The sequence below is a fragment of the Actinomadura gamaensis genome, assembly GCF_042652125.1.
Taxonomy (GTDB): Bacteria; Actinomycetota; Actinomycetes; order Streptosporangiales; family Streptosporangiaceae; genus Spirillospora; species Spirillospora gamaensis.
In genome coordinates this window covers 1-115343 of sequence record NZ_JBHSIT010000006.1, presented here as the reverse complement: position 1 = coordinate 115343, position 115343 = coordinate 1, and the positions used below count along the sequence as shown (strand labels likewise).

General features: G+C 74.1%; 82 protein-coding genes, 1 rRNA gene and 1 pseudogene (1 of these 84 running past the window's edge). 46 read left to right on the top strand and 38 right to left on the bottom strand.

Going from position 1 to position 115343, the window contains the following annotated elements; all coding sequences use genetic code 11:
- The 3 genes from ACFPCY_RS21150 to ACFPCY_RS21140 all read right to left on the bottom strand — a co-directional run.
- Positions 1 to 4235: the 5' portion of an amino acid adenylation domain-containing protein gene (locus ACFPCY_RS21150; RefSeq protein ID WP_378257683.1), read on the bottom strand. Its footprint begins 3421 nt before the window's first position; 4235 of the gene's 7656 nt are visible here — the first part of the coding sequence; it begins with the start codon at positions 4233 to 4235; its stop codon lies off the left edge, out of view.
- Positions 4232 to 15202 (bottom strand): amino acid adenylation domain-containing protein, encoded by a 10971-nt coding sequence (locus ACFPCY_RS21145; protein ID WP_378257680.1) that lies wholly within the window; start codon positions 15200 to 15202, stop codon positions 4232 to 4234. The genes ACFPCY_RS21150 and ACFPCY_RS21145 overlap by 4 nt, the downstream gene beginning before the upstream one ends.
- 456 nt (positions 15203 to 15658) lie before the next feature.
- Positions 15659 to 17173, bottom strand: a complete 1515-nt coding sequence (locus ACFPCY_RS21140; RefSeq protein ID WP_378257678.1) for an amino acid adenylation domain-containing protein — start codon at positions 17171 to 17173, stop codon at positions 15659 to 15661.
- Positions 17174 to 17541: 368 nt separating this feature from the next.
- Here ACFPCY_RS21140 and sbnA point away from each other — a divergent pair, with 368 nt between their 5' ends.
- The 5 genes from sbnA (at position 17542) to ACFPCY_RS21115 (ending at position 22854) form a co-directional block, all read left to right on the top strand.
- Positions 17542 to 18528: a 2,3-diaminopropionate biosynthesis protein SbnA gene (gene sbnA, locus ACFPCY_RS21135; RefSeq protein WP_378257676.1), complete on the top strand. Its 987-nt coding sequence runs from the start codon at positions 17542 to 17544 to the stop codon at positions 18526 to 18528.
- Between the two features lie 47 nt (positions 18529 to 18575).
- On the top strand, positions 18576 to 19601 hold the full coding sequence (gene sbnB / locus ACFPCY_RS21130) for a 2,3-diaminopropionate biosynthesis protein SbnB (protein ID WP_378257674.1): 1026 nt from the start codon (positions 18576 to 18578) through the stop codon (positions 19599 to 19601).
- Positions 19602 to 19653: 52 nt separating this feature from the next.
- The gene (locus ACFPCY_RS21125; protein WP_378257672.1) at positions 19654 to 20100 is read left to right on the top strand and encodes a VOC family protein; all 447 of its coding nucleotides are present in this window, start codon (positions 19654 to 19656) and stop codon (positions 20098 to 20100) included.
- A gap of 5 nt (positions 20101 to 20105) precedes the next feature.
- Positions 20106 to 20876 (top strand): MerR family transcriptional regulator, encoded by a 771-nt coding sequence (locus ACFPCY_RS21120; protein ID WP_378257670.1) that lies wholly within the window; start codon positions 20106 to 20108, stop codon positions 20874 to 20876.
- Positions 20877 to 21078: 202 nt separating this feature from the next.
- The gene (locus ACFPCY_RS21115) at positions 21079 to 22854 is read left to right on the top strand and encodes an isopeptide-forming domain-containing fimbrial protein (RefSeq protein ID WP_378257668.1); all 1776 of its coding nucleotides are present in this window, start codon (positions 21079 to 21081) and stop codon (positions 22852 to 22854) included.
- A gap of 306 nt (positions 22855 to 23160) precedes the next feature.
- On the opposite strand, the gene ACFPCY_RS21110 is transcribed toward ACFPCY_RS21115, so the two are convergent.
- Both ACFPCY_RS21110 and ACFPCY_RS21105 read right to left on the bottom strand, forming a co-directional pair.
- Positions 23161 to 23535 carry a hypothetical protein gene (locus tag ACFPCY_RS21110; RefSeq protein WP_378257666.1) on the bottom strand — a complete coding sequence of 125 codons (375 nt, stop codon included), beginning with the start codon at positions 23533 to 23535 and terminating at the stop codon, positions 23161 to 23163.
- 239 nt (positions 23536 to 23774) lie between these two features.
- Positions 23775 to 24974, bottom strand: coding sequence for an MFS transporter (locus tag ACFPCY_RS21105; RefSeq protein ID WP_378257664.1), 1200 nt, complete (start codon positions 24972 to 24974; stop codon positions 23775 to 23777).
- A 115-nt stretch (positions 24975 to 25089) separates the two neighbouring features.
- Between ACFPCY_RS21105 and ACFPCY_RS21100 the strand changes: the two genes are divergently transcribed.
- Positions 25090 to 25590 carry a MarR family winged helix-turn-helix transcriptional regulator gene (locus ACFPCY_RS21100; protein ID WP_378257662.1) on the top strand — a complete coding sequence of 167 codons (501 nt, stop codon included), beginning with the start codon at positions 25090 to 25092 and terminating at the stop codon, positions 25588 to 25590.
- 51 nt (positions 25591 to 25641) lie between these two features.
- Positions 25642 to 26811 (top strand): acyl-CoA dehydrogenase family protein, encoded by a 1170-nt coding sequence (locus tag ACFPCY_RS21095; RefSeq protein ID WP_378257659.1) that lies wholly within the window; start codon positions 25642 to 25644, stop codon positions 26809 to 26811.
- On the opposite strand, the gene ACFPCY_RS21090 is transcribed toward ACFPCY_RS21095, so the two are convergent.
- Positions 26786 to 27199: a DUF2000 family protein gene (locus tag ACFPCY_RS21090; protein ID WP_378257657.1), complete on the bottom strand. Its 414-nt coding sequence runs from the start codon at positions 27197 to 27199 to the stop codon at positions 26786 to 26788. The genes ACFPCY_RS21095 and ACFPCY_RS21090 overlap by 26 nt on opposite strands.
- 62 nt (positions 27200 to 27261) lie before the next feature.
- Here ACFPCY_RS21090 and ACFPCY_RS21085 point away from each other — a divergent pair, with 62 nt between their 5' ends.
- Together ACFPCY_RS21085 and ACFPCY_RS21080 are read left to right on the top strand one after the other, a co-directional pair.
- Positions 27262 to 28068, top strand: a complete 807-nt coding sequence (locus tag ACFPCY_RS21085; protein ID WP_378257654.1) for an AraC family transcriptional regulator — start codon at positions 27262 to 27264, stop codon at positions 28066 to 28068.
- A complete protein-coding gene (locus ACFPCY_RS21080) occupies positions 28065 to 29090 on the top strand; it encodes an ADP-ribosylglycohydrolase family protein (RefSeq protein WP_378257652.1) in 1026 nt (341 codons plus the stop codon). Before ACFPCY_RS21085 ends, ACFPCY_RS21080 begins: the two co-directional genes overlap by 4 nt.
- On the opposite strand, the gene ACFPCY_RS21075 is transcribed toward ACFPCY_RS21080, so the two are convergent.
- The 3 genes from ACFPCY_RS21075 to ACFPCY_RS21065 all read right to left on the bottom strand — a co-directional run bounded on the left by ACFPCY_RS21075 (position 29035) and on the right by ACFPCY_RS21065 (position 31105).
- Positions 29035 to 29511, bottom strand: coding sequence for a TIGR03668 family PPOX class F420-dependent oxidoreductase (locus tag ACFPCY_RS21075; protein ID WP_378257650.1), 477 nt, complete (start codon positions 29509 to 29511; stop codon positions 29035 to 29037). The genes ACFPCY_RS21080 and ACFPCY_RS21075 overlap by 56 nt on opposite strands.
- A 54-nt stretch (positions 29512 to 29565) precedes the next feature.
- Positions 29566 to 30375 carry an enoyl-CoA hydratase gene (locus tag ACFPCY_RS21070; RefSeq protein WP_378257647.1) on the bottom strand — a complete coding sequence of 270 codons (810 nt, stop codon included), beginning with the start codon at positions 30373 to 30375 and terminating at the stop codon, positions 29566 to 29568.
- Between the two features lie 112 nt (positions 30376 to 30487).
- Complete coding sequence (locus ACFPCY_RS21065) at positions 30488 to 31105, bottom strand: class II aldolase/adducin family protein (protein WP_378258433.1); 618 nt, start codon at positions 31103 to 31105, stop codon at positions 30488 to 30490.
- 101 nt (positions 31106 to 31206) lie between these two features.
- On the opposite strand from ACFPCY_RS21065, the gene ACFPCY_RS21060 reads away from it, so the two are divergent.
- Positions 31207 to 32121, top strand: a complete 915-nt coding sequence (locus ACFPCY_RS21060) for a carbohydrate kinase family protein (protein WP_378257645.1) — start codon at positions 31207 to 31209, stop codon at positions 32119 to 32121.
- 84 nt (positions 32122 to 32205) lie between these two features.
- On the opposite strand, the gene ACFPCY_RS21055 is transcribed toward ACFPCY_RS21060, so the two are convergent.
- From ACFPCY_RS21055 to ACFPCY_RS21040, 4 genes are all read right to left on the bottom strand, one after another.
- A complete protein-coding gene (locus ACFPCY_RS21055) occupies positions 32206 to 33225 on the bottom strand; it encodes a hypothetical protein (RefSeq protein WP_378257643.1) in 1020 nt (339 codons plus the stop codon).
- Positions 33218 to 34585 carry a radical SAM protein gene (locus ACFPCY_RS21050; RefSeq protein ID WP_378257641.1) on the bottom strand — a complete coding sequence of 456 codons (1368 nt, stop codon included), beginning with the start codon at positions 34583 to 34585 and terminating at the stop codon, positions 33218 to 33220. The genes ACFPCY_RS21055 and ACFPCY_RS21050 overlap by 8 nt, the downstream gene beginning before the upstream one ends.
- A gap of 144 nt (positions 34586 to 34729) precedes the next feature.
- On the bottom strand, positions 34730 to 36280 hold the full coding sequence (locus ACFPCY_RS21045; RefSeq protein WP_378257639.1) for an AMP-binding protein: 1551 nt from the start codon (positions 36278 to 36280) through the stop codon (positions 34730 to 34732).
- A gap of 303 nt (positions 36281 to 36583) precedes the next feature.
- Positions 36584 to 37225 (bottom strand): ACT domain-containing protein, encoded by a 642-nt coding sequence (locus ACFPCY_RS21040; protein ID WP_378257637.1) that lies wholly within the window; start codon positions 37223 to 37225, stop codon positions 36584 to 36586.
- Positions 37226 to 37523: 298 nt separating this feature from the next.
- On the opposite strand from ACFPCY_RS21040, the gene ACFPCY_RS21035 reads away from it, so the two are divergent.
- From ACFPCY_RS21035 to ACFPCY_RS20965, 15 genes are all read left to right on the top strand, one after another.
- Positions 37524 to 38336, top strand: coding sequence for a nucleotide exchange factor GrpE (locus ACFPCY_RS21035; RefSeq protein WP_378257635.1), 813 nt, complete (start codon positions 37524 to 37526; stop codon positions 38334 to 38336).
- A gap of 83 nt (positions 38337 to 38419) precedes the next feature.
- Positions 38420 to 40003, top strand: coding sequence for an Hsp70 family protein (locus ACFPCY_RS21030; protein WP_378257633.1), 1584 nt, complete (start codon positions 38420 to 38422; stop codon positions 40001 to 40003).
- A gap of 7 nt (positions 40004 to 40010) precedes the next feature.
- The gene (locus tag ACFPCY_RS21025) at positions 40011 to 42914 is read left to right on the top strand and encodes a hypothetical protein (RefSeq protein WP_378257631.1); all 2904 of its coding nucleotides are present in this window, start codon (positions 40011 to 40013) and stop codon (positions 42912 to 42914) included.
- A 20-nt stretch (positions 42915 to 42934) separates the two neighbouring features.
- Positions 42935 to 44206 carry a hypothetical protein gene (locus ACFPCY_RS21020; RefSeq protein WP_378257630.1) on the top strand — a complete coding sequence of 424 codons (1272 nt, stop codon included), beginning with the start codon at positions 42935 to 42937 and terminating at the stop codon, positions 44204 to 44206.
- Between the two features lie 5 nt (positions 44207 to 44211).
- Positions 44212 to 46425 carry a GAP1-N2 domain-containing protein gene (locus tag ACFPCY_RS21015; RefSeq protein WP_378257628.1) on the top strand — a complete coding sequence of 738 codons (2214 nt, stop codon included), beginning with the start codon at positions 44212 to 44214 and terminating at the stop codon, positions 46423 to 46425.
- A gap of 4 nt (positions 46426 to 46429) precedes the next feature.
- Positions 46430 to 48175, top strand: coding sequence for a TRAFAC clade GTPase domain-containing protein (locus ACFPCY_RS21010; RefSeq protein WP_378257626.1), 1746 nt, complete (start codon positions 46430 to 46432; stop codon positions 48173 to 48175).
- A gap of 151 nt (positions 48176 to 48326) precedes the next feature.
- Entirely contained in the window at positions 48327 to 48722 is a 396-nt protein-coding gene (locus ACFPCY_RS21005; protein WP_378257624.1) for a PASTA domain-containing protein, read from the top strand.
- Positions 48723 to 48833: 111 nt separating this feature from the next.
- Positions 48834 to 49457, top strand: a complete 624-nt coding sequence (locus ACFPCY_RS21000; protein WP_378257622.1) for a malonic semialdehyde reductase — start codon at positions 48834 to 48836, stop codon at positions 49455 to 49457.
- 125 nt (positions 49458 to 49582) lie between these two features.
- Entirely contained in the window at positions 49583 to 50566 is a 984-nt protein-coding gene (locus ACFPCY_RS20995; RefSeq protein ID WP_378257620.1) for a phosphotriesterase family protein, read from the top strand.
- A gap of 305 nt (positions 50567 to 50871) precedes the next feature.
- A complete protein-coding gene (locus ACFPCY_RS20990) occupies positions 50872 to 52026 on the top strand; it encodes a S1C family serine protease (protein WP_378257618.1) in 1155 nt (384 codons plus the stop codon).
- Between the two features lie 217 nt (positions 52027 to 52243).
- Positions 52244 to 54415 carry an ATP-binding protein gene (locus tag ACFPCY_RS20985; protein ID WP_378257616.1) on the top strand — a complete coding sequence of 724 codons (2172 nt, stop codon included), beginning with the start codon at positions 52244 to 52246 and terminating at the stop codon, positions 54413 to 54415.
- Between the two features lie 163 nt (positions 54416 to 54578).
- Complete coding sequence (locus ACFPCY_RS20980) at positions 54579 to 57011, top strand: ATP-binding protein (protein ID WP_378257614.1); 2433 nt, start codon at positions 54579 to 54581, stop codon at positions 57009 to 57011.
- Positions 57012 to 57156: 145 nt separating this feature from the next.
- Positions 57157 to 59445, top strand: coding sequence for an FdhF/YdeP family oxidoreductase (locus tag ACFPCY_RS20975; protein WP_378257613.1), 2289 nt, complete (start codon positions 57157 to 57159; stop codon positions 59443 to 59445).
- A 236-nt stretch (positions 59446 to 59681) separates the two neighbouring features.
- Positions 59682 to 62219, top strand: a complete 2538-nt coding sequence (locus ACFPCY_RS20970) for an ATP-binding protein (protein WP_378257612.1) — start codon at positions 59682 to 59684, stop codon at positions 62217 to 62219.
- Positions 62220 to 62444: 225 nt separating this feature from the next.
- Positions 62445 to 63095, top strand: coding sequence for a DUF1707 SHOCT-like domain-containing protein (locus tag ACFPCY_RS20965; RefSeq protein ID WP_378257610.1), 651 nt, complete (start codon positions 62445 to 62447; stop codon positions 63093 to 63095).
- Here ACFPCY_RS20965 and ACFPCY_RS20960 read toward each other — a convergent pair.
- The gene (locus ACFPCY_RS20960; RefSeq protein ID WP_378257609.1) at positions 63092 to 63370 is read right to left on the bottom strand and encodes a hypothetical protein; all 279 of its coding nucleotides are present in this window, start codon (positions 63368 to 63370) and stop codon (positions 63092 to 63094) included. The two genes, ACFPCY_RS20965 and ACFPCY_RS20960, sit on opposite strands and share 4 nt — an antisense overlap.
- A gap of 70 nt (positions 63371 to 63440) precedes the next feature.
- On the opposite strand from ACFPCY_RS20960, the gene ACFPCY_RS20955 reads away from it, so the two are divergent.
- Positions 63441 to 64088, top strand: coding sequence for a TetR/AcrR family transcriptional regulator (locus ACFPCY_RS20955; RefSeq protein ID WP_378257607.1), 648 nt, complete (start codon positions 63441 to 63443; stop codon positions 64086 to 64088).
- 245 nt (positions 64089 to 64333) lie between these two features.
- Here the strand turns inward: ACFPCY_RS20955 and ACFPCY_RS20950 are convergent, their stop codons facing one another.
- From ACFPCY_RS20950 to ACFPCY_RS20930, 5 genes and pseudogenes are all read right to left on the bottom strand, one after another.
- The gene (locus ACFPCY_RS20950; RefSeq protein WP_378257605.1) at positions 64334 to 65482 is read right to left on the bottom strand and encodes a CaiB/BaiF CoA transferase family protein; all 1149 of its coding nucleotides are present in this window, start codon (positions 65480 to 65482) and stop codon (positions 64334 to 64336) included.
- An 83-nt stretch (positions 65483 to 65565) separates the two neighbouring features.
- The gene (locus ACFPCY_RS20945; RefSeq protein ID WP_378257603.1) at positions 65566 to 68175 is read right to left on the bottom strand and encodes a hypothetical protein; all 2610 of its coding nucleotides are present in this window, start codon (positions 68173 to 68175) and stop codon (positions 65566 to 65568) included.
- Positions 68176 to 68940: 765 nt separating this feature from the next.
- Positions 68941 to 70563: a hypothetical protein gene (locus ACFPCY_RS20940; protein WP_378257602.1), complete on the bottom strand. Its 1623-nt coding sequence runs from the start codon at positions 70561 to 70563 to the stop codon at positions 68941 to 68943.
- Positions 70564 to 71162: 599 nt separating this feature from the next.
- Positions 71163 to 71651, bottom strand: a complete 489-nt coding sequence (locus ACFPCY_RS20935) for a carotenoid oxygenase family protein (RefSeq protein ID WP_378257600.1) — start codon at positions 71649 to 71651, stop codon at positions 71163 to 71165.
- Positions 71652 to 71676: 25 nt separating this feature from the next.
- Positions 71677 to 72036: pseudogene (locus ACFPCY_RS20930) on the bottom strand (carotenoid oxygenase family protein); the annotation flags it as partial.
- A 206-nt stretch (positions 72037 to 72242) separates the two neighbouring features.
- Here ACFPCY_RS20930 and ACFPCY_RS20925 point away from each other — a divergent pair.
- The gene (locus tag ACFPCY_RS20925; RefSeq protein WP_378257598.1) at positions 72243 to 73919 is read left to right on the top strand and encodes a serine/threonine-protein kinase; all 1677 of its coding nucleotides are present in this window, start codon (positions 72243 to 72245) and stop codon (positions 73917 to 73919) included.
- A gap of 70 nt (positions 73920 to 73989) precedes the next feature.
- On the opposite strand, the gene ACFPCY_RS20920 is transcribed toward ACFPCY_RS20925, so the two are convergent.
- Positions 73990 to 74943 carry a hypothetical protein gene (locus ACFPCY_RS20920; RefSeq protein ID WP_378257597.1) on the bottom strand — a complete coding sequence of 318 codons (954 nt, stop codon included), beginning with the start codon at positions 74941 to 74943 and terminating at the stop codon, positions 73990 to 73992.
- Positions 74936 to 75883: a threonine ammonia-lyase gene (locus tag ACFPCY_RS20915; protein WP_378257596.1), complete on the bottom strand. Its 948-nt coding sequence runs from the start codon at positions 75881 to 75883 to the stop codon at positions 74936 to 74938. Before ACFPCY_RS20915 ends, ACFPCY_RS20920 begins: the two co-directional genes overlap by 8 nt.
- A gap of 112 nt (positions 75884 to 75995) precedes the next feature.
- Here ACFPCY_RS20915 and ACFPCY_RS20910 point away from each other — a divergent pair, with 112 nt between their 5' ends.
- On the top strand, positions 75996 to 76565 hold the full coding sequence (locus ACFPCY_RS20910; RefSeq protein ID WP_378257594.1) for a helix-turn-helix domain-containing protein: 570 nt from the start codon (positions 75996 to 75998) through the stop codon (positions 76563 to 76565).
- 60 nt (positions 76566 to 76625) lie between these two features.
- Complete coding sequence (locus tag ACFPCY_RS20905) at positions 76626 to 77555, top strand: DUF5996 family protein (protein ID WP_378257592.1); 930 nt, start codon at positions 76626 to 76628, stop codon at positions 77553 to 77555.
- Positions 77556 to 77634: 79 nt separating this feature from the next.
- Here ACFPCY_RS20905 and ACFPCY_RS20900 read toward each other — a convergent pair whose 3' ends face one another.
- The 5 genes from ACFPCY_RS20900 to ACFPCY_RS20880 all read right to left on the bottom strand — a co-directional run bounded on the left by ACFPCY_RS20900 (position 77635) and on the right by ACFPCY_RS20880 (position 85363).
- Positions 77635 to 79767 carry a transglutaminase TgpA family protein gene (locus ACFPCY_RS20900; RefSeq protein ID WP_378257590.1) on the bottom strand — a complete coding sequence of 711 codons (2133 nt, stop codon included), beginning with the start codon at positions 79765 to 79767 and terminating at the stop codon, positions 77635 to 77637.
- A gap of 350 nt (positions 79768 to 80117) precedes the next feature.
- Complete coding sequence (locus ACFPCY_RS20895; RefSeq protein WP_378257587.1) at positions 80118 to 81245, bottom strand: DUF58 domain-containing protein; 1128 nt, start codon at positions 81243 to 81245, stop codon at positions 80118 to 80120.
- Between the two features lie 2 nt (positions 81246 to 81247).
- On the bottom strand, positions 81248 to 82237 hold the full coding sequence (locus ACFPCY_RS20890; RefSeq protein ID WP_378257586.1) for an AAA family ATPase: 990 nt from the start codon (positions 82235 to 82237) through the stop codon (positions 81248 to 81250).
- A gap of 19 nt (positions 82238 to 82256) precedes the next feature.
- Entirely contained in the window at positions 82257 to 84362 is a 2106-nt protein-coding gene (locus tag ACFPCY_RS20885; RefSeq protein WP_378257584.1) for a fibronectin type III domain-containing protein, read from the bottom strand.
- A 314-nt stretch (positions 84363 to 84676) separates the two neighbouring features.
- Positions 84677 to 85363: a hypothetical protein gene (locus tag ACFPCY_RS20880; protein ID WP_378257582.1), complete on the bottom strand. Its 687-nt coding sequence runs from the start codon at positions 85361 to 85363 to the stop codon at positions 84677 to 84679.
- A 166-nt stretch (positions 85364 to 85529) separates the two neighbouring features.
- Between ACFPCY_RS20880 and ACFPCY_RS20875 the strand changes: the two genes are divergently transcribed.
- On the top strand, positions 85530 to 86240 hold the full coding sequence (locus tag ACFPCY_RS20875) for a M50 family metallopeptidase (protein WP_378258431.1): 711 nt from the start codon (positions 85530 to 85532) through the stop codon (positions 86238 to 86240).
- A 34-nt stretch (positions 86241 to 86274) separates the two neighbouring features.
- Here ACFPCY_RS20875 and ACFPCY_RS20870 read toward each other — a convergent pair whose 3' ends face one another.
- Positions 86275 to 87411, bottom strand: coding sequence for a DmpA family aminopeptidase (locus ACFPCY_RS20870; protein WP_378257580.1), 1137 nt, complete (start codon positions 87409 to 87411; stop codon positions 86275 to 86277).
- Positions 87408 to 88073: a TetR/AcrR family transcriptional regulator gene (locus tag ACFPCY_RS20865; RefSeq protein WP_378257578.1), complete on the bottom strand. Its 666-nt coding sequence runs from the start codon at positions 88071 to 88073 to the stop codon at positions 87408 to 87410. Before ACFPCY_RS20865 ends, ACFPCY_RS20870 begins: the two co-directional genes overlap by 4 nt.
- Positions 88074 to 88234: 161 nt before the next feature.
- Between ACFPCY_RS20865 and ACFPCY_RS20860 the strand changes: the two genes are divergently transcribed.
- Complete coding sequence (locus ACFPCY_RS20860) at positions 88235 to 89782, top strand: APC family permease (protein WP_378257576.1); 1548 nt, start codon at positions 88235 to 88237, stop codon at positions 89780 to 89782.
- On the opposite strand, the gene ACFPCY_RS20855 is transcribed toward ACFPCY_RS20860, so the two are convergent.
- The gene (locus tag ACFPCY_RS20855; protein WP_378257574.1) at positions 89760 to 90908 is read right to left on the bottom strand and encodes a serine hydrolase domain-containing protein; all 1149 of its coding nucleotides are present in this window, start codon (positions 90906 to 90908) and stop codon (positions 89760 to 89762) included. The two genes, ACFPCY_RS20860 and ACFPCY_RS20855, sit on opposite strands and share 23 nt — an antisense overlap.
- Before the next feature lie 471 nt (positions 90909 to 91379).
- Here ACFPCY_RS20855 and ACFPCY_RS20850 point away from each other — a divergent pair, with 471 nt between their 5' ends.
- The 5 genes from ACFPCY_RS20850 to ACFPCY_RS20830 are packed head-to-tail and all read left to right on the top strand — an operon-like array spanning position 91380 to position 98556.
- Positions 91380 to 92333: an SWIM zinc finger family protein gene (locus ACFPCY_RS20850; RefSeq protein WP_378257572.1), complete on the top strand. Its 954-nt coding sequence runs from the start codon at positions 91380 to 91382 to the stop codon at positions 92331 to 92333.
- Complete coding sequence (locus tag ACFPCY_RS20845) at positions 92330 to 93916, top strand: DUF5691 domain-containing protein (protein ID WP_378257570.1); 1587 nt, start codon at positions 92330 to 92332, stop codon at positions 93914 to 93916. The genes ACFPCY_RS20850 and ACFPCY_RS20845 overlap by 4 nt, the downstream gene beginning before the upstream one ends.
- 2 nt (positions 93917 to 93918) lie before the next feature.
- Entirely contained in the window at positions 93919 to 95001 is a 1083-nt protein-coding gene (locus ACFPCY_RS20840; RefSeq protein WP_378258429.1) for an ATP-binding protein, read from the top strand.
- The gene (locus ACFPCY_RS20835) at positions 94998 to 97340 is read left to right on the top strand and encodes a DUF5682 family protein (RefSeq protein WP_378257568.1); all 2343 of its coding nucleotides are present in this window, start codon (positions 94998 to 95000) and stop codon (positions 97338 to 97340) included. Before ACFPCY_RS20840 ends, ACFPCY_RS20835 begins: the two co-directional genes overlap by 4 nt.
- A gap of 28 nt (positions 97341 to 97368) precedes the next feature.
- Positions 97369 to 98556 carry a VWA domain-containing protein gene (locus ACFPCY_RS20830; protein ID WP_378257566.1) on the top strand — a complete coding sequence of 396 codons (1188 nt, stop codon included), beginning with the start codon at positions 97369 to 97371 and terminating at the stop codon, positions 98554 to 98556.
- Positions 98557 to 98580: 24 nt separating this feature from the next.
- Here the strand turns inward: ACFPCY_RS20830 and ACFPCY_RS20825 are convergent, their stop codons facing one another.
- Positions 98581 to 99894: a serine/threonine-protein kinase gene (locus ACFPCY_RS20825; protein WP_378257564.1), complete on the bottom strand. Its 1314-nt coding sequence runs from the start codon at positions 99892 to 99894 to the stop codon at positions 98581 to 98583.
- A 106-nt stretch (positions 99895 to 100000) separates the two neighbouring features.
- Between ACFPCY_RS20825 and ACFPCY_RS20820 the strand changes: the two genes are divergently transcribed.
- Together ACFPCY_RS20820 and ACFPCY_RS20815 are read left to right on the top strand one after the other, a co-directional pair.
- The gene (locus ACFPCY_RS20820; protein WP_378257563.1) at positions 100001 to 101095 is read left to right on the top strand and encodes a DUF6777 domain-containing protein; all 1095 of its coding nucleotides are present in this window, start codon (positions 100001 to 100003) and stop codon (positions 101093 to 101095) included.
- A gap of 59 nt (positions 101096 to 101154) precedes the next feature.
- Positions 101155 to 102294 carry a cation diffusion facilitator family transporter gene (locus ACFPCY_RS20815; RefSeq protein ID WP_378257561.1) on the top strand — a complete coding sequence of 380 codons (1140 nt, stop codon included), beginning with the start codon at positions 101155 to 101157 and terminating at the stop codon, positions 102292 to 102294.
- A gap of 12 nt (positions 102295 to 102306) precedes the next feature.
- On the opposite strand, the gene ACFPCY_RS20810 is transcribed toward ACFPCY_RS20815, so the two are convergent.
- Positions 102307 to 103197, bottom strand: a complete 891-nt coding sequence (locus tag ACFPCY_RS20810; RefSeq protein ID WP_378257558.1) for an amidohydrolase family protein — start codon at positions 103195 to 103197, stop codon at positions 102307 to 102309.
- A gap of 58 nt (positions 103198 to 103255) precedes the next feature.
- Positions 103256 to 104311 carry an alpha/beta hydrolase gene (locus ACFPCY_RS20805; RefSeq protein WP_378257557.1) on the bottom strand — a complete coding sequence of 352 codons (1056 nt, stop codon included), beginning with the start codon at positions 104309 to 104311 and terminating at the stop codon, positions 103256 to 103258.
- An 88-nt stretch (positions 104312 to 104399) separates the two neighbouring features.
- Between ACFPCY_RS20805 and ACFPCY_RS20800 the strand changes: the two genes are divergently transcribed.
- Positions 104400 to 105497: a diacylglycerol/lipid kinase family protein gene (locus tag ACFPCY_RS20800; RefSeq protein ID WP_378257556.1), complete on the top strand. Its 1098-nt coding sequence runs from the start codon at positions 104400 to 104402 to the stop codon at positions 105495 to 105497.
- On the opposite strand, the gene ACFPCY_RS20795 is transcribed toward ACFPCY_RS20800, so the two are convergent.
- Positions 105494 to 105997 carry a COG4315 family predicted lipoprotein gene (locus ACFPCY_RS20795; RefSeq protein WP_378257555.1) on the bottom strand — a complete coding sequence of 168 codons (504 nt, stop codon included), beginning with the start codon at positions 105995 to 105997 and terminating at the stop codon, positions 105494 to 105496. The two genes, ACFPCY_RS20800 and ACFPCY_RS20795, sit on opposite strands and share 4 nt — an antisense overlap.
- A gap of 175 nt (positions 105998 to 106172) precedes the next feature.
- Here ACFPCY_RS20795 and ACFPCY_RS20790 point away from each other — a divergent pair, with 175 nt between their 5' ends.
- Complete coding sequence (locus ACFPCY_RS20790; protein ID WP_378257553.1) at positions 106173 to 106601, top strand: hypothetical protein; 429 nt, start codon at positions 106173 to 106175, stop codon at positions 106599 to 106601.
- Here the strand turns inward: ACFPCY_RS20790 and ACFPCY_RS20785 are convergent.
- Entirely contained in the window at positions 106567 to 106998 is a 432-nt protein-coding gene (locus tag ACFPCY_RS20785; RefSeq protein ID WP_378258427.1) for an aldo/keto reductase, read from the bottom strand. The two genes, ACFPCY_RS20790 and ACFPCY_RS20785, sit on opposite strands and share 35 nt — an antisense overlap.
- Positions 106950 to 107279 (bottom strand): aldo/keto reductase, encoded by a 330-nt coding sequence (locus ACFPCY_RS20780; protein WP_378257552.1) that lies wholly within the window; start codon positions 107277 to 107279, stop codon positions 106950 to 106952. Before ACFPCY_RS20780 ends, ACFPCY_RS20785 begins: the two co-directional genes overlap by 49 nt.
- 77 nt (positions 107280 to 107356) lie before the next feature.
- On the opposite strand from ACFPCY_RS20780, the gene ACFPCY_RS20775 reads away from it, so the two are divergent.
- The 5 genes from ACFPCY_RS20775 to ACFPCY_RS20755 all read left to right on the top strand — a co-directional run bounded on the left by ACFPCY_RS20775 (position 107357) and on the right by ACFPCY_RS20755 (position 111894).
- Positions 107357 to 108019, top strand: a complete 663-nt coding sequence (locus ACFPCY_RS20775; protein WP_378257551.1) for a helix-turn-helix transcriptional regulator — start codon at positions 107357 to 107359, stop codon at positions 108017 to 108019.
- Between the two features lie 62 nt (positions 108020 to 108081).
- Positions 108082 to 108564, top strand: coding sequence for a GntR family transcriptional regulator (locus ACFPCY_RS20770; protein ID WP_378257549.1), 483 nt, complete (start codon positions 108082 to 108084; stop codon positions 108562 to 108564).
- Complete coding sequence (locus ACFPCY_RS20765; RefSeq protein WP_378257547.1) at positions 108561 to 109484, top strand: ABC transporter ATP-binding protein; 924 nt, start codon at positions 108561 to 108563, stop codon at positions 109482 to 109484. The genes ACFPCY_RS20770 and ACFPCY_RS20765 overlap by 4 nt, the downstream gene beginning before the upstream one ends.
- Positions 109481 to 110473, top strand: a complete 993-nt coding sequence (locus tag ACFPCY_RS20760; protein ID WP_378257545.1) for an ABC transporter permease — start codon at positions 109481 to 109483, stop codon at positions 110471 to 110473. The genes ACFPCY_RS20765 and ACFPCY_RS20760 overlap by 4 nt, the downstream gene beginning before the upstream one ends.
- A gap of 194 nt (positions 110474 to 110667) precedes the next feature.
- Positions 110668 to 111894 (top strand): MFS transporter, encoded by a 1227-nt coding sequence (locus ACFPCY_RS20755; RefSeq protein ID WP_378257543.1) that lies wholly within the window; start codon positions 110668 to 110670, stop codon positions 111892 to 111894.
- Here the strand turns inward: ACFPCY_RS20755 and ACFPCY_RS20750 are convergent.
- Together ACFPCY_RS20750 and ACFPCY_RS20745 are read right to left on the bottom strand one after the other, a co-directional pair.
- Entirely contained in the window at positions 111852 to 113078 is a 1227-nt protein-coding gene (locus ACFPCY_RS20750; RefSeq protein WP_378257541.1) for a PP2C family protein-serine/threonine phosphatase, read from the bottom strand. The genes ACFPCY_RS20755 and ACFPCY_RS20750 overlap by 43 nt on opposite strands.
- 334 nt (positions 113079 to 113412) lie before the next feature.
- Positions 113413 to 114078: a TetR/AcrR family transcriptional regulator gene (locus ACFPCY_RS20745; protein WP_378257539.1), complete on the bottom strand. Its 666-nt coding sequence runs from the start codon at positions 114076 to 114078 to the stop codon at positions 113413 to 113415.
- A gap of 93 nt (positions 114079 to 114171) precedes the next feature.
- Between ACFPCY_RS20745 and ACFPCY_RS20740 the strand changes: the two genes are divergently transcribed.
- Entirely contained in the window at positions 114172 to 115134 is a 963-nt protein-coding gene (locus ACFPCY_RS20740) for a zinc-dependent alcohol dehydrogenase family protein (RefSeq protein ID WP_378257537.1), read from the top strand.
- Between the two features lie 82 nt (positions 115135 to 115216).
- On the opposite strand, the gene rrf is transcribed toward ACFPCY_RS20740, so the two are convergent.
- Positions 115217 to 115333, bottom strand: a 5S ribosomal RNA gene (gene rrf, locus ACFPCY_RS20735).
- Positions 115334 to 115343 lie beyond the last annotated feature (10 nt).

Here is a 115343-nt window from a genome sequence, read left to right as displayed (position 1 = left end):
AGCGAGAGGTCGTACTTGGCGGTGCCGAGCGGGAGGTCCACCGGACCGCCGGTGAGGCCGTCGAGTTCGAGCGTCGCCTCGGGGTTGTTCTGGAAGGCCAGCGCGACCTGGAACAGCGGGTGCCGGGCCATGGAGCGGGCCGGGTTGAGCACGTCCACGAGCCGCTCGAACGGGACGTCCTGGTGCGCGTAGGCGGCGAGGTCCGCTTCGCGCACGCGTGCGATCAGGTCCCGGAAGGACGGGTCGCCGGACGTGTCGGTGCGCAGGACGAGCATGTTGACGAACATGCCGACGAGATCGTCCAGGGCCTCGTCGGTGCGGCCCGCGATGGGCGAACCGATCGGAATGTCGGTTCCGGCGCCGAGCCGGGTCAGCAGCGCGGCGAACGCGGCCTGCATGACCATGAACAGGCTCGCGCCCGATTCGCGCGCCAGCCCGAGCAGCGCGCCGTGCAGCCCGGCGTCCAGCTCGAACGTGAACGTGCCGCCCCGGTAGGACGCCTCGGCCGGACGCGGACGGTCGGCAGGAAGCGAGAGTTCTTCCGGCAGCCCGTCCAGCGCGGACTTCCAGAACGCGATCTGCTCGGAGACCAGCGACGACGGGTCGTCCTCGGAGCCGAGAAGCGCGCGCTGCCAGAGCGTGTAGTCGGCGTACTGCACCGGCAGCGGCGCCCACGACGGCGCGTCGCCGGCGGCACGAGCCACGTACGCGAGGAGGACGTCGCGCGCGAGCGGCGCCATCGACCAGCCGTCCCCCGCGATGTGGTGCATGACCAGCAGCACGACGTGCCGTTCGGCGGAGAGCCGGAAGAGCGCGGCGCGCAGCGGCGGCTCGGCGGACAGGTCGAAGCCCTGGCCGACGATCGCGGCGAGGGCGAGCGGCAGTTCCTCGTCGGTCGTCCCGGTGACCGGGAGGCGGGGGCGGGCGGCGGCGGGGTCCAGGACGAGCTGGCGGGGCGTGCCGGCGACGTCCGGGAAGATCGTCCGCAGCGCCTCGTGCCGGGCGACGACGTCCGCCAGCGCCGCTTCGAGCGCGGACGGGTCGAGCGGGCCGTCCAGCCGGAGCGCGACGGGCATGTTGAACGTCGCGGACGGCCCGTCGAACCGGTTGAGGAACCAGAGCCGCCGCTGCGCGTACGACAGCGGCAGCACGTCCGGGCGCGCGGCCGGAACCAGTGCGGGACGGGACGCGCCGGACGCCGAGGCCAGCCGCGCCGAGAGCCCGGCGACGGTCGGCGCCTCGAACAGCGCCCGCACCGGAAGCTCGACGCCGAGCGCCGTGCGGATGCGGCTGACCAGGCGCGTCGCGGTGAGCGAGTCGCCGCCCAGCTCGAAGAACCCGTCGTCCACGCCGACCCGCGCGACGCCGAGGACCTCGCCGAACAGCCCGCAGAGGATCTCCTCCTGCGGCGAGCGCGGCCCGCGCCCGGCTCCGGCGGACGCGGCGTCCGGCGCGGGCAGGGCGCGCTTGTCGACCTTGCCGTTGACGGTCAGCGGCAGCGCGGGCAGGACGGTCAGGGACGGGACCATGTGGTCGGGCAGGTGCGCGGCGGCGTGGCGGCGCAGCGCGGCGGCGTCCACGGTCGCGGGCACGACGTACGCGGCGAGGCGCCTGTCCCCCGGCGCGTCCTCGCGGACGACGGCGACGGCCTGCCCGACCCCCTCGAACCGGGACAGCACGGTCTCGATCTCGCCGAGCTCCACCCGGAACCCGCGGATCTTGACCTGGTCGTCGGCGCGGCCGAGGAACCCGATCGTGCCGTCGGGGTTCCAGCGGGCGAGGTCGCCCGTCCGGTACATGCGGGCGCCGGGCGCGCCGAACGGGTCGGCGACGAACCGCTCGGCGGTCAGGGCCGTCCGGCCGAGGTAGCCGCGCGCGAGCTGCACGCCCGCCAGGTAAAGCTCGCCGGGGACGCCGACGGGCGCGGGCTGGAGCGCGGCGTCGAGCACGTAGGCGCGGGCGCCCGGATGCGGGCCGCCGACCGTGGGCCGGGGCGCGTCGGCGACGACGACGCTCATGGTGTCGACGGTCGCCTCGGTCGGGCCGTAGAAGTTGCGGACGGTCACGCCGTCGAGGGCGCGCAGGTCGTCCCAGAGCGCGTCGCCGATCGCCTCGCCGCCGATGAGCAGCTGCGACGGGCGGTGCGCGCCGTCCAGGAGGCCGGCCTCGCGGAGCGACTGGAAGTGCGAGGGCGTCGTGTTGACCAGGTCGATCCGCCGGGACGCGACGTAGGCGGCGTACGCCTCGACGTCGCGCCGGACGTCGTCGCCGATCAGGTGCAGCTCGTGGCCGTGGAACATCCAGAGGAGGCCCATCCACGAGGTGTCGAACGAGAACGACGCGAGGTGCGCGAACCGCATGCGCCGTCCGGCCTCGGCCTCCGCCGGCTCGAAGAAGCGGACGCGGTGCGCGTCGTAGTAGTTCAGGATTCCCGCGTGCGGGACGACGACGCCCTTAGGACGGCCCGTCGAACCGGACGTGTAGATGACGTAAGCGGCGTTCGCCGGGGAGACCGTTCGCGCGGGGTCGGTTGCGGGACGGTCCGCCGAGAACGCCTCGTGCGCGCGCGTGAGCGTGAGGGCCGGGTTCGCGTCGTCCAGCATGGACGCGATGCGGTCGTCCGGGTATTCGGGATCGACCGGAACGTACGCCGCGCCCGCCTTCAGGACGCCGAGGATCGCCACGACGATCTCCGGCGTCCGCGGCAGGACGAGCGCGACGCGGTCCTCGACGCCGATCCCGCGCGCGATCAGCTCGTGCGCGAGCCGGTTCGCGCGGGCGTTCAGCTCCGCGTAGGTCAGCGACAGATCGCCGCAGACGAGCGCGACGGCGTCGGGCGTGCGCGCGGCCTGCGCCTCGAAGAGGTCCACGACCGTCCCCGGGCGCGGCGTCACGGCCGTGTCGTTCCAGGCGGCGAAGCGCGCCAGCTCGCCGTCCCCGGTCAGGTCGAGCGCGCCGATCGGACGCCCGGGATCGTCCGCGAACCGCTCCAGGACGCGCCGGACCCGCCCGAGCAGCGCCTCGGCGACGTCCTCGGTGTAGACGTCGGGCCGGTAGTGCAGGCGAAGCGCCATGCGGTCCGGGCCGGGCGCGGCGACCAGCGACAGCGGGAAGTGCGTCGCGTCGTAGGCGTCCGCGCCGGTGATCCGGACGCCGTTCAGCGAGCCGTCCATGCTCGCCGGGTCGAACGGGTAGTTCTCCAGCACCGTCATGGTGTCGAAGAGCGCGCCGCCGTGCCCGGCCGCGCGCTGGATGTCGGTGAGGCCGAGGTGGTGGTGCGGGAGCAGGTCGGTCTGCTCCTCCTGGAGCCGCTCGACGAGCGCGCCGAACGGCTCGTCCGAGCGGAACCGCACGCGCACGGGGAGCGTGTTGATGAACAGGCCGATCATCTGCTCGACGCCCGGCAGGTCCGCGGGACGCCCCGAGACGGTCGCGCCGAACGCCACGTCGTCGCGGCCGAGCATCCGGCCGAGGACGATCCCCCACGCGGCCTGGATCACGGTGTTCAGCGTGGCGTTGTGGCGGCGCGCGACGCGCGTCAACTTGCGCGTGAACCGCTCTTCCAGCTCGGTGACGGCGCTGCCGGGCGGGACGGGCCGCCGCCCGGCCGCCTCCGGCGCCACGAGGCACGGCTCGTCCAGGCCGGACAGCGCCTTCTGCCAGGCGACCTCGGCGGCGGCGCGGTCCTGCTTGGCGAGCCAGGCGAGGTAGTTCTTGTACGGGGTGACGCGCGGGAACCCGGCGTCGTCGCCGCCCTGCACGTACAGCAGGAACAGCTCGGTCGCGAGGACGGGCGTGGACCAGCCGTCCAGCAGGATGTGGTGGTTCGTCAGGATCAGCCGGTGCCGGTCGGCCGCGAGCCGGACCAGGACGAACCGGAGCAGCGGCGGTTCGGTGAGCGCGAACGGGCGCTGCCGCTCGCGCGCGACGACCGCGTCCGCCTCCGCGCCGTCCGCCGCGTCGGTCTCCTCCCACGGCAGGTCCACCGACCGCGGGATCACCTGGACGGGCTTGGACAGGTCCTCGTGCCAGAACGCGGCCCGCAGGTTCGCGTGCCTGCGCAGCAGCGCCTCCGCCGACCGGCGCAGCGCCGCCGCGTCGAGCGGACCGTCGAGGTCCAGGACGAGCTGCGCGGTGTACACGTCGGACGCCGCGTCGTCGAGGACGGCGTGGAAGAAGAAACCCTGCTGCAACGGCGACAGCGGCAGGATGTCCTCGAGGTCCCCCCGGTTCACAGCCTGTTCCTCCACGCCTCTTGCAGGGTGTCGATCTCGCTCTGGTCCAGGTCGACCAGCAGGTCGGACGCGGTGAACCCGCCCGCGTCGCCGGACGCCGCGTGCGCGACCAGGCCGCGCAGCGCCGCGAACCACGTCTCCGCCAGGTCGCGGACGTCGTCCTCGCCGAGCAGGCCGTCCGGGTAGGTCCACACCGCGGTCAGCTCCGGCCCGGACGGCAGGTCGCGGGTCACGGCGTTGACCTCCAGCGCGTGCGCCATCGGCATGCGCGGGTCCTCACCGGCGGGCAGCTCCTCGGGCGCGACCGCCCAGTCGCCGTCGCCGCCCGACTCGACGCGTCCGAGGTAGTTGAACGCGAGCTGCGCGGGCGGCAGCTCCGCCAGCTCCGCGGCCTGGCCGGCGTCGCCGCAGTAACGCAGCAGGCCGTAGCCGAGGCCGCTGCCGCCGGGGACCGCGCGGAGCTGCTCCTTGACCTTCTTCAGCGCCGTCCCGACGACCGGTCCGCCGCGCTCGACCTCCGCCCAGTCGGTCGTGCCGGGGTCGAGCCGGACGGGATGGATCGCGGTGAACCAGCCGGCCGTCCGGGACAGGTCCACGCCCGGCACGACGTCCTCGCGGCCGTGCCCTTCGAGGTCGAGGAGCACGCCGCCGGTCGAGCGCCCGCCGCGCCGCCGGCGCCAGTGCGTCACGGCGAGCGCGAGCCCGGTCAGCAGGACGTCGTTGACGCGCCCGTGGTAGGCGGCCGGGACGTCGGTCAGCAGCGGCGCGGTGACCTCGGCGGGCAGCGTCAGCCGGACCGAGGCGGCGCGGGCCGCGATGTCCACGCGCGGGTCGAGCGGACGGTCGGCGAGATCCTGCTTCGGGCCGTCCACGATGTCGAGCCAGTCGTCCAGGTCGCCGGTGACGGCCTCGTCGGACGCGGCGTCCGCCAGCTTCTCCGCCCAGCGCCGGAACGAGGTCGGGACCGGGGCCGGCTCCATCCCCGCCCAGGCCGCGACGAGGTCCGGCAGGACGATCCGCCAGGACACGCCGTCCACGACGAGGTGGTGCAGGACGACCAGGAGGCGCCCGCGCTCCTCGCCCGCGTCGAGCCAGACGAGCCGCGCGACCTCGCCGCGCGCCGGGTCGAGCGCGTCCCGGGCCGCCGCGACCTGCTCGGCGACGGTCTCCTGGAGCTTGTCGGCGGACAGGCCCGCGACGTCCACGCGGGAGACCAGGCCGTCCGCCTCGACGCTCCCGGCGGGCCGGACGACCGGCCGCCAGTCCTCGCCGTCCACGTCGAGCGTGAGCCGGAGCATGTCGTGATGGTCAAGGACGCTCCGGAACGCCTCGGTGAGCCGCTCGACGCCCAGGCCGGGCGGCGTGACCAGCAGCGTCGCCTGGTGGAACCCGGAGATCAGCGAGGCGTCGCCGCCCACGCGGTCGCGCAGCCACCCGACGATCGGCGTGACCGGAACCGGGCCGGTGCCCGCGCCCGGCTCCTCGGCCTCGACCCGCTCGTCCGCGCCGACCGGCTGCGCAACCGCCGCGAGCTCGGCCACGCTCTGGTGCTGGAACACCTCCCGAGGGGAGATCGCCAGGCCCTGCTGGCGAGCGCGGGAGACGAGCTGGATCGCGATGATCGAGTCGCCGCCGAGGTCGAAGAACCCGTCGTCGATGCCGACTCCTTCGAGCCCGAGAACCTCGGCGAACAGCGCCGCGAGGATCTCTTCTTCCTGCGTGCGGGGTGCGCGCGAGTCGGTCTTGGCTTGGAATTCGGGCTCCGGGAGCGCCTTGCGGTCGAGCTTCCCGTTGACCGTCAGCGGCAGCGCGTCGAGCGGAACCACGGTCGCGGGGACCATGTAGTCGGGAAGCGTCGCGCTGACGAAGCGGCGCAGGCCAGCGGCATCGAGGGCGGTACCGGGCGTGGCGGGGACGGCGTAGGCGATCAGCTTCTCGTCCCGGACGATCACGGCCGCGTCGGCGACCGTCTCGTGCCTGACCAGCGCCGACTCGATCTCGCCCAGCTCGATCCGGAAGCCCCGGAGCTGAACCTGCTGGTCGGAACGGCCCAGGTATTCGAGCCGGCCGTCGCCCAGCCAGCGACCGAGGTCGCCCGTCCGGTACATGCGCGCGCCCGGCTCAGCACCGAACGGGTCGGCGACGAACCGCTCGGCGGTCAGACCGGGCCGGTTCAGGTAACCGCGCGCGAGGCCCGCGCCCGCGACGTACAGCTCGCCGGCCACACCGGCCGGGACGGGCTGGAGCCGCTCGTCCAGCACGTAAACGCGCAGGTCAGGGATGCCGACACCGATCACGCTGCCCGGCGCGGTCGCCGCGTAGGTGCGATCGAGTTCGACGTACGAGACGTGGACCGTGGTCTCGGTGATCCCGTACATGTTGACCAGCGCCGGAGCGTTCTCGGCATGACGGCTGTACCAGTCGTCCAGACGGCCCAGCTCAAGCGCCTCGCCGCCGAAGACGACGTAGCGGAGAGCCAGGTCGGTGCCCGGATTCTCCCGGTCGGCGGCCATGAGCTGGTAGAACGCCGAGGGCGTCTGGTTCAGAACCGTGACCTTCTCGGCGGCCAGCAGCTTCAGGAACTCGTCCGGCGAACGCGACGTCAGGTACGGGACGACCACGAGCCGACCGCCGTAGAGGAGCGAACCCCACAGCTCCCAGACGGTGAAGTCGAACGCATAGGAGTGGAACAGCGTCCACACATCGTCTGGCCCGAAGGAGAACCACTCCTCGGTCGAGCGCAGCAGGCGCACCACGTTCTGGTGCGGGACCACCACGCCCTTCGGACGACCCGTCGAACCCGACGTGTAGATCACATACGCCGGATTGTCCGGCGAGATCACCACGTCATCGAGGTTCTCGGACGAGTAGTCGCCGTCCACCTCGATGCTGGTCAGGGTCAGGACCGGGGCGGCGTCCTCGATCATGTACGCGATCCGGTCGGCCGGGTAGTCCGGATCGATCGGGACGTACGCGGCGCCCGTCTTCAGCACGGCCAGGATCGCGATCACCAGGTCGGCCGAGCGCGGGAACGACAGCGCGACGAACTGCTCGGGGCCGACGCCCTGCGCGACCAAGTGCCGGGCCAGGCGGTTCGCAGCCGCGTTGACCTCGGCGTACGTCCACGAGCGGCCCTCGAACGTCACCGCCGCCGCGGACGGACGCGAGGCCACCTGCGCCTCGAACAGCGCCGGGATCGTCGTGCGCTCGGCGGCACGAGCCGAGCCGCCCGCCCAGTCGTCGAGGATCGCGCGGCGCTCGGCCGGGTCGAGCACCTCGACGTCGCCGACGCGGGCGTCCGGCGACGCGAGCAGCGCGGTGAGGAAGCGCTCGAAGCGGGCGGCCAGCGCGGACGCGGTCGCCGGGTCGTACAGGTCGAGCGCGAACTCCAGCTCGCCGTCCAGCCCGGCCGGGGAGCCGTCCGCGCCGGTCCGCTCGGTGAGGACCATGAGCAGGTCGAACCGGGAGACGCCGGCGTCGAGCCGTTCGGGCGCGGCGGTGAAGCCGGGCAGCTCGACCCGCGCCTCGGGGTTGTTCTGGAAGGTCAGGCCGACCTGGAACAGGGGGTGGCGGCCGAGGTGGCGCGGCGGGTTGAGGACCTCGACGAGGCGCTCGAACGGGACGTCCTGGTGCGCGTAGGCGGCGAGGTCGGTCTCGCGGACGCGTCCGACCAGTTCGCGGAAGGTCGGGTTCCCGGACGTGTCGGTCCGGAAGACGAGCATGTTGACGAACATGCCGACGAGGTCGTCCAGGGCCTCGTCCGTGCGGCCCGCGATGGGCGAACCGATCGGGACGTCCGTCCCGGCGCCGAGCCGGGTCAGCAGCGCGGCGAACGCGGCCTGCGCGACCATGAACGGGCTCGCGCCGGTCTGGCGGGCCACCGCGAGCAGCGCCTCGTGCGTGGCGGGCGGCAGCGTGAAGCGGGTCGTCCCGCCTCGGTAGGACGCCTCGGCCGGGCGCGGACGGTCGGCGGGGAGCGGAAGCTCCTCCGGCAACCCGTTCAGCGCGGACTTCCAGAACGCGATCTGCTCGGAGACCAGCGACGACGGGTCGTCCTCGGAACCGAGCAGTTCCCGCGTCCAGAGCGTGTAGTCGGCGTACTGCACGGGCAGCGGCGCCCACGACGGCGCGTCGCCGGCGGCCCGCGAGACGTAGGCCGTGAGCAGGTCGCGAGCGAGCGGCGCCATCGACCAGCCGTCCCCCGCGATGTGGTGCATCAGCAGCAGCACGACGTGCTCGTCGGCCGAAAGGCGGAACAGGGAGGCGCGGAGCGGCGGTTCGGAGGAGATGTCGAAGGCGTGCCCGGCGGCCATACCGAGCCGCACCGGCAGCTCGGCCTCGGTCGTCTCGACGACGGAGAGTTCGGGCGTGGCGTCGTCGGGGGCGAGGACGAGCTGGCGCGGGACGCCGTCGGTGTCGGGCAGGACGGTCCGCAGCGACTCGTGGCGCCGGACGACGTCAGCGATCGCCTGGCGCAGCGCGGCCTCGTCCAGCGCGCCGCGGATCCGCAGCGCGACCGGCATGTTGTAGGTCGCGGACGGCCCCTCGAACCGGTTGAGGAACCAGAGCCGCTGCTGCCCGTGCGAGAGGGGCACGATGTCCGGGCGCGGACGCGCCGTCAGCGCCGGCCGTGTCGCCTCGGCCGCCTCCCCGCCCGCCGCCGCGCCGATGCGGGCGGCGAGCGCCTCGACGGTCGGGTGCTCGAACAGGGCCCGGACGGGCAGCTCGACGCCCAGCGCCCGCCGGACGCGGCTGACGACCCGCATCGCGATCAGCGAGTCGCCGCCGAGGTCGAAGAAGTCGTCGTCGAGCCCGGCGCGGTCCACCCCGAGCAGCTCGGCGAAGATCGCGGCGACGGCGGTCTCGCGGTCGTCGCGCGGCGCGCGGTACTCGCGCAGCGGGACGGTCAGCACCGGCTTGGGCAGCGCCTTGGTGTCGACCTTGCCGTTCGGGGTGAGCGGCAGCTCGTCCATGACCACGACGGCGGCCGGGACCATCGACTCGGGCAGGTGCTCGCGGACGTGCGCGCGCAGCTCCTCCGGGTCGAGGGTCGCGCCGGGCGCGGGGACGACGTACGCGACGAGCTTCCTGACCGGCGCGGCGGCCGAGCGGGACGCGGCGGCGAGCGTCGCGGACGGGTCCTGCGCGGCGAGCGCCGCGAACGCCTCGCGCAGCTCGCCGGCGTCGCCGGTCAGGTCGAGCGTCCCGACGGGCGCGTCGGGCGTCTCGGCGAGCGCCCGGACGAGCCCGACGAGCTGCGCGACCAGCAGCTCGGCCGTGGGCCGGTCGAACACGTCGGTGCGGAAGCCCAGCCGGAGCTGGAGTTCGGCGCCGGGAACGGCGTCCAGGGTGAGCGGGTAGTGCGTGGAGTCGAGCAGGTCCGCCCCGGCGAGCCGGGCGCCGGCGCCGATCTCCGCGCCGAGCAGGGACGAGTCGAGCGGGTAGTTCTCGAACACCGTCATGGTGTCGAACAGCGCGGGCACTCCGGCGAGGCGGTGCAGGTCTCCGAGGCCGTGGTGGTGGAACGGGATCAGCTCGGCCTGCTCGGCCTGGAGGCGCGCGAGCAGTCCGGCCGCCGGTTCGTCCGCGTCCAGCCGGACGCGGACGGGCAGCGTGTTGATGAACAGGCCGATCATCCGCTCGACGCCGGGCAGGTCCATCGGGCGTCCCGAGACGGTCGCGCCGAACACCACGTCGTCGCGGCCGAGCAGCCGGGCCAGCAGGAGGCCCCAGGCGGCCTGGACGACCGTGTTGGCGGTGACGCCGAGGCGGCGGGCGGTCCCGGCGACCGCCTCGGACAGCTCCGCGCCGAGCGGGACGCGGATCTTCTCCGGGAGGCCGGGCGGCGTGTCGGGCGCCCCGGGCGCGACGAGCGTGCCGCCGGGCAGGCCGTCCAGGGCCCTGCTCCAGGCGGCGCCGGCCTCGGCGCGGTCCTGCCGGGCGAGCCAGCCGAGGTAGTCCTTGTAGTCGGGGGCGCGCGGCGGGACCTGGCCGGTGTAGAGGGCGAGCAGTTCGGCGGCGAGGGTCGGCATCGACCAGCCGTCCAGGACGATGTGGTGGAAGGTGAGCAGCAGCCGGTACCGGCGCTCCCCCAGCGTCACCAGCGTGAACCGCAGGAACGGCGGCCGGGTGAGGTCGAACCGGCGGGTCCGCTCGGCCGCCATGAGCGCGGGCAGCGACGCCTCGTCCGCGCCGGTCTCGCGCCACAGCTCGTCGCCCGGCACCTGGCCGAGGGCGGTCTGGACGGGCTCCCCCGACACGGTCTGCGTGAACGCCGTGCGCAGCGACGGGTGCCGCGCGGGCAGCTCGAACGCGGCGTCCCGCAGGGCCGGGACGTCGAGGTCGCCGTCGAAGTCGAGGACGAGCTGGCCGGTGTAGACGTCGGTCGCGGACGCGTCGAGCAGCGCGTGGAAGTAGAGGCCCTGCTGGAGCGGCGCGAGCGGCCAGACGTCCACGAGGCCGGGGACGGTCCGGTCGAGCTCGGCGACGTCGGCGCGATCCAGGGCGACGAGCGGGAAGTCGGACGGGGTGTGGCCGGACTCCCCCGCGACCGCGAGGTCGCGCAGCGCGGTGAACCAGGCGTCGGCGAGCGCCCGGACGCCGGCCTCGTCGAGCACGCCGTCCGCCCAGGTCAGGGTGACCGACAGCTCGCCGAAGGCGGCGGGCGCGAGGGCGTCGATGGCCAGGGCGTGGCCGAGCGGCAGCGCGTCGTCCGCGCCGCCGGACACCGACGACACGCTCCAGTCGCCGTCGCCGGTCTCCATCCGGCCGAGGTAGTTGAAGACGATCTTCGGGACGGGCAGCGCGGCCAGCTCGGCGCGCGCCCCGTCGTGCAGGTGGCGGAGCAGGCCGAAGCCGATGCCGTTGTCCGGGATCGCGCGCAGCCGCTCCTTGGTCTCGCGCAGGTCGGCGGACGCGTCGAGCCGCACCGGGTACTTGCTGGTGAACCAGCCGACCGTGCGGGACAGGTCCACGCCGGGGAACAGGTCCTCGCGGCCGTGCCCCTCGATGTCCACCAGGACGGGGCTCGCGTCGCCGCGCCAGGCCGCGACCGCGCGGGCGAGGCCGGTGAGCAGCACGTCGGACGGCCGGCCGTGGATCGCGGCGGGCACGGTCGTCAGCACGGCGCGGGTCGTCGCCGCGTCGAGGGCGACCGTGAGGGAGCGGGCGGTGCCGTGGGTGTCGCGGGCCGGGTCGAGGGGACGCGCGCCGAACGGCACGTCCGGGACGTCGAGGATGCTCCGCCACAGCGGCAGCTCGCCGGCGCGGGCCGCGGCCTCTGCGGGCAGGCGCAGGGCCCAGTCCCGGAACGGCGTCCCGGTGGGTTGCAGGTCCGCGCCCGCCCAGGCGGCGACGAGGTCGGGCAGCAGGACGCGCCAGGACACGCCGTCCACGACGAGGTGGTGGACGACGACGAGCAGGCGGCCCGGGTCGTCGCCGGCGTCCAGCCAGACGAGCTGGACGTTGGTCCCGGACGCCGGGTCGAGCCGGTCGCGCGCGGCGGTCAGCTCCTCGGCGGCGACCTCGTCCACGTCGAGGCCCTGGACGTCCACTCGGCGGACGAGCGCGGCGGCGTCCGGCGCAGTGTTCGGCACGGTGGCCGGGATCTCCATCGTCCCGTCGTCGGCGAGGGTCAGCCGGAGCGCGTCGTGCTCGGCGAGCAGGACGCCGAGCGCCCGCGCGAGCGCGTCGGTGCCCAGCCGGGGCGGCGTGCGCAGCAGGACGCTCTGGTGGAACCCGGCGACCGGGCCGCCCAGCTCCCGCAGCCAGCACATGATCGGCGTCGCCGGGACCTCGCCGACCGGGTCCGCCGCGGGGGCCGCCTCGGGCTCGGCGGCGGTCGCGACGGCGGCCAGCTCGTCCACGGTCGGGCGCTGGAACACATCGCGCGGGGACAGCGCGAGCCCGGCGGCGCGGGCCCGCGACACCAGCCGCATCGCGATGATCGAGTCGCCGCCGAGGTCGAAGAACCCGTCGTCCAGGCCGACCCGGTCCAGCTCCAGGACCTCGGCGAACAGGGTGGCGAGGGTCCTCTCGACCGGGGTGCGCGGCGCGCGGAACGGGCGGTCGCCCGAGGCGGGGTCCGGCGCGGGCAGCGCCCGCACGTCGAGCTTGCCGTTGCCGGTGAGCGGCAGCGTCGGCAGCACGACGACGGCGCTCGGCACCATGTACTCCGGCAGCACGCCCGCGACGAACCGCCGGATCTCGGCGGGGTCGGGGGCGGCGCCGGCCGCGACGACGTAGCCGACCAGCCGCTTGCCGCCGGGCCGGTCCTCGCGGGCGACGACGGCGGCGTGCGCGACGTCCGGGTGCCGGGCCAGCGCGGCCTCGATCTCCCCCAGCTCGATCCGGAAGCCGCGGATCTTGACCTGCTGGTCGGCACGGTCCAGGTGCTCCAGCGTGCCGTCCGGGCGCAGCCGGACCAGGTCGCCCGTGCGGTACATGCGCTCGCCGGGCGGCCCGAACGGGCAGGCGACGAACGCGGCGGCGGTCAGGCCGGGCCGGTTGAGGTAGCCGCGCGCCACACCCGCGCCCGCCACGTACAGCTCGCCGGGCACGCCGACCGGGACGGGCCGCAGCGCGCGGTCCAGCACGTAGAGGCGGGTGTCGTCGAGGGCCGAGCCGATCGGGACGGACGGGTCGTCCGCCGCGACCGCGCCGCGCGTCTCGAACAGGGTCGTGTAGGTCGTGACCTCGGTCGGGCCGTAGGCGTTGAGGACGGCCGTGCCGGGGCAGGCGTCCAGGACGCGCGCGATCGCGGCGGCCGAGCCCGCCTCGCCGCCCAGCTCCAGCACGCGCAGCGGCGCGAACGCGGCGGGCCGCTCGGCCGCGACCAGGTTGAACAGGGACGTCGTCGCGAACAGGTACGTGACGCCGCCGGTCCGGATCGTCCGGTCGAGGACGTCGGCGTCGACGATGCCGGGCGCGGCGACGACGACGGTCGCGCCGCCGAGCAGGGGACGCCACATCTCCAGCGTGGACGCGTCGAACGCGTGCGCCGAGTGCAGCAGCATCCGGTCGCCGGGCTCCATCCGCGTCCGCGAGTCGGTCGCGTAGTCGACCACCGCCCGGTGGCTGACCCCCACGCCCTTGGGCAGGCCGGTGGAGCCGGAGGTGAAGATGCCGTAGGCGAGCTGATCGGGGTGGGCGGCCGGGAGATCCCCGAGCCGGACGGAAGCGTCCGACGCCGGGTCGTCCGGCGCCGGGTCGTCCACGACGAGCAGCGTGATCCCGGCGTGGTGGGCGTCGGCGAGCCAGGGGTTGCGGTCCAGCATCGCGCGGTCGGTGAGCAGGACGGTCGCGCCGGTGTCGCGCATCAGCCACGCCACCCGGTCGGCCGGGAAGGAGTGGTGGACGGGCACGTAGTGACCGCCCGCCTTGAGGATCGCCAGGGACGACACGACGATCTCGGGCGACCGGTCGAGCAGCGTCGCGACCGGGCGCTCGGGACCGACGCCGAGCCCGGCGAGCCGGCGCGCGAGGCGGTCGGTGCGGGCGTCCAGCTCGGCGTAGCTGAACCGGACCGCGCCGTCGGCGGTCTCCAGGGCGGGCGCGTCCGGCGCTTCGGCGACGCGCTTGGCGAAGACCTCGGTGACGGTGGCGGCGGGACGCCCGGTCTCGGGCCCGTTCCAGCGGGTGAGGAGCTCGGCGCGCTCGTCGCCGGTGAGCAGCGGCAGGTCGCCGATCCGGGTGGCCGGGTCGGCGGCGGCGAGCGTGCGCAGGAACCGGACGTGCCGCTCGTGGTGCGCGGCGAGCTCGTCGGCGGAGTACAGGGCCGGGTGGCCGTCCAGGTCGATGCGCGTGCCGCGGCCGTCCAGACCGTCGTGGACGTTGAACGCGATGTCCTCGGTCAGGCCGAGCGCGAGGGGGTGCGCGGTGGCGCGGCTGCCCGCGAAGTCCGCCGTGTAGTCGAACGGCATGATGTTGACGATCGCGCCGTACAGGCGGCGGCCGTCGGCGAGCAGGCCGAGGTCGCGGCGCAGGTCCTCGACGCGGTAGCGCTGGTGCCGCAGGGCGCGGGCGGTCGCCCGGGACACCGAGCGGGTCAGCTCCTCGACGGTCAGGCCCGGGTCCACGGTCACCCGCAGCGGGACGATGTTGGACATCATCGTCGGGGTCGTCCGGGCCAGCTCGGTGGTGCGGCCGGTCACCGCGAGGCCGAGGACGACCTCGTCCACGCCCGTGACGCGGGCCATGTAGGCGGCGGTCGCGGCGATCGCCAGGCCGGGCGTCGCGGTGCGCAGGCGGCGCGCGGCGGCGGCCAGCTCCGCGCTGCCCGCCGCGTCCAGCGTGGTGGAGCTGCGCAGGAAGTCCATGGTCGGCGGCGCGGTCCGCGAGGTGAACGTGACGACCTCGGGGAGGTCGGCGAACCGCTCGGTCCAGTAGGCGCGGTCCTGCGCGAACCGCTCGGACGCGCGGTAGGCGGCGTCCTCGGCGAGCAGCGCCCGGTAGTCGCCGCGCTCGCGCGGCTCGTACTCGCCGCCCGCGACCAGCAGGTTGTAGACCTCGGCCATCCGGGCGTTGACCATGGACCCGGCGAAGCCGTCCACCGCGACGTGGTGCGCGCGCAGGTACCAGCGGTGCAGCTCCGGGCCGAGGCGCAGGACCCGCATGGTGTAGAGGCGTTCGCCGTACAGGTCCATCGGGGCGGCCATGTCGGCGCGGATCCAGGCGTCCGCGGCGGCGCGCGGGTCGGGTTCGGCCGAGAAGTCGAGGGTGGGAATGGCCGCCAGGGTGTCGGTGGCAATGGTCTGGAACGGCGTCCCGTCGCGTTCGGTCAACCGGATCTGCATACCCGGGAACTCGCGGGTCCCCAGGGTCGCGAGGCGGTCGAACAGCGCAGGGTCGAGCGGTCCCTCGATCTCGATGTACTGCGCGATGCAGATCGGCACCTCGGGATTGAGCTGCTGGGCGTACCAGACGCTCTGCTGCGCGGCCGAAAGAGGAACGAACTCGCTGGGGGACATTCAGTGGAACTTTCCCGGTCGAAGGGGGTCGGCGCTCCCCGGGCGGCAGGATCGGACGCCCGTGCCGGGAAGGCACGCGAAAATGCGAAAAGCGTTGCACACGAAAACCGTCGGGTAGCGCGTATCCCCTTTCCCCGAGCCCCTTCGGAACGTCTCACCCGGCCGCGCGCCCGGCCGTGGCGGAACACGTCTGCCACCAGGGCCCCGACCGTGTGTCCGGGCGGGAGCGCCACTGCTTTCGCCCGGTGCCGAGGTCCCCTCGACCCGCACCTCTACTGAGGAGTAGCAGAGGCTCAGTTAACCAGCCCGTCACATGCCCCGCAATCCCCCCGAAAGTAGAACTTGACCTCTGCAATCACTAACCAAGGTGACAAAACCCCACCGCTGAACGTTCGCTGAGTGAACGCGGACGCGCGGGATGTGACAATGGTTCACGACCGGAACGGGCCAGTGTGACTACCGTGAGTGATCGAACTCGTGCACCACGACGGCCGCCGCGCCCACCCCCGGGTGCCGCTGGAGGACGGCCTCGATCTCGCCCAGCTCCATCCGCACTCCGGCGATCTTCACCTGCCGGTCCACCCGGCCGAGGTACTGCAGGACGGGCCGGTCCTCGCCGCCCGCGCCCGCCGGGAGCAGCCGGACGGCGTCGCCGGTCCGGTACAGGCGTCCGGTGGGCGAGTCCTCGAACGGGTCGCGGAAGAACGCCGCGCGGGTGCGGTCGGGGTCGCCGAGGTAGCCGCGGCCCACGCAGATCCCGCCGACGAACAGCTCGCCGACCTCGTCGACGTCGCAGGCCGCCCACGTGCCGTCCTCGGTCCGGCGCAGCACGTACAGCCGCGAGTTGACGATCGGCGACCCGATCGGGAGCCGGAGGAGCTCCAGGTCGGGGGCCGTGACGGTGTGGTGGGTGACGTCGTCGGAGCACTCGGTCGGGCCGTAGGCGTTGAGCAGCCCGGCGTGCGGCATGGCCTCCAGCCAGCGCCGGGACAGCTCGGCGGGCAGCTCCTCGCCGGTCGCGATCATCCAGCGCAGCCCGCCGAGCGAGCCCGCGGGGGCGTCCGGCAGGTCGTCCAGCAGGTGCCGGACCATGGTCGGCACCAGCTCCACGACCGTGATGCCGCGCTCGTCCACCGCGCGGGCGAAGGCCACCTGGTCGTGCGCCACCTCGTCCGGGACGATCTCGACCCGGCCCCCGATCAGCAGCGGGCACACCATCTGCCAGACCGAGATGTCGAAGCCGAGCGGCGAGGTCATCGCCAGCACGTCCGCGCCGGTCATGCCCAGGTCCACGATCTTGGCGAACAGGTGGTTGAGCATCCCGCGGTGCTCGACCACCGCTCCCTTCGGCTTGCCGGTCGAACCCGAGGTGAACAGCACGTACCGGGGCTGGTCGAGCGACTCCAGCCGGGGCTCGCCCCGCCACGGCCCGCAGCCGCGCGCCCCACTCGCCGGGACGATCCGGCAGCCCGCCGCTTCCGCGCCCTCGCGCAGCGCGGCGGGCACCTCGTCCTCCACGGTGATCAGCAGCGCCGCGCCCGCCTGGTCCAGGACGTCCCGGACCCGCCCGGCCGGCCAGCTCCCGTCGGCGGGCACGTACAGCGCCCCGACCAGCTCCAGCGCCAGGAACGCGGCCAGCACCTCGACGCGCCGCTCGCCCCCGACGCCGACGACCGTGCCCGGCCGCACGCCCTCGCGTTCCAGCAGCGTGGCGAACCTGCGCGCCTCCGCCGCCAGCTCGGCGTAGCTCAGCTCGCGGCGCCCGTCGGCGACCGCCGGACGGTCGCCCTCGGCGGCGAACCGCTCGACCCGCGCGATGACCGGCGCGCCGAGGTCGACGCCCCGGTCGCGGACCATGCCGTGCCGCGCCGCCAGCTCGCGGGCGCGCGCGATCTCGCCGGGCGGGACGTCCAGCACCGGCAGGGCCTCGACCGGCAGCAGGCGGTCGCGGACCGGCAGCCCAGCGTTCATCGTCACCCTCCGTGATGTGGTGGCGCTCAGCCGTCATCGTCGAATATCCGCCGGTTCGGAACCGGCTTCGACGCGGGAAGAAGCTTATGTCCGACCCCGGCCAGTCCTGCCGGGTTTCTGTCGGATAACCACCCTACCGGCCGGTAAGCCGGGGGTTGCGGGAGTACATGCAGCTAGGTACCGTGATGATCCGCCACGGTTCCACCAGATGATCGCGGCACACTTCGGGGGAAGCTGGAGAACGGCCGGAAATTGCGTTCGAGCCATTCGCACAACGGATCGGCGAGAGGTGGGACCCTCCCTTTCGCCGCGTCGCCGTCCCCACTTCCGCCGGCCAACGAGATCGCATTTCTTCCCAGGGTGGCAGCGTGCCCATCATCACCTCGCCGCAGGACTTCAACGTCGAAGACCTCTATGTGGACCTGCGTCCCGTGCTCGACGTTCCGCTGTTCCTCAAGTGCGAGGGGTTCAATTTCGCCGGATCGGTGAAACTGAAGGCCGCCGCCGCGATGGTGGAGGCCGCCGAGCGCGACGGGGTGCTGCGGCCCGGCTCCACGATCGTCGAGTCGTCCTCGGGCAACCTCGGCATCGCGCTCAGCATCATCGCCGCCGACCGCGGCTACCGGTTCCTGTGCGTCACCGACCCGCGCTGCAACCCCGCGTCCATGCGGGTGATGCGCGCGCTCGGCGCGGAGGTGCTGGTCATCGGGCACCAGGACGCCAACGGCGGCTACCTCGCCAGCCGCATCGACCACGTCCGGCGCCTGTGCGCCGACCGGTCCGACCACGTCTGGCTGAACCAGTACGCCAACCGCAACAACTGGCTCGCCCACTACAACGGCACCGCGCCCGCCATCGACCGCCGCTTCCCCGACCTGGAGGTGCTGTTCGTCGGCGCGGGCACCACCGGCACGCTCATGGGCTGCGCCCGCTACTTCCGCGAGCGGGGCCGCCCGGTCACGATCGTCGCGATCGACGCGGTCGGCTCGGTCACCTTCGGCGGCATCCCCGAACGCCGCATGGTCCCCGGCCTCGGCACCAGCGCCCGCCCCGCCCTCGTGGACGAGTCGTACGTGGACGACATCGTGCACGTAGCGGAGCCCGACACCATCCGGACCGTCCACCGGCTGTCGGCGCGCGGCTTCCTGTTCGGCGGCTCCACCGGGACGGTCGTCTCGGGCGCGGCGAGCTGGCTGGCCGCCCGGCACGCCGCCGACGGACGGCGGCCCGTCGCCGTCGCGATCGCCCCCGACCTCGGCGAGCGCTACCTCGACTCGATCTACGACGAGGGGTGGCTCGCCGAGCACTTCCCCGACCTGCCGGCCGACCACCTGCCGGCGCCGACCACCGCATGACGCCCGACGCGCCGCCGCGTCGCCGAACCGTAGAGGAGCCCCTCCCGATGTCGCAGACCCCGTCCTTCGCCGTGATCTCCGGCGCGCAGGTGCACGAGGCCGTGCACGGCCGCGAGCCCGAGGTCACCGCCATGGTCGAGGCGGCCTACCGGCTGCACGGCGAGGGCGCGACGGTCAACCCGGACTCCTACTTCCTGCGCTTCCCCGACCAGCCCGCCAACCGGATCATCGCGCTGCCCGCGTCGGTGAAGGGCGAGGTGAACGCGCACGGCATCAAGTGGATCTCGTCGTTCCCGGGCAACGTCGCGAACGGCGTCCCGCGCGCCTCGGCCGTCCTGATCCTGAACGACACCGAGACCGGGTACCCGTTCGCGTGCCTGGAGTCGTCCATCATCAGCGCGGCGCGGACCGCCGCGTCCGCGGCCCTCGCCGCCGCCCGCCTCGCCGACGCCCGCGGCCCGCGCCCGCGCCGCGCCGGCTTCTTCGGCGTCGGCCTGATCGCCCGGTACGTCCACACCTACCTCGCCGCGAACGGCTTCGAGTTCGACGAGCTCGGGATCCACGACCTGTCCGCCGAGCACGCGGAAGGATTCCGCGAGTACCTGGCGCGGAGCGAGGACGGCGAGATCACGATCCACGGCACGGCCGAGGAGCTGATCCGGTCGTCCGACCTGATCGTCTTCGCGACGGTCGCGGGCGAGCCGCACGTCCACGACCCGGCCTGGTTCGCGCACGCCCCGCTCGTCCTGCACGTGTCCCTGCGCGACCTGTCGCCGGAGATCATCCTCGCGTCCTGGAACGTCGTGGACGACGTCGAGCACTGCATGAAGGCGAACACCTCGCCGCACCTGGCCGAGCAGAAGGTCGGCCACCGCGACTTCGTGGCGGGCACCCTCTACGACGTGCTCGCCGGCAAGGTCGTCCCGCCCGCCGACCAGCCCGTGATCTTCTCCCCGTTCGGTCTCGGCGTCCTCGACCTGGCCGTCGCGCGCCACGTGTACGACCAGGTCACCGCGTCGGGCGGGCTCCAGGAGGTGCCGGGCTTCTTCCACGAGATGAAGCGCTACGGCTGACGCGCCCCGGCGGGTTGACCTTGCCGTTGCGTCAACTTCTAGCGTGGGGCGCGTGATCGACCGAACCATCTACCCCATGCCGATGTTCGCGACGTTCCAGGTCTCGGACGTCCGCGCCGCCGAAGCGTTCTACCAGGCCGTCGGGTTCGTCTCGCTGGCCGCCGTCCCCGGGCCGGACGGCTCGCCCGCCGTCGTCCATCTGCGCCGGATGAAGTACCAGGACCTGCTGATCGTCCCGGGGAGGCCGGAGCGCGGGAGCACGAGCGTGAGCTTCTCCGCCCCGGACGAGGACCTCGCGGCGCTGGCCGACCGCCTGCGCGGGTTCGACGGCGTCCGGGTCTCGGGCCCGGAGGACACCCGCTGGTTCACCTCCGACCTGACCATCGACGACGCCGACGGGAACCGCGTGGTCCTCACCGCGCCGCGCACGGCCGAGCTCGGACACGCGAAAGAATGGGCGCGGGAGAACATCACGGGTGACTTCATCGTGGAGAGCTGACGACCGTGGAGTGGACGATCCAGCAGGTCGCGCGCAGCGCCGGAGTCACGAGCAGGACGCTCCGGCACTACGACGACATCGGCCTGCTGCGCCCGTCGCGCGTGGGCGAGAACGGCTACCGGTACTACGACTCCGGCTCGGTGGCCCGCCTCCAGCGGATCCTCCTGCTCCGCGACCTCGGCCTCGGGCTGCCCGACATCGCGGACATCCTGGCGCACGAGAAGGACGAGGAGACGACGCTCAGCGAGCACATCACCCTCCTGGAAGCGGAGCGGGACCGCCTGGACCAGCGGATCCGGGCGGTCCGCCACACCCTGGAGGCGCGCCGGAGGGGCGTCGATCCGTCCCTGGAGATGATGCTGGAGGGTTTCAACGAGCCCTACCGGGACGATGTCGTCGCGCGCTGGGGCGAGCGCGCCTACGAGGAGAGCAACGCCTGGTGGAAGGGCAAGTCCCTGAGCCAGCGCGTCGCCTGGAAGCGCGACACCGACGAGCTGGTCGGCGCGTGGAAGGCCGCCTGGCGGGACGGCGCGACGCCGGCCTCCCCGCGCGCCCAGGCCCTCGCCGAACGCCACGTCGCCTGGCTCGCCCAGATCCCCGGCACGCCCGTCGCGGACGGCGACCGCGAACGCTCGATCCGGCTCGTCCGCTGCCTGGGCGACCTGTACGTCGAGCATCCCGACTTCGAGGCCACCTACGGCGGCAGGGAAGGCGCGCTCTTCGTCCGCGCCGCCCTGAACGAGTACGCCACCCGGACGATGTCCGCCACCGGTTGAATCCGGCTTGTCCGCCGCCACCGCCGGGAAGGGGCGGGCGGGTGGTCGCCCATCTTCTGCGGCGGGCAAAGAATCTGTGACTGTGGGTGACGATGGGCTATTTGGGCGGCACTGACCTGCAACTACTCTGCAACGTTAGCGATCGTTACCGAGGGTAGCCAAAAGGGGAGTACGTCCAATTCCTCCCTCACAAGGAGCCCCCATGGCCGCACCCCAGAACCCCTCCAAGGACCGGGCGCCCAAGCAGGTCAAGCTGGTCAACGGCGACTTCGAGCAACCGGATGTGCCCCGCGACAGATGGGACCCGTCCAGCAACCGGTACGTGCAACTGCCGGACGCCACCCGCGCGAGCGACAAGGACCACGTGCCGGGCTGGATCGCCCAGCCCATCGACCCGAAGGCCACCCCCGACCATCTCATCGAGCTGTGGGCGAGCGGCGTGATGCCGGGCGTGGACGCCGCGTCCGGCAAGCAGTACGCCGAGCTCAACGCCAGGCAGGAGTCCACCCTCTACCAGGACCTGGACACCGAGAACGCGGGCACCCTGTACTGGAGCCTCATGCACCGCGGCCGCGACGGCGTCGACAAGATGGCCGTGGACATCGGCCCGCCCGACAAGCCGGTGCAGCAGGCCGAGTTCGCCGACGACCGGACCGCGTGGGTCAAGCACACCGGCTCCTACACCGTTCCGGCCGGGCAGAAGGTGACCCGGTTCGCCTTCCGCTCGGTGTCGGCCTACGGCGGCAGCCAGACCAACGGCAACTTCCTGGACCGCATCGAGTTCGGCACCCCGCCGTACGTCGTGCTGGAGAAGACGGCCACGCCCGGCGGCCAGTCGCAGGTGGGCAGGACGCTCACCTACCAGGTCAACGCCACCAACTACGGCGGCGTCGCGGCCGAGCAGTTCGTGCTGTCCGACACCCTTCCGGACGGCATCGCCTACGTGCCCGGCAGCGCGCGCGTCGTCAAGGGCCCCGGCGCCGGCACCACCGTCCCGGACGTCGCCACCGACGGCAGGACCGTGCGGTTCTACCTGGGCGCCGGCGCCGACCCCGCCCACCGCAAGGGGGGACGCCTGGACACCACCGGAGTCAAGGAGACCGCCGAGGGCCTCACCGTGGAGTTCCAGGTCCGGGTGGACCGCGCGGGCGCCGGCGGAACGGTCGAGAACCAGGCCACCGCCGCCTACACGCACACCGTGGGCGGCGAGACCAAGCACATGACCTCGACCTCCAACGCGGTGTCCACCCCGGTCGCCGCCTCGGTCCGGCTCCGGCTGGTCAAGGCCGCCGACCGCACCCGGGTCAACGTCGGTGAGACGGTCACGTTCGTCCTGCGGGTGTCCAACGACGGCCCGAGCCCCGCCACCGGGATCAAGGTGACCGACCGGGTCCCGGCCACGCTCACCTTCCTGTCGGCGACCGCCTCGGACGGCGCCTACGACCCGGCGACCGGACGGTGGGCGCTGGACAACCTGGCCGTGGGCCACAGCGCCACCCTGGAGCTCAAGGTCCAGGTCACCCGGGCCGGTGAGTTCCGCAACAGCGCCCGGGCCGTCGCCAACGAGACCGGCGGGCAGGACGGAGCGCAGACCGGCGGCGGCGCCACCGCCGAACTGGTCCTCTGCGCTCGTTCCCTCGGCTGCGGCACCGGTTCCAACCAGGACGACGGCGACCACCACGGCGGTGACCATCACGGCGGCGACCACCACGGAGGCGACCATCACGATGACAACGGACACCAAGGGGGCGACCACCAAGGGGGCGACCACCAAGGTGGCAACGGCCACCATGGCGGCGACCACCAGGGAGGCGATCACCAGGGAGGCGACCACGACGAGAGCGGTGGGCTGTCAGGGCACGGCCGGCCGCACGTCACCCACCCGGACGGCGAGGGCACGGCGGGTGGTCAGGAAGCGCACGGCCAGGACGACGGCGGGCTGAGCGGGAACACCCGACCGCACTCCCCCAGGTCGTAGCAACCGGGCACGCCACCGGCCCATATGGCGAGACCTCCCGCGTCCTCGAAAGAGGGCGCGGGAGGTCTCGCCTCCGCAACAATGTCCTCGGCGGACGCCACTCATCCGCAGCGCCGCGGACATCCGCTATCGAACGTTCACCGCGTCCAGTACGCAACGAACAATCAATTGGCGGCTGCCGACCGAGACGCGAACGCCTCGCCGGCGAGAGCGCCGGCGAGGCGTTGTCGCACCCGCACCGCGTCCGCACCGCATTCGCATCGCGTGCGTCCCAATGGCGGTCAGATGCTCATTTCGAGGGGCGGACTAGTCGCCCTTGGCCTTCTTGACCAGGCCGATGACGAGCACGTCCACCCACCCGGAGAACTTCCACGCCGTGGGGTCCTGCGGGCCCATGTCCGCCTTGACGCGGACGGTGACGTCCGGGCCGTCGACGCCCTCGCGCGAGATCGTGACGCCGCCCTGGCCCCACTCGACGTCTTCGCGGTTGTTGGCGTTGTTCTCCGACTCCAGGCGCCAGCCTTGCATGGCCACCTGGACCATGGCCTTGTCGTTGGCGTCGTAGAGGATCTTCCGGGGCAGGCTGATCGTCTTGGTCATGTTGAGCCCTCCCTTGGAGGACTCGTGGGTGAATTCGATCCGCTGCGCGGTGAACGCGAGATCGCCCTCGGTGACAGCCATGAATGGTTCTCCTTCGGGGTTCGGTGTCTGCTGTGCGCGGCCTTGCCGCTTGTGACCAGCCCTTTCGGGCTTGTGAGACCTGTGCCCGGCCATCTCTCACCCTCACGCCTCGCAGCGGAGACATCACTCTGCGTAACGTCAGGGTGGCGGCCTCGTGAGGCGGCGGCGCCCAGCCGAAAAGCCCCGGTTCCGAACACCGATTCCCGCACTGTCGAACGGACGGCGGCCTTCCCCGCGGGTCAACGTCCTTGGTCGCGGGCCCTGGCGATGGCGACGGTCGTGCCGAGGATCAGCGCCGCGCCGAGCCACAGGACGCCGCGCAGCGCCAGGTGGTCGACGACCAGGCCGCCGAAGAGGGCGCCGAGGGCGATCGCCAGGTTGAAGAGGCTGGTGTTCAGGGCCGTCGCGGCCTCGGCGGCGTCCGGGGCCGAGCGCAGGATCCAGGTCTGGACGCTGACCGGGATGCCGCCGAACGCCAGCCCCCAGACGAGCAGCAGGGCCACGCCGCCGGCCGGGTTCGCGCCGAGGAGCGGGAACAGGGCCAGGACGGCGGCCAGGGTCAGGCTCACGGCCAGGATCGTCCGGCGGACGTTCCGGGAGAGCAGCATTCCGGCCAGGAAGTTGCCCGCGATTCCGGCCGCGCCGAAGAGCAGGAGCAGTCCGCCGACCGCGTCCTTCGGGAGGCCGGAGAGGTCGCGCAGCAGCGGGTTCACGAAGGTGAAGGCGGCGAAGTTGCCGCTGACCAGGAAGAACGTCGCGAGGATGCCGGTCCGGACGGCCGGGACGCGCAGTTGCGCGGCCAGCGCCCGCAGCCGCACCGCGTCGTCGGCGGGCAGGGACGGCAGCAGCGCGACGAGGGCCACGACGATCACCAGTCCCAGGACGGCCACGGACACGAAGGCCACGCGCCAGCTCGTGAGGCTTCCGATCAGGGTCCCCGCCGGGATGCCCAGGACGTTCGCGGCCGTCGCGCCGCCGAACGTCAGCGCCGTCGCCTTGGGCACCGCGTGGGACGGGACGAGCCGCACGGCGATGCCCGCCGCCATCGCCCAGAACCCGCCGATGCCGACGCCGACCAGGAAGCGGGCCGCCAGCAGCGTCGCGAAGTTCGGCGCCAGGGCCGTCAGGACGTTCGCGACGACCATGAGCGAGATCAGGCCGATCAGCACGTGGCGCCGGTCCAGGCGGCGGATCGCGACGGGCAGCAGGGGCGCGGCGGCCGAGGCGACCAGGCCGGGGACCGTGACCATCAGGCCCGCGACGCCCTCGGAGACGTGCAGGTCGGAGCCGACGGAGCTGAGCAGGCCGACGGGGAGCTGTTCGAGGGTCACCATCGCGAACGTCCCGGACGCGACCGCGCCGACGCCCAGCCACCGGCGGAGGGGGACCTTCTGCGCGGCTTCGGCGGGCGCCAGGGTGGCCGCCTGGGAGGTGGTCATGGCCGGAACTCCTTCACCTTGATAATCTCAACGTTGAGATACCAACACAGAATGCCTCAGCATTGATCCTCTTAACGTTGAGACATAGGTCACGCGAGGAACCGGAGGACCCGGCATGGCCGACGCGATGGACGCGATCCTCGACCAGTGGGCCCGCGAGCGCCCCGACCTGGACCTCCAGGCCATGGGGATCAACGGGCGGATCGCCCGGCTCCGGTACCGGCTCCAGCAGGCCAACCACGACTTCTACCGGCGGCACGGGCTGGAGAACCACGAGTTCGACATGCTCGCCACGCTGCGCAGGTCGGGCGCGCCGTACACGATGACGCCCGGCGCGCTGCTCAAGGCGTCGCTCGTGACGTCCGGCGCGATCACCAACCGGATCGACAAGCTGGAGGCCAAGGGCCTGGTCGAGCGGGTCCGGAACGGCGGCGACCGCCGGTCGGTCCAGATCCGGCTCACGCCCGAGGGGCTCGAACTCATCGACGGCCTGATGGCCCCGCACGTCGACAACGTCGCGCGGATGCTGGCGGCGCTCCCGCCCGAGCGGCGGGAGCAGTTCGACGCGGCGCTGCGCGTCCTGCTGGAGTCCCTGGAGGACACGTCGATCCGCTGACCCGTATGCTTGCCAAGCAAGCGTTTGGCCGCATTGGTCGGGAGGCGGACGATGACCCTGGTCGAGACCGAGGAGCTGCGGGAGCTGCGGGCCGTGCTGCGCCGATTCCTCGCCGAGCACGCGCCCGTCGCCGCGGCGCGGCGGCTGATGGCGACGCGGGACGGCCTCGACCGGGAGCTGTGGCGGCGCATGGCCGGTGAGCTGGGCCTCCAGGGGCTCGCCGTCCCGGCGGAGCACGGCGGGTCCGGGTTCGGGGTGCGGGAGCTGGCCGTCGTGTTCGAGGAGATGGGACGCGTCCTGTACTGCGGGCCGTTCCTCGCCACGGTCGGGCTCGCGCTGCCCGCGCTGCTGGCCGCCGGCGCGGAGGCCGGCGATCTTCAGGGCATCGCGGACGGCTCGTCCATCGCGACCCTCGCCTGGACCGAGGACGGCCGCTGGACCGCCCCGCCCGCGATGACCTGCGAGAACGGCGTGCTCAGCGGCACGAAGACCTACGTCCTGGACGGTCACACCGCCGACCTGATCCTGGTCGCGGCCCGGTCCGGCGACGGCTCGACCGCGCTGTTCGCCGTGGACGGCGACGCCGGCGGCCTCACCCGGACGCCGCTCCCCACGCTCGACCAGACGCGGAAGCTCGCCCGGCTCGACTTCGCGGACGTCCCCGCGCGGCTCGTCGCCGCGGACGCGGACGCCGCCCTCGCGCGCGCCCGCGACGTCGCCGCCACGCTGCTCGCCGCCGAGCAGGTCGGCGGAGCCGAGCGCGCGCTGGAGATGACCGTCGAGTACGTGAAGGTGCGCGAGCAGTTCGGACGGCCGATCGGGAGCTTCCAGGCGGTCAAGCACCGGTGCGCGGACATGTTCGTCCAGGTCGAGTCGGCGCGGTCGGCGATGCTGAACGCCGCCTCGGCCGCCGACGACGCGCCCGCGGGCGCGTCCGACGGCGCGTCCGACGGCGCGTCCGACGGCGCGTCCGGCGAGCTGCCCGTGGCGGCGGCGCTCGCCAAGGCGTTCTGCTCGGACGCCTACTTCCACGTCGCGGGCGAGACGATCCAGCTCCACGGCGGGATCGGGTTCACCTGGGAGCACGACGCCCACCTGTACTTCAAGCGGGCGAAGGCGTCCCAGGAGCTGTTCGGCCCGCCCGCCGCCCACCGCGACCGCCTCGCCGGGCTCGTCGGGATCACCGCGGACGGCGTCAGGGGTGCAGCGACAGCCCCTTGAGGATCTTGTCCACCGGGTTGCGCGGGCCGTGCACGGCGACCCCGACGAGGGGCAGGTCGCCCGCTGCTCGGGCGAGGACGGTCGCGCGGTTGTCGGCGTCGTTGCCGGTCTTGAACATGTCCTCGATGTAGACGGCCTCGCTGATGTCCGCCCGGGTGAGGACGCGGGCGTGCACGGACGCGAGCTGCTCGGCGGACGCCGTGTAGACCAGCACCGGCTGGCCCAGCATCGGGAGGTAGCGGTTGCCGGAGCCGTCCTCGTAGGGCTCGCCGATCAGCTCGGGGGCGCCCGCGGCGACCGCGCTGGAGAGGAACGCGGTCACGTTGAGCCGCTGCCAGGCGGCCAGGTCGTCGCGGACCACGATCCCGATCTTGGTGTCGAAGCGCATGCGAGGATTCTCACCGAACGCGCAGGTCGCGGTATTGAACGCTGGTGCGCCACGATGGACGGGTGGAAGGCGAGTGGACCCGTTACTGGCGCGATCCGGACCGTCCGGTCGAGGCCATGTACGCGCATTTCGAGAGGCACGTCTACCACCGGCACAGCCACGAGACGTACTCGTTCGGGGTGACCGAGGCGGGCGCGCAGGCGTTCCGGTGCCGGGGCGGCGCGCACACCAGCGCGGCCGGGATGGTCATGGCGTTCAACCCGGACGACCCGCACGACGGGCAGGCCGCGGACTCGCTCGGCTTCACCTACCGGATCGTCCACCTGGGGCCGGAGCTGGTCGAGGACGTCCTGACGGACGCGCGGGTGCGGGGCGGGGCGCCGCTGTTCGCGTCGCCGGTCGTGGCCGACCCGGTCCTGGCGGCGAGCCTGCGCGACCTGCATCAGGGGCTGCTCGACGGCGCGTCCGCGCTGAGGCGGGACGAGCTGACGACGCGCGCGGTGACGGCGCTGGCCCGCCGCGCCGCCCGCCTCTCCGAGCCGAGGAGGCAGCCGGACGGCGCGGTCGCGCGCGCACGGGAGATCCTGCACGACGATCCCCTGGCGGACGTGACGGCCGACGATCTCGCGGCGGCGGCCGGGAGCAGCCGTTTCGCCCTGTACCGGGGGTTCCGCCGGGTGTACGGGATGGCGCCGAGCGACTACCAGCGGCAGCTACGGCTTCGCGAGGCGCGCAGGCTCCTGCGCGCGGGGACGCCGCCGGCCGAAGCGGCGGCGCTCACCGGGTTCGCCGACCAGAGCCATATGCACCGGTGGTTCGTCCGGTATTACGGTGTGACACCGGGAAACTACGTGTCAGGGGTGCAATGAGACGAGTGAGCGGAAGCCTGTTCGGGCTGGCCTACGGGGACGCGCTGGGCGCGCCCACCGAGTTCCTCGGCATGAAGCAGATCCACAAGCGGTACGGGCCGGACGGCCCGCGGGACTTCGAGCGGACGCCCGCGCTCGTCACCGACGACACGCAGATGGCGCTGGCCGTGGCCGAAGGGCTGGTCGACGCGCTGCGGAACCCGCCGCTCGACGCGAAGCTGATCACGCCGATGTGGCGGCGGCGGTTCGTCGACTGGCTGCACGACCCGGAGAACAACCGCGCGCCCGGGAACACCTGCCTGCGCGCCTGCGAGGGCCTCGACCGCGGCCTGCCGTGGGAGGAGGCGACGCAGATCGGCTCCAAGGGCTGCGGGGCGAACATGCGCGTCACGCCGGTCGCCCTCGCGCCCGGCCTCCGCGACGACCAGCGGGCGGGCGCGGCGCAGCTCCAGGCCGCGCTCACGCACGGGCACCCGACCGGACTCGCCGCGAGCGAGCTCACGGCCTTCGCGACCCGATGGCTCCTGGACGGCATGTCCCCCGCCGACCTTCCGGCCGCGCTCCGGCAGCGCGCGAACGAGCAGCGCACGGTGTACCGGCACGACTGGCTCGGCGCGCTCTGGACGCACTCGCACGACGCGTCCGCCGAGGCGTTCATCGCGCGCGGCTGGGACGACTGCCTGGCCGTCCTCGACCGCCTGGACGCCGCGCTGCTCCGCCCCGACCGCGACGCCGACCCCTGTGAGGCGACCGGCGCGGGCTGGATCGCCGAGGAGGCGTTCGCGACCGGGCTCTACTGCTTCCTGCTGTTCCCGGACGACCCGGTCGCCGCGATCCGGCGCGGCGCGGCCAGCTCCGGCGACTCCGACTCGATCGCGTGCCTGGCGGGCGCGTTCGCCGGGGCGCATCTCGGCATGGACGCCTGGCCCGCCGAATGGGCGTCCCACATCGAGTACGCCGACCGCCTCACGGCGATCGCCGACGCCTGGGAGCCTCCGGCCGCTCGGGGGGTGGTGCCGTGACGCCGGACGCCGTCCAGCCCACCAGGCGGTCGATCACGATCTCGATCACCGGGCCGTCCGGGCGGCGGTCGCGGTAGCGCGGGTAGCGGCCGGCGAGCAGGTCGAGCGGCGCGGCCATCGCGGACGGCTCGGAGAGCACGCGCGCCCGGCCGTCCGCGCGGACCCACCACAGCCGGTCCCAGTCCTCGTCGTAGTGGTCGGCGAGGACGGCCGCGCGCGGGTTCGCCCGCAGGTTCGCGAGCCTCCGCAGGTCGCGGCTGGTCTTGGGCTTGTGGTCCACGGCCGTGAACACGCTGCCCCGCGCCACCGCGAACGTGATCGGGACGACGTGCGGACGGCCGTCCGGCGACACCGTGGCGAGCCGGGCCACGGGCGCGGCGGCCAGGCGGGCGCGCGCCTCCTCGTGGCTGAGGCTCGGCACCCGCCCATCACACCACGACCGGGCGGCCGGCCGGCGCGTGCCGCGCGGGTTCGGTCAGTCGGCGAAGCGGGGCTGGCGGCCCTGCTTGCGCGCCGCCGTCGCCTCCTCGAAGTTGCGGGTGGTGAGCCGGACGAACAGCTGCCCGAGGCCCTCGTGGTCCATGTGCGCGTCCAGGCTCCCGGCGTCCAGGCTCGCCCACAGCATCCGCTTGGTGAGCTCGACGCCGGGACGGCTGAACGCGGCGATCCGCCCGGCCAGCTCGTAGCAGGCGTCCAGCAGCTTGCCCGGCTCGACGGCGCGGGAGACCAGGCCGACGCGCTCGGCCTCGGCGGCGTCCACGTCCCGTCCGGACAGCATGATCTCGAACGCCCGGGACGCCCCGATCGCGCGCGGCAGCAGGTAGGACAGGCCGAGCTCGCTCGCGGTGAGGCCGTTGTTGATCCCGGCGGCGCGGAAGTAGGCGTCCCCGGACGCGGCGAGCCGGATGTCGGCGGCGAGCGCCAGGCACAGGCCGCCGCCGATCGCCGGGCCGTTCACCGCCGCGATCACCGGCTGGTGCATGCGGCGCAGCGTCCGGATCACGTCGTCGAGCAGCTCCATCGAGCGCAGCGCGATCGTGGAGACGGTGAGGCCGTCGATGCCGGGGATGCGTCCGGGCGACTCCTGGTCGGCGCCGGAGCAGAAGCCGCGCCCGGCGCCGGTGACCACGACCGCGCGGACGTCGTTGTCGCGCGAGATCCCCGCGAGCGCGTCGCGGAAGGGGACCATGACGTCGAACGCCATCGCGTTCATCCGCTCGGGCCGGTTCAGCGTGACCAGCGCGACGTGCGGACGGGGCCGTTCGACCAGCACGAAGTCCGACATGGACGTCCCTTCTCGCGATTACCTAGCAAGCGCTAGGTTACACAGCCGCGCGCATCCCGCGGGAGGGACGCTCCCCGGTCGGACAGGCGAAAGGGGCGCAGGCCCGGCGAAGTCAGGCGGGAGGGACGTAGCTGGGGCCCGCGAAGCGCTCCAGCACGTCGCCGAGCTGCGCGCCGGACAGCGTGCGCGGCTCGCCGAGCGTCCGGGCGGAGATGTAGACGCCGCACAGCCACTCCAGGAGCAGCGCGTTCTCGACCGCCTCGTCCAGGTCGCGGCCGAGCGCGACCGCTCCGTGGTTCGCCATCAGCGCGGCGCGCCGCCCTCCGTCGAGCGCGGCCAGCACGTTGCGCGCCAGCTCCGGCGTGCCGTACGTCGCGTACGGGGCGACACGGACGATCCCGCCCAGCATCAGCGTGTAGTAGTGGATCGCGGGCAGCTCGTCCAGGACGGTCGAGACCGCCACGCAGTGGGCCGAGTGCGTGTGCACGATCGCGCCCGCGTCCGTCTCGCGGTAGATCGCCAGGTGCATCGGCGTCTCGGACGACGGCGTCCGCTCGCCGTCCACGATCCGGCCGTCGAGGTCGAGCACCGGGCAGTCGCGGCCGTCCAGCCGGTGGAGCCGCGAACCGCCCGGCGTCACGACGACCCGGTCCCCGTCCCGCAGGCTGATGTTGCCCGCGGCCCCGGTCACCAGCCCCTCCTCCACCACGCGGCGACCCGCCTCGCACACCCTCGCCCGACCAGCCGGAAGCAGCACCCGTCTTCTCCTCACATCCGAGACGTCCGGGGTCGTAGGCTACGGCCCTGACGATCTTCTGAGGGAGACCCGCCGTGGTGGTACTGACGCTCGGAGCGCACATCGTGGACGTCCTGGCCCGCCCGGTGGACGAGCTCCCGGGCGGCCAGGACACGGTCGTGGTGGACGAGATCCGCGTGACCGCGGCCGGGTCCGCCGCGGGGACGGCCGTCGCGCTCGCGCGCCTCGGCAACGAGGTCGTGTCGGTCGGCGCGGTCGGCGACGACGACCTCGGCGACCTGCTCGGCGTGCTGATGACCCGGCACGGCGTGGACGTCAGCGGCCTGGTCCGGCGCGCGGACGCGCAGACCGCCGCGTCCGTCCTGCCGATCCGCCCGGACGGCGGGCGGCCGTCCTTCCACGCCCCCGGCGCGAACCTCACGCTCACCGCCAACGCGGTCGATCCCGGCCTGCTCGCGGCGGCCGACGCGATCCACCTCGGCGGCCCGGACGTGACGTTCGGCCTGAACGATCCGGCGTTCCTCGCCTCGCTGGACGCCGCCCGCGCGTCCGGGACCGTCGTGACGCTCGACTTCCTGTCCAACATGCCGGACCTGCTGCACGGCGCCCGCGCCTTCCTCGGGCACGTGGACCACGTCCTGCCGAACGAGGAGCAGGCCGCCGTCCTCACCGGCGAGGACGACCCGGAACTCGCCGCGCGCCTCCTGCTCGCGGAGGGACCGGCGTCCGTCGTCGTCACGCTCGGCGCGGAGGGCAGCCTGCTCGCCACGCGCGAGACCGTGCACCGCGTGCCCGCGCTGGACGTCCCGGTCGTCGACACCACCGGCTGCGGCGACGCCTACTGCGCCGGCTACCTGACGGCCCTGCTGCGCGGACTCCCCTACCTGGAGGCCGCGCGCTGGGGCACGGCCGCCGCCGCGACGGTCGCGCAGGGCCTCGGATCCGACGCCGGCCTCACCGACCTGGACGCAGTCCTCGCCCTGCTCTAGGTCCGGTGGGACCAGAGCAGGGCGAGGCCCCGGAGCGGCGGCGTCACCCCGCAGGACACCGAACCGCCCAGGTCCGGGCGCGCGTCAGGCCGTCCAGGCGAGCGCGCGCTCGGCGTGCAAGGCGTGACCGGCGCGCAGGGCGTGCGCGACGCGCTCGCCGAGCGGGCCGGTCAGGCGCGTCCCGAGCGCCAGCGCGCGCAGGGTGAGCACCTGCGCGGCCATCGTCGCGACGACCGGGTCGGCGGAGTCGAGGTAGGGATCGCAGTCGAATCCGTGCAGGTCGGCGTGGCGGAGGCGGCGCCCGTCCCGCAGCTCGGCGACGAGCCTCTCAATCCGGCGGCGCAGCGGCGATGCGGCCTCGGACGCCGCCCAGCGCAGGTAGGGCAGCTCGTCCAGGCCCATCGCGACCACGACGGTCTCGGCCATCCGCCGGACGACCGCGTCGGCGTCCAGCAGCCGGTGCGCCTGGCAGATCGGGATGCAGGTGCAGACCTTGTTGCAGGTGCAGATGCGTCCACCGCCGCCGCCTCCGGTGTCCGGGGGCGTGTACTCCGGCGGGGAGTAGGTGTCGGAGGGCTCGTCGGACGGCGACTCGCTCGGCGAGTCGGGCGGCGTGTAGGTCGGGCTGTAGGTGTCGGACGGCGTGTCGGCGCCGGTCGGCGAGTCGCTCGGACCGCCGGCGCCGCCCGGACCGTACGTCGGCGACGGGTTCTCCTTCGTGCCGCACGCGCTGAGCAGCATCGCCGCCGCCACCGAGGACGCGATGCCCGCGCCGAGGAAACCGCGCCGTCCGGCCTTGGCGTCCCACGGCGGACGCACGATCGGCAGCACCTCGACCGGACCGGCCGAACCGTCGTCCATCACGCTCCGCAGCTCGTAGCGCGGCGCGGACGGCTTCGCCTCCGCCTGCTCCCGGCCCGACGCGGACCGTCTTCCTGCCGCCTGCTCCCGGCCCGACGCGGACCGCTTCCCTTCCGGCTGCTCCCGGCCGGACGCGGACCGCTTCCCTTCCGCCTGCTCCCGGCGCGGCGCGGGTCCCTTCGCGTCGCGCTGGTCGCGGTCGGGGCGGCGGGGTTCCGGCCAGGGCAGCATCACGTCACTCATGCGCGCCTCCGTGGACGGCGCAGGGGACGTCCTCGCGGCCGTCGCGCCAGATGAGCCCGCCCGCGTCGGCGATGCGGGCGAGGATCTGGTCCTTCACCAGTTCGCGGGTGATGTGGCAGCGCTGCGATCCGGCGAACTCCCCGCGCCCGTTCGTCGCGAGCGACTTGTGGTAGCAGTCCCCCGCGCAGTTCCAGCGGGCGAAGCAGCCGTCGCAGAACGACCGGTTCTCCACGCCCAGGTCGCGCAGGCCGTCGAGCGCGGCCATGTCGAAGGTGTAACCGTCCGAACCGGGCGGCGCGGACGTCCCGTAGAAGAAGACGTCCGCGAACTCGTTGTCCTCGGAGAACGCCTCGAAGCACGCCGACACGTTGCCCGCGGGCGTCACGCAAAAGTTGTCCTGCGTGACGCCGCAGAAATGGTTGCTGAGCTGGCCGACGCGCGCCGCGCTGTAGGCCAGCTCGTGGCCGTACCGGGCGGCGCGCGCCTGCGCCTCCCGGTAGGCCTTGATGAACTCCTCGGTCTCGGCGTCCGGCTCGCCCTCGTGCCGTCCGAGCTGGTAGGCGGGCTCGACCTGGACGCGCGTGGGAGTGAAGTTCGCCAGGACGAACTCGACCGAGTCCGGCAGCAGCGGGATCTGCTCCGCCGTCACGGTCAGCCGCACCGCGTACGGGTAGCCCGCCTCGGTGAAGCGCCGCATGGTGTGCATGACGCGCCCGCTCGACCCGGTGCCCCGGACGGTCGGACGGTGCCTGTCGTGAACCTCGGGCAGGCCGTCGAACGACAGGCTCATCCCACCGTCCAGGTTGGCGATCATCCAGTCGATCTGCCGGTCGGTGAAGACGCCGTTCCCCGCCGAGGACGAGATGATGCGCAGGTCCCCGGCGCGCTCGCGCGCGTAGGCGAGCGCCTCGGTCATCAGGTTCCAGTGGACGCTGGGTTCGCCGCCGCCGTGGAAGTGCACTCCGGCGAACGGCGCGTCCAGGCGCTCGGCGTTGGCCATGACGAAGTCGATCGCGCGCTTGGCGACGTCCATGCTCATGAAGGTGGCGGGGGCGTCGCCCGCGGAGGCGTAGCAGTAGGTGCAGCGCAGGTTGCACGCCGTCGTGAGGAACAGCGTCACCTCGGTCGGCGACGGGTCGCCCCGGTGCCGGGTGACGGGGAGCGGCGGAGGGTCGTTCAGGAGGCCCGTCTCGCGGGCGAGCGCGACCACGCTCTCGTCCCCGTCGCCGCCGGCGAGGACGCCGGAGAGGGACGACACCAGTCCTTTCGTGGAAGCGAAGGCGACGCCGTGCAGGGGCGCGTACACGAGGTACGCGTCGTCCTCCAGGGGGATCGCGAATATCTGGGGACCACTGCTCAAGGGACCACTTCCGAACAGCCTCGTCGTCGGGACCCGCATTTGTCACGTCGCAGGAAACCACAAAAGGACATGGCCGTCTGTGAAGTGTTACCCATTCCGCATGACTCGGGCCGCCTCGGACGCGCCTAGATGCGACGGACGCGTCTAGATGCGGCGGTCGCGGTTCTGCCAGTAAGGCTCGCGCAGCAGGCGCTTGTAGAGCTTTCCGGTCGGAGTTCGCGGTAGTTCGTCCATGAAATCAATAGTTCGTGGGGCTTTGTACCCTGCGAGCGACGCCCGGACGTGCGCGACGAGTTCCTCGACGAGGCCCTCGGACGGCGTGACGGCGTCGTCCAGCTCGACCGCCGCCTTCACCTGCTCGCCGAACTCCTCGTCCGGGACGCCGAACACCGCCACGTCGCGGACGGCCGGATGCGTGATCAGCACGCCTTCGACCTCGGCCGGGTAGATGTTCACCCCGCCGCTGATGATCATGTCGATGGTCCGGTCGCCGAGGAACAGGTAGCCGTCCTCGTCCAGGTGGCCGACGTCGCCGGTGGTGAACAGGCCGGGCGCGCGGTGCGCCGAGCGGGTCTTCGCCTCGTCGCCCCAGTACTCCACGTCGTCGCCGTTGGCGTAGCGGAACCAGATCTGGCCGGGCTCGCCGGGACGGGCTCGCGTACCGTCCTCGCGCAGGATCGTGATCTCGGTCGTCGGCAGCGGGCGGCCCACGCTGCCCGGCCGCGCGAGCCACTCCTCGGCGGTGATGACCGTGTTCACCGACGCCTCGGTCGAGCCGTAGTACTCGTGCACGATCGGACCGAACCACTCGATCATCCGGCGCTTGACGTCCGGCGCGCACGGCGCCGCGCCGTGCCACACGCAGGCCAGGGACGAGCCGTCGAACGCCTCGCGCGTCACGCCGGGCAGGCGCAGCATCCGGACGAACTGCGTCGGCACGAGATGGACGTTCGTGATGCGGTGCCGGTCGATGAGGGCGAGCGTCTCGGCCGGGTCGAAGGCGCGGGTCATCACGACGGACCGTCCGCGCAGGAGCAGCATGTGCGACCACAGCCACTGCGCCGAGTGGTAGACCGGCCCGACCAGCAGCGACCGGCCGCCCTCGGGGATGCCCAGGATCAGCGCGAACCCGTCCCCCATGTCCTTCGCGCGGTCCAGCGGGCCGCCCGCCTGCGCGAGCTTGCGCGTCACGCCCTTCGGACGGCCCGTCGTGCCGCTCGTGTAGAACATCGGCAGGCCCATCCCCTGGTCGGCGGGCTCTCCCTCCGGACCGGACGCGACGAACTTCTCGAACGGCGTGAACCCCTCGATCGGCTCGCCGAGCGCGACGCGCGCGGCGAGATCCAGGCCCGCGGACGCCTCGCGCGCGACGTCGCCGAACGCGTCCTCGGAGAACAGCGCGCGGGCGCCGGAGTCGGTGAGGACGTACCGCAGCTCGTCGGCCGTCCAGTGCCAGTTCACCAGGACGTACCGGAGCCCGGCGTGCGTCGCCGCGCACATCAGCTCGAAGTACTCGCGGCGGTTGCCCGAATGGATCGCGATCGCGTCGCCGGCGCGCAGGCCGAGGCCGCGCAGCGCGCCCGCGAGCCGGTCGGCGCGGGCGTCCAGCTCCGCCCAGGTCGTGACGCCGCGCTCGTCGGTCAGCGCGGGATCGTCCGGGCGGGCGGCGGCGTGGGGACGGAGCAGTTCGGCCATCGACGAGACCTCCGGGCGGCGGGGAACACCTGACCACTGCCGACTCTAGATCCCGATGCGCGTTTCCGAACAGCGTTCTGTGCCGCGATGACAAGGACACGGCCCCGAGCGCGACCGCGCCGCCGCGGCCGGGAACCGTGTCCGAGTACGTAGACGCGCGCGTGCCGCGTCCGGTTTCGCCTTTCCCGCTCCAGGTTTCGCCCATGGCCGGCGTTCGATGCGCGGGCCGGGTCACCGGGCCGTCAGGCCACCGGGCCATCAGGCCACCGGGCCGTCAGGTCACCGGGCCGTCAGGTCGCCGGGTCACCGGCCCACCGGCGCGGCCAGGACGGCGCGCGCCGCCACCACGAGTTGGTCGAGGCGGAACACCTCGGTGCGGTGGAAGGGCGGCGCGTCGCCGCCGCGCGCGACGAGCAGGTCCAGGCCGTCCGAGACGGGACAGGCGGCGAAGTGGAAGCCGTCCCCGGAGAACGCGCGAGCCCGCGACGGCCCGCCCCACCCCTCCCCCAACGCGCTCTCGTACACGTATCCGGGGGCGTTGGCGGGGGCGGAGAGGCTTCCGTAGATCAGGACGTGGTCGGCGGCGAGGGCCGCCCAGTCCGCCGACAGCAGCGCGGGGACGGCGTCGGCCAGCGTCATCGTGCCGCGCGCGGGGTCGGCGGCGAGCTGGCCGAGCAGCGCGGCGTCCGGGTGCGCGCCCTTCGGCTCGACCGTCGGCCAGATCCCGGCGACCGCGACGCCGGGGATCGCGGTGAGGCCGTCGCGCAGGCCGGCGGTGCCCGCGCCGGCGGGCCAGGCGACCGTGAAGTCGTCCAGCGCGCGGCCGCCGTCCCGTTCCAGCACGGCCATCTGCACCACGTCCGCGCCCGCCGCGCCGAGCGTGCGCGCTACGCTCGCGAGCGAGCCCGGACGGTCCGGCAGCCGGACCCGAATCCGCAGCAACATGGGCACCTCCCGTGATGTCTTCCGAGGTCACCAGGTTCGGGGACGCGCGTTTCGGTCGTGTTACCCCGTCGTGTCCGGCGGAAGAAACCGGTCCGCGCACCACGCGCCGACCGGGGAAATGTCAGGGCGCGGTCAAGCGCGCCCTATGCCTGCGAGGTTCGTCCCATTAGGGTGACTCAACGTGTCGAGCGATCGGAAGCGGGAAGTCAGCGCGGGTTCGCGGGACGAGCGGAAACCTCGCAGGTCCGCGAGCACCCGGGAACGCGCGGGCGCCTCCGAGCCCGTCGAGGTGGACGTCATGAACGAAGCGGACGAAGCGGACGAGGCCGGGCGCCCGGACGAGGCGCACGAGACGACGGCCGATAACGCACGCGATCCGAAAGCACGTGGCCCGGAGAACCGGGCAGACGACGACGCGGCTGCGACGGCGTCCACGACGGACAAGGACGAAGCCGACTCCGACTCCGAGTCCGACTCCGACTCCGGCGAACGTGCTTCAGACGCCGACGAGCGGTCCTCGGGTGAGGGCGAGGACGAGTCCGCCGCCACCTCCGGCCGGGGCGCCGACGCGGCGGGGACGCTGGAGGCCGTCGAGGAGGTCCGGGACGTCCTGCGCGAGCTCGTCGAGCGGTTCGACCGCGAGGACGGGCGGGCCGCGCACCGCGAGTCGGTCATCGACCGGCTGCACGAGGAGAACCAGCGGCTGCGGCGGGGCGAGCTGGAGTCGATGCTCGAACCGGTCCGCGCCGCGCTGTACAAGGTGCACGACACGCTGCGGCAGGCCGCCGGGTCCGCGCCCGACCCCGAGCAGGCCGCCAAGCTGCTCGGCGGGTGCGCGGACGAGGTGGCCGACGCGCTGGCCAGGACCGGCGCCGTCCGGTTCGAGGTCGAGCCCGGCGAACCCTACGACGCGTCCCGGCACCGGCCCATGGGGGTGGCCGAGGTGGACGACCCGGACCGCGCCGGAACGGTCGTGGCCGTCCTCGCGGACGGGTTCGAAATGGGCGGACGGGTCGTCCGTAAGGCCGGTGTGCGAGTTGGGAAGTCGGTCAAGAGCACTGCGCGGCGGCGGCCGGAGCGGGACGATGGTCAACGACGGTCGGCGCGCTGACGTCCCCGTCCGGGCCGTCCGCGCGCCGGCGGGACGGCGACCCGGCGCGCCGCCGCGCTCCGGTAGCGATAGGTGAAGAGGATATGGCTGTCTACGGGATCGACCTGGGAACCACCTACTCCTGCATTGCCTCCATCGACGATGTGGGTCGCCCCGCGGTCCTGCGCAACCTGGAGGGCACCGACACCACCCCCTCGGTGGTGTACTTCGAGAGCGGCGACAACGTGGTCGTCGGGCAGACCGCGAAGGACACCGCGATCCTGGAGCCCGAGAACGTCGTCAGCCTGGTCAAGCGCGACATGGGCCGGGAGGTGGCGCGGGAGATCCACGGGATCGAGTACACCCCCGAGGAGCTGTCGGCGTTCATCCTGCTGAAGCTGGTGACCGACGCGCGCACGCAGACCGGGGAGGACGCCCGGGACGTGGTCGTGACCGTCCCCGCCTACTTCGGCGCGGCCGAGCGCGACGCGACCCGCAAGGCGGGACGCATCGCCGGGCTGAACGTCATCGACATCGTGTCCGAGCCGATCGCCGCCGCGATCACCTACGGCGTGCTGAACCCCGAGCAGGACCGGACGATCCTGGTGTACGACCTCGGCGGCGGCACGTTCGACACCACGGTCATCACCCTGCGCGGCGGGCACATCGAGGTCGTCTGCACCGACGGCGACCACGAGCTCGGCGGCGCGGACTGGGACGCCCGGCTGGTGGAGTACCTCGCCGAGCGGTTCCGCGCCGAGCACCCGGACGCGGGCGACCCGCTGGACGACCGGCAGTCCGAGCAGCAGCTCCGCCGGGACGCCGAGGACGCCAAGAAGTCGCTGACCAACCGCACCGCGCACACCGTCCGGGTGATGCACGACGGGCGCAGCGCGACGATCGAGATCACGCGGGAGAAGCTGGAGGAGCTGACCCGCGACCTGCTCGACCGGACCATCGAGATCACCGGCCGGACGCTGGAGACCGCGCGGGAGAAGGGCGTCGAGGACTTCGACGACCTGGTGCTGGTCGGCGGGTCCACCAAGATGCCGGTGGTCGCGGCGCGGCTGTCCACCGAGCTCGGCCTGAACCCGCGGCTCCAGGACCCCGACCTCGCGGTCGCCAAGGGCGCCGCGCTGTACGCGTTCGAGGAGACCTACCGGCGGCTGCTGGCGGCCGGGCAGGACGACCAGGCCGAGGAGATGGCCGGACGCGCCGGGCTCTCGGCCGACCAGAAGCGGCAGATCGCGGGCCGTCGGATCCGCACCGTCGCCTCGCACGCGTTCGGCATCGTCGTGGTGGACCGGGACAGCGGCGCCGAGCACGTCGCGCACCTCGTGCACGCCAACGACGAGCTGCCCGCCGCGCACACCGAGGACTTCTACACCGTCCACGACGAGCAGACCTCCGCGGACGTCCGGGTGATGGAGCAGGCCGGGTCGGTCGAGTCGGCCGAGCTGGTGGACAACTCCGAGATCGCGACCGGGCAGATCCGGATCCCGCCGGGCAAGCGGGCCGGCTGGCCGATCGGGGTGACCTTCGAGCTGGACGCGTCCGGGCTGCTGAACGTGACCGCCATGGAGAAGGAGACCGGCGAGCGGCTGGAGCTCAAGGTGGACGTCGGCGGGATGTCCGAGGAGGAGGTCGAGCGGTCCCGCACCGCGCTGTCCCGGGTGAAGGTGAGCTGAGCACGCGATGACGACCGGCGGGCAGGGGGCCGGGCGGGGCTTCGACGCGGCGTACCAGCGGGAGGTGCTGGAGCCGGCGCGCGCGGCGGGCGACCAGCCGCCGGAGGACCTGCGGGTCCGGTACGCGCTGCCCGACCAGCCGACGCCCGAGGCGGTCGCGGCGCGGGTCAAGCAGGTGCGGCAGTGCTGGCGGCGGGCCCGCGGCCAGCTGAAGTACCGCAAGCTGGTGGACCGGCTGGAGGCCGAGCACCGCGAGCTCGCGCCGATCTTCACCGCCGCCGAGCGCGGCGACCTGCGCCCGCTCCAGCAGCGGCTCGCGGGCGGCGCGGCGCGGTCCCGGCGCAGGCTGGAGGTGGCCGCCGCGCGGCTCGCCGACGCGGGCGGGCTGATCCAGATGGTGACGCCCGGCGAGCTGGAGGACATCGCCCGCACCGCCGGGGTGACCGGCGCGGAGCTGGCCGCGCTCGCCGCGGGCCGGATCGAGGTCCGCGAGCCGGACCCGCTGCCCGCCGCGCCGCCGTACGCCGCCTACGCCAAGGTCCGCGAGTCGCTGGACGTCCTCGGCCGGCGCAACCTGGCCGACTTCCTGTTCGGCGGGCGCGTCGGCGGCCCGATGCGCGTGCTGGACGGGTTCGCCGCGATGGGCCGGGGCGGGGGGCCGCTGGTGCCGTCCGCCGAGGCGGTCGCGGCCGTCGCCGCCGAGTGGGCGCGCCGCAGCCGCGACACGAGCACCACGCACGCCCAGACCGTCCTCGCGGCCCTGCGCGCGGGGCAGGGCGCGGGAGGCTCGGGGCAGGGCGCGGGAGGCTCGGGACAGGGCGCGGGAGGCTCGGGACAGGGCGCGGGAGGCGCGGGGCAGGGCGACGACCTCGGCGCGCACCTGACCGAGCTGCTCCGGTACGACATCGTCGACCGGCTCCGCGAGCGCCTGCGGCAGCGCGCCTCCGAGCGCGCGCTGCTCCGGCACGCGACCGAGGAGCTCGGCGTGGACGCGTCGGACGCGCGCCGCCTGGTCTTCGCGGTCCTGCGCGAGCAGGCCCCGGCCGCCGCCGCTCCCCCGCAGCCCGGCCCCGCCGACCGACTCCGCGAGCTCCTCGACGCCGGTGACGTCTACGCCGCCGCCGAGTTCGCCCGCGCCCTGACCGAGACCGGGGGAACGGCGTCCGATCCGTCCGGCGGCGCCCCGGCCGGGGGCCGCGGTCCGGGCGGACGCCACGCGGCCAGCGGCGACGAGCTGCCCGAGGACGTCGCCGTCCTGGCGGCGGAGGCCCGGCACCGGGTCGCCACGGCGACGCGGCTGCGGGAGGCCGCGGCCGAGGAGTCCGATCCGGACCGGGCCTGGCGGCTGCTCGCGGACGCGCTGAAGCTCGTCCGGGACCTGCCGGGCGCGGCCGAGCACCAGCGGCGGCTCCCGCCGAAGCCGGTCGAGAGCCTGATCGCGACGGTGCACGCCGATCCGGAGCCGTCGGTGCGGCTGGTGTGGGAGGCGTCGCCGTCCACGGCGGGCGAGGTGCTGTACCACATGGTGCGCCGCCGGGACCGTCCGCCGCACGGCCCCGCCGACGGCGAGCCGATCCCGCTGACCAGGGACGACGACCCGCCGATCAACGTGCACCTGTACTACGCGGTCATCGCGGTGCGGGGCGAGGCCGCCGCGCCGCCGACCGTCGCCGGGCCGATCCTCGTCCGGCCGGAACCGCGCGAGGTGGAGCTGACGCCCGGCGACGGCACGGTGACCGGCCGGTGGCGCTGCCCGCCGGAGGCCGCCCGCATCGCGGTGTTCCGCGCCGAGCGGGGCGGCGAGCGGGCCGTTCCGGCCGGTCGCGAAGGGTTCTCCGAGCGTGTCCCGAACGGGGTGACGCACCACTACCGGATCTCCGCCGTCTACCTGGACGAGCAGGGCCGCGAGGTGGTCACGCCCGGCACGCGGCTGTCGGTCACGCCGTCCGCGCCGCCGGAGCCGATCTACGACATGACCGTGGACGCCGCGGCGGGCGAGGACGACGAGATGCTCGTCCGGTTCGAGCGTCCCGGCCACGGCCACCCCGAGATCGTCCTGCTGGACGCGCCGCCCGCGTGGCCGCGCAGCGCGATCGTCCCGGTCGAGGAGGTGCGCCGGGCGTCCAAGCGGATCCCGAACGCGGTGACGTCCGAGGGCATCCTGGTGAAGCCCGGACGCGGCGGCTGGCTGCTCGCGATCACCGTCGCGGAGGGCAGCGCGGCCGTCGGCGCGCGGTACCGGCACGTGAACCTGCCGCCGCCGCGGCGCCTGGTCGCCGAGCGGCGCGGCGGCGTCGTGCACGTGGGGTTCGACTGGCCGGACGAGGTGGCCGAGGTCGAGCTGAGCTGGCGCATCGGCGTGGACGCGATCGCCACCGGACGCATCGAGGCCAACCTCGTCTCGGCCGGGCGCATTGAGGCGGGCCGCCTGCCGACCGCCGCGCCCGAGCGGGTCGCGGTCACCCGCGCCGCCTACGAGGCCCAGGGCGGGCTGCGCGTCGAGGTCCCCGAGGACGAACCGGTCGAGCTGGCCGTCGCCGCCGTCGGCACCGCCGAGGACCAGCGCGTCGTCGGCACGCCGGTCACCGCCGAGGTGCAGGCGCGGACGCTCGTCCGGTACGAGCTCGAACGCACCGGGCCGCCGTGGAAGCGCGCGCTCACCGTGAAGCTGTCGGCGGCGCGTCCGCTGCGGGTGAGCTCGCTGGAGCTCGTCCTGCGGCGGGGCCGGGTCATGCCGCACCGGCCGACCGACGGCGAGACCCTCGGGTCGTGGACGCAGGTCCCGGTTCCGGGTGAACTCACCGTGCCGCTGCCTCGGTCGGGAGGCGAGTACTGGCTACGCTGCTTCACGGATGACACCGTGGTCGAACTGACCGACCCCCCGGTCCGTCATCTGCACAACCCCCGGTAAGCGCCCCCCAGGAGGAGCCGGTGTCCCTAGCGTCCCGGGTGAGCCTGCCCGGCCTCGCCCGGCAGGAGATCACCTGCCCGTACTGCTTCGTGGAGATCAACCCGCAGCGGATCCCGTTCCGCTGCCGGGGCCAGGTCGGACGACGGCAGGGCTGCGCGCCCGTCCTGGACCGCGAGCTCGCCGAGTACACCGGCTCGACGGCGGGCGCGTCGCTGCCGCCGGTGTTCGCCCCGCCGCCCCGCTCCGGCGGACGCGCCGACTGCCCCGACTGCGGCCAGCCGACGCACAACCGCGTGTGCCCCGAGTGCCACAACCCGCTGCCGACCGCGTACTGCGACTCCCCCGGCCGGATCGTCGCGCTCGTCGGCGCGAAGAACGCCGGGAAGTCCACCTACATCGCCGTCCTGCTGCACGAGCTGATGAACCGGGTCGGCACCGAGCTCGACACCTCGCTCGTCGCCTGCGACGACCGGACGATCGAGCGCTACAAGCGCGACTTCGCCCGTCCGCTGCTGGAGGAGCGCCGCCTGCTGCCGACGACGGCGAGCGCCGCGACCGCGCCGCGCGAACCGCTGGTGTACCTGCTGACGCGCACCCGTCCGTCCAAGCTGGCGCGCACTCCCCTCGGCGGCCTCGCGCGCACCCCGCTCGGCGGGCTGGCGCGCGCCAAGCACGACGCGCTCGCCCTGGTCCTGTTCGACACCGCCGGTGAGGACCTGCGCAGCCGCGAGGTCCGCGACCTGCACCTGCGCTACCTCGAAGCGGCCGACGCGATCATCTTCCTGGTCGACCCGCTGGAGCTCCCCGGCGCGCACAACGCCCTCGCCGACGAGGCCCAGTCCCGCGAGGGCACCCTCGGCGAGGACCCGGACAGCGAGCCGATCAACATCATCGCCCGCGTCACCGAGGCCCTCCGCCTCCGGCACGGCCTGCGCCCGGGCGAGCGCCTCCCCATCCCGGTCGCCGTCGCCCTCACCAAGATCGACGCGCTGGGTCCGGCGGTCTCCCGCCAGTCGGCCCTGCACCGCTCCCGCTCCGGCTCCGGCGTCCTCGACCTCGACGACCGCGCGGCGGTGAACGAGCAGGTCCGGGCCCTCCTGCACGACTGGAACGCGGGCCAGCTCGACCTCTTCCTTTCGCAGCAGTACGCCGACTACGCCCTGTTCGGCCTGTCGGCCCTCGGCTCCATGCCCGAAGGCGACCGCGTCGGCGCCGGCGGCGTCCGCCCCTACCGCGCCGAAGACCCCTTGCTCTGGCTTCTCTACCGCTTCGGCATGCTCGACGGGGAGTGACTCAGGTGGCGTGGCAGCTCCACTACACCTCGGCTCGGCGTGGGCCCACGGGCCGGTCGGGGTTCCAGTTCGTCGCGGAGACGCCGGGGTTGCCGGACGGGATGCGGGCGCGGGTGACGCCGCACCTGTCGTACCGTCCGCCGCCGGAGGCGCCGCTGTCACCCAGTGACGAGGAGCTGGACCAGTTTCCCGTGTCGCTCCTGTACGACCGGGTTGACGGGCGGCCGCTGCTGCTGCGGTGCCGGTATCTGGGGCGCGACTACTCGGGGCGGTACGGGAACTTCTTCGCGCACGCGGTGGTCGCCGAGCCGGACGAGCTGGAGGGCGTGCGGCCCGCCGAGCTGTGGCACGCGCCGTTGTGGACCGAGTCGCCGTCGTCCGAGACCGAGCTGCCCGAGGTGGACGATCTCGTGCCGGACGAGGGGCTCGATCCGGAGTCGCTGGCGGCGTGGCTCTCGGACGAGCCGGAGGGCGCGTACGAGCGGCTCGCGCGGATCGTGGACGCGGTCGTGACCGTCCTCGGGCGGGGGCACGGGCGGGTGGTGCTCGTGTCGTCCGATGTGGAGCTGGTCGCGCGGTGGATCGCGGTCGTCTCTTACTCGCTGCCGGTGGCGGCTGCGTCGGCGTTGTCGTTCGTCACCTACAGCGCGGATCCGGACGGCGCGCCTCAGCGGTTGGTCGGGACGACGCCCGACGTGTGGGCCTCCGCGCAGCGGACGTCGCCCGCGTTCCCGCTCGATCGTCCGGTCGCGGGCGCGCAGGAGGCGGGGCGGTTCGCGCGGACCGTCGCGACGTGCTGGCGTGAAGCGGATTTCGCCGGGCTGGACGCGCTGGCCGAGCTGGCGTTGCTCGGGTCGTCCGGTGCCGTCCCGGATCCGGCGGTGCTGGACCGGGCCGCCGGGCTGCTGGCGCTGTGCCGGGGCGAGCACGGCGTGCCGGAGGACGAGGAGGCCGGCGCCGCCGAGCTGCTGACCAGGCACGGGACGGCGATCCCCGACTGGGTGTGGCGCGATCTCGTGCGGGGCGTTCCGTCGATGGGCTACGAGCTGGCGCTCGCGGTGCACCGGTGGGCGGACGCGGCGGGGGCGCCGGAGGTCGCCGTGCAGTGCGCGGCGCGCGCCCTGTCGCAGGCCCCCGATTTCACGGCGGTCGTCCGCCTCGCCACCGGTGGGACACCGCACGGCGAGATCGTCGCCGCGGCGTCCGGGCGGGCGCGGTCAGGGGCGTCCGATCTGCCCAAGGCCTTCGTCGAATGCCCCGCCGAGACGCGGACGGCGCTGCTGGAAGGCGTCCTGAACGGCCTGCACGCGGCGGATGCCGCGACCCGCAAGGCCGTTCTCACCGACGCCGCCTGCGACCTCCTTTACGACGAGCTCTTCTCCGCGGGCAGGCCGCACGAGTCGTTCTCGCCCTACGTCGAGGACGGCCTGCGGGGCGTGGTGGCGGCCGAGGTGCTCGCGTCGGTGGGGCGCAGGACGCCGGAGCGGCGGGTGGCCGTGACGGGCGCGATCCTCGGTCTGGACCTGAGCGTCGCCGAGCTCGATCCGGTGTTGAGCGCCGTCTGGGAAGAGCCGCCCGATCCGGTCGTCTGCCTGGAACTGCTGGCCGCCTATCCGGACGCCTGCGCGGAGCATCCCGCGCTCGGGGTCCTGCCGTCGCGGACGTTCGTGAAGGTCGCGAACGGGTACGGCGGGCTGGCCGAGGCTTCGACGCTGCGGCTGGCCGAGCGGGTCCGGACGGTCCTGCCGGGCGGCGCGGCGGACGCGGACGCGGCCGTCGTCCGGGCGCACGCCGACGCGGTGACGGCGGACGAGCCCGCCGACGCCGCCCGGGCGCTGGACGGTCTGCCGCGCGCGGGACGCCTCGCCGCGCGGGCGTTCGAGTCCGCGGCCGAACGGCTGGAGCGGCGCGATCCGGTGTTCCGGGCCGAGCTGCTCGCGGCGGCGTCGCCGACCGCGCGGGCCCGGCTCGGCGTCCAGTGGACGGGCGGTCCGGGCGGGCGGCGCCGACGGGGCGGCGACGGTGACCGGCGGGACGAGCTGATCGAGGTCGCGTTGCGGTTGCGCGCGCGAGGCGTCCGCGAGCCCGCGCTGGAGGAGTGGGCGCGCGGCGCGGTGTCGCGGTTCCTGGCGGCGCGGCACCTGGAGTCGCGGTTCGCGTCCGATCCGGCGTTGCGCGCCGCGTTGAAGGCGCTGCTCGGCGACGCGCGGCGGGGGTGATCCGATGCCCGCCGTCGTCATCGGACTGATGATCCTGGTCTGGCTCGCCGTCATGTACGTCGGGTTCGTCCTGGTGTTTCCCGTGCTGTTCCCGGCGGTGGTGGCCGCCGCCGGGCTCGCCGCGTTCGGGCTGTACTACCTGCACGCCGTCCGGGCGCTGACGCCGCGCGAGCGCGCCGGGCCGTCGCCGGTGGACGAGCCGGAGACCTCCTACCGGACGTACCTGCTCGGGCAGGCGTGGCGCGACTGGTGGACGATCACCAGGACGGTCGTCCCGCGCGTCTACGGGACGGCCCGCGACGTGATCCTCCGGCTGTCCCGGTTGCAGTTCGGCGGGCTGTGGGGGTTCTTCACGTTCCCGTTCTGGCTGGCGCTGTGCGCGGGGATCGCGGTCGCGGCCGTCCCGGCGGCGGTGCTGGGGCTCGCGCTGACCGTCCTGTACGGGGCGGTCGCGGCGGTCGGGCTCGCGGCGTGGTCGGTGTGCGTGCTGGCGCTGGCGGCGGTCGAGCGCGGTTTCATGGTCTACGGCCGCATCCTCCAGACCTGCCCGCATCCCTTCTGCTACGAGCGGATCGCGCTGCCGGTGTACGCGTGCCCTGGATGCGGCGCTCGGCATCCGCGCCTGACGCCGGGCGCGGCGGGCGCGTTCCGGCACGTCTGCAAGTGCGGGACGCGGCTCCCGACGACCGTCCCGCTGGGCCGGTTCCGGCTGGCCGCGTACTGCCCGCACTGTGAAGGACGGCTGCCCGAGCGCATCGGGCGCGTCCGGATCGAGCCGCTCCCGTTCGTCGGCGGACCGGCCGCCGGGAAGACCACGTTCATGGTGCTCGGCATCCGGGCGCTGCACGCGCGGGCGCGCGCGGCGCACGGACGGCTCGCGTTCGTCGAGCGGCGGCACGCCGAGGCGTACGCGGCGATGGTGCAGGTGTTCAACTCGGGCGGGCGGCCCGCCAAGACCGGCCCGGAGCTGCCGCTCGCGACGATGCTGGACGTGGAGCTGCCCGGCCGCGTCCGCCGCATCCTGTACCTGTTCGACCCGGCGGGCGAGCACTACACGGGCGCGACCGAGGTCGAGTCGCTGCGCTACCTCGACCACGGCGAGGCGCTGCTGTTCGTGGTGGACCCGTTCGCGCTGCCCTACGTCCGGCACTCGCTCGGCGAGTCGGAGCTGCACCTGGTCGAGGAGTCGGCCGGGACGTCCGAGGAGGACCCGGCCGACACCCTCCAGCGGGTGTTGAACGAGCTGCGCACCCGGCCGGACCGGGGCCGGCAGAAGCGCGTCGGCGTCATCGTCACCAAGCTCGACCTGCTGGTGAAGACCGAGGTCGGCCGCGACGTGACGGCCGAGGGCCTGCGCGACTGGCTGGCCGGGGTCGGGCTCGGCAACTCGGTGCGGACGCTGGAGCAGGTCGCGGCCGAGGTGCGGTACTTCGGGTCGGGGCTGTCCACCGCGCCGGGCGAGGTCGCCGACCTGCTGCTGTGGGCGTCCGGGCTGGCGTCGGCGACGCCGCCCGCGCCGGTCGAGGCGTCCCCGGACGTGATCGACGAGGTGCCGGGGACGTCCCCGATGCGCGCGGCGTGGCCGGTGCGCGGCCGCGACCCGGCGCTGGTGCCGCTGGGCTACCAGGTCGGCCGCTGGTCGGTGCTCGGCGGGCTCTCCGCGGCGGGCCTCGCGCTCCTGTTCACCGTAGGCGCCGGCGCGTCGCTGCTGCTGGACACGGTGAAGATCCGCTTCCCGTTCCCCTTCTGATCCGGAGTTCGGCTCCGCTGCGCGAGCCGGCGCCTTCGCGCGGGCCGGACATGCCGAAACGGGCGGGCGGCGAACTCGATCTCGGGAACCGGAGTCCCACCGGGCCAGAGGGGACGCGATCGGAACGTCCCCGGGCGATGGGGGCGCAGGGATGCCCGAGAGTCGGCCGCAGGAGATCCCGGGGCGGACGATGCTGCTGCTCGGCGGCGGCGCGACGGTCGCGGCCGGGCTGGTGCTCGGCCTGACCGTGCTGGTGGGCGGCGGCCCCGGCGGGTCCGGCGGGTCCGGCCCCGGACCGGGCACGACGGTCACCACCACGCAGGTCGGACGGTCCGAGGGGGCGATCACCGTGCCACCGGTCACGGGGCTCGGCTCGCGCGCCGCGACCGACCGGCTCGCCGAGCGGCACATTCCGGTGGGCGCGGTGATCCGCGTCCCGTCGTCCCGGCCGTCCGGCTCGGTGGTGCGCAGCTACCCCGAGGGCGGGACGCCGCTGGCGGGCGGCGAGCAGGTGACGCTGTACGTCTCGGCCGGCATGGGCGGCTGACCGGGCCGTCGGGGCTGTGATCGGGGCCACGCGCCGTCCGGCATAAGCGGGTGACCGGCCGCGTTATCGTGATTGAAAGTTCAACAGTTAGCTGCGAGAAAGGCTTTCGCGATGACCGCCCTGCACCCCGACGTCCTGCCCGCCGGCGCGCTCGCCCTGGACGCCACCACCCAGGACCTGCTGTTCCGCGAGGCCCGGACCGCCAACACCTTCACCGCCGACCCGGTGTCCGACGAGCAGCTCCGGGCGATCTACGACCTGGTCAAGTACGGCCCGACCGCGATGAACAGCCAGCCGATGCGGCTGGTGGCCGTCCGCACGCCCGAGGGTCGCGAGCGCCTGGTCAGGCACATGGCGGAGGGCAACCGGGCCAAGACGGCCGCCGCGCCGCTGAGCCTGATCGTGACCGCCGACACCGGCTTCCACGAGCACCTGCCGACCGTGTTCCCGCACGCCGAGGGCGCGCGCGACGCGATGGAGGCCAACCCGGGCCGGGCGGCCATGGCGCGCTTCAACGCCGCGATCCAGCTCGGCTACCTGATCGTCGGCATCCGCGCGGCGGGCCTCGCCGCCGGTCCGATGGCCGGCTTCGACGCCGAGGGCCTGCGCGAGGAGTTCCTGGACGGCACCGGCCAGGAAGTGATCGCCGTGGTCAACGTCGGCAAGCCCGGCCCGGACGCCTGGTTCCCCCGCAACCCGCGCCACGCCTTCGACCGGGTCGTCACCGAGGTCTGAGCCCGCTCCGGGCCGGCGCGGGCGTTGACGGGGCTCGCGGGGGCGTCCTAGGTTGCCAGATACCGACCGGTCGGTACGCGTCGTCGCGCCGGCCGGCCGTGCGCCCCGGACGCCCAGGAGGCCCCATGCCCGCCGTGGAGACCGTGCGCGGACCGGTCGACGTCGCCGACCTCGGCCGGACGCTGATGCACGAGCACGTCTTCGTGCTGGACGACTACAACCAGCGCAACCACGGCGTCGGCGCGTGGTGGGACGAGGAGGAGCGCGTCGCCGACGCGGTCGCGAAGCTCACCGACCTCGTCAGGCGCGGCATCAGCACGATCGCCGACCCGACGGTGTGGGGCCTCGGTCGGTACATCCCGCGGATCCAGCGGATCGCCGACCTCGTCCCGGACCTGAACATCATCGTCGCGACCGGCCTCTACACCTACAACGAGCTGCCGTTCCCGCTGCACCACCGGGGGCCGGGCACGACCCTCGGCGGCCCGGAGCCGCTCGTCGCCGACTTCGTCCGCGACCTGACCGAGGGGATCGCGGACACCGGGGTCAAGGCGGCCTTCCTGAAGTGCGCCGTGGACGAGCCCGGATTCACCCCCGGCGTCGAGCGGGTGATCCGCGCCGTCGCCGCCGCGCACCGCGAGACCGGCGCGCCCGTGACCGTCCACACGCACAGCGCGTCCCACACCGGGCGCGGCGCGCTCGACCTGCTGCGCAAGGAGGGCGTGGACCTCGCCAAGGTCGTCGTCGCCCACGCGGGCGACAGCAACGACCTCGGCTACCTGAGCGAGCTGGCCGACTCCGGCGCGATCCTCGGCATGGACCGGTTCGGCCTCGACGCCTACAACCCGACCCCCGAGCGGGTCGCGACCGTCGCCGCACTCTGCGCCCGCGGCTACGCCGACCGGATGGTGCTCAGCCACGACGCGTCCTGCTTCATCGACTGGTTCGGCCCCGACCCGGAGGTGCTCCGCCCGTTCGCGCCGAACTGGCACTACCGGCACCTCACCGACGACGTGCTCCCCGCGCTCCGCGAGGCCGGTGTGACGGACGGCCAGATCGACCAGATGCTCGTCGGCAACCCCCGCCGGTACTTCACGTCCGCGTCCTGAACCGGCCGCCGCGACGGCCGCGGAGCCGGTCCCCGGTCCGGCCGTCGCCCTGGCCGGAACCCTGGCCGGAACCCTGGCCGGAACCCTGGTCAGAACCATGGTCGGAACCATGGTCGCCGCTCCGGTCACCGACCCGGCGCGGCATGTCCGGATCACGTGATCCGCAACGCTCTCGTCCGATGGTCACGAACATTTCCGCTTCCCGGTGCGTTTCATGGTGTAGAGCCGCCATGCCGTAAAAGGGACGGTGTAAGAGCGACGCAGCGGGTATCCCGTCCGCGTCCGCGCGGCGCGGAGGAGGCGTGATGCACCCAGGTCCGGACCGCAACGTCCCCGACCCCGGCGGGTCCCGCTCGGCCGCGGGCTGGCTGGTGCTGCTGGCACTGGCCGGACTGGCGGCGTTCCTGCTGGTGAGGCCCGTCCTCGCGGGTTCGGTGGGCGATCCGCCCGCGGTCGCCCAGTCGTCCTCGCCGTATGCCGTGCACCGGCCCGCCGGCGGCGTGCGCGGCGGCGGGATCGTCAACATCGACACCGAGCTCGGCTACCGCGGCACGCTCGCCGCGGGCACCGGCATCATCCTGAACCCGTCCGGCCTGGTGCTCACCAACAACCACGTCATCCAGGGCGCGACCGTGATCAGGGCGACCGACACCCGCACCCGCGCGACGTTCACCGCGCGCGTCGTCGGCTACGACAAGTCCAGCGACGTCGCGGTGATCCGGTTGAGCGGCGCGAAGGACGCCGGGCTGAAGCCCGCCGCGTTCGGCGACTCCGACAAGGTGGCCGAGGGCGACCCGGTCACCGCGAAGGGCAACGCGGGCGGCAAGGGCGGCGCGCCCAAGGTCGCCCGCGGCAAGGTGACCGGCCGGGACCAGTCCGTCGTCGCGCGGGACGAGTCCGACAGCTCGTCGGAGAAGCTGTCCGGGCTCATCGAGACGGACGCGGCGATCCGGCCCGGCGACTCGGGCGGCCCGCTGTACAACGCGGCGGGCGAGGTGATCGGCATGGACACCGCCGCGTCCGCCGGGTTCAAGATGGCCAAGCAGGACGGCGCGCGCGGCTTCGCGATCCCGATCAACCGCGCGCTCGCGATCGCCGAGCAGATCCAGCACGGGCAGGGCGGCCCGAAGGTGCACATCGGCAAGACCGCGATGCTCGGCGTCAACGTGAAGGCCGCGGACGGCGCGCCGGGCGCCGGCGGTCCTGCGGGGCAGGGCGGCGCGCGGGGCGGCGGCGCCCAGGTGGTGTCCACGCTGGCCGACTCTCCCGCCGAGCAGCTGAACATCCCCCCTGGCGCGGTCATCACCGCCCTGGACGGCAAGCCGGTGGACTCCCCCACCACGCTCACCGATCTGCTCCTGCTCCACCACCCCGGCGACACGGTCGCGCTGACGTACCAGCCGCCCGGCGGCCAGCCGGTCACCCAGCAGCTGAAGCTCACGGACGGCCCGCCGCAGTAGGGGGACCGCGCGAGCGGAGGCGCAGGCGGCCGGGAGGAGATGCCGGAGCGGTAATCGGACCGTCACGAAAGGTGCCGACCGGCGTAGGATGGCCGCGTCCCGCCCTCGGGCAGGAGAGCTTCCGCGCTCCGGCGGCAGAGCGGGCGGCGCTCCGGCAGGAGGGCGCGCCGCGCTCCGCACCATCCCCCCGAACCCGACGCGATAGCCGAGGCCAGCGGTGGCGAGTTCGCAAGGACGGCCGGGCAACCTGCCCGCCGAGTCGACCAGTTTCGTCGGCCGCCGGGCCGAGCTGGACCAGGTCCTGAGCGCGCTGGAGCGGGCCAGGCTGGTGACGCTGCTCGGCCCGGGCGGCGTCGGCAAGACCCGGCTCGCGCTGCGCGCCGCCGACCGGGCCCGGCCGCTGTTCCCCGACGGGGTGTGGCTGGTCGAGCTGTCCGGGCTGCGCGCGCCCGAGTCGCTGCCCTGCGTGATCGCCGAGACGCTGCGGCTGCCCGGCCGCCGCCTCGGCGACCCCGCCGAGTTCCTCGCCGAACGGCTCGCCCCGCGCGAGCTGCTGCTCGTCCTGGACACCTGCGAGCACCTCGTGCACGCGACCGCGCTGCTGGCGGAGCGGCTGCTGACCGCCGCGCCCGGCCTGCGCGTGCTGGCGACGAGCCGCGAGTCGCTGAACGTCGTGGGCGAGCACATCGTGCCCGTCCCGCCGCTGGAGGTCCCCGGCCCGCGGGACGGCGCGGCCTCCGACGCCGCGGGCCCCGACGCGGGCGCGGCGTGCGACTCGGTGACGCTGTTCGCCGAGCGGGCCGTCGCGAGCAGCCCCGGCTTCACCGTCGCGCCCGCCAACCACGCGGCGGTCTGCCAGCTGTGCCGCCGCCTGGAGGGCATCCCGCTCGCGCTGGAGCTGGCGGCCGTCCGGCTGCGCGCGATGCCGGTCGAGGAGATCGTGGAGCGGCTGTCGGACCGGTTCCGCGTGCTCGGCGGCGCGCACGGCGCGTCCCGGGCGGCCGGGCGCACGACCGAGCACCGGCACCAGACGCTGCGCACCGCGATCACCTGGAGCCACGACCTGTGCATGCCCGCCGAGCGGATGCTCTGGGCGCGGCTGTCGGTGTTCCCCGGCGACTTCGACCTCGCCGCCGCCGAGGCCGTGTGCACCGACGACGACCTGCCCCCGTCCGAGCTGGTGGACGTGCTGACCATGCTCGTCGACAAGTCCGTGGTGCGGTTCGACCCGAAGGCCGACCGCTACCAGATGCTCGACACGCTCCGCGAGTACGGCGCGGAGCGGCTCGTCCAGGCCGGGGAGCGGGACCTGCTGCGCCGCCGCCACCGCGACCGCTACGCGGCGCTCGCCGACCAGGCCGCGCGGGACCGCCTCGGCCCGCGGCAGCTCTGGTGGACGCGGCGGCTCCGGGACGAGGCGGGCAACCTGCGCGCCGCGCTGGAGTGGTCGCTCGCGACGCCCGGCGAGCAGGCGGCGGGACTGCGGCTGGCCGTCGCGCTGCTGGACCACTGGTTCCTGACCAGCCGCATCGGCGAGGCCCGCACCTGGTACCACCAGGCCCTGGAGAGCACGCCGTCCGACCTGCCCGAACGCGGGCGCGCACTGTACGCGGCGGGCCTGTTCACTGTGCTCCAGGGCGATCTGCCCGCCGCGGGAAAGCTGCTGGACGACACGCTCGCGTTCGCCGAGGCGTCCGGCGACGCGGATCTGCGCGCCCATGCCGTCCAGGAGCTGGGCCGGCTGCGGCTGCACTCGGGCGACCTCCAGGGCGCGCTGGACCTGTTCCGGGAGGCCCGCGCCCACTACGACGGGACGGGCTACCCGGACGTCCGTGCGATCACCGTCCTCACCGACCTGGCGTCGGTGCACGCGCTGCGCGGCGAACCGGACGACGCGCTGGAGCTGTGCGCCCGCTGCTTGGAGATCTGCGAGGCCCGGGGCGAGAGCTGGTGCCGCGCCGCCGCGGTGTGGATGCGCGGCGCGGCCCGCTGGCTCGCCGGGGAGCCCGGTCCCGCCCTCGCCGACGCCCGCGACGGCCTGCCCGTGCGCGCCGCGTTCGACGACCCCGGCGGCATCGCGCTCACCCTGGACCTGATGATGGCCTGCGCGGTCGCGGACGGCGAGCACGAACGCGCGGCGGTCCTGGCGGGCGCGTCCGCACGCCTCTGGGAGACCCTCGGCATGCACGCGCTGCGCGGCCCCCACTACTCGGTCCTGCGCGAGGAGGGCGTCGCCGCGTTCACCCGCGCGCTGGGCAGAACCCGAGCCGACGCCCTCCTCTCTCGCGGCCGATCCCTCACCCTTCCCGAGACCCTCGCCTTCGCCATGGCCGAACCGCCCACGAACGCGCCGCCGGAGCGCGACCCCCAGAAGCCGGCCGACGCGTGACGGCGGACCGACGTTGCCCAGCTCGCTCAAGTGGGTCTCGGGATGAACGAGTGGGTGCCGCGGGCGAGCGGGCGGCTTTCCTTCGTAAGCGGGTGCGCACGGTGAGTGGCGGCGACGTAGGATACGTCCGTCCGAGATTCCCGAGGCGAGGGTCGAGGCGGCGGTGACCACTCTGGCGACGGAGCTCCGGCCGGGCAACCTTCCCGCCGAGATGACCGGGTTCGTCGGGCGCCGGGACGAGCTCGCCGAGCTGCGTCGCGCCGTGGAGCGGTCCCGGCTGGTGACGCTGTGCGGGCCGGGCGGCGTCGGCAAGACGCGGCTCACGCTGCGCGCGGCCGCCGCGTCGCGCGACGCGTTCGAGGACGGCGCGTGGCTGGTGGAGCTGTCCGCGCTCCGCGACCCCGGGCTCCTCGCCCGGACGGTCGCCGAGACGCTGCGGCTGCCGGACGTCGGCGCCGGAGATCCGCTCGACCTGCTCGCCGAGCATCTGGCGTCCCGGCACCTGCTGCTCGTCCTGGACACCTGCGAGCACCTGCTGGACGGTTGCGCTCTGCTCACCGAGGTCCTGGTGCGCGCCGCGCCGCGGCTGCACGTGGTCGCGACCAGCCGGGAGCCGCTGAACGTGATCGGCGAGCACATCCTGCCGGTCGGTCCGCTGGCCGTCCCCGCCGAGGACGCCGCCGATCCCGAGTCCTGCGACGCGGTGCGGCTGTTCGCCGACCGGGCCGCGGCGGTGCGGCCGGGCTTCGCGGTGACGGGCGCGAACCGCGCGGCGGTGACGCGGCTGTGCCGCCGCCTGGACGGCATCCCGCTCGCGCTGGAGCTGGCCGCCGTCCGGCTCCGCGCGATGTCGGTGGACGAGCTGGACGAGCGCCTGTCCGACCGGTTCCGCCTGCTCGGCCCGACCCGCACCGGCCAGGTGCGGCACCAGACGCTGCACACCGCGATCACGTGGAGCCACGACCTGTGCACCGACGCGGAGCGGCTGCTGTGGGCACGTCTGTCGGTGTTCCCCGGCGACTTCGACCTGACCGCCGCCGAGCGCGTCTGCGCCGACGACGCCCTGCCCGCCGGAACGGTGTTCGGCGTCCTGACCCGCCTGGTCGAGAAGTCGGTCGTCCAGTACGAGGAGGACCGCCGCCGCTACCGGATGCTCGACACCCTCCGCGAATACGCAGCCGAACGCCTGACCGCCCCAACGAGCACCCGAACCACGCAAAGCACGAACGGCGCGGACGGCGCGAACGGGGCGGACAGCGCGAACGGCGCGGACGGGGCAGGCGGTGGGGCGAGCTTGGGGGAAGCGGATGCCGTCCGGCGGCGGCATCGCGAGCACTATGCGGCGCTCGCCGAGCGGGTCGCCGCGCACCAGCTCGGTCCCGAGCAGCTCGCCTGGTTCGGGCGGCTGCGGGACGAGCAGGCCAACCTTCGCGTGGCGCTGGAGTGGTCGCTCTCGACGCCCGGTGAACAGGAGGCGGGCGTCCGGCTGGCGCTCCGGCTCGCGCCGTACTGGTACTTCGCCGGGCTGTTCGGCGAGGCGCGCAAGTGGTACGGCCGGGCGGCGGACGCCGTCCGGGACGGCGCCGGCCCGGAACGCGCCTGGGCGGAGTTCTGGAACGCCACCTACGCCGTCCAGCAGGGGGACCTGGATCCGGCGCGCGGCGTGTTCGCGTCCATCCTGGAGCGTGCCGAAGGGCTGCGGGATCCGGACCTGCGCGCCCACTGCCACTTCGAGATCGGCCTGATCCGGTTCTACGAGGGCGATCTCGACGGCGCGGTCGCGGCCTACGAGAAGGCCGAGGTGATCTGGGATCGGATCGGCTACCGCAATCCGATCACGCTGAACGTCCACTACGCGCACGCCGGGGCGCGCGCGCTGCGCGGCGAGGCGCGCCGGGCGCTCGAACTCTGCGCGCGCGGCCTGGAGGTGTGCGCGCGGACGGGCGAGAAGTGGACGGCGGCGTCCACGATCTGGATGCGCGGCACCACGCACTGGCTGGACGGGGACGGCGAGCGCGCCGAGGCCGACGTCCGGGAGAGCCTGCGCGTCAAGGCGGGCTGCCGCGACCTGATCGGCATCGTCGTGTGCCTGGACCTGATGGGCGCGTGCGCGATCACCGCCGGGCGGCCCGAGCGGTCCGCGGTGCTGTGCGGCGCGGGCGAGCACCTGTGGCACCTGCTGGGTTCGCCGATCCAGCGCGGCTCGCACTACCTCGCGATGCGCGAGGCGCTGGTCTCCGGCCTGCGCGACACGCTCGGCGAGGAGCGGCTCGCGGAGCTGCTCGCGAGGGGCGCGGCCCTGGACGTCGAGGACGCCGCCGAGTTCGCGCTCGGCGACGACGACCTGCCCGCCGCACTCCGCGTCCACCCGGCGCCCTCGCCGGACGCCGCGTCCGGGACGCAACCGCTCACGCGGCGCGAGCTGGAGATCGCCGACCTGGTCGCCGAGGGCCTCACGAACCGCGAGATCGCCGAGCGCCTCGTGATCGCCAAGCGGACGGTCGACTCGCACCTGGAGCACATCCTCGCCAAGCTCGGCTTCACCTCCCGCACCCGCGTCGCCACCTGGGCCGTCGAACGCCGCCCACCCCGCTGACCCGCCCTCCCCGGCGTTCGGGGGCGAGGGGCGTCCGGCCACCCCGGGGTGTCCGCGCAGGTCGGCCGGGGGATGGTGCCGGATCGGGACGAAAAGGTGCGAGAGTGGAGGGCAGCAGTTCCGAAGGCGAGAATGGGTGTGGACGATGAGCCGTGAGGCGCCGCGCGAGGACTTCGACGACTCCGCGATGGAGGTCGGGAAGCCGAAGCGGTGGGCGGCGGGCGTGCCGGGCGTGACGGCCGCGCTGCGCGACTCCTTCGAGCAGATGGGCGTGAAGCGCACCGCGCTGACGCTGCTGAAGGTCAACCAGAAGGACGGGTTCGACTGCCCCGGTTGCGCCTGGCCGGAGCCGGGCCACCGGCACACCGCCGAGTTCTGCGAGAACGGCGCGAAGGCCGTCGCCGAGGAGGCCACGACGCGCCGCATCACCCGCGCGTTCTTCGCCGAGCACACGGTCGACGAGCTGGGCGAGCGCACCGACCACTGGCTCGGGCGGCAGGGCCGGCTGACCGAGCCGATGGTGCGGCGGCCGGGTTCGGCGCACTACGAGCCGATCTCCTGGGACGACGCGTTCGGCCTGGTGGCGCGCGAGCTGTCCGCGCTCGGCTCGCCCGACGAGGCCGTCTTCTACACCTCGGGCCGGACCAGCAACGAGGCCGCCTTCGCCTACCAGCTGTTCGTCCGCGCGTTCGGCACGAACAACCTGCCCGACTGCTCGAACATGTGCCACGAGTCGTCCGGGTCGGCGCTGACCGAGACGATCGGCATCGGCAAGGGCTCGGTGCTGCTGGACGACCTCTACCAGGCCGACCTGATCTTCGTGGTCGGGCAGAATCCCGGCACGAACCATCCGCGCATGCTGTCGGCGCTGGAGAAGGCGAAGAAGGCGGGCGCGCGGATCGTCGCGGTGAACCCGCTGCCGGAGGCCGGGCTGATCCGGTTCAAGAACCCGCAGCTGCCGTCCGGCGTGGTGGGCCGGGGCACCAGGCTCGCCGACCGGTTCCTCCAGATCCGGGTGAACGGCGACCTGGCGCTGTTCCAGGCGCTGAACCGGCTGCTGCTGGAGTCGGACGCCCCGGACGCCCTCGACCGCGCGTTCATCGCCGAGCACACCCACGGGTTCGAGGCGTTCGCCGACCACGTCAAGGCGCTGGACTGGGACGACGTGCTCACCGCGACCGGTCTCACGCGCGGTGAGATCGCCGCGACGCTCGGCGACGTCCTCGCGGCGAAGAAGATCGTGGTGTGCTGGGCGATGGGCCTGACGCAGCACCGCAACTCGGTGCCGACGATCCGGGAGGTCGTGAACTTCCTGCTGCTGCGCGGCAACATCGGCCGTCCGGGCGCGGGCGTGTGCCCGGTGCGCGGCCACTCCAACGTCCAGGGCGACCGGACGATGGGCATCTACGAGAAGCCGAAGCCCGCCTTCCTGGACGCGCTGGCCGCCGAGTTCGGGTTCGAACCGCCGCGCGAGCACGGCTACGACACCGTCGACGCGATCCGCGCGATGCGCGACGGCCGGGTGAAGGTGTTCTTCGCGATGGGCGGCAACTTCGTCCGCGCCACCCCCGACTCGGACGTGACGGAGGCGGCGATGCGCACCTGCCGGCTGACCGTCCAGGTGTCGACGAAGCTGAACCGGTCGCACGCCGTGACGGGCGAGTCCGCGCTGATCCTGCCGGCGCTGGGGCGCACCGAGCGGGACGTCCAGGCGTCCGGGGAGCAGTTCGTGTCCGTCGAGGACTCGATGGGCATGGTGCACGCCTCGCGCGGACGGCTCGTCCCCGCGTCGCCGCAGCTCAAGTCGGAGGTCGCGATCGTCGCCGGGCTGGCCCGGCGGGTGCTCGGCGACCGGCACGGCATCGACTGGGACGCGATGGAGCGCGACTACGACGTGATCCGCGACCATGTGGAGCGGGTCGTTCCGGGGTTCGCGGACTACAACGCGCGCGTGCGCGAGCCGGACGGGTTCACCCTGCCGCATGCGCCGCGCGACGAGCGCCGCTTCCCGACCGCGACCGGCAAGGCCAACTTCACGGTGAACCCGCTGGAGGTGCTGCGGGTGCCGGAGGGACGGCTGCTGCTCCAGACCGTCCGGAGCCACGACCAGTACAACACCACGATCTACGGGCTCGACGACCGCTACCGCGGGGTGAAGGCGGGACGGCGCGTCGTGTTCGTCCACCCCGGCGACCTCGCCGCGCTCGGCATCGCCGACGGCGCGACCGTGGACCTCGTCTCGGAGTGGACGGACGGCACCGAGCGGCGCGCGCCGGGTTTCCGCACCATCGCCTACCCGACGGCGCGCGGCTGCGCGGCGGCGTACTTCCCCGAGACGAACGTCCTCGTGCCGCTGGACAGCACGGCCGAGGTCAGCAACACGCCGACGTCGAAGTCCGTGGTGGTGCGGCTGGAGGCGGAAGCTCGTCCATAACCGGCCGTATTGACCCGCGATAATCCGGTGGCCGGAGCGCCGACGGCGTACGATGCACCCATCCTGACGCAGCGTTCCGACAACCCGAACCAGCACACGCCACCCGAAAACACCCACATCCGAAGCGCTCCACCGTCGCGGAATCCAGCGCGGAACACCCGCGCTCGACGACCACCTTCGACGCTCCCTCTCCCTGCACACACCTTCGACGCACCCTCCCCCTGACGAGGTGACCGGTGACGGCACTGGCGGACGACCGGCACGGCGGGAACCTGCCCGCCGAGGTGACCCGGTTCATCGGCCGGCGGCGCGAGCTGGCCGAGGCCAGGCGCGTGCTCGCGCGCTCCCGGCTGGTCACGCTGACCGGCGTCGGCGGGGTCGGCAAGACCCGGCTGGCGCTCCGGCTCGCCACCGAGGTCCGCGGCGACTTCGACGGCGGCGCGTGGCTGGTCGAGCTGTCGGCGCTGCGCGCGGCGGAGCTGCTCGCCCGGCACGTCGCCGACAAGCTCGGGCTCCCCGGCCAGGCCGCGGGCGACCAGACCGAGCGGCTGTGCGAGCACCTCGCCGACCGCGAGCTGCTGCTCCTGCTGGACACCTGCGAACATCTCGTCGAAGGCACCGCCGCCCTGGTCGAGACGCTGCTGCGCGCCGCGCCGCGGCTGCGGGTGCTCGCGACCAGCCGCGAGCCGCTGGACGTCATGGGCGAGCACAACCTGGTGATTCCGCCCCTGACGGTCGCCGGCGAACCCGGCGAACCCGGCGTCATCGGGGGCGGCGTCGCAGGAAGCGGAGCGGCCGGGGGCGACGTTGGCGGGGGCATCGGCGTTGGGGGCACCGCGGGCGTCGGCGTCGGGGGCGTTGTCGCCGGGGGTGGCGTTGTCGGGGGCGGCCTTGTAGGCGGCGTCGGGGGGAGCGGCGTCGGGGGTGTGGGGGGCGTTCGGGGGGCGGACGACGCGGTGGCGCTGTTCGCCGACCGCGCCGAGGCGATGGTGCCGGGGTTCACGCTGACCAAGGAGAACCGTCCGATCGTCGCGCGGCTCTGCGCGCAGCTGGACGGCATCCCGCTCGCGATCGAGCTCGCCGCCGTCCGGATGCGGACCATGTCGGTCGAGCAGCTCGCCGAGCGGATGGACGACCGGTTCCGGCTGCTCGGCACGGCCCGCGCGGGCGGCGACCGGCACCGGACGCTGCGCGCCGCGATCGAGTGGAGCCACGAGCTGTGCACCGCCGAGGAGCGGCTGCTGTGGGCGCGGCTCTCGGTGTTCCCCGGCGACTTCGACCTGACCGCCGCCGAGCGCGTCTGCGGCGGCGACGGGCTGCCCGGCGAGGAGCTGTTCGAGGTCCTCGGACGGCTGGTGGAGAAGTCCGTCGTGCAGGTCGAGCGGGACGGCCGCCGCTACCGGATGCTCGACACGCTCCGCGAGTACGGCGCGGAGCGGCTCGCCGAGCTCGGCGAGGGCCCCCGGCTGCGCCGCCGCCACCGGGATCACTACCTCGACCTGGCCGAGCGCGCCCGGAAGGCGGCGCTCGGCGCGGAGCAGCTCGGCTGGCTGACCCGCCTCGGCGAGGAGAACCCGAACCTGCGCGTCGCGCTGGAGTACTCCCTGTCCACGCCGGAGGAGGTCGCGACCGGGCTGCACCTGACGGTCGTCCTCCAGCACTACTGGATCTGCCTCGGGATGTTCGGTGAGGCCCGCCGCTGGCACGAGCGTGCGCTGGCGGCCCGCACCGAGTGCCCCGAGGACGAGACCCGCGTCGCCCTCGACCGCGCCTGGATCGCTTACGGCGCGGGGATGGTGGCCGTCCAGCAGGGCGAGACCGAGCTGGCCCGCGACCTCTTCACCAAGGCCATGGCGCCCTCCCTCGCCCAGCCCGCATCGCCGTCGCCGTCCGCGTCCCCGGCCGAGCGGGGGGACGCGGGGTCGGTGCCCGATCTGGTCGCGCACGTCGTCCACGGCGAAGGGTTGATCGCGCTGTTCGAGGGCGATCTGGACGAGGCGCGGGTGCGGATGCAGCGGTCCCGGGAGGCGTTCGACCGGCTCGGGTACCGGGATCCGCTGGCGCTGCTGACCGGACCGCACCTGTCGACCGTCCTGCTGCTGCAGCGCAAGGAGCAGGAGGCGCTCGCGCTCGCGGACGCCGCGGCGCGGGACGGCGAGGCGTCCGGCGAGCGGTGGTGCCACTCGTTCGCGCTCTACGCGCGCGGCGCGGCGCTGTGGTGGCTGGGCGAGCACCGCGCCGCGATCGACGACCTGCTCGCCTGCCTGCGCATCAAGGAACGGCTGGGCGACCAGCTCGGCATCACGCTCGCGCTCGACCTGCTCACACCCGCGCCGGTCGTGCACGGCGAGTACGAGCAGGCGGCGATGCTGCTCGGCGCGACGGAGGCGATGTGGCGGCGGCTCGGCGCGGCCAGCATGTACGGCCCGGACTACAAACGGCGGCGCGCCACGTCCGAACACGCGCTGCGCAAGCGGCTGCCACCGGAACGGTTCCAGGCCGCGAAGGAAAGCGGCGCCCGGTTGTCGGTCGCCGAGGCGATCGCACTGGCGCGCGGCGAACCGGCGCCGAAACCGGAACGCCAGCCGCTCACCGGCCGCGAACGCGAGATCGCGGTCCTCGTCGCCCGCGGCCTGTCCAACCGCGAGATCGCCGACCGCCTCGCCGTGGCACGCCGCACGGTCGACACCGCCGTCGAACACATCCTGGCCAAACTGGGCCTGTCGTCCCGCACCCAGATCGCCGCCTGGGTCCGCCGAGCCCGGCGCCCCTGACCGTTCCTTCGTCCGCACCGTCCCCACCGCTCCCCCGCGCCAAACCCGGCCCGCCAACGCTGCACGCCGGCGCAGGCGACTCAACACGGACGAGCCGGCGGACGCGATGTGGACAGGGTGCTGTGGCCGGGCGCCATCTTGGACGAGCGTGAGTTTCGGCGGACCGATGTGAGGCGGATCGATGTGGTCTGGGTTGGGAGTGGGGGGCGGGCCTAGGGTGGGCGCATGACGAACCTGCCCGAAAGGCCCGATCCGACGCGCCCGCCGGAGATGCGGGCCTCCGATGCCGACCGCGACCGGGTCGCGCAGATCCTCCGGGACGCCGCGGGTGAGGGGCGGCTCACCTTGGACGAGGTGGACGAGCGGCTCGACGCTGTCTACAAGGCGAAGACGTACGCCGAGCTGGAGCCGCTGACGCGCGATCTGCCGGGCGCCGGGTCCGCGCCGTCCGCGCAGGTCGGGCACCAGGTGGCGGGGACGACCGCGGGCGGGTTCGTCGTCGTCCCGGACGAGAGCCCGACCTGGACGACCGGCGTGGCGATCATGGGCGGTTTCGACCGCAAGGGCGTGTGGACCGTGCCGGAGTCGTTCACCGCGTTCGCGTTCTGGGGCGGCGGCGACATCGATCTGCGCGAGGCGCGGTTCACGTCCCGGACGACCCGGATCAACGCGGTCGCGATCATGGGCGGGATCGACATCATCGTCCCGGACGACGTGAACGTCCGGGTGACCGGGGTGGGCATCATGGGCGGCTTCGACCACCTCGCCACCGGCCCCGGCGTGCCGGGCGCGCCGGAGATCGTCATCTCCGGGCTGGCCTTCTGGGGCGGCGTGGACGTCAAGCGCCGGCCCAGAAGACGGGCGGTCGAGGACTAGGCGGGACCGGATCGGGACCGGCCGCCGCCCTCCTTGCGGTCCAGGCGGTCGAGCGCCTCGCGCATGGCCGCGCGGCGCAGCGCGCCGCTGCCGTCGGTCGGCTGCCGTTCGGCCCAGCCGCGCACGACCGGCTCGGCGAACGAGCGCGCCCGGTCCAGCCGGCCGTGCCGCTTGAGCATGACCAGCAGGATGATCGCGAGCACGGTGAGCAGCACGACCCCGCCGGCCACGATCGCCAGGCGGAGCAGCAGGAAAGCGATGATCTCACCGGACATGGGTTCCTCCCCTTTATTTGGCATCTCAGTGCTAAATAGCAACGTAGCACGGGTGTGCTATAAAGCAACCATGCCCAAGCTGGTGGACCCCGAGCAGCGCCGGCGGGAGGTGGCCGAGGCCATCTTCCGGATCGTCCGGCGCGACGGACTGGAGCACGCGTCGCTGCGCGCCGTGGCGGCCGAGGCGGGCCTCGCGATCGGCTCGGTCCGGCACTACTTCGACGGCCAGGCCGACCTGATGATCTTCGCGATGCGGTACTTCGCCGAACGCGCGGGCCTGCGGATCCGCGAGGCGGCGGGACGGCTGAAGATCCCCGATCCGGACGCGCCCGCCGCCGAACACGTCGCGACCCTCGAACTCCTGCTCGCCGAGACCCTGCCGCTGGACGATCGGCGCCGCGAGGAGGCCGTGGTCTGGCTGGCGTTCGTCACGGCCGCGCGCACGAACCCCGATCTGCGTCCCTACGCCCGGGAACTCCACGACGACCTGGCAGGGATGCTGGACAAGCTGCTCGCCGCCGCCGACCGCCTCGGCGCCCTACGCGCAGGCCTCGACCTCGCCGCCGAACGATCCCGGCTCCACGCCCTCCTGGACGGCCTGACCATGCACGCCGTCCTCCAGCCCGACCGGATCACCCCGTCCGAACTCGCCACCGCCCTGCGCCTACACATGATCGACATCGCCGCCGTCCCTCCCGAAACACCCCCACTCGCCTAACCGCCCCAAGCACCCAGCCAAGCGCGGACGCAGCTAAAGCGGACGCGAGTAAGCGCACGCGAACGTAGGTGCACGGACGTCGGCGCGGGTGCACGGATCGGGGCGTGAACGCGAGGGCCGCAAGCGCGGGGCGGGGACGCGGGCCGGGGCGCTTGGGCGGGGAGCGCTTGGACCAGAGAGGAGGTTCGGGAGGGTGGGCGGATGCGGATGCGGGTGGGCCGGGGTGGGAGGCGTCGGCCGGGGGGTTAGCTTTCGGTTAGGGCTCCGGAGGCTATGAGGTCGTCGGCGTCGTTGATGCCCAGGTCGGCCAGGATGGCTCGGGTGTGGCCGCCGGGGAGGGCTGGTTTGCCTTCGGTGTCGGCCGGGGTGCGGGAGAAGCGGGGGGCCGGGGCGGGCTGGAGGTGGCCGTCGCGCTCGACGAAGACGCCGCGGGCGGTGTTGTAGGGGTGCCGGGCGGCCTCGTTCATCGACAGGACGGGCGCGACGCAGGCGTCCGAGGGCAGGAAGATCTCGGCCCACTCGTCGCGGGTGCGCTCCTTGAACTTGGCGGCGAAGCGTTCGCGCAGCTCGGGCCACGCGTCGCGGTCGTGCTGGCCGGGCAGGTCGGCGTCGGCGAGGCCGAGCAGGCGGAGGAACTCGGCGTAGAACTGGGGCTCCAGCGCGCCGACCGCCATGTGGCCGCCGTCGGCGGTCTCGTACACGTCGTACCAGGGCGCGCCGGTGTCGAGCATGTTGACGCCGCGCTCGTCCCGCCAGAGGCCGCCCGCCATGAAGCCGTGGATGAAGGTGGACAGGTGGGTCGCGCCGTCCACGATCGCGGCGTCCACGACCTGGCCGCGGCCGCTCGTCCGGGACTCCCAGAGCGCCGCGAGGACGCCGACGACCAGGTACATGCTGCCGCCCGCGAAGTCGCCGAGCAGGTTCATCGGGACCTGCGGCGGGCCGCCCGCGCGGCCGATGGCGTGCAGGGTGCCGGTGATCGCGATGTAGCCGATGTCGTGGCCGGCGCTCTGCGCGAGCGGGCCGTCCTGCCCCCAGCCCGTCATGCGTCCGTAGACGAGTTTCGGGTTGCGGGCGAGGCAGTCGTCCGGGCCGAGGCCCAGCCGCTCGGTGACGCCGGGACGGAAGCCCTCCAGCAGCACGTCGGACTTCTCGACCATGCGGAGGACCAGCTCGCGGCCCTTGTCGCTCTTGAGGTCCACGGCGATGGAGCGCTTGCCGCGGTTGGTGAAGTCCGTCCCGCCGGTCGCGCCGCCGCCCTTGCGCGCGGCCGCGGCGCGGTCCACGCGGATGACGTCGGCCCCCAGGTCCGCCAGCAGCATCGCGGCGAACGGACCGGGCCCGATCCCCGCCAGCTCGACGACCCTGACCCCGGCCAGCGGCCCTCGTCCCATCTCGCGCCCCTCTCGTCGTTCGGTGCTCCCCCATTGTGCACGACGGAGTAAGCAGTCACTGACGGCAGGGCGGCGGACACGGATCAGCCGCCGGTCCGACGGTAGACGGGAACCGGCGTCCGGTCGAGGGCGCGGGCGGTGACCACGATCCGGCCGGACGGCGGGGACGCGGTGACCGGGCCGCGTCCGGCGAGGAAGTCGTCGCTGGCGGTGGTGTGCTCGAACGGGCCGTCCGCGGCGAGGACGGTCACCCGGCGGCTCGCTGCGGCCAGGTAGTACCAGCGGCCCTTCGGCGACCGCCACCAGGTCGCGCCGGCCAGGTCGCGGCGCGCGGGCGTGCAGTCGTCGGAGTCGACGCGGTGGCCGGCGACGAGGGTGTGCGCGGCGTCGAGCAGGGCGACGTAGGTGGCGCTGCGTCCGCCCATGTACGCGTAACGGGCGCACACCCAGCGGCCGGGGCCCGCGCCGTCCGGCAGGGGGCCGGTCCAGAACTCCCAGGCCGTCGCGGACACCACATCGCCCGGCCCATGCTGATCGAACGCGCCCGCACGAACACCGCCGGCGGCGGGCTGAACGAACGTGTCCGGACGGACACTGCCAGCGCCGGGCTGCACAAACGCGTCCGGACGAACACTGCCGCCGAGCGGAACAAATGTGGCCAGACGAGCATCCGTGGCGGCGGTCTGATCGAACGCGCCCGAACGAGCACTGGTGGCGCCGAACTGATCGGACACGCCCGAACGAGCACTGGTGGCGCCGAACTGATCGGACACGCCCGAACGAGCACTGGTGGCGCCGAACTGATCGAACGCGCCCGGATGGACGCTGGCCGCGGCGGTTTGATCGAAGGTGCCCGGATGAACGCTGCTGGCGCCGAACTGATCGAACGCGCTCGGGCGGGCAGTGCCGGGGTCGGGCTGACCGGGTGCGGTTGAGGTAGTGCCGCCGGTGCTGCGCTGGGCGGGCGAGCCCGAACCGGCGCCGGTGCGCCCCGGCGAACCGGCCGTCCCCGGACCGGCGCCGCCGGGGGCGCGCTGAACGAATGCGTTCGAATTGGCGTCCACATGACCGTGCTGATCGGACGTGTTCGAACCAGCACCTCCAGGGCTGTGCTGATCGAACGTGTTCGGACCGGTGCCGCCGGGGCCGGGCTGGACGAGGGGGCCGGCGCCGCCGGGACCGTGGTGGGCGGGCACGCCCGGAACGGCGCCGCCGCGTCCGGGCTGGGCGCCCGCGCCCGGAGCGGTGCCGTTGGGATCGTGCTGGCCGGGTGATCCTGGAGCGGAATCTCCGGGGCCGTGCTGATCGGCCGCGTTCGGACCGGCGTTGCCGAAGCCGTGCTGGTTGGGCGTGTCCGGGGTGACTGCGCGTCCGGACTGGTTGAGTGTGTCCGGAGCGGCGGCAGAGCAGGCCAGCCTGCGCCAGAGGGCGAAACCGGCGGGCAGCGCGTCCGGGGCGGTGCCGACCTGGTGCGGCCAGGGTTGCGCGGGCGGCGGGGGCTCGTACAGCAGGTTCGCCGAGACCAGCCCGCCGAGGTCCACCACGGTGTACGGGTGGCCGGGTGGAACGTGCTGCTGCGCCAGTTCCAGCACCGGTCCGCGCCAGCAACCGCCGCGTCCGCCCTGGGTCGGTTGGCGGACGGTCGTGGCCATTCCGTCGTGGATCGGTACCGGCGTCCAGGACGCAGCGTCCCCGCTCCCGCCGGACGCCAGGTCGGCCGCGCGGACGCCGGTCACCCACGGCGGCAGCAGGTACCGGCCCGGCGCGAGCTTCAGCGGTGACGCGCCGGACGGCTGCGGCTGTTCGACCGGAAACACCTCCAGCCGCCTGTCGGCGTAGCGCGCGACGACGTCCCCGGCATGGAGCAGGACGATCCGGCGCTGATCGACCGTCCCCGCGAACAGGAGCTGCGGCTTGTCCACGCCGCCGCCGGCAGGTGAGGTGGATTGCCAGGCTTGGACGGCTTCGGCGATGAGCGCGCGGTCGCCGATCAGGTCGCCGCGGGCGGGCCAGGTGCCGAGATCCGGGTTGGCGGTGCGTCGCCACCCGTCGGCGGACGCCATGGTGACGCGGTCGGAGCGCGGTTCGGCGGCCGGGCCCCAGGGGAGGCCGAAGCCGTCGAGGGAGGGACCGCCGCCGAGCAGCACCAACGTGGCCGCGGTCGCCGCGGTCGCGGTGGCCGCCGTGGCGATGCCGAAGGCGACCCGGCCCGGGCGCGGCATCAGGGCCAGCGGGCGGTACGAGCGCCGGGCATGCAGCCGGACCACGGTCGGATCGAGCGCGCGGCTCGCCGCCTCGCCGAGGGGCGGGACGGCGGCGGCCTGCGCGACGGCGCCATCGGGCTCGGGGACGTCGAGGGCCGTGAGTTCGGCGCGCGCCGCGTCCTCGGGAAGGTCCTCCAGCCGCAGTAGCGCGTAGGCGGCGCGGACGGGCGGCGTCAGCGCGGCGAGCGCGGCCAGCGGCGCGGTGTCCCCGTCGGCGGCGAACGGGTGGGTGCGGAGCCAAGCCATGGACCGGATCCGTCCGGCGCGCGGGCCGCGTTCCTCGATCTGGCCGGCCGCGCGGAGCGCCTCCCTCAGCACCCGGCCGCGCAGCCCCGCGTAGATCGCCTCGGCGTCGCCGCGACGGTCCCGGCGAGGACGTGCACGGCCGACGATCCAGTGCGCGAGCACCACGCGGTCGTGCCGGTCCATCTGCCCTGGAAGGACGAGATACGCGATCCGGACGAGCCGTCGATAGCATCTGTTGATGACAGAATTGGCGCTAATTTCCTCCGCCACGGAGAACTCCTCGAACTGATCTTTATTCGCCAGAGGAAATGGCGCGCTTTCCCCGGACCAGAGGGCAACATCTGAGAAATGGCCGGGACGATGGACCGCCCTGGCCGCCGGTTATTCGATCATCCGGTCATTCGTCCCGCCCGGTGAGCGCGATCTGGATATCCGAACGAGTTCGTGCGTAGCCGTGCGGGACGCTCCCGCGCGGTCGGCGTGCCAAGCGCGTCCGGGCGGCTTCGCGGCGTCCACCGCGCGGGAAGGGCCCGCGCGATCGCCGTGACCGGCACGTCCGCACAGGTCCGCGCGCCGCCCGGGCAGGACGGTCCCGCGCGATCGCCGTGACCGGCACGTCCGCACAGGTCCGCGCGCCGCCCGGGCAGGACGGTCCCGCGCGGGGCACGTTGACCGCGACGTCCGGGCGCGGCGATCTCCGCCGGTCTGCGCGCGGCGCGGCCGTGGCCGCAATCGCGCGCCCCCGTGCAGGCCCGTCCGCACGATCTGCAGGACGGGCGCCTTTGCGCGACGCCGTGCAGGGCGGCCTCTGGCGGGTAGCGCCACAGGCGCGGACGGACGCCAGCACGGCGTCGCGCGGGACAGTTCTTGGCGGATGCTGGGGTGGGCGCCGGTGGGTGCTGGGGTGGGCGCCGGTGGGTGGGGGGTGGGCGCCGGTGGGTGGGGTGGTCATTTGGCCTGCGCGGTGAGTGTGATGGGGGTGTCCGGACGGGTTTGCGGGTCGCCGTGGGGGGTGGCTACGAGGAGCCGGTCGGTCACGTCCGGGTGGCGGAGCGGGCCGTCCGCCTGCGGGGTGAGGCCGCGTCCGGCGGCGGCGAGGTAGTACCAGTGGCCGTCGTCCGCGCGCCACCACAGTCCCGAGACGGGGCGGCGGTCGTCGCAGCCGCCCGCGCCCGCGGAGAGCGTCGAGTCGGCGGCGTGCCCGACGAGCGCGGCCTGCCCGGCGCTGCCGCCGCCCGCGAAGCCGAGCCGGGCGCACACCCAGTCGGCGGCCCCGCCGCCGTGCGGGACGGAGCCGGACCAGAAGTCCGCCGCGTCCGCGCGATCGACCGGACGGGCGGGCTGCGGCAGGACGCAGCCGAGCCGGTCCCAGAGCTTCAGTCCGGCGCTGTTGAGCCTCCCCGGCGTCCGCCCGGCGGGCGGCCCTTCGGCGGAGGCCGGGGAACGGTAGGTGAGGACGACGGGGCGGACGCCGCCGAGGTCACCGACGGTGCGCGAGCCGTCCGGGCCGGTCAGGTCGAGGACGGGGCCGCGTCCGCAACGGGTGCGCGGGGCGAGCGGGTCGGTCACGCCGTCCCGGACGCGAACGCGGTCGCCGCCGGGGACGGACGCCCGCGTGTCCCAGGGCGCGAGGAGGTAGCGTCCGCCGCCGAGCGCGACCGGCGCGGACGGGTTCATGGAGGACGTCGCCACTTCCAGCGAGCGTCCGGAACCCGAGTAGCGGGCGATGCGGTCCCCGTTGCGCAGCACGGCGAGGGCGCGTCCGTCGAGGTGACCGGCGTAGAGGAGTTGGGTCGCGCCGCCCCGGATGCGGCCCGGGCCGCGCCGTCCCGCCCACGCGGACAGGGCGCTGCGGGCGAGGGGCTTGTCCGCGGTGAGGTCGCCGCGGGCGGGCCAGGCGGCGAGCGTGCGGGGGCCGTGCGTCCAGGCGGACGGCGCTGCGGACACCAGCCGCATGCCGTGGGTGCCCCGCGCGCCGAGCGCCGCGCCGTTCTCGGACACGACGAGCGCGCCGAGCAGCCCGGCCGTCAGCACGGACGCGGCGGCGATCGGCAACCGGGAGCGGCGGCGGACCGGACGCGCCGACGCGAGCTCGAACGGCGTGGCGGGCGCGGGCAGCCGGACCTTCTCGGCGGCCTCGATCACGCCCCACGGGTCCTTCACGCCTAGCCCGACCAGGACGTCCCGAACCTCGAACCGGTGCAGCCCGGCGACCGAGCGCAGCACGCAGGCGACGCGGACGGTGGGGTCCATCCGCGCGAGCGCGCCGGTCAACGCCGGGTCGGGCAGCCGTCCGGGGAGGACGCGCAGCCAGGGACCGAGCCCGACCCGCAACAGCGGCGACGGCCGCACCGCCCGCCGCAACACCCGTTCGCGAAGCCGTTCATAGGCGGCATCCTCGGACGAGACCTTCGTCCTCCGCGTCCCCGCACGCAGCACGTCCGCCCCAGCGCCAGCGCTCGGCACGCTCTCGCCTGCCAGCCGCTCGCCCAACTTGCTCTCGCCTGCCAGCCGCTCGCCGGGCAGGTTCTCGCCCGCCGACCGGTGGCCGCTCCGAGGCTCAGCCGCCAACGCCGCCGACACACCCTCACTCGCCGGTGTTCTCCGCGCGGCCTCCTCCGCCGACAGGCCGCCGGACGCCGGTTGATCTGTGAGCGCCGTTGCCGCGCTCTGGCGCTGTGTCCGGACGCCACCTCCGCGCCCACTTGGCAGCCCCGCCGACACCCTCCCGCCCGCCTGGAGGTCGTCGGACGCGGGCTCGGCTGCCAGCCCTCCCGGTGCGGGTTCGGCCGACAGTGTTTTCGGCGCGGGGTGGCGTGGCCGGGGTGACGGGACGGGTTCGGCTGCTCGTAGAGGGTGGGTCGCGCGGGGTGGTGGGGCGGGATTGGTGGCGGGGGCCAGGGAGCGGGGGGTGAGGGTGCTGTCCACGATGCGGCGGGCCAGGGCCAGGCGGTGGGCGCGCTTTTCGGTGCCCGGAAGGACGAGGTACGCCAAGTGGACGAATTCGCGGTAAAGCGACTCCGCCACGGCCTTCGTCATGGGTTCTTCCGGCATCGCGGCCGCTCCTTCTGCTCCTGCGCTCGGGTTCGTTGACGACCCAAGCTAGGGAGCGCGGAGGCCCGCCGATACCGAATTGAGAGAACGCTTAACCGTGGCGCCGGATATGCCTTCTATTTCCCGGCAAGATGGTCCGTGAATGTTCCATGAAAGCCCATGGGAAGGTGATGCCGGAGATGGGCGACCGCGACCGGTTCGGCGGCGACGTCGCGGGCGTCCAGGACGAGCAGCCGGGAGCGGTGCGCGTCCGGGTCGTAGGCGAGTGCGAGCAGCCAGCCGTCGCCCTCCGGCGCGTCCGGGGCGCGCGGCACGAAGATCGGCTCGCCGAAGCCGTGGCCGGGCGGGAGTTCGTGGACGGTCCGCTCCCCCGTCCGGTGGTCGAGCCGGTGGATTCCGACCGAGGCGGCGGTGCGCCCGGCGAAGTAGGTGTAGCGGTGCTCGCGCCCGACCATGCGGACGTCGGCGTGCGGCAGTTCCATCGGCAGCGCGCAGACCGCGTGCCCCTCGACCTTCCCGGACGCCGTGATCCGGTACCGCATCAGCGCGCAGCCCCAGGGGAAGTCGCTCGTAGACCAGCGCGTCGGCGATCGACGCGGTGCCAAGGAGGATCTTCGCGGCCTTGGGGACGACCGGGTTCACCACGAACACCATGTGCCGCCTGGTCAGGGCGAAGTCGTGGTTCCACGGGCTGTACGGGAGCGGGACGCGCGGCAGGTGGTGCAGCCGCCCGCGCGTGTCCACCCGGTAGCAGCGCAGGCTGCGGACGCGCGTGAAGTCCATGCCGAAGTTGAACAGCTCGCCGGTGTCGGGGCAGCGCGACGGGTGGGCGGAGAAGGCGGCGGCCATGGTCAGGCGTCCGCCGAAGGAGTGTTCGCCGAGGGTGTCGAGCGTGTCGGGGTCGAGCGCGAACGGCCGTCCGCCCTCCCATAACGCCAGGAGCCGCCCCGCGTGCAGGACGACTCCGGTGTTGGCGACGTTCGCGGGCATCCGCAGCATGTTCGCCAGGACCCCGCCCGGACGCTGCGTGCCGAGCCCGCGCAGGCCCGCGTGACACGGGCGGCGGACGTCGTTCAAGGGCTGACGACCATCCGATCGCGGGCAAGCGGGCACGCCCGTTTCGTCCCCGTACTACGCTGTTGCGGCCAGCCCCCGCCGTCCCCAGCAGCCGAACCCTCCGGAGGAACCGTCCGCCCATGAGCACGACGAGCGAGGACGTCCCCGGCTACCAGGTGCTGGAGCAGGTGGGCGAGGGCGGGTTCAGCGTCGTCTACCGCGCCCACCAGGACCGCGTCGACCGCCAGGTCGCGCTGAAGGTGCTGTCCCTCGGCACGGTCGACGACGCCGCCATGCGCCGATTCCAGCGCGAATGCCGGATCACCGGGCGCCTGTCGGACCATCCCAACGTGGTGACCGTCCTCGACACCGGCCTCACCCGCGCCGGGCGGCCCTACATCGCGATGGAGTACTTCGAGCACGGGTCGCTGGCCGACCGGCTCGGCCGCGAGGGTCCGCTGCCGCTGCCCGACGTGCTGCGGATCGGCGTGAAGATGGCGGGCGCGCTCGCCGCCACCCACGAGGCGGACGTCCTGCACCGCGACGTCAAGCCGCAGAACATCCTCGTGTCCCGGTACGGCGAGCCCGCCCTCGCCGACTTCGGCATCGCCCGCCTGGTGGACAACCACGACGCGTCCCACACCCAGGCGTTCACCCCGCACCACGCCGCGCCCGAGGTGCTGGAGGGACGCCAGCCCGGCCCGGCGTCCGACATCTACTCGCTCGGCTCCACCCTGTACCAGCTGCTCGCCGGGAAGCCCGCGTTCCGCGGCCCGGCGGGCGAGGGCATCGCGCAGCTGATGCTGCGCATCCTGAACGAGCCGCCGCCGCCGATCCAGCGCGCGGACGTCCCGCCGCCGGTGCAGCGGGTGATCGCGCAGTCGATGGCGAAGGCGCCCGAGCAGCGGTTCGGCAGCGCGGTGGAGTTCGCGCGGTCCCTCCAGGCGCTCCAGCGGGACCTCGGCCTGCCGGTGACCGACGTCGCGCACAGCCACGCCCTCCAGGACTTCGCGCAGTCCGGCGAGGGGTTCCCGGGGCTGCCCACGCATCCGCGGCCGCCCGCCGTCCCCGACTGGGCGCCGACGGCTCCCGGCCGGATGCCGCAGGCGGAACCGCACGCGCATCCGGCGATGCCCGCCGCACCCGTCCCGCCGCACACCGCTCCCCCGGGCAACGGCTCATCCCAGACCGCGCCGCCCGGCGCCGACGGCGGTGCGGGGGCCGGGCCGGTCGCCGCGTGGCCGCCCGCGCCCGGCGGCGGCGCGGACGGCGGGACGCTCGGCCACACCGCCGGGGAGCCCCGCCGGGACGGCCCGCGCCGCGGCCTGCTCATCGCGGCGGCGGTCGCGCTCGTCGGCGGGACGGCCGCCGGGATCGGCGCGCTCGCGCTGGCGAGCGGGGGCGACGGGCACGGGGCGTCCGCGCCGAAGCGGTCCGCCGGGACGACGGCGGGCGAGGCCGCGCAGGGCGGCAACGCCCCGGACGGAAACTCGCCGATGCCGCTGTCGAAGGAGCTCTTCCGGACGACCCGTCCGCAGAACGTCAGGGTCAAGCCGGGCGGCCGGGCCGCCCTGCTCGCCTGGACCCTGCCGCCGAACGCCGCCAACCTGCCGATCATCGTGCAGCGCCAGCCGTTCGGCCGCTCCCAGGTGATCACCGCGGGCACCAACGCCCGCTCGGTGACCGTGCCCGACGTGGACCCCAAGGGCACCTACTGCCTGCGCGTCGGCGCCGTCCTGCGGGTCAACCAGAACGGCCCGGCGGACGTGTCCTGGTCCAAGCCCGTCTGCGTCCACAAGGGCCGCGCCGGCGACTGACCCACCGCAAGGCCGCGGCTGAGCCCGACGCGCCGGTCCAGCAGCGGACGAGTCGGTCTAGCGGCGTCCGTCAGAGGACGGCGGCGGCGATGCGGGCGGCCACGGCGGCGTCCTCGGCGCCGAGACCGGTGAGGTCGGCGACGGTGATCTGGGCCGGGTCGGTCCGTCCGGGGACGCGGGACGCGAGGACGTCGCCGAGCGCGACGGCCGGGAGGTCCGGCGCGTACTGGAGCTCGCCGACCGCGCGGCTCTGCGTCACGTCGTCGGCGGCGATCACGTCGGCGCGTTCGAGGACGGAGTGCAGCAGTTCGCGCTTGCCCGCCATGTCCGCGCCGAGGGCGGTGACGTGCGCGCCGGGCGCGAGCCACGCGCCGTCGAGGTGCGGGGCGCGGGTGGGCGTGGCGGTGATCACGATGTGGGCGCCCTCGACCGCGCGCCGGGCGTCCGGCGCGACCGTGGCCGTCCAGCCGTGGGACGCGGCGAGCCGCTCGGCGGCGGCCCGCGCCCGCGATCCGGTCGGGCCGTAGATCCGCAGCTCGGACGGCCGCCGGAGCACCGGCAGGGCCGCGAGCGTCAGCTCCCCGATGATGCCGGGGCCGATCAGCGCGACGACTTCGGCGTCCGGACGGGCCAGGGCGTCGGTGGCGAGCGCCCCGGCGGCGGCCGTCCGGGCGTCGGTGAGGTAGCCGCCGTCCAGGGCGATGACGACGGGGAAGCCGGTGGCGGCGTCCGCGACGACGCTCAGCCCGGACGACACCGGCAGGCCCTTCGCGGTGTTGCCGTAGAAGCCGGTCGCGAGCTTGGCCGCGTAGTAGCCGGTGCCGTGCACGTACGCGCCCTTGATGTGCACCTCGCCGCGCGCCTCGGGGATCTCCAGGTGCCACGGGCCGGGCTGGGTGACGCGTCCGGCGGCCTGGGCGATCAGCGCTTCGCGGGTCGCCTCGATCGCGGCGGGCAGCGGCAGCAGCTCCCGGACGCGGTCCTCGGTGAGGACGGCGGGGACGGGCCTGGCGGGCTCAGACATCTGCGATCGCCTCCCGGTAGGTGTCCACGGTGACGTTCCGGCCGGACAGGACGACCACGAGCCGTCCGGTGACCTCGACCTTCCCCGCGAGGACGGCCGCGACGCCCGCCGCGCCCGCGCCCTCGGCGACCAGGCCGTGCTCGCCGAACAGCCAGCGCATCGCGGCGCGCAGCTCGGCGTCCGAGGCGTGCGTGAGGACGGGCTTCGCCCCGGTGATCACCGCCGGGGTGACCGAGCCGGGTTCGAGGTTGCCGACCAGGCCGTCCGCGATGCTGTCGCCGACCTCGACCGGGACGATCCGCCCGGCGGACACGGCGGCCGACACCGCCCGCGACACCGACGACTCGACGCCGACCAGCCGCACGTCGTCCCGGCTGGACGCCCACAGCGCGAGGCCCGCGAGCAGCCCGCCGCCCCCGACCGGCGCGACGACCGTCAGCGGGCCGTCGGTCTGCGCGTCCAGCTCGACGCCGATCGTGCCCTGCCCGGCGATCACGTCCGGGTCGTTGTAGGGGGAGACGAACCGTCCGGGCAGCGAGAGGGCGTGCGCCTCGGCGGCGTCGTAGTCCGCGCCGTGCCGGACGAGCGTCACCGGGTAGGACGCGATCTTGGCGAACTTCGCCGGGGACGCGCGCTCCGACACCACGACGGTCGCGTCCGCGCCGGTGCGGGCGGCGGCGTGCGCGAAGCCGAGGCCGTGGTTCCCGGCGCTGGCGGTCACGGCGGGCGTCCCGTCCGGCAGCGCGCCGATCGCCGACAGCGCGCCCCGGATCTTGAACGAGCCGGTCGGCTGGAGCGTCTCGGCCTTGAGCAGCGCGCCGGGCGCGAGCGCGGTCGGCAGCACGGGCGTGGGGGCGAGGACGGCCGCGACGCGTCCGGCCGCGGCGCGCAGGTCGTCCGGCGTCGGGATCCGCACCCGGCGGGGTGCCTGGTCGGTCATGGCGGGCGTCATCCTCTTCCCTCGTCCGGCGCGTCCGGTCTCCGGCGGTCTCCAGCGGGCCGGGGGTCTCCGCCGGTTTCGGGTGCCAGCATATGCGCACTATATTTCCCCTATGGCCGAGGAGCGGATCATCGCGACGGTGGCCCGGACGCTGCGCGAGCGGCGCGCCGACCGGGGCATGACGCTGGTCGAGCTGGCCGGGCGGTCCGGGGTGAGCCGCCGGATGCTCACGCTGATCGAGAAGGGCGAGGCCAACCCGAGCCTCGGCACGCTGGAGCGCGTCGGCCGCGCGCTCGGCCTCACGTTCGCCCAGCTCGTCGGCGCGGAGCCGGCCGGGGAGACCGCCGTCGTCGCGCCCGGGGCCATGCCGGCGCCGTGGCGCTCGGACGGCGGCGGCCACGGCCGGCTCGCCGTCGCGTCCGACGCCGGCAACGAGCTGTGGGACTGGCTTCTCGCGCCCGGCGACCGCTACGACGCCGACCCCGACCCGGCCGGCGGCACGGAGATGATCCTCGTGACGTCCGGACGGCTGACGCTGGAGCTCGGCCCGGACCGGATCGTCCTGGCCGCCGGGCACGCCGTCCGCTTCGCCAGCGACCGGCCCTATGCGTACGTGAACGACTCGGGGCGTCCGGTGCGGTTCGCGCGCAACACCTTCCCGCCGCCACCGCCCTCGCCCTGACGGGCAAAGTTCGGGTCGGGAAGGGAGCGGGCGGCCGCGGCCCGGGGTAGGAGGCGTGGCATGAGCACCGCACTACCCGAGCTGCCGTACGCCGGCTGGGCCGCCACCAAGGACACCCTGCACCTCTGGACGCAGATCGTCGGGAAGATCCAGATGGCCTCGACCCGGCCGCGCAACCACTGGTGGCACGTGACGCTCCGGGTGGACGAGCACGGCTACTCCACCCAGCGCCTGCTGCACGACGGCGTCCACTTCCGGATCTCGTTCGACCTCGTCCGGCACCGGCTCGTCGTGCGCACCCGCGACCGGGAGGAGGCGATCCCGCTGCGGGACGGCCTCTCGGTGGCCGGGTTCTACTACGAGCTGGAGGCGCTGCTGCGCGAGCTCGGCGTCCGCGTGAAGATCAAGCCGGAACCGTTCGGCGTCCCGATCACCACGCCGTTCCCGGACGACGCCGAACACGCCTCCTACGACCCGGGCGCGGTCGAACGGTTCCGGGACGCGCTCGTCTGGGTGGACGACGCGTTCTCCGAGTTCCAGAGCTGGTTCGACGGCAAGGCGAGCCCCGTCCAGCTGTTCTGGCACAGCTTCGACCTCGCGACCGCCCGGTTCTCCGGCCGTCCCGCGCCGCCGATGGACGGCGCGGACCCGGTCACCGCCGAGGCCTACAGCCACGAGGTGATCAGCTGCGGCTGGTGGCCCGGCGACCGCGGACATCCGCAGTCGGCGTTCTACTCCTACACCCACCCCGAGCCGGACGGCCTGGCCGAGCAGCCGCTCTCCCCCGCCGAGGCCGCCTGGGAGCCGACCGGCATGACCCACCAGGCGCGGCTGCCCTACGACACCGTCCGGACCTCGGACGATCCGCGCGGCATCCTGCTGGACTTCCTGCAATCCGCCTACGCCGCCGGCGCCCGCACCGCCTCCTGGCCGTACGAGGAGCTCCACTCGTCCTGGTGCCCGCCACGAGGTCGAGTCACCGCGAAGTGACGCTCGCCCGTAGGCGTCAGCGGGGACGGCTATAGGCGTCAGCGGCGGCGGTAGGCGTCAGCGGGGGCGGCGGTAGGCGTCAGCGGGGGCGGAGCGAGCGGGGGTGGAGGCGGCGGCGCAGGCGGCGGAGGCGTCCGGCCTCGGCGGTGACGAGCCGTCCGACCTGGTCGGTGTGCTCCCAGGCGCGGTCGGCGTCGCGGTCGGCCTCGGCCCGGTCGCCGGGCGGCGCGAACCGGGCCCGGTTGACCAGGTCGGCGAGCGGGCCGAGGTGCGCGCGGGCCGGTTCGCCGAGCCTGCCCGCGCCGAACCCGGCGACCTCGTGCGCGGTCAGCGTCCCCGAGCCGGCGAGGCCGATGTCGGCGAGGTGGTCGAGGGTCTGCCGCCACGCGCCCGCGATCCGCCGGGACGGGTCGTCCGCGCGCCTCCTGCGGTGCCGCCGGACGGACGGCGCGAGCAGCGCGGCCAGCACGTACAGCAGGACGAGCGCCACCGCGGCCCCCGCTGCGTACACCCACCACGGGAGCGGCGCAGATCCCTTCTGGACGGGTTTGACCTGCTGCTGGGGATTCTGGCTACGTCCGCCCCCGCCACCGGCCTGCCTGGAGACGGCTGCCTTCTGCGCCTGCTCCAGCTTCCGCTGCGTCTCCCCCGCCGCGACGGCGTTGTTGCGCTTGGACTTGGTCGCGCTCTCCGGGAGGGGATTGAAGCGCATCCACCCGATGCCGTCGAACTTGACCTCGGGCCACACGGTCACATCGCCCGACTTGTACTCGACCGTCCCGTTCGCCGGGGTGCCGCCGCTGAACCCGACGACCACGCGGGTCGGGAGGCCGATCGTCCGGGCGAGGACGGCGTACGCGGTCGCGAAGTGCTCGGGCGTGCCGCGCCTCGCCTGCCCCAGGAAGTAGTCGATCTGCCGGTAGCTGTGCCCGGGCGGCGCGGTCGGGTCGTACCGGGCGAACCCCTTGAGGTAGTCGGCGAGGCGGAAGGCCCGGTCGAGCGGCTCGGTCGCGTCCCCGACCGCCGCCTGCGCGAACCGGCGGAACTCGGCGAGCTGCACCGGCGGCTTGGTCGCGCCGGGTCCCCACGGGAGCTGCGTGTCCGCGCGCGCCTCGTCGTCGTCCGCGACGCGGAGGCCGGTCAGGTCGGTGTTGCGCCACTCCTTGACGCTCGACTCGACCGTGAACCGCTGCCCGTCCCTCAGCGGCTGCGCGGCCGCGAGCGCGCCGCTCGCCGGATCGACCACCACGCCGAGGCCGCGCACCGTCCGCGGCCGGTCGGCGGCGGGCACCCAGACGCCGGGCAGCTTGCGGACGGTGATCGTCTCGTCCACCCGGCGGTGCCGTCCGGTGTCGCCGGGGCCGGGCGGGACGCGGCTCCCGGTCGGGACGAACCGTCCGGACGACGTCCAGGTCACGCCGTCGAAACGGTCCAGGACCGCGAGCCGCTGGTCCTCCTCGCGGGGCGCGGCGACCGCGAACATCGGCTGGTCCGGGCTGAGCAGCCAGCCGCCGACCCGGTCGAGCGGGCTGACGCTGTCACGCTGCTGCGGCGGCGGGGCCTGCACCTGCTCGCGCGGGTCGTACGGATCCGGCGAGACCGGCACGACCTGCCCGGCCAGGTAAGCGACCGCCCCGAGCGCGACCGCCGCCGGGATGCCGAGCAGCGCCGCCCGCCCGGCCTTTCCCCTGGTCAGGACGAGCACGCCGATCAGCACGGCCGCCGCCGCGACGAGCGGCAGGTTCGAGCCCGGACCGTCCACGCCGAGGAGCAGCGCCACCCCGAACACCGCCAGCGGCGGCAGCGCCGGGACGGCCCTCCAGCGCGTCCGCAACGCCAGCTCCGCCGCGCCGAAACCCGCGAGCCAGGTCAGCAGGCTCACCAGGACGAGCGTCTCCGGCTTCGCCGGGACGGGCAGCAGCGTCGTGAGGATCGTCTTCCACGAGCTGAGCACGCCGTCCCGGAGCGCCTGCGCGAACGTCCCGTCGCCGAGCGCGGGCCGCAGCGCCGTCGCCGCGACCGCTCCGAACCATCCGACGACGGTCGCGATGAGGGACGTCCACAACGGCCACCTCGCCAGCAATCCGGACAGCACGCAAGGCCCCACCGCCGCGACCGCGACGACCGGAACCACCGGCCCGAACCCGAAGACCCGATGGAACGCCAGCCCCGCGACCGCCGCGAGCCCCGCCGCCACGGCCAGCGTCAGCAAGAGCCCGCGAAGCCTCACCGCCGACCCAGCCCGCGGGCCTCCTCCGTCCCGCGCATTCCCTCCGCCCGGCCCGAACGCATCAGCCCGCGAGCCTTCTTCGTCCTGCATGCCCCCGTCGCCCGGCGTGCCCCCTTCGCCCCACCTGGACGCACCGGCCCGTCCAGACACCTCAGCCCGCCCCGACGCATCGGCACGTCCATGCGCGCCGGACTGCCCGTAACCCCCAGACTGCCCAGCCGCATCAGGACGTCCGGACGCACCGGACCGGTCGGGCGCATTTCCCCGCCTGGGCGGGTTGGGACGGTCGGGCGCCGTTCCGGGGCGCGGCGTTTCGGACGGGGGCGTGTCGATCATCGGGCTCGCCATCCGGCGGCGAGGTCGTCCAGGGACGTCATGTCGATCACGTGGACGCCCGGCGGCACCGGGGCCGCGGACATCGGACGAACCCGGATGAGGACGACACGGTCGAACCGGTTCCGGACAGACGCGATGCGGCCCGGGTCGGGGGCGCCGCCGGGCGCCACGACGATCAGGGAGCCGCCCGCCGGGACGCGCCGGGCGGCGTCCACGGCCGAGCGCGGGGAGTCCTGGACGGCGACGCCGGTGAGCGCGTCGAGGAGGCGTTCGGCGTCCTCGGGGCCGCCGCGCGTGTGGGCGACCGGCCCGTCACCGGTGAGGACGCGGACCGGGAAGCGCTCGCCGGCGGCGTCCACGGCCACGCTCGCGGCGGCGTCCACGGCCAGCTCGAAGTCGTCGGGATCGGGCCAGAGGTCCGGCCGGGCGTCCAGGACGATCGCGGTCGTCGGGAGGCTGGCGTCCACGAGCTGCCGCACCATCAGCGTCCCCGTGCGGGCGGACGACTTCCAGTGGATGTGCCGCATCTCGTCCCCCACGACGTACTCGCGCAGCGCGTGGAACGTCGCCGTCCCGGCCGGGGACCGGTCGCTCGTCGGCCCCTCCAGATGGTGCGCCCGCCCGGACGGCAGGACCGACAACCGCACGGTCTTCGGCCTGACCAGAAGGGTTTCGGACGTCCCGTACTCGCGCACCCGCCGGGCCAGGTTCAGCGGGTCCGCCCGGACGAGCCGCAGCGGCCCGATCCGGATCTCGCCCCGCCGTCCGGTCGGCAGCCGGTACGTCACCGTCCTGCGGGCGCCGCGCCGCAGCGCCGGGACGGCCACGTCCACGGTCGTCGCGCCCGCCGCGTCCAGCGCGGACAGTCCCCGCACCGACCTGCCCCGGTTCGTCACCTTCAGCACCCCGACGGCGGGCTCGCCGCGCTCCACCTTCCGCGGCGCGATCTCCCGCGCGACCTCCAGGTTCGGGCCCGGCAGGATCCACAGCACGGCCGCGGCCACCGCGACCAGCCCCGCCACCGCCAGCGCCGCCGGTTCCGGATAGCCCAGCCACCAACCCGCCGCGTACAGCACCACGGCCGCGGCCGTCGCGCCCCGGCCGAGCGGGGTCAGCACCCGCACGCTCACACCCCGGCGGGCGCGGCCTGCGGCGTCGGGACGTTCGCCAGCGCCTCGCCGACCACGTCCGCCCCGGACCGTCCGCGCAGCTCGGCCTCCGGCGTCACGATCAGCCGGTGCGCGAGGACGGGCACCGCGAGCGACTTCACGTCCTCCGGCACCAGGTAGGCGCGCCCGGCCGCCGCCGCCCGCACCCGCGCCGCGCGCAGCAGCGCGAGGCTTGCCCGCGGACTCGCGCCGAGCCGCAGATCCGCGTGCTCGCGGGTCGAGGCGACCAGCCGCACCACGTAGTCCAGCAGCGGCGGCGCGACGTGCAGCCGCTGCGCGAAGTCCACCATCCGCGCCACGTCCCCGACGCCGACGACCACCGGAAGCCGGTCGATCGCCGCCCCGCTCGGCGCGCCCGCCAGCACCGCCACCTCGGACCGGTGGTCGGGGTACCCCATCGAGATCCGCATCAGGAACCGGTCGAGCTGCGCCTCGGGCAGCGGGTACGTGCCGTCCATGTCCACCGGGTTCTGCGTGGCCATGACCATGAACGGGCGCGGCACCGGATGCGGCGTCCCCTCGACGGTGACCCGCCGCTCCTCCATGACCTCCAGCAGCGCCGACTGCGTCTTCGGCGACCCGCGGTTGATCTCGTCCGCCACCACCAGGTTCGCGAAGATCGGCCCCGGGTGGAACTCGAACGCGTTCGCCCCCTGGTTGAAGATCGACACCCCGGTGATGTCGCTGGGCAGCAGGTCGGGGGTGAACTGGATCCGCGTCCACTTCGCCTCGACCGACGCCGAGATGGCCCGCGCGAGCGTGGTCTTCCCGACCCCCGGCACGTCCTCGACGAGCAGGTGCCCCTCACTCAGCAGGCACACCAGCGCGAGCTCGACCTTCTCCCGCTTCCCCCGGATCACCCGCTCCACGTTCGAGGCGAGCGCCCCGAACATCTGCGAGAACCTCCCCGCCAACGCCTCCGCATCCCGCACCTGTCCCCCGGTCATAGCTCCCCCCGTCGCCGCGTCAGTCCGAACACTCGTACACCGTGTCGTCAGGCTGGCGAGGCCCTTGCATCGACGTCACGCTGAGGTAGCCGACTCCGCCGTTCCACTTGATGCGGTCCCACCACGTGCTGGTCTCCCCGGTCTGATCCTCCCTGCGAGGCCCCCCGTTGACCATGCAGATGACCGTGATGGAAATGTACTGGCCTTTGAGGATTTTGCCGACCTCCCCGGAGTTCGCCGCCCCTGGCCGGACGATCGTGTTGGTTTGATCGTTGGCTTTGTTCTGGAAAGCCGGGTTCGGGTACGTGAGATCCAGCTTGGTCTTGATCGATCCTTGGCTGCTGCCCGCTCCGTTGAACGCGGTCAGCGTGAACTCGTACTGCTGGTTATTCGGCAGCCCGGTCACCGTGTAAGAGCTTCCGGTCACGTCGTTGTCGCTGGCCGAACTGCTCAGTCGGTAACCGGTGGCGCCCCGGGCCTCGGTCCAGGTGAACCGTCCCGTGTGGTTTCCGGGCTTGCCGACGAAATCGCCCGGCTTGCCGGGCGCCAGACAAGGGTGCGCCGTCTTGCTCGGCTCGGAGCGCAGCTCTGCGGGGTTGCCGTCCTTGTCTTTGTAGATGACGGCGACTTGAAAGGCGTATTCCCTCGCACAGTCGCCGCCTGTCGCGGTGAACTCGAACCTTGTGCTGTTCGCGGGAATCCTGGCCGGAGTGACGCGAAATCCCGCCGTTCCCTTCAGCGTATAGGCGATCGGCTTTCCGCCCGTGGACGCGTGGAAGCGCACCCGGATGCCGCCGTCCGTCGAAGAGACTTCCAAGTTGTACGGCGCGGATGGCGCGCCGGGCGGCGGGCTGGGGCTCTGGCTCGGACGGCGGTTGGGTGGGGCGGGGTGGTTGCCGCCGTGGTCGCCGGGGGAGCCGCCGTTGTTGTTGTTGCCGTCGCCGGTGCCGCCGGGGGCGGGCTTGGGGAGGGGGCGGCGGTTGCCGCCGGGGACCTTGTCGTCGTACTTCTTGATGGCCTTCTGGGCGCCGTTCGGGTCGAAGGCGTAGGCGGTGGCGCCGTCGGGGTCGTTGACCCAGAGCATGTGGTCGCGGACGGTCACGTCGAACGGGGTGCCGGGGCGGGACGCCTGGACGGGCCGCTCCCAGTCGTTGGTCTCCGTGTTGAAGATCATCAGCTGGCCGGCGGTGCGGTCGGGGAGGTAGACGCGGGGGCCGAGGATGTTCGGGGGCTCGTACTCGTGGCCGGGGACGCGCAGGGCGACCGAGCTGAGCTGGCCGACGCCGGAGTTCAGCAGGTAGAGCGAGCCGCCGTCGCCGAGCATCGGGACGGTCTGGCCGTCCGCGACGGGCGGGGTCTTCAGGCCGCCGGCGACGCGGGCGACCGCGCCGGGCAGGTTGATCTTCTGGGTGCCGTCCGGGCGGACGACCAGGGCCGTCGCGGACGTGGAGTCGGTGACGACCGGGATCCCCGCAGCGATGGTGAGGCCGAGCGCGTCGCCGGGTCGGCCGACCTGCACGGGCGCGCCCTGCTGGCCGGCGCGGACGGGAAACAGCTGGCCGGTCTTCGGGGCGGGGACCCAGAGGGTTCCGGCGGCGTCGATCCCGGCCTGGCCGAGGGGCAGCGGCAGCGTGAGCGCCGGGCCCATCCCGGCGAGGGAGACGGGGTCGATGCGCTGGACCGTCCCCTTGACCGCGTCGACCGAGTAGGCGGCGTTGCCGCCGACGACGACCTGGACGCCCGCGGTGCCGAGGTCGCGGCTGGTCCGGACGGTCAGCTGGGACGGGTCGATGCGGCTGACGACGCCGGTGTCGGTGTCGATGAGCAGCACCGTGGTGCCGTCCTGCACGACCTTGACGTGGTGCCCGCGCATCTGCGGGATCATGTTCGCCTTGCCGTCCACCTTCCCGGCGAGGCCGTTGGCGTGCACGACCATGCCCTTGGCGGTCGCGGTCAGCCAGGAGCCCACGTCGGACAGCCGGTAGCGGGCGCTGGCCGTGCCGATGCCGTAGACGATCGCGCTCACGGTGAGCACGCCGACGAGGGCGAAGGCGAGCTGCCCGGTCAGCCGGTCGCGGCGCAGCAGGCCGCGCAACGGCCCCCCGCGGGTTCGGTCCCCACTCAAACCCCGTCACCTCTCCGTCACGTCGCGGCACCCCCACCGTGACGTCCGAAAACACTGCCGATCGGCGCGAACGGCACCTTAGCGCCTGCGGACCCCACAACATAACGGCCTTTTCGCCCGTTCACCGGACGAACGTCGATACCGGAAGGGCCGGCCGGTCACGGACGCGGCGCAGGACGCGCGGTTCCGCAGGGGCGCGGACGGTCGGCCGACGGGCGGGGACGTCGAAGAAAGCGGCCAAGGCGACGGTCGCGGTTCTCGTCCTCGGCCGGACGGTCGGCTCCAGCCGCGGCGCGGGCGCGCTGCCGCTCGGGTCAGGCGGCGGGGGGCGTTCGGGAGGCGCGCAGGCGGGCGCCGCCGTATCCCGCCAGGCAGGCGACGAGGAGCGCGGTGAGCACCGCGAGCAGGGGGTTCACGAATCCGGGGACGGTGTCGGCGCCGCACGTGGTGTCGCTCAGCGGCAGGAGCGACTGCCCGCCGCCGCCGCGTCCGGACCACGCTTCGGAGAAACCGGGAGTGACGCGGCACACACCGTCCTTGACGTCGGCCATGTCCGCGTCGAAGTGGTCGAGGCCATAGCCGTAGGTGGCGGCGAGGGCCAGCGTCCAGGTCCAGGACATCCGCGCGAAGGTGCGCGGGGCGGTCACCCGGGACCGGCCCGCCCGGACGGACGCGACCACCATCAGCGCGGCGGCGGACGCGGCCAGCGGCCAGCCCGTCGACAGCAGCAGGATCCCGAGCAGCGCGCCGAGCGCGAGGTACCGGCTGTCGGCGGCGGCCAGCAGCGTCACCAGGACGACCAGCACGGCGACGGCCCCGATCCCGGCCCGGGCCAGGTCGCGCGACCGGCCCGACGACAGCATCGGGGCGAGGAACAGGGCGGCGAGCAGGCCCGGCACGCCGGCGAGGGCGATCGTGTTGACGGCCCCCTCGCCGTAGACGGCGCTCGACAGCGCCGCTCCCCCGGCGAACGTCAGGCCCGCGGCGATCCAGTACTTCACGGGACGACTTCACCCCATTGATCAACTTTTCGCAACGTCCGCCGCCGCGCGGCGCGGTCACCAAGATGTAACCGAACGCGGGGCTTACCCCCTACGTCCTACTCTTGGGCAGCGCGGACCGACGAGACCCGAGGTGGACGTGAACGACCAGGTGAGCATCGCCGACATGTTCGACCGGCTGACCGGCACCCAGCCGGCCCCGCCGTGGTGGCTGGTGGGGATCGCCGGCCTGGTGGCCCTGGCGGCGGTCGCGCACGGGCCGACCTGGCGGCTCGCGCGCAACGTGGTGACGATCGCGCACGAGGGCGGGCACGCCCTGGTGGCGCTGCTGACCGGGCGCAAGCTGGACGGCATCAAGCTGCACTCCGACACGTCCGGCGTGACGGTGTCGCGCGGCAAGCCGCACGGCCCCGGCATGGTGTTCACGGCGATGGCCGGGTACCTCACGCCGCCGCTGCTCGGGCTGCTGTTCGCCGCGCTGCTCGCGGGCGGGCGGATCACCCTGATGCTGTGGTTCTCGCTGCTGCTGCTCGCCGGGATGCTGGTGATGATCCGCAACGCCTACGGCGCGCTGTCGGTGATCCTCACCGGCGCGGTGGTGTTCGCGGTGTCCTGGTTCGGCGGCTCGACCGTCCAGGCGGTGTTCGGGTACCTGGCCGCCTGGTTCCTGCTGCTCGCGGGGGCGCGTCCGGTCGTGGAGCTCCAGCGGATGCGCACCCGCCGGATGGCGCCCAGCTCGGACGCCGACCAGCTCGCCCACCTCACCGGCGTGCCGGGACTGTTCTGGGTGACGGTGTTCGGGCTGGTCGCGCTGCTGTCGCTGGTGGCGGGCGGCGCGCTGCTCTTCCCGGACGGCGCGTCCACGCCCGGCGTCTAGCCCGGCATTTGGCCGGGCGTAGCCGGGCGTCCGGCTAGCGGACGAGGCGGGCGTCCAGCAGTTCGCGCAGCCGGTCCTGCGGGAGGGCCGGGGAGCGGTGGCCGTCGCGTCCGATCATGGTCTCGGCGGCGAAGAGCGCGTTCAGGACGGCCTCCTCGACGCCCTGCACGACGGCCTCGTAGAACGGGTCGATCCGGTTGCGCTGGACGTGCCGGAGGGTGTCGTAACCGGGCGTTCCGGTCGGGAAGCCGTCGGTCATCCGCCCCCGGTTGCCGGTGGAGAACGCGAGGAAGACGTCGCCCGAGGAGTGGTGGCCGACCGTCCCGGTGCGGGCGAGCCCGAGCGGGACACGGCGGGCGAGCGCCGTGCACTGCCCCGGCAGCAGCGGCGCGTCCGTGCCGACGACGACGATGACCGACCCCGCGCCGGGCAGGCCGAGCCAGTCGGTGTCGCCCATCGGGTCGTCGTCCGCGAGATCGTCGCCGACGTGCACGCCGCAGACGGTCAGCTCGCGCCGCGCGCCGAAGTTCGCCTGGACGAACACGCCGACCGTGTAGGTGTCCGGCCCGTACTCCACGGTCCGCGAGGACGTGCCGCTGCCGCCCTTGAAGCCGTAGCAGTTCATGCCGGTGCCGCCGCCGACCGATCCCTCGGCGACCGGGCCGCCGCGCGCCGCGTCGATCGCCGCGACGGCGTGCCCGGGCGTCACGTGCGGGCCGTCGATGTCGTTGAGGTAGCCGTCCCAGGTCTCGGCGACGACCGGAAGCATCCACTCGGCGCTCCGGCCGCCCCGCTCCCGGACGGCCCAGTCGATCACGCCGCGGTGGCACGGGCCGACGGCGTGCGTGTTGGTGATGAGCACCGGCAGGCCGAGCGTCCCGGACTCCGCGATCCAGTGCGCGCCGGTCATCTCGCCGTTGCCGTTCAGCGAGTAGATCCCGGCGGCGCACGGGTCGCCGTAGCCCGCGCGCCCGCGCGGGAGCAGCGCGGTGACGCCCGTCCTGACCGGTCCCTCGCCCACGCGCAGCGGACCGTCGCCGGAGATCAGGGTCGTGTACCCGACCTCCACGCCCGGCACGTCGGTGATGGCGTTGGACGGTCCGGGCGTCCCGCGCAACGGCAGGCCGAACTCGCGCGCTCGGACACGGGGCCGGGGTCCGGGACGGGTCACAGATCGTCCTCCATGTTCTCGAGTTCCGCGTTCGTGCTGCCGGAAGCCGCGAGGTCGGGGCTGGTGAGGTCGCAGTGGGTGGCGTCGGAGGCGTAGGCGAGGAGGAGGCCCAGCGCCGTCGCGGTGTCCACGGCGGGCACGGCGTTGACGATGTGCAGGCCGTAGCCGTCCTCCAGCGCGACGAGGTTGCGGGCGATCGTCGCGGCGTCGCGGTCGAGGCGGAAGACGCCGGTGGCGGCGCCGGCCTCCAGGATCGCGGCGTAGATCCCGGCCTGCCGCTCGAACAGGCGGATGTGGCCGGCGGCGTAGGCCGGGTCGCGGCGGGAGACGGTGCCGAGCTCGTAGAGCAGCACGCACAGCTCGTCGCCGGGACCGGTGGGCAGGCCGCTGCGCGCCATCGCCAGGAGCCGGCGCCGGGGGTCGGGCTCGCGGCGGACGGCGTCCTCGCGGGCCGCGCAGAAGCGGTCCACGGCCTCGCGCTGGACCTCGCGCAGCAGGTCGTCCAGGCTCGGGAAGTAGTACAGCAGCGAGCCGGGTGACATGCGGGCGCGCTCGGCGACGTCGCGCAGGCGCAGGTCCAGCATCCCGCGCTCGACGACCGCGCGCCGGGCCGCGGCGACGAGTTCGGCGCGGCGTTCGTGCGCCCTGCTGGGTCGGGGCATGACCGTCATTCTCTGAAGAAGATTCAAACAACGCAAATCACTCGCTGCGGGCGGACGGAGGACCGTTACCGAGCCGTGTCGCGGCGACGCCTTGACGCGGCGGCAGGGAATTCTTTGAATCACGTTCAAACAACGACGTCCGTCCCGAGCAGGGAGGCCCCATGGCCGCTTCGACGGTCCGTCCCGACGCCGGCGCGGGGCCGCCGTCCGCCCTGCGGCGGGGCCTGCGGACGTTCGGCACGCTGCTGATCGTCCTGTCCGCCACGACGCCCGCCTCGTCGGTGTTCGTCATCGCGCCCGGCGTGATCGGCCAGGCGGGGACCGGCGCGTTCTGGAGCTTCGCCGCGGCGGCCCTGGTCGGCGTGCTGATGGCGTTCGTGTACGCGGAGCTGGCCTCGGCCTACCCGCTGACCGGCGGCGAGTACGCGATCGTCGGACGCACCCTCGGCACGCTGCCCGGCTTCGTCCTGCTCGGGCTGCTCCTGGTCACCCAGGTGCTGATCGTCGCGGTGATCGCGCTCGGCGCGGGCACCTACCTCGGCGTGCTCGTGCACGGCGCGGACCCGCGGGTCGTCGCGGCCGTGACGATCGTCGCGGCGACCGTCGTCGCGGTCCTGGACATCAAGGTGAACGCGCTGGTCACCGGCGTCTTCCTCGCGATCGAGATGGCCGCGCTCGGCGTCCTCGCCGGGCTCGGCTTCGGGCACGTCGAGCGGCCGTTCACCGACCTGCTCGCGCACCCGGTCGTGGCGGCGGGCGGGTCCGGGGGCGGCGGGGGCGGGCTGACCGCCGCGTCCGCCGGGCTGATCGGCGCGGCCACCGCCGTCGCGATCTTCGCCTACAACGGGTACGGGTCGGCGGTCTACTTCGGCGAGGAGACCCACGACGCGCACCGCTCGATCGCCCGCGCGATCCTCTGGGCGCTCGGCATCACCGTCGCCGCCGAACTCGTCCCGGTGACCGCCGTGCTGCTCGGCGCGCCCGACCTCGGCGGGCTGTTCGCGTCGTCCAACATGATCGGCGACTTCGTGACGGCGCGCGGCGGCTCGGCGCTGGACACCGCGCTCAGCCTGGCGATCGCGCTCGCCATCCTGAACGCGGTGATCGCGATCGTGCTGCTCACCGCCCGGCTGCTGTTCAGCTCGGGCCGCGACGGCACCTGGTCGCCGCGCGTCGACCGGGGCCTGCGCGCGATCCATCCGCGCTTCGGGACGCCGTGGGTCGCGACCGTCCTGACGGGCGCGCTGAGCGCCGCCGCGTGCTTCGTCCCGGAACGGTTCCTGCTGGTCGTGACCGGCACGTCGCTGGTCGTCGTGTACGGGGCGCTCTGCCTGGCCGTCCTCGCCGGACGGCGCAACGGGACGACCGCGCACGCCGCGTACCGGATGCCGTGGTTCCCGCTCGCGCCGGTCGCGGCGCTCGCCGCGCTCGGCTACGTGATCTACCAGAACGCGCGGGACCCGGCCGTCGGACGGCCGAGCCTGCTGGTCACCGCGCTGGTGATGGCGGTGGCCGCGGCGTACTTCGTGCTGGTGCTGCGCCGCCGCGGCGGCTGGGTGCTGAAGGACGCGCCGGGCGACGGCGACGCGCCCGGCGGCCCTTCGGCCGAGTCGAATCCGGGTCCGGGGCCGGATTCGGATTCGGGTCCGGGGCCGGGGCCGGATTCGGGTCCGGGTTCGGGTTCGGCTAGCGGCACAGGGCCGCGTTGATCGCCTTGGTGATGTCGGCGCGGAAGGCGGGCTTCGCCTCCAGGGCCGGGCTCGACTGGTTGTAGGTGACGACGGCCTGGCGCCTGCCGTCCGCGCTGGTGTAGGACCAGGTGCGGTAGCCCGGCCAGCCGCCGTCGTGGCCCCACGCGAAGCCGCAGGACGTCTTGATCCGGGCGAGCCCCAGGCCGTAGTCCTCCTTCACCCAGTCGTCCACGACCGGACGCGTCGTCATCATCGCCTTCTGCACGCGCGCGGGCAGCAGCCTCCCGGTGACGAGGGCCCGCTGGAAGCGCGCCACGTCGTCCACGGTGGACACGATCCCGCCGGACGTCCAGCCGCTGGACGGGTTGATCATCGTGCTGACGTCGCCGTACTGGTCGAAGTAGCCGTGCACGTACGAGCCGTGGAAGCCGGTCCCGGACGTGGGCAGGAAGGTGTGCCGGAGCTTCAGCGGCGCGACGATCCGGCGCTGGAGCTCGACGCCGAACGGATGCCCCGTCGCCTTCTCGACGATCATCCCGGCGAGGACGTAGTTGGTGTTGGCGTAGTTCCACTTCGCGCCCGGCCTGCTCAGCGGAGCCTTCTCCTGGGCGATGTCCACCAGCTCGCGCGGCTTCCAGACGCGGGCCGGGTCCTGCCAGATCCGCTGGTCCTGGACGTACTCGTTCAACCCGGACGTCTGGGCGAGCAGCTGCCGGACGGTGATCTTCCGTCCGTCGTTGCCGTTGCGGGTCAGCACGCCGGGCAGCCGGCGCGCGACGGTGTCGTCCAGCGAGAGGCGGTGCTCGGCGACCAGTTGGAGCACGACGGCCGAGGTGAACGTCTTCGTCACGCTCGCGATACGGAACCGCAGCTCCGGGGTCATCTTCCGGTGCGTCTTCGTGTCGGCGTAACCGGCGGTGACGCGGGTGACGTCCTCGCCCTTGCGGGAGAGCGCGATGACGCCGGGCTGGCCGTCCTTGACGAGTTGGTCAGCGGCCTTCTGCAACGCGCTCGCCTTGGACGCGTGCGAGGCGGACGACGCCGTCACCGCGGATGAGGCCGTGGCCATCGCCGGGACGGCGGCGGCGGTCAGAGCCGCGGTGGCGAGGGAGGCGGCGGCGATGCGCTGAACGTTGTTCTTCATGTCGATCAGCTTGCCGACCGGCGCATTCCCGCCCCATGGGCCTGGACACCGAGCGCCGGGTGTACCTACCTACACCTGTCCACCCGCTGTCCGTAGACGGCCACGCGCTCGCGCGCGCGGGCGTCCGGACGGACCATGGGCCATGGCCGCGAAGAAGCTCGACCGAGGGTCCTACCACCGCAAGCGCAAGGCCCGCACACGCGCGCGCAGGCACCGCAGCCGTCCGACCGTCGGCAAGGGCAAGGGCCGCTGACGCCGGTGGCCAGCGCCGCAGACGCCGGTGGCCAGCGCCGCAGACGCCGGTGGCCGGCGCCGCAGACGCCGGCGGCAAGGGCCGCAGACGCTGAAGGCGAGGTCATCGACGCTTAGGCGAGGCCGCTGACGGGCCTGCTCAGAAGGCGCTGACCGGTACTTCTGACGGGCTGTCGGGAACGCCGGAGATTGTCGTACCCGGCGGATAGTTTCGACGGTGTGAGCGAGGGATCGAACGCGGGTGGGCGCGGGCGCGATCCGCGCACCGCCGAGCGGCGCGAGCGGCGGGTGGACGACGGCCTCGCCGAGCTCGACCAGTGGCTGCGCGACCAGGTCGCGCAGGGGCTGGCGCGGGCCGAGCGGGCGCCGTACCGGCTGTGGGACGACGCGTCCCGGCGGCTGGTCGACGCGTCCGCCGGGCCGCTGGCCGCGCAGGTGAAGGCGCTCGCCGCCGTGCCGCGCCGCGCGGGCTGGCCCGACCGGCTGCTCGCCGAGTACGCGCTGCTGCGGCTGCTCGTGCGCGCCCATCAGCATCGCGGCGCGCTGCCACCGCGCCTGCGCGAGATCGTGCGCGCGCGTGTCGGCTTCACCGTGCCGCACGACGACGTCCTCGCCCGCGGCGAGCGCGTCCGCGACACGTGGTGCGTGATCGGCTCGCGCGACTCCACGCTCGACCAGCTCACCACCCGCCGCGTCTGGCTGCGCGGCGCGACGAGCGGCCGGTCGGCGCTGGTGCTGTCGTTCGCGGCCCGGGGCCGTCCGCTGGACGCGTCGCTGACCGTCGGCACCGGGGTGGACGCCGTCCTCGCGTTCTACCCCGACGACCTGCGCGCGCTCGTCGCCAAGCGCGCCGAGCGCGCGGCCCCGCGAACGGCGCCGAGCGGCACGTCCGTGCGCGGCATGCTGGACGAGTACGCCGCCGCGCTCGCGGACGACCCGTGGCTCGACCGCTGGCCCGCCGCGCTCGCGGCGGTCCGTCCGGCCCGTGACGAGCGCGGTGACCTGCACGTCCTCGACGGGGCGGGCGACGCGCTCCCGGTCCGGACGGGCGACCCGTGGCCGCTGCTGGCGGTGTCGGGCGGCGGCCCGGTCACGCTGTCCGGCGAATGGACCCCGGAGGGCCTGCATCCGCTCGCCCTCTGGCATCCCGAAGAGGGGGTCGTGCTGCTGTGAGCACCTGGCAGGACCACGTCAGCGCCGCCCTTCTGGGCACCGATCGCCGCCCCCCGCCCCCGGCTCCCGCGACACCCGCCGCGCACGCCTCCCATGAGACAGGCGGTGCGGCGGAGGCGGATCCGGCGCGGCGGTTGCTCGATCAGGCGGCGGTGCTGGCGGTGCGGCGGCGGGCCGGGTTCCTGCCGCGCCGGGACGGTGTGGAGGCGGTCGCCGCCGCGCCGGACGAGGAGCTGCCCGCCGTGCCGCGGGCGGCGGCGCGGCGGCTCACCCGCATCCTGGCCGGTGAGCAGGTCAAGGTTCTGCCCGAGTGGCTGGACGCGGCGGCGCGCGGCGGTTGGCGTGTGCCCGCGCGGCTGCTGCCCGAACTGCTGGAGAAGGGACGCGGCGACCGCGTGCTGCGTCCGGCGATCGCGCGCGCGGCCGGGCACCGCGGCGTGTGGCTGGCGCTGCGGAACACCGACTGGGCGTACCTGGTCGGAGCCGGGGACGATCCGGGCGGCGGCGACGAGGTGTGGGAGACCGGCACGCGGCAGCAGCGCGTCGCGTTCCTCACGCGCCTGCGCGGGAGCGACCCGGCGGAGGCGCGCGAGACGCTCGGCGCGGTGTGGGCGAAGGAGGCAGCGCCCGACCGCGCGGCGTTCCTCGGCACGTTCGCCCGCGGCCTGTCCATGGACGACGAGGACTTCCTCGAAGCGGCGCTCGAAGACCGCGGCAAGGACGTCCGGCAGCTCGCGTCCGACCTGCTCGCCCGGCTTCCCGGCTCCGCCTACGGCAGGCGGATGGCCGCGCGCGCCCGCGCGTGCCTGCGCGCCGAGACCCGGACCGTCCGGGAGCGGCGGCAGACGTGGATCGTCGTCGAGCCGCCCGAGACGCACGACGAGGACCTCGCCCGCGACGGCGTCCCGTTCCATCCGAGCGGCTCGTTCGCGCCGGCGGGCGCGGGCGGCGGGCCGGTCGGCACGCGCGCGGCGTGGCTGCGCGAGATCCTCGCGCGCACGCCCCTGTCCACCTGGACCTCGCTGTTCGCCCTGCCGCCGATGGAGGTCGTCTGCCTGCCGATCACCGACGCGGCGGGCGACTCCGGACGCGCCGCCCGCGACGTCCACATCGGCTGGGCGCGGGCCGCGCTGCGCCAGCGCGACCCGGCGTGGGCGCGGGCGCTGCTGAAGGGCGGCGTCGTCGTGGACGAGCCGGACGCCCTCGCCGACCTCCTGACCGTCCTGCCGGCCGAGGAGCGCGAGGGCGCGGCGGCCGGGCTGATCCGCTGGGTCGCGGGCGGCCCCGAGCTGCCGCGCGTGCTGGAACGCGTCCCCGGCCCGTGGACGGGCGAGCTCGCCGACGCGGTCGTCGCGACGCTCTCGACCGCCGCCGACCGGCAGACCCACCGGCACGAGCACACCCTCACCCAGCTGTGCCGGCTCGCCGACCAGCGCCTCTCCCCCGGCTTCGCGCCGCGCGTCCGCGCCCTGGCCGAGCGGTACCTGGCCGCCGACCCGGGCGGGGTGGCGGGCGCCGTCCTCACCGAACTCACCGACACCCTGCGGTTCCGCGCCGAGATGCTGAAGGAGCTCCATCCGTGACCGTGCCCGACGAGGTCCTCCGTCCGCACGCCGAGCAGGAGTACGCCCGCGAGCTCGCGCTGCTCGCCGAGCACGACGACCGGCCGCGCCCGCCCGGCTGGCGGCTGTCGCCGTGGGCCGTGACGACGTACCTGCTCGGCGGCGCGCTGCCGGACGGAACGGAGATCTCACCCAAGTACATCGGCCCGCGCCGCCTCGTCGAGGTCGCCGTCGCGACCCTCGCGACCGACCGGGCGCTGCTGCTGCTCGGCGTCCCCGGCACGGCCAAGACGTGGATGTCGGAGCACCTGGCGGCGGCGATCTCCGGCGACTCGACGCTGCTGGTCCAGGGCACGGCCGGAACGCCGGAGGAGGCCGTCCGGTACGGGTGGAACTACGCGCGGCTGCTCGCCGAGGGGCCGTCCGAGCGGGCGCTGGTGGAGAGCCCGCTCATGCGCGCGATGCGGCGCGGCATGGTCGCGCGCGTCGAGGAGCTGACCCGCATGCCCGGCGACGTCCAGGACACGCTGATCACGCTGCTGTCGGAGAAGACGCTGCCGGTGCCGGAGCTGAACACCGAGGTGCAGGCGCGGCGCGGGTTCACCGTGATCGCGACGGCCAACGACCGCGACCGGGGCGTCAACGAGCTGTCGTCCGCGCTGCGCCGCCGGTTCAACACCGTCGTGCTGCCGCTGCCGGAGTCCGAGGCGGACGAGGTCGAGATCGTCGCGCGCCGGGTCGAGCGGCTCGGCCGCGCGCTGGAACTGCCCGAGGCCCCCGCCGGGCTGGAGGAGATCCGCCGCGTCGTCACGGTCTTCCGCGAGCTGCGCGCCGGGGTCACCGGCGACGGGCGGACGAAGCTGAAGTCGCCGTCCGGCACGCTCAGCACCGCCGAGGCGATCTCGGTCGTGACCAGCGGCCTCGCCCTCGCCGCGCACTTCGGCGACGGCGTGCTGCGCGCGCCGGACGTCGCGGGCGGCATCGTCGGCGCCGTCGTCCAGGACCCGGCGTCCGACCGCGTCGTCTGGCAGGAGTATCTGGAGACCGTCGTCCGCGAGCGTCCGGACTGGGCCGACTTCTACCGCGCCTGCCGGGAGGTCTCTTGACGACCACCCCGCCCCACGAACCACCACCCGACGCCGCGGAGGGTGGGGTGCGGGTCGAGGTGTACGGGATCCGGCACCACGGGCCGGGGTCGGCGCGGGCCGTCCGGCGGGCGCTGGAGGAGTTCCGGCCGGACGCGGTGCTGATCGAGGGGCCGCCCGAGGCCGACGCGATCGTCGACCTCGCCGCCGATCCCGGCATGGTGCCTCCGGTGGCGCTGCTGGCCTACGCGCCCGGCGAGCCGCCCCTGCCCGGCGACGACGGCGCGTCCGGGTCGGACCGGCGGGCCGCGTTCTGGCCGTTCGCCGAGTTCAGCCCGGAGTGGCAGGCCGTCCGGTACGCGCTGGACGAGGGCGTCGCCGTCCGCTTCTGTGATCTCCCTGCTGCGAACCAGCTCGTCCCGCCGAGCCCGCCCGACGACCACGAACACGACCACGGCGACGAGCGCGAGGACGGCGACGAGGCCCGGGAGGGGATCCGGCTTGATCCGCTGGGGTGGCTCGCCCGGGCGGCCGGGTACGAGGACGCCGAGCGCTGGTGGGACGACGTCGTCGAGCACCGCGACGGCGGGCCCTCGCCGTTCCCGGCGATCGCGGAGGCGATGGCCGAGCTGCGTGAGCGCGTCGCGGACGAGCCGTCCGTGAAGGGCCTGCCGCCGGGGTATCTCCTGCGGGAGGAGCAGCGTGAGGCGGCCATGCGCCGGACGGTGCGGCGCGCGCTCAAGGACGGTTTCGAGCGGGTCGCGGTGGTGTGCGGGGCGTGGCACGTCCCGGCGATCCTGGCGAAGGTGCCGGCGGCGCGCGACGACCAGACGTTGCGCGGGCTGCCGAAGGCGAAGGTCTCGATGACGTGGGTCCCGTGGACGCACGGACGGCTCGCCGAACGGTCCGGGTACGGCGCCGGGGTGCGGTCGCCGGGCTGGTACGCGCACCTGTTCGCGGCTCCGGACCGTCCGGTCGAGCGGTGGCTGACGGACGCCGCGCGGATCCTGCGCCAGGAGGACCTGCACGTCTCGTCCGCGCACGTGATCGAGGCGGTGCGGCTGGCGGAGGCGCTGGCGGCGCTGCGCGGCCGTCCGCTCGCCGGGCTGGACGAGGTGACCGAGGCGGCCCGCGCGGTGCTGTGCGAGGGCGCCGACCTGCCGGTCGAGCTGATCCGGCGGCGGATGGCCGTCGGCGAGCGGCTCGGGTCCGTCCCCGACGACACGCCGATGGTGCCGCTCCAGCGGGACCTCGCGGACCGGCAGCGGCGGCTGCGGCTCGCGCCGTCCGCCGACGCGCGGGAGCTGGAACTCGACCTGCGCCGCGACCTCGACCTCGCGCGCAGCCGCCTGCTGCACCGGCTGCGGCTGCTGGAGGTCGACTGGGGCGTCCCGGCGGAGAGCCGCGGCAGGGGGACGTTCCGGGAGACGTGGACGCTGTGCTGGCGTCCGGAGTTCGACGTGGAGCTGATCGAGGCGAGCGCGTGGGGCACGACGGTCGCGGGCGCGTCCGCCGCCCGCGCGACCGCGATGGCGGCGGAGGCGGAGTCGCTCGCGGAGCTGACCGCCGTGGTCGAGCGCTGCCTGCTCGCCGACCTGGCCGAGGCGCTGCCCGCCGTGATGGGGACGCTCGCCGACCGCGCCGCCCTCGACGGCGACGTCGCGCACCTCATGGACGCGCTGCCCGCCCTCGTCCGCGCGCTGCGCTACGGCGACGTGCGCGGCACGGGCACCGGCCCGCTCCGCACGGTCGTGGACGGCCTGGTCGTGCGGGTGTGCGTCGGGCTCGTCCCGGCGTCGCGCGGCCTCGACGACGACGCGGCGCGCGCCCTGCTCGGACGGCTCGACCGGGCGCACTCGGCGCTCGCGCTGCTCGACGACGCCGCGCACACCGCCCGCTGGCACACCACGCTCGCCGCCCTCGTCGACCGCGACGACCTGCACGGACTGCTCGGAGGGCGGCTCACCCGGCTGCTGTTCGACGTGGGCATCCTCACCGACGTGCCCGACCGGATGGCGCGCGCGGTGTCGGCCGGGGTCGCGCCCGCGCGCGCCGCCGCGTGGGTCGAGGGCTTCCTGTCGGAGGGCGGGCTCGTGCTCGTCCACGACGACGTGCTGCTCCGGCTCGTGGACGGCTGGATCGCGGCGCTCCCCGCCGACGCGTTCACCAGCGTCCTGCCGCTGCTGCGCCGCGCGTTCGGCGAGTTCGCGGCGGCCGAGCGGCGCGCGATCGGCGACCGCGTCCGGCACCTGGACGCCGCGCCCTCGGCCCGGCGCGGCGACGACCCGATCGATCCCGTCCGGGCCGCGCCCGCGACGGCGACCGTCCTGCGCATCCTCGACCCGGAGGCCCGACCTTGAGCCAACCGACCGAACCGGAGGCCCGGCCTTGAGCCAACCGACCGACCCGACGGACGCGGAACGGCTGCGGCGCTGGCGGCTGGTGCTCGGCGGCGACGCCGCCGACGGCACCGGCGTGGCGCTGACCGGCGACGACGCGCGCATGGACGGCGCGCTCGCCAAGCTCTACGGCACCGGCGAGGGCGGCGGCCGGTCGCGGCCGGGACGGCGCGGCGCGGGCCTCGGCGACTCCGCGCCGTCCGTCGCGCGCTGGCTCGGCGACATCCGGGCGTACTTCCCGTCCTCGGTCGTCCAGGTCATGCAGAAGGACGCGATCGAGCGGCTCGACCTCGCCCGGCTGCTCCTCGAACCGGAGATGCTGGACGCGGTCGAACCGGACATCCACCTGGTCGGGACGCTGCTGTCGCTCAACCGGGTGCTGCCGGACCGGGCCCGCGAGTCGGCGCGGACGGTGGTCCGCGCGCTGGTCCGGGAGCTGGAGCGGCGGTTCGCCGAGCGCACCCGGTCGGCGGTCGGCGGCGCGCTCGACCGGGCCGCGCGGTCGGTGCGTCCGCGCCGTCCGTCCGAGGTCGACTGGGACCGGACGATCCGCGCGAACCTGCGGCACTACCAGCCGGACCGGGGCACGCTCGTCCCGCAGCGGCTGGTCGGGCACGGACGGCGCGGACGGGCCGTCCGGCGCGACGTGATCCTCTGCGTCGACCAGTCGGGCTCGATGGCGGCGTCCGTCGTCTACGCGAGCGTGTTCGGGGCCGTCCTGGCGTCGATGCGGTCGCTGCGCACCTCGCTCGTCGCGTTCGACACCTCGGTCGTCGACCTCACCCACCAGCTGCACGACCCGGTCGAGCTGCTGTTCGGCACCCAGCTCGGCGGCGGCACCGACGTCAACCGGGCGCTCGCCTACTGCCAGACGCTGGTGTCGCGGCCGAACGACACCGTCCTGGTGCTGGTCACCGACCTGTACGAGGGCGGCGTCCGGGACGAGATGCTCCGCCGCGCCGCCGCCCTGACCGGCGCGGGCGTCCGCGTGATCGTGCTGCTGGCGCTGTCGGACGAGGGCGCGCCGTCCTACGACCACGACAACGCCGCCGCGCTCGCGGCCCTCGGCATCCCGGCGTTCGCCTGCACCCCCGACGCCTTCCCCGACCTGATGGCCGCCGCCCTGGAAGGCCGCGATCCGACGTCCCTGGCCGAAACCGCCACCCCGCCCGCCTAGCCTCGCCCGCCTAACCCCGCCCGCCTAGCCTCGCTCATCTGCCCCCCGCCCACGCCGGCGGTCGCGGGCCGCCCAGAGCAGGAGGAGCGCGACGAGCGCGGACAGCGCCGCCTGCATGACCAGGGCGGGTGCCCGCACCGGGACGCGGAGGCTCCACGCGCCCCACAGCGCGACCCGGGCGATCCGGGCGGCGACGACCGTCCAGAGCGCGCCGCGCACGCCGCGCCAGGCGGGCACGACCGCCACGAACGTCACGACGGCGAGGACCCCGAACGACGCGGCGGCCCCGACCAGTAGCTCTCCGGGACGTCCGGCGGTGAGATCCGGACGGGCGACGAGCAGCGCGAGGGCCGTCACGTCGAGAGCGGCGAGGGCGCAGGCCAGGCACAGCCCGGCGGCGAGCGCCGGCGAACGCCGTCTCCTGGCGTCCGACCGAGGCGGCGGGCCGGTTTCGGGTGAGGTGACCGGCGAGCCCAGCAGGCCGAGCAGGATCGCCTCGGCGCTCGGACGATCCTTCGAGTCCTTGGCCAGGCAGGCGGCAGTGGGCCCGGCGAGGTGCGGCGGAAGCGCCGAGAGGTCGGGCGTCTCGTGCACGATCCGGTACAGGACGGCCGGGATGGGGCCGCTGCCGAACGGATCCTCGCCGGTCGCGGCGAACAATAGGGTCGCGGCCCAGCAGAACAGATCGGCGGCCGGGCCGACCGGCCCGCCCGTGACCTGCTCCGGCGCCATGTAGGCAGGCGTCCCCACGAGCGTCCCGGTCGTCGTGGCCACCTGTTGAGCAGCGCCGGACGCGGAAGGCACAGCGGACGGCACAGCGGAGGGCGCGGTGGGGAGGTCCAGGGCTCGGGCGATGCCGAAGTCGATCACGCGGGGGCCGTCGGGAGCGAGCAGGATGTTGCGCGGGTTCAGGTCGCGGTGGACGATTCCGGCGCGGTGGACGGCGGCGAGGGCGGTGATCGAGCTGACGGCCAGGCGGTCGAGGTCGGTGCCGCGGCGGGGGCCGTGCTCGGTGACCAGGTCGCGCAGCGACGGGCCCGGAACGTACTCGCTGACGATGTAGGGGCGGTCGTCCCGGACGCCGGCGCCGAGGAAGCGGGCCGTGCAGAATCCCGCGACGCGCGGCAGTACCGCCACCTCCCGGACGAACCGGGCGTGCGCGGCGGGGTCGTCGAGCAGGCCCTCGTGCAGCAGCTTCACCGCGGCGAGCCCGTCCGGGCCCTCGCCGAGGTAGACCACGCCCTGCGCGCCGGAGCCGAGGCGGCCGACCAGCCGGTGCCCGCCGAGCCGGTCGGGATCCGTGGAAAGCAGGGGAAACGGGGTTTTCGGAACGGCCATCGCGCGGACTCCCGGTAACAGAACCACGACCATTCGAAAGCGACCGCTCGGCCGAGCCGTGCCATCGAAGAGTATAGGACCGTTCGATGCCGAGCGAGGAACGGTGATGACGCAGATCCATTTCCGGCGGCGCGGGTTCTCCATGGCGGCCGCAGCGGTCACGACAATCCTTCTTGCTCTTTTCGGCGCGGCGGGCTGTGCGGGCGCGGGAACGACCATCGCCCGCCTCACGGTGGGCGACCCCGGCCCCGATCCCTACGCTCCGGCGCGGGGCACGGACCAGCGGCTGGCGTCCGCGCACGCGGGGACGCCCCCGCCCGGCGGCACGAGCACCGGCGACTCCCCCGGCCTCTACGGCGGGACGCGCCGGACGTCGTCCTGCGACAAGCAACGCCTGGTCACGTTCCTGATGGCGCATCCCGACCGGGCGGACGCATGGGCCTCGGTGCAGCGCATCGAGCCGTCCGCGATCGCCGCCTACGTGGCCCGGCTGACGCCCGTCCGGCTCCGCGCGGACACGCTCGTCACCAACCACGGGTTCCGCGACGGGAAGGCGACCGGCGCGCCCGCCGTCCTGGAGGCCGGAACGGGCGTGCTGATCAATGAGTTCGGAATTCCGGCCGTAAAGTGCAATTGCGGCAATCCGCTCACCGCACCCGATCCCCGAATCTCTCCTACGGGCGCCCGATATTCGGGGCCGTCCTGGCCGGACTTCCATGCCGGAAAGGTGACGAGAATACGTCCCGGACGCGCACCCGCACAGGCGTTCGTCCTTTCCGACCCCGACGGCGGCGGCGCGTTCACCCGCCCTCGCGGAACCCAGGGCGCACAGGACGGCCCGCAGATCCCCGAGCCCGCGCCAGGGACGGCCGCGCCGCACGTCCACTCCGCGCCAGCGCCCGCACCGAGCGGGTCACCGCGCGGCGACCTCTCCCCCGCGCCGGCTCCCGTGCCGTCCAAACCCGGCTCGACGCCCGGCCTTCCGCCGCCGCCCGCTCCGCCATGGTCCACTCCGCCGCCGCCCGCTCCGTCGAAGACCGCTCCGTCGAAGCCCACGTCCACTTCCACGTCCACTTCCACGGCCCCCGCCACGTCCGGCGGCGGTACACCCGCCGGACCGCCCCACGACAGCCCCTCGGGCGCCAGGCATCCCTCGCCCACCTCGGGGAACACCGCACCCGGGGGTCACGGCCGTACCTGATCGCGATGAGCTATATTCGCTCATATGAGCAGGCCTTCATACGACGTAACGGCAGTTCCATGACGAAGACCGCCGCCGGCGACGACCGCCCCGGCAACGGCCACGAGCGCACCGGGCCCGGACACGGCCACGGACACGGCCACGGCCACGGGCACGGCCACGGGCACGGGCACGCGGTGGCGGCCGGGGCGGACCAGCGCTACCTCGCGGGCGCGCTCGCGCTGATCCTGGCGTTCATGGCGGGCGAGGTCGCGATCGGCTTGGTCGCCGGGTCGCTGGCGCTGCTGTCGGACGCGGCGCATATGCTGACCGACGCGTTCGCGATCGTCCTGGCGCTGGTCGCGATGCGGATCGCGGCGCGCCCGCCGCGCGGCGGCTACACCTACGGGCTGCGCCGGACCGAGATCCTGTCGGCGCAGCTGAACGGCCTGACGCTGATCCTGCTCGCCGCGTACTTCGTGTACGAGGGCGTCCAGCGGCTGGTCGAGCCGCCGCGGGTCGAGGGCGAGCTCGTGTTCTGGACGTCGCTGGCCGGGATCGGCGTGAACGTCCTCGCGACCTGGCTGCTCAGCAAGGCGAACCGGTCGAGCCTGAACGTCGAGGGCGCGTTCCAGCACATCCTCAACGACCTGTACGCGTTCATCTCCACGACGATCGCCGGCCTGGTCGTCTGGCTGACCGGGTTCGCCCGCGCGGACGCGATCGCGTCGCTGGTCGTCGCGGCGCTGATGCTCAAGGCGGGCTGGAACCTGCTGCGGGAGGCGGGCCGGGTGCTGATGGAGGCGGCCCCGGCGGGCCTCGACCCGGCGGAGATCGGGACGCGGCTGGCCGCGCGGCCGTGCGTCCGGGAGGTGCACGACCTGCACGTCTGGGAGGTCGGCTCGGGTTACCCGGCGCTGTCGGCGCACGTCCTGGTGGATCCGGACGGCAACTGCCACGGCGTCCGGCGCGATCTCCAGGAGCTGCTGCGGGACGGCTACGGCATCGGCCACACGACCCTCGAAGTCGATCACGTGGACGACGAGTTCCACTGCGAGGACCCGCACGGGCCGAGGCACGTCCCCGAAGAACGGCCCAAGGACCCCGCCGCCGCACCGAGCGGCCCGCCACCGAACGGCCGGGCATTGAACGGCCCGCCGTCGGACGGCCTCCCGTCGAACGGCCTGCCGTCGAGCGGCCCGCCGCCGTGCGGTCACTGACTCCCGGGTCGGTCAGGAGAGGTCGAGGAGCTTCGCCGCGCCGTCCCAGCAGACGGCGCGCAACCACGCGTCGCCCAGGTCGAGCCGCGTGAGCCCTTCGAGCTGGTGTGCGTACGTGTACGGGATGTTCGGGAAGTCCGTGCCGAAGAGGATCCTCCCGGCCAGGCCGAGGTCGCGAAGGCGCGGCAGTTCGGCCGCGGGGAAGACGCCGAGCCCGCCGGTGAAGTCGACGAACACCATGGTCGTGTCCAGGTGGACGCCCGGGTACCGGTCGGCGAGGTCGAAGAACCCGGTGAACTCGGGCGCGCCGAGATGGGCGATGATCGCCCGCAGCCGGGGATGCCGCGCCAGGACGTCGCCGAACGGCCCGGGTCCCGTGAAGCCGTTCGCGACCGGTCCCGACCCCGCGTGGACGAGCGCGACCGCGCCGGACTCGGCGAGCATGCCCCACACCTCGTCCAGCTCGTCCGCGCGCGGGTCGAACCCGCCGACCTGGAGGTGGACCTTGAACACGCGCGTCCCGGCGTCCAGCGCGCGCCGCACGTAGGACGCGGCGGACGGCTCCGGGAAGAACGTGCCGGTCCGGACGCACTCGGGGACGCGGTCCGCGAACTCGCCCGCCCACGCGTTCAGCGACTCGGCCATGCCCGGCTTGTGCGGGTACAGCAGCGAGGTGAAGGCGCGGACGCCCATCGCGCGCAGGTGCTCGATCCGCTCGTCCTCGGGCCACCGGTAGCGGATCGGCCATTCGGCCCCGACGAGCGGTCCGGCCTCGTCGAAGTAGCGCCAGACGGCGGCGGTCACGCGCGGCGGCATGAAGTGGACGTGCACGTCGATCAGCCCGGGCAGCCCGAGTTCGCGCCAGACCTCCGGCACCCACGAATCCGAACGCGGTTCAGTCACGCCGCGAGCCTAGCCGGTCGAACCGCGGGCCCGGCCGGCCGGCACCGGGACGACGCGGTCAGGAGAGGTCGGCGAGGAGCAGCGGCAGGGCGGCGCGCAGCTCGCGCTGCCAGTAGGGCCAGCTGTGCGTGCCCCGGTAGAAGTGGGTGGAGACCGGGATGCCGAGCTTGCGCAGCTTCCCGGCGAACTCGCCGCTGAGCGTCCGCGACAGGCGCTCCAGGACGTCGGGCGCGCGCGAGGGACGCGGGTCGAACGGGCCGGGCGACCCGTCCCCCGACGCCACGTGCAGCCGGACGCCGGACAGCCGGTCGGCCAGGTCGTAGGGGTTGTGCTGCCGCCACACGATCCGCTGCTCGCGCGGGTCGCCCCAGACGTCGGCCCAGTCGGCGCCGCGCGAGCCGACCGCGACGGCCAGCTCGACGAGGTCGGAGACGTCCAGGCCGTGCGGTTCGTTGTGCAGGGTGTGGAGCGGGCCGCTGAACGACGCCGCGGCGCGGAAGAGTCCGCGATGCCGCGCGGCGTACGCGAGCGCGCCCAGGCCGCCCGCCCCGGCGCCCGCGACCGCGCGGGACGTCCCGGCCCCGTAGCCGCGTTCGAGGATCTGCCGCAGCTCGGTCAGGTGGAAGGTCTCCCAGCACGGCGGCCCGCCCGCGCCCCGGTTCCACCAGTCGGTGTAGAGGCCGCACGAGCCTCCGTCAGGCATCACGACCAGCACGTCCAGGTCGGCGGTGAGCAGGTCCACGTCGGTGTGCCCGGTCCAGGAGGTGTGATCGCCGCGCATCCCGTGCAGAAGCCACAGCACGGGGTAGGTGCGGGTGGAGCCGCGCCGCCAGCCGGGCGGCAGCAGCAGCCGCACGTGCACGACGTGCGAGAGGACCGGGGACCGGACGGCCAGGTCGAGCGTCCGCTCGCCGCGCCGCCGCTCGCCGACGACGGTCGCGCCGTCGTCGGCCGCGGGCGCGGACGTGGGCGCCGGGCCGCCGGGCGCGATGGACAGGGGCAGTGTCGATGGGAGCCGCAGCAGATATCCCGAGGTCACCGCCAGCCCCGCGCATCCCGCGAGTGCCGCGCCGGTGATCAGTCCAGCCCCGACCCAGCCGTGCCGCCGCATCATTCCGCCCCGCTCAAAACCTTCTACTCTAGAGAACTTATCCCCACTACCAAGCGTGTTATAACGCTCGGTAATCAACGAAAGGGATGTCTTGCCGCGTTCGAAGAAGGAGTTGGAGTCCGCGATCAGGGGCGGGTCGGGCCGCGCCGTGCTGATCGTCAACGCCAGGTCCCGGCGCGGCCGCCGCCTGTACGGCCGGGCGCGCACGCTGCTGACCGCCGCCGGGCTGGAGTTCGGCGAGATCGTCCCGGTGACCGACCCGGCCGGGCTGCGGCCGCTGTTCCACCGCGTCCTGGCGGACGACCCGGACCTGGTCGTCGTCGGCGGCGGGGACGGCACGGTCGCCGAGGCCGTCCGGCACCTGGCGCACCGCGACACGGCCCTCGGCGTCCTCCCCCTCGGTACCACCAACAACTTCGCCCGCAGCCTCGAACTCCCGATGGACCTCGCCGGCGCCGTGGACGTCCTCGCCGAAGGCAAGGTCGCGGACGTGGACGTCGGCTGGTTCGAAGGCACCGACGACACCGGCCCCGCACCCGCCGCGAAAGCCACCGGCGACGCGAGCCAGCCCGGCGACGCGGGCGGCACTCGCACCGCGAACAGCGCGGGCGGCACTCGCGACGCGAACAGCGCGGGCGGCACTCGCGACGCGAGCGGTGTGGGCGATAAGGCCGGGCACGTGTTCGCGAACATGGTCAGCCTCGGGCTGTCGGTGGAGGTCGCCCGGCACGTCCCGCACGAGCTGAAGCGGGTGCTGGGCCGTCCGGCGTACGCGCTGACGGCGGCGCGGCTGCTGCCGCGGCACGAGGCGTTCCGCGCGACGATCGAGATCGACGGCGAGACCACCGAGGTCGCGACGCACCAGCTCAACATCGCGAACGGCGCGCACCACAGCGGGCAGCGCATCGCGCGCGACGCGAGCCCCGACGACCGGCTGCTCGCGGTCTACCGGCTCGGCGACGAGCGGCGGCTGCGGCTGGCGTCCGCGACCGCGCGGCACGTGCTGACCGGCCCGTGGCGGTCGCTCGACGAGGCGGCGTTCCTGACCACCCAGCACGTCCGGATCGCGACCGACCCGCCGCTGCCGGTGGACGTGGACGGCGAGATCCGCGCCCGCACGCCCGTCGAGATCCGGCTGCTCGGCAACGCGCTGCGCGTGATCGTCCCGCAGTCCTTCAACGACACCTAGAGCGGGGCGCCGGAGGCGTCGAGCAGGTACCACACGCCACCGAAGTCGTAGAGGCGCTGCCCGCGCGCCTGCCCGACGTAGAAGTCCTTCACGAACCGGTACAGCGGACGTCCGGCGTAGGTGACCTGGGTCGTGCCGTCCGGCCGCCGGACGGTCCCGAGAAGTTCGCTCCGCGCGCCCGCGCCCGCGCGCGGTGCGCCACTGGTGAGGACCGGCGGCCACATCGTCTGGCACGTCCCCGCGCATTCGGCCGACTGCCCGCGCGCGGGCACGAAGGCGTACAGCGCCGAGCCGGTCTCGTCCGTCAGGGCGGTGCCGCGCGAGGTGGTGCCGACCAGCAGCCACGCCTGCGGCGACCGCGCGGGAAGCGTGTGCCCCGGCGTGTCCATGTTCTGCGTGGACGATCCCCCGCCAGCGCATCCGGCGAGCGCGGTCACCAAGGCTCCCGCCGCCAGGACCCCAGCCACCGGGACTCTCGCGGCCGCAGACCGGACGTCCATGCGCACCTCCTCGTCCCAGCGGGGGAAGCCTGCCCGTCCGGCAGGGATTGTGCCCCGCCGGTCCGGTACGTCCGCGCCGCTGGCCACATGCGGCGAGAAGTCCCGCGACGCCCGACTCATGCCGAACCGCGGCCAAGACTGGCCGGCGCCGCCGCCCGGACCTACCGTGGTCGCCATGGACTGGTGGTCCGTCGAGGTGTTCAACGGCGACCAGACGGCGCGCTCGTGGCGCGACGCCTGGCAGGACACGCTGGTCGAGTCCGCGCTCACGCACCGCGCCCTCGGATGGCTCTGGGACGTCACCCCCTGGGGCCTGGTCCTGGAGGTCTGCTTCCCGGACGAGCAGGACTGGCTGCTCTGGCGCGAGCTCCCCGGCGTCCGGGCCGCGTTCGACGCGGTCCCCGACCCGGTGCACGGATTGGTCATCTACCGGGGGCGGGGCGGGTCGTCCGGCACGCCGGTGCCGCGCCGTCCGCGACCGGCCCCGGGCGCCGCCGCACTCGCGCTGGACGAGCCGATCGAGGAGCTGCTCCTCGACCTGACGCCGACCGAGCCCGCCCCGCTTCACGTCACCCCTGAAGCTCTCGCAGATCTTCCGAAGTGAGCTCCAGTTCTCCGGCGGCGACGTTCTCCTCGAGGTGTTCCAGCGAGGACGTCCCGGGGATGGCGAGCGTCACCGGCGACAGCGCCAGCAGCCCGGCCAGCAGCACCTGCGCCGCGGTGGCGCCGTGGCGCGCGGCGACGGCCTTGAGGCGCGCGTCGTCCGGCACGCCGAAACCGCCGAGCGGGAAGTACGGCACGTAGGCGATGCCGTCGCGCTCGCATGTCCGGAGCAGTTCGACGTCGGCGGGCTGCGTCACGTCGAACCGGTTCTGGAGGGCCGCGACCGGCGCGATCGCGCTCGCCTCGGCGAGCTGGACGGCGTCCACGTGGCTGACGCCGAGGTGCCGGATCAGGCCCTCCTCGCGGAGCCCGGCGAGCACCTCGAACCGCTCGGCGATCGACTCGCCGCCCGGCGCGGGCCGACCTTGGTCGCGATGACCAGGCCGTCCGCGGAGGGGCGCAGGGCGTCCCGGATCATGCCGTTCGCGGTGAGGTCGCCGAAGAAGTAGAACGCGGCGGTGTCGATGTGGTTCACGCCGAGGTCCACCGCGCGGCGGAGCACGGCGAGACCGGTCTCGCGGTCGTTGGCGGGGCCGCCCCGCTCGCGCGCGGGAAGCCGCATCGCGCCGAAGCCCATCCGCCGGATCCGCAGGTCGCCGCCCAGGTCGAAGGTCGTCATGGGACGAGCCTCGCGGCGGACGCGCGGGTCGGCGAGCCGGTGGCACCAAGCTGCCAACCTGCCCGACACTGGGGACGGTGAGCACGAACCCTGACGAGAACGTCGTCCTGCGCGGTGAACGCGAACTGGTCGAACGGGCCGGGCCGCTGTTCGCGGGCGCGCGCGAGGAGTTCGTGTGCGCGGCCGAGCATCCGCGCACGTGGGCGCTTCCGGGTGCGCGCGAGGAGATCGTCGCCGCGCGGCGGAACCACCCGGGCGTCAAGGCGTACAAGCTCTACGGCAGCGGCGTGCTGGCCGACGCCACGGCCGTCCGGCTGCTGACCGGCCTCGCCGGGCGCGGCCCGCGCGTCCGGATCCTGGACGGCTCGATCCCGCACGAGACGATCGTCGTGGACCGGCGGGTCGCGGTGATCGCCGGTCCCCGCGCGGGCGGCGACCGCGAGTTCACCGTGGTCCGCACGCCCGCCGTCGTCGCGGGCATCCTGGCGCTGTACTGGACGACCTGGCACGGCGCGACCGACCTGGCCGACCGCACGGGCCCGGTCCCGGCGCTCGGCGAGCAGAGCCGCGCCATCCTCGCGCTGCTCGCCGAGGGCATGAAGGACGAGGCGGCCTGCCGCCGCCTGGGCGTCTCGCTGCGCACCTACCGCCGCCGGGTCGCCGAGCTCATGGAGCTGCTGGACGCCGAGTCCCGCTTCCAGGCGGGCCTCCGCGCCCGCTCCCTCGGCCTCGTCCCGTAGGGCCGCGCCGGCGGAGGCGGCGGGTTGACAGCTCGCGACGATCACCCTTTAACTCTATAACTATGGTTATAGATAAAGGGCCGTCGCCGATCGTGTTCCGGCTCGATCCCGGCTCGGGGGTGCCCACCTACCTCCAGCTCGTCCAGCAGGTGGAGCAGGCGCTCCGGCTCGGCCACCTGCACGTCGGCGACCAGCTTCCGCGCGTCCGGGACGTCGTCGCCGGGCTCGCGATCAACCCGAACACCGTGCTCAAGGCGTACCGCGAGCTGGAGCACCGCGGCCTGGTCGCCGGACGCCGCGGCCAGGGCACCTTCGTCGAGCGCACCCTCGACCGCGCCGGCCTCCGCGAGCAGGCCGGCCTTCGCCGCACCCTGCTGGAGTGGATGGCCGCCGCGTCCGCCGCCGGACTGGACGAGGCGGGCATGTCCGCCCTCTTCACCGCCGCCCTCCAGGACCACCGCTCCGGCACTCCCGCCGCCCCCGCCGCCCCCGCCTCCCGCGACGCACGCGACGCACGCGACGATCGGACGGAGGGCATCGCGTGAACGACTTCCCGACAGGGCATCGCGTGAACGAGGTCGCGATCGAGGCTTCCGGGCTCGGGAAGCGGTACGGCCGCGCGTGGGCGCTTCGCGACTGCTCGCTGAGCATCCCCGCCGGGCACGTCGTCGGGCTGGTCGGCCCGAACGGCGCGGGCAAGACCACGTTCCTCAGCATGGCCGTCGGGCTCACGCCGCCGACGACCGGCGAGGTCCGCGTGCTCGGCGCGCATCCGGCGGGCTCCGCCGACGCGCTCGATATGGTCGCGTTCGTCGCGCAGGACGCCGCGCTCTACCGGAACCTGTCCGTCGCCGACATGCTCCGCGTCGGACGCAACCTGAACCGCCGCTGGGACGGCGCGAGGGCCCGCGCGCGCCTCGCCGAACTCGGCATCCCGCTCGGCCGCCGCGTCGGCGCCCTGTCCGGCGGGCAGCGCGCGCAGGTCGCGCTCACCCTGGCCCTGGCCAAGCGCCCCGGCCTGCTCGTCCTGGACGAGCCGCTCGCCGCGCTCGACCCGCTCGCCCGGCACGACTTCATGGCGTCGCTGATGGCCGCGGTCGCCGAGGACGGCGTGTCGGTCGTCTTCTCGTCCCACGTCGTCGCCGAGCTCGAACGCGTCTGCGACCACCTGGTCGTCCTCCAGGACGGCCGGGTGCAGGTGTCCGGCGACGTCGAGGACCTGACCGGCGGGCACCACGTCCTGGTCGGGCCGGCCGAGCAGGCCGACGAGGTCGCCGCGCTGTTCCCGGTCGTCCGCGACCGGCGCGCGTTCGCGCAGGCGCACCTGCTCGTCCGCGCCGCCGACATCCGCCACGTCCCGCCCGGCTGGCAGTGCCACCCGGTGTCCCTGGAGGAACTCGTCCTGACGTACATGCGCGAACCCGCCGCGGCCGCGCTGCCCGGCCCGAAGGCGGTCGCCCGATGACGACCGTCCCGTCCGCCGCTCTCCCCCGGTTCGGCGCCGTGTGGGTCACCTGGCGGCAGCACCGCTTCGCGATCGGGTGCACCGCGGCGCTGCTGGCCGTCCTCGCCGCGCTGCTCGTGTTCGGCGGCCTCGACGCGCGCAGCACCTTCGACCAGCTCGGCATGGACAAGTGCGCGTCCTTCGCTCCGGGCACGCGGTGCGACCGGCTGTCGATCGAGTTCAACGCCCGGTACCAGACGGCGCACCTCCTGCTGATCTTCCTGCTGGTGCTGCCCTCCGCGATCGGCGCGTTCGTCGGCGGACCGCTCATCGCGCGCGAGCTGGAGACCGGCACGTTCCGCTTCGCCTGGACGCAGGGCGCGGGCCGCACGCGCTGGCTGGTCACCAAGCTGGCCGTCCTCTCGCTGGCGCTGGCCGTCGCGGGCGCCGCGTTCGGCCCAGCCTTCCAGTTCTGGGACGGGCCGTTCCTGCGCGCCCTCCCGACCGGCTTCGGCTCCTACCTGGAGTTCGAGTTCGGCGGCCTCGCGTTCCCGGCGCAGACCGTCCTCGGGTTCGCCGTCGGCGTGTTCGCCGGGGTGCTGGCCAGGCGCGTGATCGTCGCGATCGGATCGTCCTTCGCCGCGACGTTCGGGGTGATGCTGCTGACCGTCTTCGTCCTCCGCCCGCACTACATGCCCGCCAAGACGACGATCGACAAGATCGGCGCGCATGACTGGGGCGTCGGCAAGTCGTACCGGGGCCCGTCCGGCGCGGTGGTCGGCGCCGCCGAGCAGCACCGCCTGTACGTCCAGTTCCAGGCCGCGACCGACAACCGGCCGAACGCCCGGTTCCGCGACTACCTGACCGAGCGGCACTACCAGATCGTGACGCACTACCACCCGTCCGGACGCTTCTGGCCGTTCCAGTTCATCGAGGCCGGCTGGATGCTCGCCGCAGCCGTCGCCCTCGGCGCCGCGACGCTCTGGCTCGTCCGACGCCGTACCGCCTGACGCGCCCGCCGGGCCCGCGCCCAGCCCCGCGGGCCCCCGATGCCGCCGCGCTCCCGGCAGATCGGCGGGTCACTGTGTCGTCGCGCTCCCGGCAGATCGGCGGGTCACTATGTCGTCGCGTTCCTGCCAGCCCCGGCCCGCCGCTTCCCGGTTAGGTCGGAGACGCCATCCGCCGTCTCCCTCCGAGGACCGCCATGCCCTCCACGGCCGCGCCGCCGTCCCCGCCCCGCACCCGAACGCCCGGCTGGCCCGCCGTGCTCGCGGTCACGGCGGGCATCTTCACGATCGTCACCACCGAGATCCTTCCGGTCGGGCTGCTGACGTCCATCGGCTCGGACTTCACCGTCTCGGACGGCACCGCCGGCCTGATGATGACCATGCCCGGCTACCTGGCCGCCGTCTCCGCGCCCGCGCTGACCGTCGCGACCGCGCGGCTCGACCGGCGGCTGATGCTCGGGGCGTGCATGCTCCTGCTCGCTCTGGCGAACGTCCTGGCCGCGTCCGCTCCGGCGTTCTGGGCGATGCTGCTCTCGCGCGTGCTCGTCGGCGTCGTCATCGGCGGCTTCTGGTCGGTCGCGGCGGGACTGGCCGAGCGGCTGGTCGCGCCGCCGCGGGTGCCCCGCGCCACGGCGGTGATCTTCTCGTCGGTCCCGCTGGGGTCGGTCTTCGGCGTCCCGCTGGGGACGCTGGTCGGGGACGCGGCGGGCTGGCGGACCAGTTTCGCGGTCATGGCCGCGCTCTCGCTCGCCGTCCTGGCCGCGCTGGCCGTCCTGCTCCCGCCGCTGCCCGCCGACCACGCCACCCGCCTGGACGTCCTGGCCGGCGCGCTCCGCTCGCGCGGCATCCGGACGGCCCTGGCGCTGACCGTGCTGATCGTCCTGGCCCATTTCGGCGCCTACACCTACGTGACGCCGTTCCTGGAAGAGGTCACGCACGTCTCCCCGTCGGCGTTCCTGCTGCTCTACGGCGTCGCGGGGCTGGCCGGCAACTTCCTCGCGGGTCAGGCGATCACCAGGCGTCCGACGCTGACCTCGGCGATCGCGGGATCCCTGATCGCCGTCGCCACCCTGGCCCTTCCCGTGCTCGGCACCGGCGCGGCGGGCGCGGCCCTGGTCCTCGCCGTCTGGGGAGCCGGCTACGGAGCGATTCCGGTCTGCTCCCAAACCTGGTTCGCGACCGCCGTTCCCCGGACGCCGGAGGCCGCGTCCGTCCTGTTCACCGCGTCGTTCCAGGCGACCTTCTCCACCGGAGCGCTGACCGGCGGCCTCATCGTGGACCGCACGTCCCCCTCGACCGTCATGCTCGCCGGCGGCGCGACGGCCACGGCGATGGTCCTGACCCTCGCCGCCGTCGCCGCAGCGCGGTCCCGGCGCAGGACTCAGGTGCCGGAGGCGGTGGACCGCGAACCACCCGCGGTGTGACGCCGGGTCGGCCTCGGCCCGAACCAGTCCAGGCAGACGACGGTGGCGTCGTCCTGGAGCTCGCCGGCGCAGGCGTGCGCCACCGCCCCGGTGATGATCTGGACGACCTCGCGCGGATGCTGGCCGCGGGTGTCGCGCAGCAGCCCGTCGAGATCGACGGACGAGGCATTGCGGTCCTCCAGGCCGTCGGTGAGCAGCAGCAGGCGATCCCCGGGATGCAGATCCAGGTACTGGACGCGGTAGGGATCGTCCGTCCCGTCCGGCGGGTCGATGCCGAAGGGCAGGTCCGCGCGCAGCTGCACCCGCTCGACCTCGCCGTCCCGCAGCAGCCGCGGCAGGGGATGGCCAGCGTTGACCACCTCGACGGCGCTGCCGTCCAGGCTCACGCGCAGCAACTGCCCGGTGGCCAGGCCCTCCCGCCCGTGAGCGAGCAGCGCGTGGTGGGCCATGCGCGCCTGCTCGCCGATGCCCGCTCCCGCGCGGCGCGCGTTGCGCAGGGCCGCGACGAGGACGGTCGCCATCAGCGCCGAGTCCACGTCGTGCCCCATCGCGTCGGTGATCGACACGTGCAGCGTCTCGCGGTCGAGGGCGTAGTCGTAGGTGTCGCCGCCGATGCCGTCCGCGGGCATCAGCGTCGCCGCGAACGTCAGGTTCGCGGCCTCGCAGCACGCGGCGTCCGGCAGGAGCTGGTGCTGGATCTCCGCGGCCAGGCTGGTCGGCGTGGTGCGCCGCCCCCAGTGGTAGAGATCGGTGAAGCGCCCGTCGGTGATGACGATGTAGGCCAGCGCGTGCGCGGCCTCGGCGATCTCCTCGACCAGCCGGTCGTCGAGCGCGGGCAGCGTCGCCTCCAGCAGCCCGATCGGGTCGCCGCGGTTGGTGACCGGCGCGATCACCCGCCCCTTGTCGCCCTCACCCGGCACCCGCAGGGGACGCTGCGCGCGCAGCACCTTCTCGTAGTCGCTGCCCGCCAGCGGGACACGCTCGGCGCTGCGCCCGCCCCGCGCCGCGTCGTCCTCCGACACCCGGACCAGCTGCCGTCCGACCAGATCGGTGAACAGGAACGACACCTCGTTGGCGCCGAACCGCTCCCGCAGGGCCCGCGCCACCACGTCCAGCGAGTCCACCGGCGCCGCGTCCTCGGCCGCCGCCAGCATCCCTCCGAGACTCCACCGCTCCCCGCCCATGCCCGGCACCTCCCGCCCCCGGCATTCCCGCGGACCCCCAGTTCACACGGGTCGCGTCCGCCCGAGATGATCACCGACCCCGATGAGGACGAGGTCCGGACTCCGGCCCGGCCCCGCGCAGATCGATCTTGCAGGCCCCGGACCGCGGCGCCGTCCGCACCCGACCCCGAACGTCACGACCTCCATCCCGAGAGCCCGCGCGTAGACCTCCACCGTGACCCCGGCGTCCGCCCCGGTCAACAGAAGATGATCAAGCCGTTCCCTGCGCACGTTCCCCGGCCAGGCCGCCTCCGCCCGACCGTCGCCCGGGCGGGCCGAGCTGCCCGACCGGCCGTCAGCCGCGTCGGCTACCGGCGCGCGGACGGTCGGGCGAGTGCGTGAGTCGCAGGCGGGGTGCCGGCGGCAGTGGCGCGGACGCTTCCGGCTCCGGTGCGGCGCGGAACGCCTCGATCACGTAGGCCGCGAAACGGCGGGAAGCCTCGAGCGCGGCGCCGGACGGCGTGTCCTGGAGGCCGCGGTGTGCCATGAGCATGAGGACCAGGTCGTCGACGACGAAGCCCGGACGCAGCCGTCCGGACTCCTGGGCGCGGCGGGCCAGCTCGGTGACCGCGCGCAGCGTCCGCTCCCGGTCGGCGGCGAAGTCCATGGCCTGCGGGAAGGCCGCCATGAAGGCGTCGGCGAACCCGCGACTGCGCGCGTGGAGTTCGCAGATCCGCTCGATCAGGCTCTGGAATCCGTGCCACGCGTCCGGGTCCGCAAGGGCGTCGCGGACGGCGGCATGGCAGGCCCGGCGCTGCTCCGCGAAGGCTTCCGCGATCAGAGCCTGCTTGGTCGGGAAATGCCGGTACAGCGTGGCGGGGCCGACCTCCGCATGCCGGGCGACCTCCCGCATGGGCGCGCTCAGACCCTGCTCGCCGAACACCGCGCGGGCGGCTTCGAGGATCCGCGCCCGGTTCTCACGGGCGTCGGAACGCACGGTCTGAGGCAGATGGTCGCTCATCGCTTCTCACTTTAGTCAAGCGGACGGGGGCGTCCGTTACGTTCCGAGGTCGGAGCCGCCGTCCGGCTTCGTCCACCGACCCGAGGAGCAGAGATGAAAGCCGTCGTGATCAGGACGTTCGGAGACGCCGAGGGTTTGGAGATCGTCGATCTCCCGGTGCCCGTCCCCGGCCCCGGCCAGGTGCGGATCGCCACCGAGGCGATCGGGGTGGGCGGCGTGGACGCCCTGATCCGCCGGGGAGCGCTCGCCGCCTACGGCTTCCGGGAGGGCCATCTCCTCGGCAGCGAGGTCGCCGGAACGGTCACCGCGGTGGGAGACGGCGTGGACACCTCGTGGATAGGGCGGCGGGTGTGGGCGTTCACCGGCCTGTCCGGCGGCTACGCCGAGCAGGCCGTCGCCGCGGTCGAGGACATCCTCCCGCTGCCCGACGACCTGGCCGGCGCCGACGCGGTGACACTCGGCGGGTCCGGCGTGGTCGCGCACTTCGCCCTCGACCGGGCCCGCCTCACACCGGGCGAGACGGTGCTCGTGCGCGGCGCGGCGGGCAGCATCGGGATCACAGCGGTCCAGCTCGCAGCTCGGGGCGGCGCGAGCGCAGTGGCGGTCACGACCTCGTCGGCGGAGCGTGGTGCGCGACTGCGGGCTTTGGGCGCCACCCATGTCCTCGACCGGTCCGGCGAGGGCGGTTCCGACGCTCCGGCGGGCTTCGACGTCGTGGTCGATGTCGTGGGAGGACGTGAGCTTCCTCTTTTCCTGGACAAGCTGAACGCCAACGGTCGGTACATGGCCGTCGGCATTATCGGCGGGCAGCCGCCGACGGACTTCGGCATGCGGCTGATGGACGCCTTCCGCAAGTCGCTGACGTTCAGCACGTTCAGCTCCGACACCGTGCCCGCCCCGGAACGGCAGGCCGTACGGGCATCGCAGTTCGCGGGCGCGGCGCGCGGGGAGCTGCACACGGTCGTCCACGACGTGCTGCCACTGAGCCAGGCGGCACTGGCCCACCGCGAAATGGACGCGGGAAACGTCTTCGGAAGAGTCGTGCTGACCCCCTGAATGCGGGCGGCCCGCATGGGCGAATACCCCGGAAAAGCAGTGAGGCCCCGCCATCGAAATGGCGGGGCCTCACCCAATATGAGTCCGGCGGTGTCCTACTCTCCCACACAGTCTCCCATGCAGTACCATCGGCGCTGAGGGGCTTAACTACCGGGTTCGGGATGGGACCGGGTGTTTCCCCCTCGCCATAACCACCGAACGACCAACGC

Bases quoted from the DNA above. Each gene is read 5' to 3' on its own strand.
- ACFPCY_RS21145 (WP_378257680.1), bottom strand. From the start codon at position 15,202: ATGTCCCCCAGCGAGTTCGTTCCTCTTTCGGCCGCGCAGCAGAGCGTC.
- ACFPCY_RS21140 (WP_378257678.1), bottom strand. From the start codon at position 17,173: ATGAACGCTGGGCTGCCGGTCCGCGACCGCCTGCTGCCGGTCGAGGCC.
- sbnB (WP_378257674.1), top strand. From the start codon at position 18,576: ATGTCGCAGACCCCGTCCTTCGCCGTGATCTCCGGCGCGCAGGTGCAC.
- ACFPCY_RS21115 (WP_378257668.1), top strand. From the start codon at position 21,079: ATGGCCGCACCCCAGAACCCCTCCAAGGACCGGGCGCCCAAGCAGGTC.
- ACFPCY_RS21110 (WP_378257666.1), bottom strand. From the start codon at position 23,535: ATGGCTGTCACCGAGGGCGATCTCGCGTTCACCGCGCAGCGGATCGAA.
- ACFPCY_RS21105 (WP_378257664.1), bottom strand. From the start codon at position 24,974: ATGACCACCTCCCAGGCGGCCACCCTGGCGCCCGCCGAAGCCGCGCAG.
- ACFPCY_RS21100 (WP_378257662.1), top strand. From the start codon at position 25,090: ATGGCCGACGCGATGGACGCGATCCTCGACCAGTGGGCCCGCGAGCGC.
- ACFPCY_RS21095 (WP_378257659.1), top strand. From the start codon at position 25,642: ATGACCCTGGTCGAGACCGAGGAGCTGCGGGAGCTGCGGGCCGTGCTG.
- ACFPCY_RS21090 (WP_378257657.1), bottom strand. From the start codon at position 27,199: ATGCGCTTCGACACCAAGATCGGGATCGTGGTCCGCGACGACCTGGCC.
- ACFPCY_RS21080 (WP_378257652.1), top strand. From the start codon at position 28,065: ATGAGACGAGTGAGCGGAAGCCTGTTCGGGCTGGCCTACGGGGACGCG.
- ACFPCY_RS21070 (WP_378257647.1), bottom strand. From the start codon at position 30,375: ATGTCGGACTTCGTGCTGGTCGAACGGCCCCGTCCGCACGTCGCGCTG.
- ACFPCY_RS21055 (WP_378257643.1), bottom strand. From the start codon at position 33,225: ATGAGTGACGTGATGCTGCCCTGGCCGGAACCCCGCCGCCCCGACCGC.
- ACFPCY_RS21045 (WP_378257639.1), bottom strand. From the start codon at position 36,280: ATGGCCGAACTGCTCCGTCCCCACGCCGCCGCCCGCCCGGACGATCCC.
- ACFPCY_RS21040 (WP_378257637.1), bottom strand. From the start codon at position 37,225: ATGTTGCTGCGGATTCGGGTCCGGCTGCCGGACCGTCCGGGCTCGCTC.
- ACFPCY_RS21035 (WP_378257635.1), top strand. From the start codon at position 37,524: ATGAACGAAGCGGACGAAGCGGACGAGGCCGGGCGCCCGGACGAGGCG.
- ACFPCY_RS21030 (WP_378257633.1), top strand. From the start codon at position 38,420: ATGGCTGTCTACGGGATCGACCTGGGAACCACCTACTCCTGCATTGCC.
- ACFPCY_RS21025 (WP_378257631.1), top strand. From the start codon at position 40,011: ATGACGACCGGCGGGCAGGGGGCCGGGCGGGGCTTCGACGCGGCGTAC.
- ACFPCY_RS21010 (WP_378257626.1), top strand. From the start codon at position 46,430: ATGCCCGCCGTCGTCATCGGACTGATGATCCTGGTCTGGCTCGCCGTC.
- ACFPCY_RS21005 (WP_378257624.1), top strand. From the start codon at position 48,327: ATGCCCGAGAGTCGGCCGCAGGAGATCCCGGGGCGGACGATGCTGCTG.
- ACFPCY_RS21000 (WP_378257622.1), top strand. From the start codon at position 48,834: ATGACCGCCCTGCACCCCGACGTCCTGCCCGCCGGCGCGCTCGCCCTG.
- ACFPCY_RS20995 (WP_378257620.1), top strand. From the start codon at position 49,583: ATGCCCGCCGTGGAGACCGTGCGCGGACCGGTCGACGTCGCCGACCTC.
- ACFPCY_RS20990 (WP_378257618.1), top strand. From the start codon at position 50,872: ATGCACCCAGGTCCGGACCGCAACGTCCCCGACCCCGGCGGGTCCCGC.
- ACFPCY_RS20975 (WP_378257613.1), top strand. From the start codon at position 57,157: ATGAGCCGTGAGGCGCCGCGCGAGGACTTCGACGACTCCGCGATGGAG.
- ACFPCY_RS20965 (WP_378257610.1), top strand. From the start codon at position 62,445: ATGACGAACCTGCCCGAAAGGCCCGATCCGACGCGCCCGCCGGAGATG.
- ACFPCY_RS20960 (WP_378257609.1), bottom strand. From the start codon at position 63,370: ATGTCCGGTGAGATCATCGCTTTCCTGCTGCTCCGCCTGGCGATCGTG.
- ACFPCY_RS20955 (WP_378257607.1), top strand. From the start codon at position 63,441: ATGCCCAAGCTGGTGGACCCCGAGCAGCGCCGGCGGGAGGTGGCCGAG.
- ACFPCY_RS20950 (WP_378257605.1), bottom strand. From the start codon at position 65,482: ATGGGACGAGGGCCGCTGGCCGGGGTCAGGGTCGTCGAGCTGGCGGGG.
- ACFPCY_RS20945 (WP_378257603.1), bottom strand. From the start codon at position 68,175: ATGGACCGGCACGACCGCGTGGTGCTCGCGCACTGGATCGTCGGCCGT.
- ACFPCY_RS20925 (WP_378257598.1), top strand. From the start codon at position 72,243: ATGAGCACGACGAGCGAGGACGTCCCCGGCTACCAGGTGCTGGAGCAG.
- ACFPCY_RS20920 (WP_378257597.1), bottom strand. From the start codon at position 74,943: ATGTCTGAGCCCGCCAGGCCCGTCCCCGCCGTCCTCACCGAGGACCGC.
- ACFPCY_RS20915 (WP_378257596.1), bottom strand. From the start codon at position 75,883: ATGACCGACCAGGCACCCCGCCGGGTGCGGATCCCGACGCCGGACGAC.
- ACFPCY_RS20910 (WP_378257594.1), top strand. From the start codon at position 75,996: ATGGCCGAGGAGCGGATCATCGCGACGGTGGCCCGGACGCTGCGCGAG.
- ACFPCY_RS20905 (WP_378257592.1), top strand. From the start codon at position 76,626: ATGAGCACCGCACTACCCGAGCTGCCGTACGCCGGCTGGGCCGCCACC.
- ACFPCY_RS20890 (WP_378257586.1), bottom strand. From the start codon at position 82,237: ATGACCGGGGGACAGGTGCGGGATGCGGAGGCGTTGGCGGGGAGGTTC.
- ACFPCY_RS20875 (WP_378258431.1), top strand. From the start codon at position 85,530: ATGTTCGACCGGCTGACCGGCACCCAGCCGGCCCCGCCGTGGTGGCTG.
- ACFPCY_RS20865 (WP_378257578.1), bottom strand. From the start codon at position 88,073: ATGCCCCGACCCAGCAGGGCGCACGAACGCCGCGCCGAACTCGTCGCC.
- ACFPCY_RS20860 (WP_378257576.1), top strand. From the start codon at position 88,235: ATGGCCGCTTCGACGGTCCGTCCCGACGCCGGCGCGGGGCCGCCGTCC.
- ACFPCY_RS20855 (WP_378257574.1), bottom strand. From the start codon at position 90,908: ATGAAGAACAACGTTCAGCGCATCGCCGCCGCCTCCCTCGCCACCGCG.
- ACFPCY_RS20825 (WP_378257564.1), bottom strand. From the start codon at position 99,894: ATGGCCGTTCCGAAAACCCCGTTTCCCCTGCTTTCCACGGATCCCGAC.
- ACFPCY_RS20820 (WP_378257563.1), top strand. From the start codon at position 100,001: ATGACGCAGATCCATTTCCGGCGGCGCGGGTTCTCCATGGCGGCCGCA.
- ACFPCY_RS20815 (WP_378257561.1), top strand. From the start codon at position 101,155: ATGACGAAGACCGCCGCCGGCGACGACCGCCCCGGCAACGGCCACGAG.
- ACFPCY_RS20805 (WP_378257557.1), bottom strand. From the start codon at position 104,311: ATGATGCGGCGGCACGGCTGGGTCGGGGCTGGACTGATCACCGGCGCG.
- ACFPCY_RS20795 (WP_378257555.1), bottom strand. From the start codon at position 105,997: ATGGACGTCCGGTCTGCGGCCGCGAGAGTCCCGGTGGCTGGGGTCCTG.
- ACFPCY_RS20790 (WP_378257553.1), top strand. From the start codon at position 106,173: ATGGACTGGTGGTCCGTCGAGGTGTTCAACGGCGACCAGACGGCGCGC.
- ACFPCY_RS20780 (WP_378257552.1), bottom strand. From the start codon at position 107,279: ATGACGACCTTCGACCTGGGCGGCGACCTGCGGATCCGGCGGATGGGC.
- ACFPCY_RS20770 (WP_378257549.1), top strand. From the start codon at position 108,082: ATGGTTATAGATAAAGGGCCGTCGCCGATCGTGTTCCGGCTCGATCCC.
- ACFPCY_RS20760 (WP_378257545.1), top strand. From the start codon at position 109,481: ATGACGACCGTCCCGTCCGCCGCTCTCCCCCGGTTCGGCGCCGTGTGG.
- ACFPCY_RS20755 (WP_378257543.1), top strand. From the start codon at position 110,668: ATGCCCTCCACGGCCGCGCCGCCGTCCCCGCCCCGCACCCGAACGCCC.
- ACFPCY_RS20750 (WP_378257541.1), bottom strand. From the start codon at position 113,078: ATGGGCGGGGAGCGGTGGAGTCTCGGAGGGATGCTGGCGGCGGCCGAG.
- ACFPCY_RS20745 (WP_378257539.1), bottom strand. From the start codon at position 114,078: ATGAGCGACCATCTGCCTCAGACCGTGCGTTCCGACGCCCGTGAGAAC.
- ACFPCY_RS20740 (WP_378257537.1), top strand. From the start codon at position 114,172: ATGAAAGCCGTCGTGATCAGGACGTTCGGAGACGCCGAGGGTTTGGAG.